83 protein-coding genes, 3 tRNA genes and 2 pseudogenes are annotated in these 81,328 nt (G+C 46.5%); 40 read left to right on the top strand and 48 right to left on the bottom strand.

The window, feature by feature from the left end; translation table 11 throughout:
- On the top strand, positions 1-822 hold an 822-nt coding region (locus PMG25_RS01670; protein ID WP_283765176.1), incomplete at its 5' end, for an RpnC/YadD family protein.
- 160 nt (positions 823-982) lie between these two features.
- Here PMG25_RS01670 and PMG25_RS01665 read toward each other — a convergent pair.
- From PMG25_RS01665 to PMG25_RS01650, 4 genes are all read right to left on the bottom strand, one after another.
- On the bottom strand, positions 983-1,357 hold the full coding sequence (locus PMG25_RS01665; protein ID WP_283765175.1) for a DUF4189 domain-containing protein: 375 nt from the start codon (positions 1,355-1,357) through the stop codon (positions 983-985).
- A gap of 42 nt (positions 1,358-1,399) precedes the next feature.
- On the bottom strand, positions 1,400-1,927 hold the full coding sequence (locus tag PMG25_RS01660) for a hypothetical protein (RefSeq protein WP_283765174.1): 528 nt from the start codon (positions 1,925-1,927) through the stop codon (positions 1,400-1,402).
- A 96-nt stretch (positions 1,928-2,023) separates the two neighbouring features.
- On the bottom strand, positions 2,024-2,197 hold the full coding sequence (locus tag PMG25_RS01655; protein ID WP_283765173.1) for a hypothetical protein: 174 nt from the start codon (positions 2,195-2,197) through the stop codon (positions 2,024-2,026).
- A 167-nt stretch (positions 2,198-2,364) separates the two neighbouring features.
- The gene (locus PMG25_RS01650) at positions 2,365-2,523 is read right to left on the bottom strand and encodes a hypothetical protein (RefSeq protein ID WP_283765172.1); all 159 of its coding nucleotides are present in this window, start codon (positions 2,521-2,523) and stop codon (positions 2,365-2,367) included.
- A gap of 356 nt (positions 2,524-2,879) precedes the next feature.
- On the opposite strand from PMG25_RS01650, the gene PMG25_RS01645 reads away from it, so the two are divergent.
- Positions 2,880-3,644 carry a DUF1822 family protein gene (locus PMG25_RS01645; RefSeq protein WP_283765171.1) on the top strand — a complete coding sequence of 255 codons (765 nt, stop codon included), beginning with the start codon at positions 2,880-2,882 and terminating at the stop codon, positions 3,642-3,644.
- Between the two features lie 666 nt (positions 3,645-4,310).
- The gene (locus PMG25_RS01640) at positions 4,311-9,140 is read left to right on the top strand and encodes an nSTAND1 domain-containing NTPase (protein WP_283765170.1); all 4,830 of its coding nucleotides are present in this window, start codon (positions 4,311-4,313) and stop codon (positions 9,138-9,140) included.
- Positions 9,141-9,152: 12 nt separating this feature from the next.
- Here the strand turns inward: PMG25_RS01640 and PMG25_RS01635 are convergent, their stop codons facing one another.
- Positions 9,153-9,599 (bottom strand): type II toxin-antitoxin system VapC family toxin, encoded by a 447-nt coding sequence (locus tag PMG25_RS01635; protein WP_283765169.1) that lies wholly within the window; start codon positions 9,597-9,599, stop codon positions 9,153-9,155.
- Positions 9,587-9,802, bottom strand: a complete 216-nt coding sequence (locus PMG25_RS01630) for a hypothetical protein (RefSeq protein ID WP_283765168.1) — start codon at positions 9,800-9,802, stop codon at positions 9,587-9,589. The genes PMG25_RS01635 and PMG25_RS01630 overlap by 13 nt, the downstream gene beginning before the upstream one ends.
- 63 nt (positions 9,803-9,865) lie before the next feature.
- Between PMG25_RS01630 and PMG25_RS01625 the strand changes: the two genes are divergently transcribed.
- Both PMG25_RS01625 and PMG25_RS01620 read left to right on the top strand, forming a co-directional pair.
- Positions 9,866-10,288, top strand: coding sequence for an element excision factor XisH family protein (locus PMG25_RS01625; protein WP_283765167.1), 423 nt, complete (start codon positions 9,866-9,868; stop codon positions 10,286-10,288).
- Positions 10,276-10,623: a XisI protein gene (locus PMG25_RS01620; RefSeq protein ID WP_283765166.1), complete on the top strand. Its 348-nt coding sequence runs from the start codon at positions 10,276-10,278 to the stop codon at positions 10,621-10,623. Before PMG25_RS01625 ends, PMG25_RS01620 begins: the two co-directional genes overlap by 13 nt.
- A gap of 158 nt (positions 10,624-10,781) precedes the next feature.
- On the opposite strand, the gene PMG25_RS01615 is transcribed toward PMG25_RS01620, so the two are convergent.
- Together PMG25_RS01615 and PMG25_RS01610 are read right to left on the bottom strand one after the other, a co-directional pair.
- Positions 10,782-11,399 carry a Uma2 family endonuclease gene (locus PMG25_RS01615; protein WP_283765165.1) on the bottom strand — a complete coding sequence of 206 codons (618 nt, stop codon included), beginning with the start codon at positions 11,397-11,399 and terminating at the stop codon, positions 10,782-10,784.
- Between the two features lie 38 nt (positions 11,400-11,437).
- Entirely contained in the window at positions 11,438-12,055 is a 618-nt protein-coding gene (locus PMG25_RS01610) for a Uma2 family endonuclease (protein WP_283765164.1), read from the bottom strand.
- An 85-nt stretch (positions 12,056-12,140) separates the two neighbouring features.
- On the opposite strand from PMG25_RS01610, the gene prfB reads away from it, so the two are divergent.
- From prfB to thrC, 4 genes are all read left to right on the top strand, one after another.
- Positions 12,141-13,257, top strand: a protein-coding gene (prfB, locus tag PMG25_RS01605; RefSeq protein WP_347178712.1) for a peptide chain release factor 2 whose coding sequence is annotated in 2 segments (ribosomal slippage) — positions 12,141-12,212 and positions 12,214-13,257 — 1,116 coding nt in all. Because the reading frame shifts where the segments join, the coding sequence is not laid out codon by codon here.
- 22 nt (positions 13,258-13,279) lie between these two features.
- Positions 13,280-14,200: an ion channel gene (locus tag PMG25_RS01600; RefSeq protein WP_283765163.1), complete on the top strand. Its 921-nt coding sequence runs from the start codon at positions 13,280-13,282 to the stop codon at positions 14,198-14,200.
- Positions 14,182-14,358, top strand: coding sequence for a hypothetical protein (locus PMG25_RS01595; protein WP_283765162.1), 177 nt, complete (start codon positions 14,182-14,184; stop codon positions 14,356-14,358). Before PMG25_RS01600 ends, PMG25_RS01595 begins: the two co-directional genes overlap by 19 nt.
- A 35-nt stretch (positions 14,359-14,393) precedes the next feature.
- Complete coding sequence (gene thrC / locus PMG25_RS01590) at positions 14,394-15,500, top strand: threonine synthase (RefSeq protein ID WP_347178714.1); 1,107 nt, start codon at positions 14,394-14,396, stop codon at positions 15,498-15,500.
- A 170-nt stretch (positions 15,501-15,670) separates the two neighbouring features.
- On the opposite strand, the gene tatC is transcribed toward thrC, so the two are convergent.
- The 3 genes from tatC to PMG25_RS01575 all read right to left on the bottom strand — a co-directional run bounded on the left by tatC (position 15,671) and on the right by PMG25_RS01575 (position 18,394).
- A complete protein-coding gene (gene tatC, locus PMG25_RS01585) occupies positions 15,671-16,432 on the bottom strand; it encodes a twin-arginine translocase subunit TatC (protein WP_283765160.1) in 762 nt (253 codons plus the stop codon).
- Positions 16,433-16,544: 112 nt separating this feature from the next.
- Complete coding sequence (locus PMG25_RS01580) at positions 16,545-17,843, bottom strand: homoserine dehydrogenase (protein ID WP_283765159.1); 1,299 nt, start codon at positions 17,841-17,843, stop codon at positions 16,545-16,547.
- A 44-nt stretch (positions 17,844-17,887) separates the two neighbouring features.
- Positions 17,888-18,394 (bottom strand): PQQ-binding-like beta-propeller repeat protein, encoded by a 507-nt coding sequence (locus PMG25_RS01575; protein WP_283765158.1) that lies wholly within the window; start codon positions 18,392-18,394, stop codon positions 17,888-17,890.
- A 314-nt stretch (positions 18,395-18,708) separates the two neighbouring features.
- On the opposite strand from PMG25_RS01575, the gene PMG25_RS01570 reads away from it, so the two are divergent.
- Positions 18,709-19,707, top strand: coding sequence for an aspartate carbamoyltransferase catalytic subunit (locus tag PMG25_RS01570; protein WP_283765157.1), 999 nt, complete (start codon positions 18,709-18,711; stop codon positions 19,705-19,707).
- Between the two features lie 108 nt (positions 19,708-19,815).
- Here the strand turns inward: PMG25_RS01570 and PMG25_RS01565 are convergent, their stop codons facing one another.
- Positions 19,816-22,674: a CHAT domain-containing protein gene (locus PMG25_RS01565; RefSeq protein ID WP_283765156.1), complete on the bottom strand. Its 2,859-nt coding sequence runs from the start codon at positions 22,672-22,674 to the stop codon at positions 19,816-19,818.
- A gap of 517 nt (positions 22,675-23,191) precedes the next feature.
- Here PMG25_RS01565 and PMG25_RS01560 point away from each other — a divergent pair.
- Both PMG25_RS01560 and PMG25_RS01555 read left to right on the top strand, forming a co-directional pair.
- On the top strand, positions 23,192-23,422 hold the full coding sequence (locus tag PMG25_RS01560) for a hypothetical protein (protein WP_283765155.1): 231 nt from the start codon (positions 23,192-23,194) through the stop codon (positions 23,420-23,422).
- Entirely contained in the window at positions 23,422-23,550 is a 129-nt protein-coding gene (locus PMG25_RS01555; RefSeq protein ID WP_283765154.1) for a PIN domain-containing protein, read from the top strand. Before PMG25_RS01560 ends, PMG25_RS01555 begins: the two co-directional genes overlap by 1 nt.
- Here the strand turns inward: PMG25_RS01555 and PMG25_RS01550 are convergent.
- On the bottom strand, positions 23,533-23,739 hold the full coding sequence (locus PMG25_RS01550; RefSeq protein ID WP_347178711.1) for a type II toxin-antitoxin system VapB family antitoxin: 207 nt from the start codon (positions 23,737-23,739) through the stop codon (positions 23,533-23,535). The genes PMG25_RS01555 and PMG25_RS01550 overlap by 18 nt on opposite strands.
- 208 nt (positions 23,740-23,947) lie before the next feature.
- Between PMG25_RS01550 and PMG25_RS01545 the strand changes: the two genes are divergently transcribed.
- From PMG25_RS01545 to PMG25_RS01535, 3 genes are read left to right on the top strand one after another with little or no spacing between them, the layout of a single operon-like run.
- Positions 23,948-24,289 (top strand): hypothetical protein, encoded by a 342-nt coding sequence (locus PMG25_RS01545; RefSeq protein WP_283765152.1) that lies wholly within the window; start codon positions 23,948-23,950, stop codon positions 24,287-24,289.
- Position 24,290: 1 nt separating this feature from the next.
- Positions 24,291-24,476 (top strand): hypothetical protein, encoded by a 186-nt coding sequence (locus PMG25_RS01540; protein ID WP_283765151.1) that lies wholly within the window; start codon positions 24,291-24,293, stop codon positions 24,474-24,476.
- Positions 24,451-24,606, top strand: a complete 156-nt coding sequence (locus PMG25_RS01535; protein ID WP_283765150.1) for a hypothetical protein — start codon at positions 24,451-24,453, stop codon at positions 24,604-24,606. Before PMG25_RS01540 ends, PMG25_RS01535 begins: the two co-directional genes overlap by 26 nt.
- A gap of 254 nt (positions 24,607-24,860) precedes the next feature.
- Here the strand turns inward: PMG25_RS01535 and PMG25_RS01530 are convergent, their stop codons facing one another.
- Positions 24,861-25,451, bottom strand: coding sequence for a hypothetical protein (locus PMG25_RS01530; RefSeq protein ID WP_283765149.1), 591 nt, complete (start codon positions 25,449-25,451; stop codon positions 24,861-24,863).
- A gap of 57 nt (positions 25,452-25,508) precedes the next feature.
- Here PMG25_RS01530 and PMG25_RS01525 point away from each other — a divergent pair, with 57 nt between their 5' ends.
- On the top strand, positions 25,509-26,393 hold the full coding sequence (locus PMG25_RS01525; RefSeq protein ID WP_283765148.1) for a hypothetical protein: 885 nt from the start codon (positions 25,509-25,511) through the stop codon (positions 26,391-26,393).
- Between the two features lie 20 nt (positions 26,394-26,413).
- Here PMG25_RS01525 and PMG25_RS01520 read toward each other — a convergent pair whose 3' ends face one another.
- From PMG25_RS01520 to PMG25_RS01505, 4 genes are all read right to left on the bottom strand, one after another.
- The gene (locus PMG25_RS01520) at positions 26,414-27,295 is read right to left on the bottom strand and encodes a phytanoyl-CoA dioxygenase family protein (protein ID WP_283765147.1); all 882 of its coding nucleotides are present in this window, start codon (positions 27,293-27,295) and stop codon (positions 26,414-26,416) included.
- 8 nt (positions 27,296-27,303) lie between these two features.
- Entirely contained in the window at positions 27,304-27,582 is a 279-nt protein-coding gene (locus PMG25_RS01515) for a cupin domain-containing protein (RefSeq protein ID WP_283765146.1), read from the bottom strand.
- Positions 27,583-27,618: 36 nt separating this feature from the next.
- Positions 27,619-27,706 (bottom strand) — tRNA-Ser (locus PMG25_RS01510).
- Positions 27,707-27,708: 2 nt separating this feature from the next.
- The gene (locus tag PMG25_RS01505) at positions 27,709-28,647 is read right to left on the bottom strand and encodes a TIGR04168 family protein (RefSeq protein WP_283765145.1); all 939 of its coding nucleotides are present in this window, start codon (positions 28,645-28,647) and stop codon (positions 27,709-27,711) included.
- Between the two features lie 185 nt (positions 28,648-28,832).
- Between PMG25_RS01505 and nblD the strand changes: the two genes are divergently transcribed.
- Positions 28,833-29,006: an NblD family protein gene (gene nblD, locus PMG25_RS01500; protein ID WP_283765144.1), complete on the top strand. Its 174-nt coding sequence runs from the start codon at positions 28,833-28,835 to the stop codon at positions 29,004-29,006.
- A 9-nt stretch (positions 29,007-29,015) separates the two neighbouring features.
- On the opposite strand, the gene PMG25_RS01495 is transcribed toward nblD, so the two are convergent.
- Positions 29,016-30,032, bottom strand: a complete 1,017-nt coding sequence (locus PMG25_RS01495) for an XdhC family protein (protein ID WP_283765143.1) — start codon at positions 30,030-30,032, stop codon at positions 29,016-29,018.
- A gap of 93 nt (positions 30,033-30,125) precedes the next feature.
- Between PMG25_RS01495 and PMG25_RS01490 the strand changes: the two genes are divergently transcribed.
- Both PMG25_RS01490 and hpxO read left to right on the top strand, forming a co-directional pair.
- Positions 30,126-31,388, top strand: coding sequence for a Zn-dependent hydrolase (locus tag PMG25_RS01490; protein ID WP_283765142.1), 1,263 nt, complete (start codon positions 30,126-30,128; stop codon positions 31,386-31,388).
- Positions 31,389-31,903: 515 nt separating this feature from the next.
- Positions 31,904-33,067, top strand: a complete 1,164-nt coding sequence (gene hpxO / locus PMG25_RS01485) for an FAD-dependent urate hydroxylase HpxO (protein ID WP_283765141.1) — start codon at positions 31,904-31,906, stop codon at positions 33,065-33,067.
- 28 nt (positions 33,068-33,095) lie between these two features.
- Here hpxO and PMG25_RS01480 read toward each other — a convergent pair whose 3' ends face one another.
- Positions 33,096-34,349, bottom strand: a complete 1,254-nt coding sequence (locus PMG25_RS01480; protein WP_283765140.1) for a hypothetical protein — start codon at positions 34,347-34,349, stop codon at positions 33,096-33,098.
- A gap of 194 nt (positions 34,350-34,543) precedes the next feature.
- On the opposite strand from PMG25_RS01480, the gene PMG25_RS01475 reads away from it, so the two are divergent.
- The 3 genes from PMG25_RS01475 to PMG25_RS01465 all read left to right on the top strand — a co-directional run bounded on the left by PMG25_RS01475 (position 34,544) and on the right by PMG25_RS01465 (position 37,524).
- The gene (locus PMG25_RS01475; RefSeq protein ID WP_283765139.1) at positions 34,544-35,062 is read left to right on the top strand and encodes a hypothetical protein; all 519 of its coding nucleotides are present in this window, start codon (positions 34,544-34,546) and stop codon (positions 35,060-35,062) included.
- A 79-nt stretch (positions 35,063-35,141) separates the two neighbouring features.
- Positions 35,142-36,248 carry a tetratricopeptide repeat protein gene (locus PMG25_RS01470; RefSeq protein ID WP_283765138.1) on the top strand — a complete coding sequence of 369 codons (1,107 nt, stop codon included), beginning with the start codon at positions 35,142-35,144 and terminating at the stop codon, positions 36,246-36,248.
- A 16-nt stretch (positions 36,249-36,264) separates the two neighbouring features.
- Entirely contained in the window at positions 36,265-37,524 is a 1,260-nt protein-coding gene (locus PMG25_RS01465; protein ID WP_283765137.1) for a TPM domain-containing protein, read from the top strand.
- A gap of 43 nt (positions 37,525-37,567) precedes the next feature.
- Here the strand turns inward: PMG25_RS01465 and recJ are convergent, their stop codons facing one another.
- The gene (recJ, locus tag PMG25_RS01460; RefSeq protein ID WP_283765136.1) at positions 37,568-39,352 is read right to left on the bottom strand and encodes a single-stranded-DNA-specific exonuclease RecJ; all 1,785 of its coding nucleotides are present in this window, start codon (positions 39,350-39,352) and stop codon (positions 37,568-37,570) included.
- Between the two features lie 188 nt (positions 39,353-39,540).
- Positions 39,541-40,422 (bottom strand): annotated as a pseudogene (lipA, locus tag PMG25_RS01455) (lipoyl synthase); the annotation flags it as partial.
- Positions 40,423-40,520: 98 nt separating this feature from the next.
- Between lipA and PMG25_RS01450 the strand changes: the two are divergent.
- The 3 genes from PMG25_RS01450 to PMG25_RS01440 all read left to right on the top strand — a co-directional run bounded on the left by PMG25_RS01450 (position 40,521) and on the right by PMG25_RS01440 (position 42,617).
- Positions 40,521-40,594 (top strand) — tRNA-Pro (locus tag PMG25_RS01450).
- A gap of 74 nt (positions 40,595-40,668) precedes the next feature.
- Positions 40,669-41,514 (top strand): thiazole synthase, encoded by an 846-nt coding sequence (locus PMG25_RS01445; RefSeq protein ID WP_283765135.1) that lies wholly within the window; start codon positions 40,669-40,671, stop codon positions 41,512-41,514.
- 263 nt (positions 41,515-41,777) lie between these two features.
- Positions 41,778-42,617: a hypothetical protein gene (locus PMG25_RS01440; RefSeq protein WP_283765134.1), complete on the top strand. Its 840-nt coding sequence runs from the start codon at positions 41,778-41,780 to the stop codon at positions 42,615-42,617.
- Positions 42,618-42,728: 111 nt separating this feature from the next.
- Here the strand turns inward: PMG25_RS01440 and PMG25_RS01435 are convergent, their stop codons facing one another.
- The 4 genes from PMG25_RS01435 to PMG25_RS01420 form a co-directional block, all read right to left on the bottom strand.
- Entirely contained in the window at positions 42,729-43,964 is a 1,236-nt protein-coding gene (locus tag PMG25_RS01435; protein ID WP_283765133.1) for an NAD(P)/FAD-dependent oxidoreductase, read from the bottom strand.
- A 200-nt stretch (positions 43,965-44,164) separates the two neighbouring features.
- The gene (locus PMG25_RS01430) at positions 44,165-44,593 is read right to left on the bottom strand and encodes a hypothetical protein (RefSeq protein WP_283765132.1); all 429 of its coding nucleotides are present in this window, start codon (positions 44,591-44,593) and stop codon (positions 44,165-44,167) included.
- 21 nt (positions 44,594-44,614) lie between these two features.
- Complete coding sequence (gene pyrG / locus PMG25_RS01425) at positions 44,615-46,285, bottom strand: CTP synthase (RefSeq protein WP_283765131.1); 1,671 nt, start codon at positions 46,283-46,285, stop codon at positions 44,615-44,617.
- Between the two features lie 119 nt (positions 46,286-46,404).
- Positions 46,405-47,193, bottom strand: a complete 789-nt coding sequence (locus PMG25_RS01420; protein ID WP_283765130.1) for a Uma2 family endonuclease — start codon at positions 47,191-47,193, stop codon at positions 46,405-46,407.
- Between the two features lie 118 nt (positions 47,194-47,311).
- Here PMG25_RS01420 and PMG25_RS01415 point away from each other — a divergent pair, with 118 nt between their 5' ends.
- Positions 47,312-48,184, top strand: a complete 873-nt coding sequence (locus tag PMG25_RS01415; protein ID WP_283765129.1) for a 2-keto-4-pentenoate hydratase — start codon at positions 47,312-47,314, stop codon at positions 48,182-48,184.
- A gap of 201 nt (positions 48,185-48,385) precedes the next feature.
- Here the strand turns inward: PMG25_RS01415 and PMG25_RS01410 are convergent, their stop codons facing one another.
- From PMG25_RS01410 to PMG25_RS01375, 8 genes are all read right to left on the bottom strand, one after another.
- Complete coding sequence (locus PMG25_RS01410) at positions 48,386-48,760, bottom strand: DUF423 domain-containing protein (RefSeq protein ID WP_283755492.1); 375 nt, start codon at positions 48,758-48,760, stop codon at positions 48,386-48,388.
- A gap of 10 nt (positions 48,761-48,770) precedes the next feature.
- Positions 48,771-50,279, bottom strand: coding sequence for a class I SAM-dependent methyltransferase (locus PMG25_RS01405; RefSeq protein WP_283765128.1), 1,509 nt, complete (start codon positions 50,277-50,279; stop codon positions 48,771-48,773).
- A 1-nt stretch (position 50,280) separates the two neighbouring features.
- Positions 50,281-50,934, bottom strand: coding sequence for a type II restriction-modification system restriction endonuclease (locus tag PMG25_RS01400; RefSeq protein ID WP_283765127.1), 654 nt, complete (start codon positions 50,932-50,934; stop codon positions 50,281-50,283).
- Positions 50,935-51,202: 268 nt separating this feature from the next.
- A complete protein-coding gene (gene dnaK, locus PMG25_RS01395) occupies positions 51,203-53,116 on the bottom strand; it encodes a molecular chaperone DnaK (protein ID WP_283765126.1) in 1,914 nt (637 codons plus the stop codon).
- Positions 53,117-53,302: 186 nt separating this feature from the next.
- A complete protein-coding gene (locus PMG25_RS01390; RefSeq protein WP_283765125.1) occupies positions 53,303-53,728 on the bottom strand; it encodes an Hsp20/alpha crystallin family protein in 426 nt (141 codons plus the stop codon).
- 212 nt (positions 53,729-53,940) lie between these two features.
- Positions 53,941-54,014, bottom strand: a tRNA-Asp gene (locus tag PMG25_RS01385).
- A 190-nt stretch (positions 54,015-54,204) separates the two neighbouring features.
- Entirely contained in the window at positions 54,205-54,429 is a 225-nt protein-coding gene (gene sipA / locus PMG25_RS01380) for a regulatory protein SipA (protein ID WP_283765124.1), read from the bottom strand.
- Positions 54,426-55,412 carry a sirohydrochlorin chelatase gene (locus tag PMG25_RS01375; protein WP_283765123.1) on the bottom strand — a complete coding sequence of 329 codons (987 nt, stop codon included), beginning with the start codon at positions 55,410-55,412 and terminating at the stop codon, positions 54,426-54,428. Before PMG25_RS01375 ends, sipA begins: the two co-directional genes overlap by 4 nt.
- 363 nt (positions 55,413-55,775) lie before the next feature.
- On the opposite strand from PMG25_RS01375, the gene PMG25_RS01370 reads away from it, so the two are divergent.
- Together PMG25_RS01370 and PMG25_RS01365 are read left to right on the top strand one after the other, a co-directional pair.
- Positions 55,776-57,167, top strand: a complete 1,392-nt coding sequence (locus tag PMG25_RS01370; RefSeq protein ID WP_283765122.1) for a BCD family MFS transporter — start codon at positions 55,776-55,778, stop codon at positions 57,165-57,167.
- Between the two features lie 71 nt (positions 57,168-57,238).
- Positions 57,239-58,438, top strand: a complete 1,200-nt coding sequence (locus tag PMG25_RS01365) for a glutathione S-transferase family protein (protein WP_283765121.1) — start codon at positions 57,239-57,241, stop codon at positions 58,436-58,438.
- An 80-nt stretch (positions 58,439-58,518) separates the two neighbouring features.
- Here the strand turns inward: PMG25_RS01365 and PMG25_RS01360 are convergent, their stop codons facing one another.
- Positions 58,519-59,157 (bottom strand): Uma2 family endonuclease, encoded by a 639-nt coding sequence (locus PMG25_RS01360; protein ID WP_283765120.1) that lies wholly within the window; start codon positions 59,155-59,157, stop codon positions 58,519-58,521.
- A gap of 78 nt (positions 59,158-59,235) precedes the next feature.
- The gene (locus tag PMG25_RS01355) at positions 59,236-60,084 is read right to left on the bottom strand and encodes an MlaE family lipid ABC transporter permease subunit (RefSeq protein ID WP_283765119.1); all 849 of its coding nucleotides are present in this window, start codon (positions 60,082-60,084) and stop codon (positions 59,236-59,238) included.
- Positions 60,085-60,127: 43 nt separating this feature from the next.
- Here PMG25_RS01355 and PMG25_RS01350 point away from each other — a divergent pair, with 43 nt between their 5' ends.
- The 3 genes from PMG25_RS01350 (at position 60,128) to PMG25_RS01340 (ending at position 61,270) form a co-directional block, all read left to right on the top strand.
- Positions 60,128-60,409 (top strand): DUF433 domain-containing protein, encoded by a 282-nt coding sequence (locus PMG25_RS01350; protein ID WP_283765118.1) that lies wholly within the window; start codon positions 60,128-60,130, stop codon positions 60,407-60,409.
- A complete protein-coding gene (locus tag PMG25_RS01345; protein ID WP_283765117.1) occupies positions 60,406-60,753 on the top strand; it encodes a DUF5615 family PIN-like protein in 348 nt (115 codons plus the stop codon). Before PMG25_RS01350 ends, PMG25_RS01345 begins: the two co-directional genes overlap by 4 nt.
- 226 nt (positions 60,754-60,979) lie before the next feature.
- Positions 60,980-61,270 carry a DUF5132 domain-containing protein gene (locus PMG25_RS01340; RefSeq protein ID WP_283765116.1) on the top strand — a complete coding sequence of 97 codons (291 nt, stop codon included), beginning with the start codon at positions 60,980-60,982 and terminating at the stop codon, positions 61,268-61,270.
- Between the two features lie 212 nt (positions 61,271-61,482).
- Here PMG25_RS01340 and PMG25_RS01335 read toward each other — a convergent pair whose 3' ends face one another.
- The 3 genes from PMG25_RS01335 to PMG25_RS01325 all read right to left on the bottom strand — a co-directional run bounded on the left by PMG25_RS01335 (position 61,483) and on the right by PMG25_RS01325 (position 65,399).
- Entirely contained in the window at positions 61,483-61,725 is a 243-nt protein-coding gene (locus PMG25_RS01335; RefSeq protein ID WP_283765115.1) for a hypothetical protein, read from the bottom strand.
- Between the two features lie 740 nt (positions 61,726-62,465).
- Positions 62,466-64,604, bottom strand: coding sequence for a heavy metal translocating P-type ATPase (locus PMG25_RS01330; RefSeq protein WP_283765114.1), 2,139 nt, complete (start codon positions 64,602-64,604; stop codon positions 62,466-62,468).
- Between the two features lie 195 nt (positions 64,605-64,799).
- Positions 64,800-65,399, bottom strand: a complete 600-nt coding sequence (locus PMG25_RS01325; protein ID WP_283765113.1) for an HMA2 domain-containing protein — start codon at positions 65,397-65,399, stop codon at positions 64,800-64,802.
- Between the two features lie 206 nt (positions 65,400-65,605).
- Here PMG25_RS01325 and PMG25_RS01320 point away from each other — a divergent pair, with 206 nt between their 5' ends.
- The 4 genes from PMG25_RS01320 to PMG25_RS01305 all read left to right on the top strand — a co-directional run bounded on the left by PMG25_RS01320 (position 65,606) and on the right by PMG25_RS01305 (position 69,097).
- Positions 65,606-66,268, top strand: a complete 663-nt coding sequence (locus PMG25_RS01320) for a FeoA family protein (protein ID WP_283765112.1) — start codon at positions 65,606-65,608, stop codon at positions 66,266-66,268.
- Positions 66,269-66,274: 6 nt separating this feature from the next.
- Complete coding sequence (locus PMG25_RS01315) at positions 66,275-66,424, top strand: hypothetical protein (protein WP_283765111.1); 150 nt, start codon at positions 66,275-66,277, stop codon at positions 66,422-66,424.
- 3 nt (positions 66,425-66,427) lie between these two features.
- Positions 66,428-68,764 (top strand): Fe(2+) transporter permease subunit FeoB, encoded by a 2,337-nt coding sequence (gene feoB / locus PMG25_RS01310; RefSeq protein ID WP_283765110.1) that lies wholly within the window; start codon positions 66,428-66,430, stop codon positions 68,762-68,764.
- A gap of 108 nt (positions 68,765-68,872) precedes the next feature.
- Positions 68,873-69,097 carry a FeoC-like transcriptional regulator gene (locus PMG25_RS01305; protein WP_283765109.1) on the top strand — a complete coding sequence of 75 codons (225 nt, stop codon included), beginning with the start codon at positions 68,873-68,875 and terminating at the stop codon, positions 69,095-69,097.
- Here PMG25_RS01305 and PMG25_RS01300 read toward each other — a convergent pair.
- Complete coding sequence (locus PMG25_RS01300; protein ID WP_283765108.1) at positions 69,073-69,279, bottom strand: hypothetical protein; 207 nt, start codon at positions 69,277-69,279, stop codon at positions 69,073-69,075. The two genes, PMG25_RS01305 and PMG25_RS01300, sit on opposite strands and share 25 nt — an antisense overlap.
- Before the next feature lie 40 nt (positions 69,280-69,319).
- On the opposite strand from PMG25_RS01300, the gene PMG25_RS01295 reads away from it, so the two are divergent.
- The gene (locus PMG25_RS01295) at positions 69,320-70,450 is read left to right on the top strand and encodes an AI-2E family transporter (RefSeq protein WP_283765107.1); all 1,131 of its coding nucleotides are present in this window, start codon (positions 69,320-69,322) and stop codon (positions 70,448-70,450) included.
- Between the two features lie 84 nt (positions 70,451-70,534).
- Here PMG25_RS01295 and PMG25_RS01290 read toward each other — a convergent pair whose 3' ends face one another.
- Entirely contained in the window at positions 70,535-71,272 is a 738-nt protein-coding gene (locus PMG25_RS01290; protein WP_283765106.1) for a 16S rRNA (uracil(1498)-N(3))-methyltransferase, read from the bottom strand.
- Positions 71,273-71,501: 229 nt separating this feature from the next.
- On the opposite strand from PMG25_RS01290, the gene PMG25_RS01285 reads away from it, so the two are divergent.
- Complete coding sequence (locus PMG25_RS01285; RefSeq protein ID WP_283765105.1) at positions 71,502-72,836, top strand: histidine phosphatase family protein; 1,335 nt, start codon at positions 71,502-71,504, stop codon at positions 72,834-72,836.
- Between the two features lie 244 nt (positions 72,837-73,080).
- Here the strand turns inward: PMG25_RS01285 and PMG25_RS01280 are convergent, their stop codons facing one another.
- The 6 genes and pseudogenes from PMG25_RS01280 to PMG25_RS24365 form a co-directional block, all read right to left on the bottom strand.
- Positions 73,081-73,977, bottom strand: coding sequence for a DNA-methyltransferase (locus PMG25_RS01280; RefSeq protein WP_283765104.1), 897 nt, complete (start codon positions 73,975-73,977; stop codon positions 73,081-73,083).
- Positions 73,970-74,938 (bottom strand): hypothetical protein, encoded by a 969-nt coding sequence (locus PMG25_RS01275; protein WP_283765103.1) that lies wholly within the window; start codon positions 74,936-74,938, stop codon positions 73,970-73,972. The genes PMG25_RS01280 and PMG25_RS01275 overlap by 8 nt, the downstream gene beginning before the upstream one ends.
- 66 nt (positions 74,939-75,004) lie before the next feature.
- Positions 75,005-75,274, bottom strand: a complete 270-nt coding sequence (locus PMG25_RS01270) for a DUF2442 domain-containing protein (protein WP_430540944.1) — start codon at positions 75,272-75,274, stop codon at positions 75,005-75,007.
- Complete coding sequence (locus tag PMG25_RS01265; RefSeq protein WP_347178710.1) at positions 75,255-75,491, bottom strand: DUF4160 domain-containing protein; 237 nt, start codon at positions 75,489-75,491, stop codon at positions 75,255-75,257. The genes PMG25_RS01270 and PMG25_RS01265 overlap by 20 nt, the downstream gene beginning before the upstream one ends.
- Positions 75,492-75,557: 66 nt before the next feature.
- Positions 75,558-75,869 (bottom strand): helix-turn-helix domain-containing protein, encoded by a 312-nt coding sequence (locus PMG25_RS01255; protein ID WP_283765101.1) that lies wholly within the window; start codon positions 75,867-75,869, stop codon positions 75,558-75,560.
- A pseudogene (locus tag PMG25_RS24365) lies at positions 75,866-76,075 on the bottom strand (type II toxin-antitoxin system RelE/ParE family toxin); the annotation flags it as partial. The pseudogene PMG25_RS24365 and the gene PMG25_RS01255, both read right to left, overlap by 4 nt.
- A 212-nt stretch (positions 76,076-76,287) precedes the next feature.
- Here PMG25_RS24365 and PMG25_RS01250 point away from each other — a divergent pair.
- Together PMG25_RS01250 and PMG25_RS01245 are read left to right on the top strand one after the other, a co-directional pair.
- Entirely contained in the window at positions 76,288-78,294 is a 2,007-nt protein-coding gene (locus tag PMG25_RS01250; protein WP_283765100.1) for an EcsC family protein, read from the top strand.
- 443 nt (positions 78,295-78,737) lie between these two features.
- Positions 78,738-79,349 carry a 4Fe-4S single cluster domain-containing protein gene (locus PMG25_RS01245; protein WP_283765099.1) on the top strand — a complete coding sequence of 204 codons (612 nt, stop codon included), beginning with the start codon at positions 78,738-78,740 and terminating at the stop codon, positions 79,347-79,349.
- Between the two features lie 6 nt (positions 79,350-79,355).
- Here the strand turns inward: PMG25_RS01245 and PMG25_RS01240 are convergent, their stop codons facing one another.
- Complete coding sequence (locus PMG25_RS01240; protein WP_283765098.1) at positions 79,356-80,798, bottom strand: CHAT domain-containing protein; 1,443 nt, start codon at positions 80,796-80,798, stop codon at positions 79,356-79,358.
- Here PMG25_RS01240 and PMG25_RS01235 point away from each other — a divergent pair.
- The coding region (locus PMG25_RS01235) for a hypothetical protein (protein ID WP_283765097.1) at positions 80,755-81,328 on the top strand (574 nt) is incomplete at its 3' end. The two genes, PMG25_RS01240 and PMG25_RS01235, sit on opposite strands and share 44 nt — an antisense overlap.

The following is an 81,328-nucleotide window of genomic DNA, read 5'->3' as shown; positions in this document are numbered from 1 at the left end:
GAGCCATCCCCTAAACCGCCAAACAACCCTCCAGCCTTGGGTTTACTCTCTCAACTGGCTTCTACTCCTTGTTTACTAGAACCCTATCGCAATTGTCCGAGTAACCCAGAAATTCGCAACTGTATTCTCAAGCTGTTCCATGTCCATGCAGAACTGCAACGTCAAGCCAAACGGGAACAGCGAACCCTGGAGGAAGAGCAATTGCCTCGATTATGGATTTTAACGCCAACTGTTTCTGAGAAAGTATTAGAAGGATTAGGCGCTCGTCCTGACTTAAAACAATGGTGTACAGGGGTGCATCTTTTAGCAAAAACACTCAAAGCGGGGATTATTGCCATCAACAAGCTCCCAGAAATCCCAGAAACCTTATGGTTAAGGATGTTGGGGAAAGGAGGAACACAAAAAAGAGCCATTGAACAAGTGCTGGAACTACCCAGAGAAGATCCTCAACGGCAAAATATTTTAGAGTTAGTGGGGATATGGCGGATTAATGTAGCCAGTAAAATAGAACTCGAACCAGAAGAGAGGGAGTTGATTATGGAGTTATCACCAGCGTATCTAAAATGGCGAGAAGATACCTTGCAAGAAGGGATTGAACAAGGGATTGAACGGGGGATTGAACGGGGGATTGAACGGGGGATTGAACGGGGACAGCGCTTGATGATTGAAGCCTTATTACGAACTCGGTTTGGTGAGTTAGATGAGGCGCTTTTGGGCATCATTGACGCTTTGTTGCTCTTGTCTCCGGATGAGTTTATGCCTTTGTGTTTGCAGTTATCCCGTGAGGAGTTGCTGGAGCGATTTGGCGATCGCCAATCTTAAACATATCATTTCTAAATAAATTCCCTTCCTGTCGGCCACAGCCGAAACATTTACCCTCATCCCCCAACCCCTTCTCCTGTGCGAGAAGGGGAGGAAAAGTTTCTTCCGTGGGAGAGGGCAAAATATCGAATCACATGATTAATATCATCGATTGATGGAGCTAGTTGTCTGAGTTGCTACACACAGTTGTGACTAACTGACAGTCGCTTCCGCAGGCTTGCAGAGCGCGGTTTCCGGCTTGATCGCGGCGATCGCTGAATCCAGTGGCAACAACTTGAGTATTATTGCGTTTGCGAGCTAGAGCGCCACAGGTGTTTTCGATTAGAGCTTCAACTACACAATCTCGGCGATCGCAGTATCGTACGGCTGTGTCTCTAGCTAAACTACTGTAGAGCTGTTGCCAGGAGGCTCCCCAGCGGCCAGTATTTCGGGAATAGGCGATCGCTCCGTAGTCCGCTAGGGCAATGTTCGGCATGAGACCTTGAACGGCGATGGCACTGGCGATCGCGATCGTAAATTTGACAGGATTATTCATGATTGTTCTCCTTAAAATGGACTGAGTGAATGATTGAATCAACTATCGGTATTCATTAAAGAAAGCCTGAATACGCTGGATCTGGTCTTGAAATTTCTTTTGTTGTTCCAAAACCTCGTCTTGGTATTGGTTAGAACATCCTATTTGCTCAGAAGAAGAAGAGAGACAATTCAACAAACTAACTTTTGCAAACTTGACCCCTCTATTGAACTGGCTTTTCTCATATAGGCTCCAAGCTTTTCCCAAGGGCTGGGCTAAAGTTTTTTTGGCATTGGGACAGTAAGGACTGGCAAAAACCATTTGAGCCTCTTGAATCGTTTGCGAGATGGTCACCCCTTCACCGATTGAGGGATGATGGACTTCCTCTAACCTTGAGATATGCCCCTCCAATTGAGCCGCTAAAAAGATGACACTATGGGGACATTCTGGTTCTGGGAGTTGCGCTACAGTTGAAGATGAGCTATCATAAAAATCAGAAGTTTTTGACTCATCAATCGCTTGAGAATTAGCACTACAACTGCTGCTTAAAGCAACTAACATCACCGCCCCAAGTTGTAGATATTTTTTCATGGTTCAATTTGTCTTTGGTGGATAAAAGGGCGGGCTTACAGAATTTTTAGCCGCAAAACTGGGTTTAACCCGCCCTATTCAGAAAATCTCCGTGAATTAACCGCCGAAGAAGAGATTAATCAAAAGCTCGGCTAAACCATTACCATCACTATCATCTCCACCCAAAGGGTTATTCGACGACTGTTGCATGGATTGAGCAAGTTCATGGCGTACTCCACGTTTGGCTCGAAGCAGATAAGGATCTTCTTCATACCACTCACGCTGGCGCATAGTTTTCCTCCTAGGAAAATTGGTTTACATTGTTAGGCTAACAAGCCTATAGGTTAGATTTCGAGGGCAGATGATGCAGTATTTAAGAATGTTCTGCACCATCTGCACTTAAAGGTAAAACGCTGATGTTTTAGGCGATAGAATTGATAAGATATCAATCATTCGCTTTACATGAACCAGGACAAAACACCTTCAAAGAGATCTTGAAGCCAGCTATCATCATCGCCACCACCGTTAAAGTTATGGTCGAAGGTGTGCGGGGGATGGTAGTGCGGTTGATGGATCTCAGGATGAAATTCTTTGCCGGTATATTCGTGAGGAAGCATAATTATTGGCTCCTGAATATGAACTGTACATTTCTATCAAACCACAACTGATTACTATTTTTTGCGTGTTTAGGGCATTAATAATGCTCGAATTTGCACTATCTGCACCAAAAAAAGCAATGAATTGTGATAATATCATTGATTGATAAGTATTCAGCCCTAGGATATGGAGATAAAAAATGAGGTCAAGCTCTAGAACTATTGCCGTTACAACTCTGGGATGGGAAAAGCTTGTAAAAGCTAGATCTGACAAAGAAAACGAGAGTTATAAAAAAATAACGGATGCCTATATAGCCCGCAAAATAGGAACCCTAGATCGATCAACTGTTTCGCGCTTTTTTGAAAGGCGGAAGGTTTTGATTGAGAATGCTGAATCAATTGCTCAGTTTTTTGGATTAGAGTTAAGCAATATTGTTGATGTAGAACAACTATACGGTTTAGACAGAAAAGAAATGGTGATTACTCTAGAAGGTTCGATTGATGAGTTAAAGCCTAAAGTGGATCGATGGCTACAGATACTCAGAGAAGCATCCAAGGATGAAACTATTCAAATTAAAATTATGAAACCGGGTAGTGTGGTTGTCGTGATCGAGGGTTCGCCGGAAGGACTCAGGCGCATTGAGGAGTTGTTTAATGCGGGTGAATTGACTGAAATTGCTGGGTTTCAGGTGTTGGATGTTTACCCAGAATGGGAGGAAGAACCGACGCGGTTAAGGGATTGGTTTCAGGGTATATTTACTGAAGGTTGGCAACAGGCTGAGGAGTTGTTGACACCGGAACAGTTGCGTCCGGTGATGGTGTGGAGCGATCGCACCAAGCGAGCGAAGTTCTACGATTTGAGTGTAGATTTGCTTCAGTGTCAGGTGGTGTTGCTGATTAATCTGATACAGGAAGAAGAAGAGAGGGCGATCGCCAACTTAAAAGTCTATCCCAGGGATGCCGAGTTTTTGCCCGTTAACCTGAAAATGACTATCCTCTCGGAAGGAGAGGTATTTAAGGAAGTGACAGCTAGAGCTGCGGATGTGTGGATTCAATGTGAGTTTGATGCTAACTTTGGTGAAGAATTTACCGTCTGTTTGGGCATCGATGATACAATTGTCAGCGAACGATTTGTGGTGTAATGATGATGCCCTCTCCCTATATCCCTCTCCCACGGGAGAGGGACTTTACTCCCCTTCTCCCGTGGGAGAAGGGGCTGGGGGATGAGGGCAACACCCGTAAATCCACAAGATTGTGCCCTCTCCCTAAATCCCTCTCCCCAGGGAGAGGGACTTCTCCCCTTCTCCCGTGGGAGAAGGGGCTGGGGGATGAGGGCAACACACCCAAATTCAAGGGGGGTAAAAATGTCTCAACAAATTAAACTTACTCTCAACAACTTACCAGACGGTTTTATTGCCCTGATAGAAGTCAAGGTGCAAGACAAAACCATCGCTTCCGCAGAAGGAGAGTTGCCCAGGTTAATGCACTATAAGGAGTTAGAGGAAAGCTATGTACAGTGGCAGAGAGCTTATTGGAACTTAGAATATTTTTATCCTATATTTTTAGGCGATCGCAACGTTGTTACAAATGCCTCAAAACAAAAAGATGCCTTTGCCGCTTGTTGGAAATACGCGCAAGTTTTAGAAGAGCAACTCAATCGCTGGTTGAGCTATGAAGGATTTAACCCCGTTATTGAACGCATTAACGAGGAAATTGCAGAAGATAAATTAAATCCCCATCAACCCTTAGAATTTGTCTTACAAACCCAGAATATTTTATTGCGCCGACTGCCTTGGGAGCGGTGGCAGGTGCTACAGCAGTTTGCTGGCGTGGGTATGGTATTGGCTTCTCCTAATTTCAAGCAAGTTAATCAAGTAGTATTGAATGGGGCGAAAAAAGCCGTTCGCATTTTAGCCATTTTTGGCGATGGCAGGTTAACGGATACCATTCAAGCGGAAATTAAAGCCATTGAAGCCCGGACAAATGCCGAAATCACGTTTCTGGTAGAGCCAAAAGAAGCCGAAATTTTGACTCTCTTAAAAGAAAAATCCTGGGATATTTTAATTTTTGCCGGTCATGGAAAAACCAGCCAACGGAAGGGAGCAATCAAGATTAATCAAAAGAATTGGATTGGGATTGACAAACTCCGGGATGGGTTGAAAAGCGCCATTGATAAAGGTTTGCAGTTGGCGGTGATAAGTGCCTGTGATGGGTTGGGAGTTGCCAATCAATTGGGTGAGGGTGAGCAGTTATATCTGCCTCAAAGTGTGGTGATGCGGGAAGTTTTACCCGTGGCAGTTGCGCCGCGTTTTTTGCAAGCCTTTTTAGACAAGTATACGGCTGGGTTTTCTCTCGATACTGCGGTGAGGGAAGGCAGAACTATATTGAGTTCTGAGAAATTTAAAGATTCTTTTCCCTGTGCTGATTGGTTGCCAGTGGTGATGAAAAATCCGGCTCAGGATACCCTGCGCTGGGTGGAGTTGGGGGGTGTGTCTACAATTCCTCCCTATAAGGGTTTATTGAGTTTTCAGGAAGAAGACCAAGATTTATTTTTTGGCAGAGATAAGGTGATTAGTGAATGGGTAAAGTTTCTGAATAAAGAGCATTTACTTTTGGTCACTGGAGCATCGGGAAGTGGTAAATCTTCGGTGGTGTTAGCGGGGTTAGTTCCTCAGTATCGGGGAACATGCAGCATTATCAAGATGCGTCCGTTATATCCTGCGTCGAATCCCTTTGAAAATTTTGCGGCTGAGTTATTGCGTCTGGGAAAAAATGAGGCTGATTTAGAGCAGGTTGAACCTCTGGAACATCAGATGATTCTTGAGCGGGAATTGGCGAATCAATTACAAGTCAATCCTCAGCAGGCAATTGCTCAGTTGCAGGATGTGATTCAGCAACAGCAGCGTCCAATCTTATGGGTGATTGACCAATTGGAAGAGGTGTACAGTCCCCGGTGTGATGGCTATCGTCAGGCATTTTTAGACATGATTCTGGCAGTCATAGACCAGAAAAATCCCCAGGTCAAGATTGCCCTGACATTGCAAAGTTTGTTTTTAGAACAGGTGGATACCCCGTTAGGTAAACGGATAACCCCTTGCGAAAAGCGGCTTTTTGCTTTGGGAAATGATGCAGAAGACTGCCAGAATTTGCAGGAGATGATGATTCGTCCGGCTCGTGCGTTTGAGGTGGAGTTTGCTGAGGGGTTAGTGGATACCATTATTGAGGATTTACAAGCGGTTGCCAATAATTTGCCCATGTTGGAATTTGCCTTAACGGAACTTTGGCAACGGCAACGGGGTGGGAGAATTGATTATCAGGCTTATGAGGGAATTGGCAATGTCGCTCAAGCGTTGACGGATAAAGCGAATGCGGTATTTGAGCAGTTAGACGAGCCGCAAAAACAACAGGCGCGACGGATTTTTGTGCAGTTGATTCAACCGATAGAAAAGCAAGGGAATAAGGTAGCGATTCGTAAGATTGCCACAAATCAAGAGTTACAGGAAGAAGATTGGGAATTGCTGACAGTTTTTGCCCAAGCGCGGTTAGTGATTACGGATAAGGAGGGTGAGGAAAAACGGGCGCAGTTGAGCCATGAGGTGTTAATTGAACAGTGGGAAACCCTGAAAGAGTGGATTAAGGACAATTGGGAATTTCGCCGTTGGCAAGAATGGTTGCGAGAGCAGATGAAGCGCCCAGATAGTAAGCTGTTGCAGGGTGCAGCCTTGGATGATGGGTTGTATTGGTTGCGGAAATATGGCGAGGGAATTTTGTTAGCGGAGAGGGAATTTGTTGAGAAGAGTGAAAAGCAACGGAAGCGACAACGACGACAAACCATTGCAGGGTTAGTAACGGCTTTAGTTATTGTGACGGTATCGGGTATTGTTGCGGTTTGGCAATGGCAACGAGCGGAATGGCAGCGCGACATTGCGGAAACGGAGAATTTAGCCAATGCAGCTTTAGATCAATTTGAGTCTGGTGAAAGTCAGTTAGATGCGTTGATGACAGCAATTGAATCAGGGGAGAGGTTGAAGGAGTTGGTTAAACATACTTCCGATTTAGCGAGTTATCCGACTACACTGCCATTTTTAGCATTGCAGAAAATTACTTCTGAGATAAGAAATAAGAATAAGTTTGTCAGGAATGATGTTTTTGACACTGACTATACATTTTTTACTCCAGATAGTCAACATATTATTTCAGCCAGTCATGTGTATGGAAAAGTAACGATCTGGAACGAAGCGGGACAGATTATTGCAGAATGGGAAGATCCGCAAAACAAGAAAATCAATTATGTTTCTATTAGCCCCAATGGGAAGTATATTGCTACAGTCAATGCAGGACACTCAGTTCACATTTATGATTTAAATGGAGACCTTGTTTCTAGTGAGAAGCTTGCTGACTATTTTTGGCAAGGAGATTTCTTCTCAAAGCAGGAACGTATAGATCCACGTATAGCTGAATTTAGTGTCAAAAGTGATTATCTTGCCATAGGTGGTGCTTACTCATCCAAAGTACAATTTACTGATTTTTCAGGTAAACTTATCAAAGAAATTGAAAGCAATGCAGGAGGCACAATACATAGTATTAAGTTTCACCCCAATGGCAAAGAAGTAATGATTGGTAATGCTGTGGGTGTTTTAGAAGTATATAACCTAGAAACGCTAAAGAAAATAAAGACTATCAAAGCACATGATTCTAGAATTACAAAAATCGAAATTAGTGCTGACGGGAATCATATCGCTACGTTAGGTATTGATCAAGAAGCTTCTGGCAAACCTGAATATGTATCTAAACTTTGGAATATATCTGGAGAAAAAATATCAAACCTGAGTTCTTTTGAGTTACTTAATTGGAATGCCAATCTTGGCGATATTGATTTCAGTCCCGATGGCCAACAAATCTCCACGGTACACCCAGGACTTGGATTACTCAATACTTATAATTCTCATTCCGGGAAATTAATTAGACAGACTACAATACATAGATTATCTGGGTTTGGTTTAAGTTATAGTCCTGATGGTAGTGTCATTGGCATTGCTGGAGAGCCTGAAATTCAATTTATCAGCGCATCCGATAATATATTTCACGAACTACCAATGAATTATGAAGTTATACTCCCAGGAGATTATAAGCAAAGTAGTTTAGTCAATCTTCAATATACTGACGATAGTAAATATTTATTTGCTACAGATGCTCGTAATGGTGTTTTAGATATTTGGAATTTAGAACAGGTTGACCCTCAAAGAATTAATCTATCTAAGTCACGATGGCTAACTCTTTCCAACAATGGAAAGAACATACTTAGATTTGACAATGGTAATGTTGATTTTTTTTCAAAAGAAGGTGAGTTAATTTCGACCTTAAAAGCTACAGATCAAACTATAAATATTGATACAGGAACTTATGAGGTTTTCACTATATTTAGCAATATTATTGGTAACGGATATGTTTTCCCTGATTACTATAGCTCCAGTCATAATGGCCAAAAAATTGTCACTATGGGAAGGGGTTGGAATACTGTGCCAATTGGAACCAGACCAATCTATTTATGGGATTTGACACAAGAAAGTTTTAAGGAATTACAAGACAATTCAATAACTCAATCAGCAGAACGAGTTGTGATTAGTCCAGACGGAAATTACATTGTTGCTCTTGATAATACAGGAACTGGTTTTATGGGATACCTGTTGGATGGATCTGGGAACTTAATTTATGATCTGGATGTTAATGACATTCAAGAAACTGGAGAAGAGGAAGATGATTTATTTTCAGGAATAGGGATTTTGTTATCTCATGAATTTTCAGAAACTCGTCATTTTGATGAAAATCTCTCTTATGAAAATATTAAAGTGATTCCTATTATGCAAGTTTGGAAGAATTCGACGGCAATTAAAGCAGGTTTGCAACCGGGAGATCTTCTTTTAGAAGTGGATGGTCAATCTGTATCTGAATTTGAAAATTCTCTAGACACCTATCAGATCTTGCATGGAGAACTAGGAACCATTGCTAAACTAAAGATTAAAAGAGGTATTGAAATACAAGAATTTAGTGTTGAACGTGAAAAATTACAACATCCAACTTCTAATCAATTCATTATAGGCGATCATGGTAAATTTAGCCCTAATAGTAAATATTTATTGACATGGATGAGAGGGGATGAATTATTATTTTTGCGAGATTTAGAATCGGAAGAAAAAGTTACATGGAATCATCCAGCAACGATTCTGAACGTCTACCCTAGTCCTGACAATAAACTGATTGCAATCACTGGTACGGACTATACCATCACCCTATTAGATTATTCCGGCAACCTGATTCGTTCTATTAAAGTCCAACAATCTCCCAATGATTTAGCCTTCAGTCCTGATGGCCAGAGAATCGCTTTTTTAGGACATCCTAATGAACTGAGTATCTGGAATTTAGCTGGAAAGATGTTGGCTAAATATACCATTCCTGAAGAAGGTTCAGGATTAGTTCGATTTGCTCCAGATGGGAAATCGATCGCCGTCGGAGGAAGACGAGTCAGAATTTATCCCAACCAAACCCTAGACGAACTCATCGCAACCGGCTGCGAGTGGTTAGAGGACTACTTTACCACTTATCCCGAAGAAAAGGAAAAACTACCTGCATGTCAGTAACTTGACTCAGGTTCAATTCCTCTCAAGGGTGTCCAAAACCAAAACGTCTAACCCTGGAACCCTTGCTAAACGTGCATCATTGGTGAAGAAAAAAGTCGCATTTCTGTGCAGAGCAGATGCAATTTGGATCGCATCTGGAGTTCGTAAGTTTTGTGTGGCTCTTAATTGGGCAGCTAATTCAGCAATTTCAGGTGAAACCGGCACGGGTGTTAGATGCTCTTGATTCATAATAATATCACGATAATGTTGAGCCAGTTCCACATTACCTAGCCGTAGTGGATGAACCAAAACTTCTGTCAAGGTTAATGTAGACGTGACGACTTGAAACTCACCTTGACTCATGGCATGAAAAAACGCACGAACCAACTCCAAATAAGTTTCATTTTGTTCAATAAAATAAATCAGTGGTGCTGTATCTAAGCCAACAACTTGACCTTGTAGTTGTCTCAGCCATTCCATGAATCCCGTTCCTGATTAACATACTCTTGAGCATCAAGTCCATGCCAAATGTCTTTCCCCAATCCTTCTAAGTCCATAATGTTACGCTTAGGTTGGATAAGCATACGCTGACGTACCATTCCAGCTAACTCTTCTAACAAGCGAAGTTGCTCATCTGGAGTCAGAGTCTGGACTTGGCGGCAAATCTCTTGATAGGTAGCCATCTTCTTTCTGGAAAAATTCGGGTCTTTTATATTATCATAGAGTTCAGCGAGAATAACTTCACTATGCCTGCCAAAGATCTTGATCACGACAACTGCAAACAAGCATTGGTTAAAGATGGCTGGAAAATCACCCATGATCCTTATCCTATGCGCTGGGGAAAAAAAGACTTATTTGTTGATTTAGGAGCCGAGAAATTTCTCGGAGCAGAAAAAGGCGATCGCCGCATCGCCATTGAAGTCAAAAGCTTTGTGGGATTATCCGATATTCAAGATCTGAAAAATGCTCTAGGTCAATTTATCCTTTACCAGGATTTACTGGTTAAAATTGAACCAGAACGAGAACTTTTCTTAGCGATCCGAGATGTTGTGTTTAGCGATCTCTTTGAAGATTCGATGTCGATTGGTAAAGTTCTCCTAGAAAATCGTCGGTTTAAGCTACTTGTTTTTAACTCAGAGCAGGAGGTGATTGTGTCATGGATGAGCTAGAGCAATATCGGACGGTCATCAAAACACTGTTGTCGGAATTTACCACTCGTCAATATGCTAATCCTGATATCTTAGAACTTCAAAATAAAACCGTATTTGACACCACTCAAGACCATTATGTTGTCATGTCCGATGGCTGGAACAAGAATGGTTCTCGTATCCATGGCTGTTTGATGGATATTCAGATTATCAATGGTAAAATTTGGATTCAACTCGATGGTACAGAATACGGTATTGCCCTCGATTTAATGGAGGCGGGAATTCCCCAAGATAAAATTGTCTTGGGATACAAAGAACCCTCGATTCGTCCCTATACTGGATTTGCGATAGCTTAACAATGAGTCAAGATCGAGTCCAGTTATCGATGGGGTAGGGGCGGGTTTTGAAAATCGATCGTTTGTCTCCTAAAGATTGGTGAACCCGCCCCTATAATAGACCAATCATGATTGTATCAATCTTAATTAAATCAACAACCCAGACCCATTTTTTATTTTTAACTGTTCTCCCCCCAAACTCGACGCAAATTCAACACAAAATCGGGCAAAACATTCTCACCGGATACCTCCGTGGGATCAGACAAAACTTCGACTTCTAAACCCACTCGATAAACTTCCACTGTTCGATTTTTAGGATCGATTAACCAACCCAACTTGGCTCCATTCTCCATATACTCCTGCATTTTTTCTTGCAGGGACTTCAGAGTATCGGAAACAGAGCGCAATTCCACTACAAAATCCGGGCAAATGTTGGCAAATGTTCCCTTTTGTTCCTCTGTGAGAGCATCCCAACGCTCTTGACTTATCCAAGAGGCATCGGGGGCGCGATTTGCACCGTTGGGTAAAATGAAAGCCGTGGAAGAATCAAAAGCTTGCCCCAAGTTTTCATTGTCTTCGTCCCAGCGATCCAATTGTCCAGTGATCCGGCTATTTCGTTTGCCACTTTCCCAACCTGTCGGTGGATTCACGATTAACTCTCCTTTTGCGGTTCTTTCTAGTGGTAAATCTCGATTGCTGGCAGCGAGAGCTTCAAACTGTTCTTGGGTGACATGGAGCTTTAGGGTTCTGGGTAACTCCAGTAACAGGGTTTCGGGTTTAGTCGGAGTTTGTACCATGTTGACCTCTGGGATTGTAGAGATTGGCTAGTTATAGTTTAACTGTTCTCCCCCCAAACTCGACGCAAATTCAAGACAAAACCGGGTAAAACTTCCTCACCCGATAACTCTGTGGGATCAGACAAAACTTCGACTTCTAAACCCACCCGATAAACTTCCACCGTTCGATTTTTAGGATCGATTAACCAACCCAACTTAGCGCCATTGTCCATATACTCCTGCATCTTCTCTTGCAGGGACTTCAGAGTATCGGAAACAGAGCGCAATTCCACTACAAAATCCGGGCAAATGTTGGCAAATGTTCCCTTTTGTTCCTCTGTGAGAGCATCCCAACGCTCTTGACTTATCCAAGAGGCATCGGGGGCGCGATTTGCACCGTTGGGTAAAATGAAAGCCGTGGAAGAATCAAAAGCTTGCCCCAAGTTTTCATTGTCTTCGTCCCAGCGATCCAATTGTCCAGTGATCCGGCTATTTCGTTTGCCACTTTCCCAACCTGTCGGTGGATTCACGATTAACTCTCCTTTTGCGGTTCTTTCTAGTGGTAAATCTCGATTGCTGGCAGCGAGAGCTTCAAACTGTTCTTGGGTGACATGGAGCTTTAGGGTTCTGGGTAACTCCAGTAACAGGGTTTCGGGTTGGGGGGAAGTTTGTACCATGACCTCTCCTATTCTAGAGATGGGCTAGTTACAGTTTATGATATATAAATAAACGCGCAAAGAATTTAGACTGAATCAAAACCTTATGGATACGCTAACGCTCAAACGTGAAGTAGACTTGTTGTGCGATCGCCTGGGTAAAACTCAGGACTATCTTTGAGCTACCCATCCTCAACGCCAAAATCCAAGACCTGGAACAAGTCGCCTCTCAGCCGGAATTCTGGGATGATCAAGCCCAAGCCGGGCAAACCTTGCAAGAGCTAAACGACCTCAAATCCTCTCTGCAACAGTTTCAGGACTGGCAAGGCACATTAGAAGAGGCGAGGGCCATCTTGGAGTTGTTAGAGTTAGAAGCCGATGAATCACTCCTCCAAGAGGCCCAATCTCATGTTTCCCATTTAAGTCACGATCTCGATCAATGGGAACTGCAACAACTGTTATCGGGAACCTACGATAAAAGTGGAGCGGTGCTAACCATCAATGCGGGAGCAGGGGGAACCGACGCTCAAGACTGGGCAGACATGCTGCTACGGATGTATGAGCGCTGGGGAAAGGCCCAAGGGTATAAAGTGCATCTGACTGAGATTTCAGAAGGGGATGAAGCGGGGATTAAATCCGCTACCCTAGAAATTGATGGGCGCTACGCCTACGGGTATCTGAAAGCAGAAAAAGGAACCCATCGGTTAGTGAGAATTTCGCCGTTTAATGCCAATGGGAAACGGCAAACCAGTTTTGCTGGGGTGGAAGTGATGCCGATTTTGAATGAAGAGGTACAACTGGATATCCCGGACAAAGACCTGGAAATTACCACCTCTCGCTCTGGGGGAAAAGGCGGTCAAAATGTGAACAAGGTGGAAACAGCCGTTCGGATCGCTCACTTACCCACCGGTTTAGCGGTACGCTGTACTCAAGAGCGATCGCAACTTCAAAACAAAGAAAAAGCCCTAGCTCTGCTCAAAGCCAAATTACTGGTGATTGCCCAAGAACAACGGGCCCAGGAAATTGCCGACATTCGCGGCGATATGGTCGAAGCCGCTTGGGGAAATCAAATCCGCAACTACGTTTTCCATCCCTATCAAATGGTCAAAGATCTGCGTACCAACGTAGAAACCACTGCCATTACTGATGTGATGAATGGTGATCTGATGGAGTTTATCGAAGCCTATTTGCGCCAGGAAAACCAACTGATTGAAGCCACCTAAAGCGCTACCCCTACTCAAACCCATGATCGATAAACCCCAGAAAAAACGCATTTTAAAGCAATTGCGAAAAAAAACAGGCAAAGTTAACTTTGTTCAACTCATAGAACGTTCTCCCCGTTGGAGTGATTTATATCATGGGTTACTCTCCATGGAGTGGTGGAAATTTTTTGGGTTGATTTTTGTTTTCTATTTAATGACCAATGTATTCTTTGCTTTGGCCTATTTAGTCGGAGGAAATGGTATGGCGAATGCCCAACCCGGTTCTTTTGCTGATGCCTTTTTCTTTAGTGTACAAACTCTGACCACTATTGGTTATGGTGCGTTCTATCCGACTACCCTATATACTCATATCATTGTTACGTTTGAGAGTCTATTTGGCTTATTGGGGTTTGCGGTAGCTACGGGATTATTGTTTGCTCGGTTTTCTAAACCAACGGCACGGGTTGTGTTTAGTGAAGTTGCAGCGATCGCCCCTTATAATGGGGTTCCGACTTTAATGTTTCGGATGGCGAATCAACGGAACCATTGGATTGTGGAAGCACAGGTTCGCGTGAGTGTGGTATTGCCCAATGAAATTACACCAGAAGGTCATAGTTTGCGGCCGATTGTAGATCTTAATTTGGTGCGATCGCACAATTCGTTCTTGGTTCTGAGTTGGATGATTATGCATCCCATTGATGAACAGAGTCCATTTTACCATTATGGCTTTAGTCCAGAGCAGATTCAGCAGTGGCAACCCGAAGTGATTGTTTCCCTCACAGGATTAGATGAAACGGTCTCCCAAACCATCCATTCTCGTTATTGGTATCATCCAGAAGATATCCGATGTAATGTGGCGTTTGTGAATGTGGTGTCCACGAATAAGAAGGGTACACGCTGTATTGATTATACCCATTTTCATGATGTAGAACCGTTGCAGGGAGAATGGGCAAATGGGAAATAGGGGAACGCCGGGATATAGCGCTTTGTGCTGTATTTGAATGGGGATTGATGGTCATGGGTTACGATCGCCTCTCCATGTTACCTCATCTCCTGTCCGCGATCGCCAATGGTTTTCCTAAACGGAACCAATGGATTAAACTAGAGAGAGATATCTCTTAACCTTCATTTGGATTAACCAAGCGAACGTGACTGCCATTTTATCAACCCAGATCGGCCAAACCCATCCAAACTCGTCCGCACGCAGTATTTGGAAAGGGTTAATTGAAACCTACCGTGCCTACCTTCCCGTAACAGAAAACACTCCTGTGGTCACCCTTTTAGAAGGTAACACGCCCCTGATTCCTGTACCGGCGATCGCCGCTCAGATTGGGAAACAGGTTCAGGTCTGGGTTAAATATGATGGCTTAAACCCCACAGGAAGCTTCAAAGACCGGGGAATGACGATGGCAGTCTCGAAAGCCAAAGAAGAAGGCTCGAAGGCGGTAATTTGTGCCAGTACCGGCAACACCTCAGCAGCCGCCGCAGCCTATGCGAAACGGGCAGGCTTAAAGGCATTTGTTATTATTCCCGATGGGTATGTGGCTCTCGGTAAACTGGCTCAAGCCCTGCTTTATGGCGCAGAAGTGCTGGCAATTAAGGGTAACTTTGACCAAGCCTTGGCAATTGTTCGCCAAGCTTCCGAACAGTATCCGGTGACGTTAGTCAACTCGGTCAACCCCTATCGCCTCCAAGGACAAAAAACCGCAGCCTTTGAAGTGGTGGATGCATTAGGGGATGCCCCCGACTGGCTCTGTATTCCTGTGGGTAATGCGGGTAATATTACTGCCTATTGGATGGGGTTTTGTGAATATCATCAAGAAAAAAAATGTAGCCAACTGCCGAAAATGATGGGCTTCCAAGCGGCTGGAGCAGCACCCATTCTTGCCGGCCATCCCATTGAACACCCGGAAACCCTCGCCACGGCTATCCGTATTGGTAACCCCGCTAGTTGGAAACAAGCCCTCGCAGCCCAAGAAGCTAGTGGTGGGCAATTCCAAGCGGTTACCGATGAAGAAATTCTCGATGCCTATCGCCTCTTGGCTGCTGAAGAGGGGATTTTCTGTGAACCGGCTTCTGCATCGTCGGTGGCTGGGTTATTGAAAGTGAAAGACCAAGTACCCGAAGGCGCTAAAATCGTTTGTGTCCTCACGGGTAATGGTTTGAAAGACCCCGATACGGCGATTAATCACAGCAAAAATCCCTGTCATCAAGGCATCGAGGCCGATCTGAAATCAGTGGCTGCTGCCATGGGATTGAGTTAAATAATAGGGAATGGGGAATGGGGAATAGGGAATGGGGAATGGGGAATGGGGAATGGGGAATGGGGAATGGGGAATAGGGAATGGGGAATGGGGAATGGGGAATAGGCCATCTTTTCTATCTTCCCCTGAGATCATTTAGATTAGCTATATTCAACAGGCTTGTTTTTGCTCTACCGACCGATCGCCTTAACTAACCCAACACCCCCAAAATACAGACCTAAAACGGCTCCTGCGAGTAAACTTTGGGTCACTGGATCGGTGGAGGGGGTGAGGATAGCGCCCAGCAGTACAGCTCCCATGACGATATAGCGCCATCCAGCCAGCATTTGTTGGGAAGAAACCAATCCTAAGACGCTCAACAGCACTTGAATGACGGGGACTTGAAAGGCTAAACCGGTACTAAACATTAGCAGCAGCACAAACTCGAAATAGCGATCGATTGACCAAGCTTGTTCTACCACTTCTGCGCCATAGGTGATAAAAAAGTTCAGGGCTGCGGGAATTAACACGGTTTGGGCAAACAACAAACCGGTGAGAAATAAGACACTCGATCCCACCACCACGGGAAGCACTAAGCGCCGTTCTTTGCGTGTCAGTCCGGGGAGAACAAATTGGATGATTTGATAGAGAATCGCGGGAGTGGCAAGAATGATACCGCTATAACCGGCTACTTTCAGAGAAACAAAAAAGTATTCTCCCGGAGCCAGTTGTAAAAACTTCACATCTCCGGCGGGGATTTCCAGGAATTGCACAATGGGTTTGACCAGTAGAAAACAGCCGACAACGGCGATCGCCACCGCAATCAAGGCATAGAAAAACCGTTGCCGCAGCTCTTCCAAATGGTCAAACAACGACATTTCTACATCATCGGGCAATTCATCCAGAGGGTCTACAGTCGGATCTTTGGTTGGCGTTTGGCTCTCTACAGTCATTTCACTTATTCGTCACCAGGTCTATGAAAATTGTATCGAGGATTGACAGAATTTACGACCGAGTGGACGGTTTCAATTACATTAACCGGACTTGATCCGATCAATGATCAATTCATAGCACCCGAATGACACTCGGTACAGAGTCGATCGCCTCTAAGTCCTTGATTTGTGCTAACGCTTGTCTGAAATTTCCCTCACGGGTTTCATGGGTAACAATGACAATCTCTGCTAACTCTCCCCTGAATCCAATTTGCACCACAGACTCTACACTCACCCCATGATCGCCGAAAATCATCCCCAGATGACCAATGACTTTGGGACGATCTTGGGCAATGAGGCGAATATAAAACCGGCTGTTGAGTTCCTCTAGGGGGGTGAGGGTGCAATAGTCTTGATGGGTGCAACTGAGGAGAGGATGGGGGATGGGTTCAGTTTCGGTTTTGAGGATGGCGGCAATATTGATGATATCGGAGGTGACGGCGCTGGCAGTTGGCCCTGCTCCTGCTCCTTGGCCGTAGAACATCACCGGGCCGATGGGGTCACCTTCGACTAAGATGGCGTTGAATACACCGTTAATGCTGGCGAGGGGATGGGTGTGGGGAACCAGGGTGGGATGGACGCGAATTTGCAGAGGTTGGGTTGCGTCGCTGGAGGCTTCCCGATGGGCGATCGCCAACAGTTTAATCCGAAATCCCAGTTTTTCCGCATAGCTAATATCGGCTGCACTGATGGAACGAATACCCTCACAATACACTTCTTCCCGTTTCACTCGACCGCCAAAGGCGAGAGCGGCTAAAATGGCAATCTTATCGGCTGCATCTAAGCCATCTACATCTGCGGTAGGATCGGCTTCTGCATAGCCTAAACTCTGGGCATCGGCGAGAACGTCCCCAAAGTCCGAGCCTTCCTGCTGCATCCGGGACAAAATATAGTTAGTCGTGCCGTTAATGATACCAATAACCGACTGAATCCGGTTCACCCCCAAAGCTTGTTTGAGGGGATTAATCACCGGAATCCCGCCCCCTACTGCCGCTTCTACCATCACGTAAACGCCCGCAGCATTTGCGGCATCATAAATTTCATCGCCATACCGAGAAATCACGGCTTTATTGGCAGTCACCACATGCTTGCCATGGGCGATCGCCTGAAGAATGAGCGATCGCGCCGGTTCTAAGCCGCCGATTAATTCGACGACAATATCCACCGCTTCATCCGTGACAATGGCTTGCAGATCGGTGGTGAGCAAGTCTTCGGGCACTTTCACTGCTCTGGGTTTATTCAGATCCCGCACACCAACCCGATAGAGATTTAGGTCACCTAAGAGGGGATGCCGCCCTTCCGGGTTCAGTAAAATATCAACCGTTCCTGCTCCTACGGTTCCTAAGCCTAGCAAGCCAATGTTATATGCCACAGTACCAATCTTGAAAACAATGGATTATTCTTAAAAGTTTATCATTAAAACCCAATGGGTTGACCGCGATCGGTAAATTTGACCTCCTGGATATTCCACAGAGAAGATTGGGTTAAGGTTTGCTGTAGGCTACCCATGAGAGCCATGCGTTCACAAGTGGAGAGGGAGACAAACTGACGTGGAGATTCGGGAGAGAGACGAAAATCAATGGTGAGGCTATTGTTGGCTGGGTTGGGTTGCACGCGATAACCGGCGATCGCAAAATCGGTGCTGGTTCCCTCTGCGATCAGCTTATGAATTGTTGCTTGTAGGGGATTGGGCCGAGGCACTTGCAGGGGTTTCTGCACAAACGTTTCACAGAAAGAATCGAGATGATAGGCGGTTACCTCGATCGTCTCTACCGGAGGCGGATCAAGGGTTTGGGCAAGTTTGGGTAAGGGTGCAGGAGTGGGTGTAGGTTCCGTGGAATGACTTGCATTCAGAGTGCATCCGCTCAGACTCACCAGGCAAACGGCAAGAGGCAAAAGGCAAAAGTTGGGTTGTAAGATCATGGGGTAATGAGTAATGAGTTACTCTTCACACCCTTCATCGAAGCCTAGATTTGATCCGCCTAATTTCCCCAATGGCTGCGATCGCACCTAATACAGCGCTTTACACTGTAACGGAGTACAGTATCATTGAGACAAGTCATTGCGAGTGGAGCGGAGCGGAACGAAGCAATCTCGATCATCTCGGTAGTTGCTGCGATTGCTAGAGTGCCTATTGCCTAGCGCGAAGCGCGATATGCCCTGCATCTCGATCCTCCCAACCCCCCTAGAAAAGCCCTAATTGTTAATTATTAATTGTTAATTATTAATTCAACCCCATGTCCTTTACTCACCCTCATATCCTATCTCTGGCCGACTTCACCCCAGAGGATTACAATACGGTTTTACAGACGGCTGCTAGTTTTTCCGATGTGCTGTCGCGACCAACGAAAAAAGCGAAGAAACTGCCGACACTTCAGGGACGAGTGGTGACGAATCTCTTCTTTGAACCCTCAACACGCACCCGCAGCAGTTTCGAGTTAGCGGCCAAACGGTTATCGGCTGATACCCTTAATTTTGCCCCTGGTTCCTCTTCTCTCTCCAAAGGAGAAACAATCTTAGATACGGCCAAAACCTATTTAGCCATGGGAACTGATATTATGGTGATTCGCCATAAGGAGTCTGGAGTTCCCCAGGCGATCGCCGCAGAACTCGATCGCCTGAATGCCAATGTTGGGGTTCTCAACGCTGGGGATGGTCAACACGAACACCCCTCCCAAGCCTTACTCGATCTGTTTACGCTCTGCTTTCTTCTCGATCCCCAATCTCCCCGGTTAGAGTTACTTGCAGGTAAAAAAATTGCCATTGTCGGGGATATTGTCCACTCTAGGGTGGCTCGTTCTAATCTTTGGAGTTTAACGGCGACTCAATGCGAAGTTCACTTAGCCGCTCCTCCCACCTTATTACCCCAATATTTTGCCCAATATGTTTCTACTGAGTCTCAAGAAAGACCGGGGAAACTCTTTGTCCATTGGTCAGCAGAACCGGCCCTGCAAGATGCAGATTTTGTCATGACCTTGCGTCTGCAAAAAGAGCGCATGGCCCAACATTTACTCCCCAGTGCCAGGGAATACCATCATCGGTTTGGCATTACCCGCGATCGCCTCAAACTCTGCAAACCGGGTGTTAAAGTTCTCCATCCCGGCCCCGTGAACCGAGGGGTGGAAATTAGCTCCGATCTGATGGACGATCCCGAATTTAGCCTCATTTCCCAACAGGTCAGCAGTGGAGTAGCCGTGAGAATGGCCCTACTGTATTTAATGGGAGGGGGTAAGTAGCGGCGATCGGTGTCCCCGCGTTTGAAGCACTTTTTTTAGAAAGTGACAGAAGAGGGGTAATTGTTAATTGTTAATTGTTAATTGTTAATTGTTAATTGTTCATTGAACTTACCGAGGATCGCCAATCAGAATAAATGCTGACCAATAGAACGGATGATCCTCATCACCAGTATTAATTTGTGCCAACTTCGCCTCCCGCAGGGCTTCCCCTTGGCTCATGCCTGCCGCCACATGCTGATAAAAATTGCTCATCAGCGTCTGCGTATGTTTATCGCTCACTGACCAGAGCGTAGCCATCACTGCTTGCGCTCCTGCCCGTTCAAACAGGTACGCCACTCCGGAAATCGATTTTCCCTCGGTGTCGGCTTCGCGGGCGGTTTGACAGGCGCTCAGGGCAATCAGTCGGGTGTGGTCTAACCCTAGTAAGGCGGCATCGGTGATGGGCCACTGGGTATTGTTGGCAAACAGAATCGTGTTGGCTGCCATATCGTATTTTTCACAACCATTGGGTTGAAAGCAGCCGTGAGTCGCCAGATGTAAAAAACCAAACCTAGGAGCTTGTTGCTTAAACTGGTCGAGGGTGGCTTGGTCGTGGAGATAGGCTTGACTGTTGGGGAACAGTTGGGTAATCGTTTTAACTTCTTCTTCTGCTCCCGGTAAGTTGTGCGGGTTGTGGGGAACCGGGTTACCCATGGCGAGAATAGCGTTGGTTTTGGCGCTCGGTTCGCGGTTGGGGGGCGTTTTCGAGAGGCGCGTCAGGTAGTTGATGGGATATTTTTCAATCAGAAACTGTTCATTGGCTTTGTCGTAGAGGCTTTCAAAGGGAATGTAGCGCAGTTTGCCAGTGGCGATGATGCTCAGGTTTTCGGGGTTGTAGGCGCTGATTTGTTTTTCGATGGGACGGATGAGGATATCGTAAAGCTTGCTACTGGTTTTTTTGTAAAAGGGACTCAGTTCTTCCAGTTGTTCGGGGTATTGGTCAAGGAGTTGGTTAAATTCCTCCACATCCAGGGAGGTTTGCACCACCTCGAAACTATCGCGGGTGAGCAGAAACAGAGCCAGGGTATTGGGAGTGTTGGTAACATTGGCGAGGGGAACCGGTTGCAGGACAAGGGTTCCTTCGGGGATGGTGGCTTGGAGTTGCTCGATGTCGGTGGGAGTGGTTTCAAAAATATCGGCAACTTCCGGGAACTGTTGGGCAATGCGTTCTCCGAGTTCAATATTTTCTGTCTCTAGGGTACTGATGCGGCGGGAAAGTTCATCGGAGGGGTCGCGTTGCAGTTGTCGTCTCAGGTTTTCGAGTTGTTGCCAGCGCTGGTTATATTGGTCGATGAGGGCTTGAGCTTCGGGGTTTTGGACTTTGGCTCCGAGGAGGCGAGTATAGTCGGCCAGTTCGTAGGTACTGACGCGGTTTATCCAGGTAAAGGCTTCTTTGGCTCGGTTTTGTTGGATGAGCAGGGAGGTGAGGGCGATCGCAGAACCCTGATGAATATTGATGAAAGTTTTCCGATATTCTTGTTTGTCTTGTTTGAGGTTACTGCGAAGGCGGAGGATTATTTCTAGGGATTGCTCATAATATTTAATAGCCTTTTCAGGTTGATTAATTTTTTTGTAAACTGTGGCTGTATTGCTGAAATTAGCAGCTTTCCCGATTTCATCTCCTACTGCGTGCATAATAGGCAATGCTAGGCTAAAATTGTAGAGTGCTTGTTGGAAATTCCCAATTTTAAGGTATACTACTCCAAAACTATGTAGAGTCCTTGCTTCTCCCCTCCTATTGTGCGTCTGTCTATCTATGCGCAGAGCTTGCTCATGATATTCTATTGACTTTCCCTCTTCACCTAAATCAATATATACCGACCCCAAGTTTTGAAAAGTAACAGATTGCCCCCACATATTATCTATTCGTTGGAAAATATTTAAAGCTTTCTTGTGATAATCTACTGACTGTTCTAGGTCACCAAGACCACTGTACACCTCACCCAAGTTATTAAGGGTGACTGCTTCACCGTTCGGGCTGTCTATATCACGAAAAATTTGCAATGCTTGCTGATATTTATCTATGGCATCTTCTGTTTGACCAATTCTATTATAGACTGTACCCAAATTATTCAGAGTACGAGCTTCCAGGTTTTGATCGTGAACTTGTTGAAAAAACTGTAAAGCTTCATTAAAATGATCGATAGAGTGTTGCCAATAACCCAAATCAGCCAAAATCACAGCTAAGGTGCTGACAACATTTGCTCGCAATTTTTTCTCTCCAATTTCTCTGACAATTGGGAACATCTGTTGATAAAATTCTAATGCTAGTTGCAGTTGACCGGTACTGTAGTAGATGGTGGCCAAGTTATGCAAGGTAAAAGCTTCTCCTCTTTTATCTTTGATCTCCCGACGAATAGTTAAAGACTGTTGTAAGTAATCTATCGCTTGTGCATAATCGTTTATGCTATTGTAGGTTGTTCCCAAGCTATTGAGAGCCATTGCTTCCCGACTTCGATCCTCTAAATTTTGGGAGATAAGTATAGCCTGGTGGAAATGATTAATTGCCTTTTGATGTTGGCTAATATTATGGTAGACTTTTCCTATGCTAAGGAGAGTTGTAACTTGCATTTCTAGGTCATTAGTTTCTTCAAAAATGGGTAATGCCTGTTGATAAGCTTCTAATGCAGCTATATACTCTCCTATATCGCCAAAGTGCTGACCGATGCCTAGAAAAGCTAATGCTTCTAATTCCCTGAGCTTGAATTGTTGGGTAATAGCTAGAACTTCCTGCCATATTGCTGTAGATTCTTGAATTTTTCCTTGTTGTCGCAGTTTGACTGCTTCGAGCATGAGCTGTGGGACTTCTGATTCAACTTCTTCTCTAGAACGTTGCTGACTTTGCGCCCAACTGGGTTGCTCTCCCACCGTCACCATTACCGGAGTCATCCACACTCCCAGCGCTACCAGAGTTCCGACGATTCTCATATCAATTAAAAATTAAAAATTAAAAATTAAAAATGATGGACGCTTTCTATTGTATCGGAAATTTCTCTGGCGGGGATGTTGTTGGTCATGGCGAGGGGAACGGAGTGTCGCGAAGCCCTCTCATACAGCGCTTTGCGCTGTTATGGTGTACAGCTTTAAAGGCTCAAAGCCATGTACCACAACCCTATTCCCTATTCCCTAGCGCGAAGCGCTGTATTACCGCAGGGGGCTGAGATTGCTTCATTCCGCTTCGCTTCATTCGCAATGACTTGATCTGTCATTGCGAGCGGAACGGAGTGTAGCGAAGCAATCTCGATAAGTCTCCAAGAGTATGAGATGGCTTCGCTTCATTCGCCATGACATTGGGGAACGCAGGGTGCGAGAAGGGCAAAGAAACCGGGTTTCTCGCTCCTCTTCATCGCAGGTTGCATCTGTGGGAAGAAACCCGGTTTCTAACGGCCGCAAGAAGCCAATCATAAGTTACAATCCTTAATCATCTCTCCCATCTCTGACTCCGATGACCTTAGAACAAGTCCTCAACTTAGCCAAACAACTTTCTCCGATCGACAAAATACGCTTAATTGAAAAGATCGCGCCTGAAATTGAGCGCGAAGTCACTCAAACTACCGTAACTCCCCGGCGCTCTTTATGGGGGATCTGTAGCCATTTAGGAACAGCACCTTCAGCCGAAGAGATTGATAACGCTCGTCTAGAAGCCTGGAGTAGCTTTCCCAGGGAGGATATTTAATGCTTCAGGCAATTGTTGATACCCATGCCATTATTTGGTATGTTTTTTCCGATTCTCGTCTGTCTAACATCGCTCGCATGACCATAGAACAAGCTGCGACTGATGGGCGATCAAAAATTTCGGCTTGACCGTAACTCCTTATAATCGTAGTTATCTGAAAATTGAATTTGTCCACTCAAATCCAGCAGATTCCGCTTTTTGCGGATGCGAATCAACTCTTCTAGAGCTAAATTAATCAATTCTTGCTCAGTTTGACAATCCGTTAAACTGAAAGCCTCTTCAACTAATTGTTTATTAAGTTCAATGGGCATTTTCATCATTAACAACTCATACAATTATGTAATTCATTGTACCAGATCTACACAGCCTTGCCTTGACTAGCGCGAGAAGTGCAAAGAAACCGGGTTTCTCGCTCCTCTCCATCCCAGGGTGCATCTATGGGAAGAAACCCGGTTTCTAACCGCCGCAAGAAGCACGGAGAAACCGATCTACGTTAAACTGACGATATCAACCCAGTTAACAGTAATGACCATCCCATCAGAACTGAATGTTCTCATCAATCGGTTAAATGCGGAACTTGATGTTATCGAAGCTCAAGGAATGGAGGGACTCAGGTTACTCAGACCGATTATGTCTAGCTTTCCCGATAATACCATCCTGATTCAGCACTTTGCTTACCTGAACACCATCTTATTCTTTGTGCAATCATCCAGAACGCAAATTAGTGATAGTCTGGAGCTTATTACCGATGCTACCGTATCCGAAGAGAGGATTCAAGAGTGTGGAGAAATGCTCAGTAATCTCTTGGGTAAAGTCATAGAAGTTAAACTAAAAGTTGAGACTCTTGTCAATCGTTGGAGACGCTAAAATGAAATCTGTGATTAATGAAGCACAAATGCTGGAAGATCTGGAACTTTTGCAAGAATGCGAACAATCAGCCAGAGAGTTATATGAACTTTCCATAGCCTTCGCCAACCAATGCCAAGAGATAGTTAAAGAAGCCTCCACTGTTGATCTAAGCCTTACCCATGATGACTCGAACCCAATGGCTTAATGCCCTATTAAACTTCAACCAAACCCTCGGTGAAATTGTGCCCCATCTTCGTGATTTTGGATGGGATAGTGACACCCCTCTTGTTGTCCTCAACCGTCAACATTTATGCTCCATTTTGCAACGTTGTTAGCAACTGCCCTCACTCAGTAATCTCTTGGGTAAAGTCATAGAAGTTAAACTAAAAGTTGAGACTCTTGTCAATCGTTGGAGACGCTAAAATGAAATCTGTGATTAATGAAGCACAAATGCTCGAAGATAAGGCTCAAAGCCATGTACCACAACCCTATTCCCTATTCCCTATTCCCTAGCGCGTTCATGTCCGCGAAGCGGAAAGCGCTATAGCGCTCGTCTAGAAGCCTGGAGTAGCTTTCCCAGGGAGGATATTTAAGGCTTCAGGCTTTCCTCTTCAGGCTTCTCATACCCCGTCAACTCCACCACCATCCGATTCTGATTCAAATCATATTTAATCATATCCACAACATACTGAAATTGATTCATTAACTTCTGAAATTCAACAATTTCGTCTTCTGCAATACCCGGAATTGCTCTTAAATCAACCACTAAATTCCCTTCTGGAGAATCCCCCAAGGCTTGTAGAGGAACATTCCATAATCTAATCCTTGGGCCACCTTCTCCGCGAATCTTAAATTCACCCACTGGATAAACCATAATTCCATCTCCTTCAAACTCCACTGAAGCCACTTGACTCCAGGGAATTTCTTCCCGGCGATTCCCCCATCCCAGAAAGAAAGTTTGCTGATTCATTTCCACAATTCTACCGGATTTCTGACTGCCATTAACTAGGACAACTTTTGCCTGTTCCCGTAAGGCAATTTCCATTAGGTTGGCGCTCGGCTGCACTTGCGCCAGCACCGGCAAATCCCCTATCCTCAGATTCGAGACCAAGAGAGGAAAACTACCGACGCTTACCAGCACTAATCCGAGTATTGCCGCTACTCCAATTCCTCTTTTCATGAGCCTACAGCTTGGAATTTTAGTTATAATTATCAGTATACCTCATCTAACTTAAAAATGGTGGTTTCTCCTGACCCTCAACAGCCCCATCCCCCACCCAATTCTGAACCGACAATTTTACGCCGGTTTGCGAGTTTAATTGGCTTACTCGGAGCCTCCCTATTTTTCACCGGTTGGATTTATCGCTCGGTCTATTTCTTTCACTTTAATATCGAAGTAACGACCCTCGACTTACCGGTACAATCCTTTTTTATTGTCCCGATTCAGGTCTTATTCGGGGAAGGTCAGGCGATCGCCAGAACCCTACTCGCTCTGATCATTATGATACCCGCTCTGTACCTTAGTCTTTTGGGGATTCGGGTTGTCGCTGATGGGTTCGCCTCTCGGTATTCCTCCTTCCAAAATTGGGTCAAACAGAGCCATTCCCAAAGTTTTTGGATGCGCGGATACCAAATTCTCATAGCGTTCGATCCCCTCAATTTCGACTCGATTAAATTTCTCAGTTCCCTAGTTGATGAAAGTGTGATTGTAGCTTGGGTACTGTTCATTTTATTTCATTTAGCCCAGAGCCAAGCAATTGCCGATGCTCAACGGGATATCGGCCCGAATTCTACATTACCCGTAGTCACCTTCATCACTCCAGAGAGTCGCATTCCCCTGGGAAGATTTTTAGACAAACCCTTTGATGATCCCTCGATCGCCGGATTTCGCGTATTTGGCACTCTCAAGCCTTTCGACTCTCTTCTGGGTTCAGAAATTACGGATGGGACTGATACCCAAGAACCGACGAGAGTCTGGCGCTTATTGCTAGAGCGAGATGGCTGGATTTATTTAATCCCAACCTATCCGACTGTGGAAAATCAGAGTGAATTTCCCCCCGTGGTAGTGGTGCAAAAAAGCCTGTATGGAGACCAAATGATGATTCTTGCACCAACATTTTAAACAGGGGAAAACCAACAAGTTTACCCATTGGTGCTGATTTGCCTTGCTACTTCTACTAGCTCCAGAGGTAAATCATACATATGTTCATAACGCATAATTTGTTTGCCAATGAGAGCTAAACGCTGGTGAAAACTGGGTAAACAGTGAGGATCGAGTAAGGGGGGATCGTAGGGTTCTACATCGCCTCGCTGAAATTCGCACGACAGGCTGATGCGGGGATGGGGGGCAATGGCGCTACTACGTCCTCCCCAATGCATTATTCGATGATTCCAGCCTAAAATCGAACCTGCCGCAGCCGGGAGAGCGCGGATATCTTGAGGGTTGATGAAGGGATCTTCAGGACGATTATCGTAAATGGAGTAATAGGGATCGCGATCGGGGGGTAAGACATACATACAGCCATTGAGGGGTATGGCATCGGTGAAGGGAATCCAAATGGTGATAACATTGGGCAGGCGATCGGGTCTGAGGGTATTTCCGCCGCGATCGCGATGAGGACTCCATCCCGATTGATCGTTATCTGTGCCGACATACCACGCCCAAAATGCAGGCAGTTGCCGATAATTCTCGCCTAATATGGCTGCAATCAGGTTAGAGATTCGGTGCAAGATGAGCCAAAATTCATCATAGACAAAGGCAAAAACAGCCGGCCATCCTTCTAGAGCTAACAATTCAATCCCGGCGGCCATGCGAAAAACTTCGATTTCTGGTAGAACGGGATCGAGCTGAAAATAGCCTTCTTGTTGCAGATAAAGAAGTTGCTCTTCTAATGCTTCTGGGTCAAAGGCGATCGCCTTTATGGGTGGGGTAGAGGTATGCTCTTCGACGGATAAACCTGGATTAAGCTGCTTCCAGAAATCCACACTATGGACTTGAGCGTAAAGATTGGAGTCCTCTACCATGGGCCAGTTTATTCCATAAAATAATGTTTGCGAACCGGTTTGAGGATTTTCCAGGTACAGGAGAGTCCAGCAGGAAATGTGACTAAATCTCCTTGGGCAAATTGTACCGGTTCCCCATCATCAGGTGTAACAATCACTTCTCCGGTGAGTAAGTAACAGGTTTCCGAGCAGTCATACGTCCAGGGAAACTCAGAAACCTCTTTCTCCCAGATGGGACAATCCCAGATGCCGAGTTGATCGAGCTGTTCGCGGCTGGGTTGATGCTCAATTTGTATAGTCGAGGCCATAATCTGTAAATCTGATGTATTCACCCAAACAGGGAACGGAGAGAGTGGGATTTGAACCCACGGGACGCTGTTAACGCCCACTCGATTTCAAGTCGAGCGCATTCGACCACTCTGCCATCTCTCCAGTCACAGTTGATTAGTATAGCCTATTTTGACCACAGATGGGCCGCATGAATAGAGGATCTCTTCGCTCTCTATTTTGAACTGCTCATTGACCCAAACTAAGCTGGCTTGGGTAACGGTGTGATTTTCTAGGGTAACGAGGGAGAAGTTGCGAGATTTTCCGGTGTCAGTGGTGATGATTCGGGGGACTCTGGCGGCGTTTAGATAGAGTGTACCTTGATTATCCTGGGCGATCGCCTCTCTCAATTGGGCCTGAGTGTGCCGCAGACGGTGATGCATATGGCCGAAGGTGACCAAAGGAATGTGTTTTCCCTGCTGTCGAGTCGCCGAGATCGCCGCCCGAAAATCGGGTTCCCCAAAGTCTCCCCCCAAAGGATTCCAATCTTTGCCACAAATGTCTTCTGGTTGATTTCCCAGACCTTGGGGGCCACAATGGCCGATAAATAACACTGTCTCATAGGCTGTATTCTGGGCAGCAGAAATAATTTTATCCGCAGATTCCGTAAAACTATTCACGCCATAACGCTCTTGATAAAAGCCCCCATTTTGCCAGATGGGGCCTCCCCAACTAAAGGGACGAGCGCCGACGACACTGAGCTGAAATTGGGGAAAATCCAAAGCATTAAAGCCCACATGGGTCTCTCCGAGGAGCTGAAGTTGGTTGCTCACTCGGTCTTCTAATTGGCGATCGTAGGGGCATTTTTTGCGACCCCAAGGTGATGCGGTATACCAACAGTCATGATTTCCTAAAACGATCGCCTTCGGTAAGTCTAACGCGGCGATCGCCTCAACCACAGGAATTGACTCATTACCAAAATCACCCACAAATAAAACTAAATCCACTCCCAAAGCATGTAGGGCTTGTGCATCGGCATTTTCCCATTGATCGTGTACATCTCCTACCACGGCGATCTTCAGGGAAGGTTGCTTGGCCTCATTCATGGGATTCTCTCAACGGTTCAGTTCAATATACTATTGAGTATTCTAGAAGAGTGTCAATAGATAGGTCTGGCTTTCTATGAATCACCTCTATTCTATTTGCGGATTAGCGGTGTTTGACACCCTAGCATTTTGGCAAAGATGCGCTATACTGTGCCAGACGGTTGACCAATAGTCAAATCAAGCTGATGTTAGAACAAAGCTGCCCCGTTTGTGGGGTCAAGATTCAAAAGATGGTGGGTCAGGATCGGGTTTTGTTTTCTTATGGGCCACCAGCCACTCGCGAACAATTATGGCAGAAGATTTGCCAGCATGTGCAAAAACCGAATTGTATTAACCAAGACCAGGGGAAGAATAATTAAAAATTAACCCTAGATAACCCTAGATAAGGGTACACCGGTTCCGCCTCGTTGGACTAGGACTAATTCGGCGGCAATGCTAAGGGCAATTTCTGCCGGGGTTAAGGCTCCGATATCGAGGCCGATGGGTGCATGGATGGTGTTGAGTTTTTCTAGGGGAAAGGGACGATCTGCGAGAGTTTTGCGGACTTTATGAACCCGTTTTGCCGAGCCAATCATGCCGATATAGCGATGGGGAATTGGGTGTTCTAGGAGACTCGTTAGAGCTTGGAGATCGTAATCATATCCACGGGTGACCATGGCGATATAAAGGGGATGATGATAGGGCCATTGCTCTAAAACGGTAGAGAGGGGAGCGGTGAAAATAGCTAATGCAGAAGGAAAACGATCGCGATTTGCCCATTGGGGGCGATCGTCTTGAATAATCACTTGAAAGTCTAATAATGTGGCGACTTGAGCGAGTTTTTCTCCGACATGACCTGCACCGATAATGAGGAGCATAGGCGAGGGTTCAATGAAATCGATAAATCCTTGGTCTTGGGAAGGTTGGGGAGTATTTTCAGTGAGAATATGGGGGGATAAACGGGGAGAAAAGGGGATAAAGAGACGCACAGAATAACCCTGGTTCAGATGGTCTAGGATAGCTTGAGTTAAGGCGATCGCCCCTTCACCTGACCATTTTGCCACCCAGACCTGCATTTGACCCCCACAAACCCCCTCAGTGACGCGCTGAACTGCACCAGAAAGGTCGATCGCCACTTTCTGCGGATCTCCCGATGCTAGAACCTGCTCCATGGTGCTTAAAACCTTGGCTTCTCCCGCTCCACCGCCAACCGTATCTAACCGCGTGCCATCCGCACAGAGCGCCATTTTCGCCCCCACTTCCCTGGGAACTGATCCAATAGTAGCGATGACAGTGGCGATCGCCACATCTCCCCTTGGCAAAGATTTGAGTAACTGTTGATAAAATTGCAGTGACATCCCTTTTGATGATGACCAGTATTTATGGACAGTGGTAGAAAAAGGCATAACCGGGTTTTCCCTATTCCCTATTCCCTATTCCCTATTCCCTCCCCCTTGACAACTAGCTTACAACCTTAACTTGTTACCCATTCCCATCACATGATTGAAGCTCTGCAAATTAACGCTCAACGGCTCCAAGATAGCTTAGAAGAACTGGCGCAAATTGGTCAAAAAGGCGATCGTAGTATTTGCCGCCTCGCCTTTTCCGACCAAGATCTCCAAGCTCGTGCCCTAGTCCGTCAGTGGATGGAAGAAGCCGGAATGACCGTCCGAGTCGATAGCGCCGGAAACCTGCGCGGAACCTACCCCGGAAAACAGCCCCATCTTCCCACCTTAGCCACCGGTTCCCACCTCGATACCGTCCCCTCTGGCGGGAAATTTGACGGAGCCTTGGGAGTCCTTGCCGGAATTGAAATCATTCGCGTTTTAAACGACCATCAACACCACCTCAATCATCCCCTAGAAGTCATCGTCTTCACCGATGAAGAAAGCACCATGATCGGCTGTAAAGCCATTTCAGGAACCGCATCCCTTAACCCAGACAATTATCAAACTAAAGTCAATCTTTCCATCATTGAAGCCTTAGCTAAAATCGGCGGCAACTGGCCCACCTTAACCCAAGCCCAACAAACCCGCCAAAACATCGCCGCCTTTCTAGAATTGCATGTCGAACAAGGAGCCGTCCTAGAAACATTAGACAAACAAATCGGCATTGTTCAAGGCATTGTCGGACAACAACGCTATACCCTCACCGTCAAAGGTCAGGAAAACCATGCCGGAACCACCCCCATGGGAATGCGCCAAGATGCCCTCACTGCCGCCGCTCGCATTGTCCTAGCCGTTGAACACTTAGCCCAATCTGCTCCCGGCGATCCCGTTGCCACCGTGGGCGCACTGCAAGTCTTTCCCAATGCTCCTAATATTATCCCCGGCTTAGTAACCATGACCGTCGATATTCGAGATTTACATCAGCAAACCATTGATCATTTAGTCACTGACTTAAAAACTCAATTAGAGCAGATTTCTAGGGCGACCCAAACTCAAATTACAATCGAACCTCTGTTAAACGTTCAACCCACCCTAGCCTCACCAAACATTCAACAGCACATCACCACCGTTTGCCAAGAATTAGGATTAACCCATCTTTCTTTACCCAGTCGTGCCAGTCATGATGCCCAAGAATTAGGACGCTGTACCGACATGGGGATGATTTTTGTCCCTTCTCAAGGAGGAATTAGTCATTCCGGAGAGGAGTATACCCCAGCTCAAGATTGTGTACAAGGGGCGATGGTTTTATTGCATACGTTGCTAAAATTGGATCGAGAGTATACAGCGCTTTGCGCGGTAATGGGTAATGGGTAATGGGTAATGGGTAATGGGGGAACCAAGCGAGTAGTGGATTGTTTCAGCTAAAATAGGGCAATAGGGTAGGGTGGGTTAGGCGGCTAAAACCTAGACTCTGACAGCAATCTATCAATCCGCCGTAACCCACCATTTTAGGGTTGTCACGGCTCTTCGTGCTTACTACAAACAAAGCCCTATTTTAGTCGAAACAGTCCAGTAGGGTGGGCAGGAGCATAACCAAAATGATTCAAATTTTACCAGCATACCCTGCCCACCTTACCGCTATCTTTTGGTTGATTACCAGGATTTGATATTATATGATATTTGGTGAATCAGGTGTCATTGCGACCGCAGGGAAGCAATCGCCAAATCTCCCGATATTGCTGAGATTGCTTCGTTCCGCTCCGCTCCATTCGCGCTTCGCGCAAGCTTCGCTAACGCAATGACATACTATAACTGATCCAACGGACTTGATATAACTGATCTAACAGACGTGATATTACCTCTGAAACAAAAATACTATACTAAACATTATGTATCAGCTCAAAGCAATTATTATTGGCGCTGGCATTGGTGGATTAACTGCCGGAATTGCCCTTAAACAAGCCGGATACGACATTGAAATTTATGATAAGGTGGGGGAATTTCGCCCAGCCGGTGCAGGAATTTCTTTATGGTCAAATGGGATTAAGGTTCTGAATTGGTTAGGGTTGGGGGAAGAGATTGCTAAAATTGGTGGAACAATGAATCGGATGGAGTATCGCACCCATCAAGATAATTTGTTAAATTCGATTGATTTACATCCCTTAATTGCCCAAGTTGGACAGCGCCCTTACCCGGTTTCCCGGACAGAGTTACAAGCTTTATTATTACGAACTATTGGCGAAGAAAAGGTTACCCTCAATTGTAAATGTGTCAGTGTTTCTGAAGATGAAGATGGGGTAACTGTCTATTTTGAAGATGGCAGGACTACCCATGGAGATGTGTTAATTGCTGCTGATGGCATTCACTCGATTATTCGTCCAATGGTGACGGGAGAGAGCAGTGAGCCTCGATATGCGGGATATGTGAATTGGAATGGGTTGGTAGATGCCAAGATGCAGGAGGTTGATCGAGAGTGTTGGGTGATTTATGTGGGAGAGGGAAAACGAGCTTCCCTGATGCCCATAGGGGGCGATCGCTTTTATTTTTTCTTCGGCTGTCCCCTGGAAAAAGGCACAACCGTTGCCCCAGAACATCGCCAACAGGAATTAGGGCAAATTTTCCAGGGATGGGCAAGTCCCGTACAAACCTTAATTCAAACCCTCAATCCCTTAAAAACCAATCGCTTAGAAATTCATGATTTAAATCCCCTCAACACTTTAGTGAAAGGACGGATCGCCCTACTCGGAGACGCAGGTCACGCAACTACTCCCACGTTAGGCCAAGGAGGTTGTCAAGCCATGGAAGATGCGGTGGTTTTATGTCGCTATTTAGTCACAACAAATGTGAGTGTGGAAGATGCTCTAAAACGCTATGAACTCGATCGCAAAACCCGAACTTCTGAATTAGTGTTAAAGGCCAGAAAGCGCACCGACACCATTTACGGAAAGGATAGGGCAGTCACTCAAGCCTGGTATGATTCCTTGAGCCAAGAATCGGAACATGATGTGATTGATGCCTTGGCTAAAGTCATTTTAGGAGGAGTTTTTAATTGATTTTGAAAGGCACTTAAAGATAACTGCTTTATTCTTTAGATTTCGGCTTCTGGTGAGGAGCAAAAGGATTCACCACCTGTAAAAAATCTTTTGGAGGGCCAAGAACAGGTTTGGCAGAGGGTGCGGGTTGGGTAGGACGCGCTTCACCCATACCTAAATTACCTTTTTCTAAAGTTCCCACAACTAAAGACCCCACATACTCGGCGCTGGTATAGGCTTTTTCAATACAGTTATGGATATTGACTAAATCTTCGTCATCAATTATGCCATTGCTGGTGGCTTTATAGAATTGGACGGTGATCCGGATGGGATAGTCGGGATCTCGTTCGAGTTTATGATTTCCAAGTTCTAAATGTTCCCCTTCATCTTCCCCATGGCCAATGACGGCATCTTCCATATCGCTGGATCTCGATCTCAAGGTTATCCCCCGCTCCTTCTCGTCTACCATAAAATCACAGCCGCCAGCATAGGCAAGATCTTGTTTTTGCTTCAAGGGAACTTGCACAATCATGACCCTGTTTACATCTTCGGCAACGGTGACTTGGTTGCGAGCTTCTTCTAGGGAAATGCCTTGACGATTGGCGAGTTCTTGAGCTTGGTTGTCTTTGTAGTCGCTGAGACGCTCTCCGGTGAGGCAAGTTTTTTGACCGTTGTTGTTGAAGTAGACATTTTGTCCCCATTGGGCGCGATCGCTGCTATTATCCAGTACAGTCGCACTACTTCCTTCTGTGGTGATGAGAATCGCGAGAACGGCGGGACTATCTTGGCGAGACTGATAATTAAACAGAACCGGGTTAAACTCGCATTTCCCTTGTTGAGGAATGGGCAGAAAGCAAGCTTGAGCGCTGACTAAAACATGGGTATCCTGATCTGTGATGAGGGGTTGATTTTCGGAATTATATTTCTCTGGATAACTAATATATTGAGAAAGATGATTCAGGTAGAGTTTAAGCGGAATTGCCTCTAAGGGTTGTCCTTGTTCGTTGCCAATTTTCAGGTGGACATACTCTAAAGGCACATCGCCGGTTTTATCGGTAAAATTGGGATAGCGAATGACGGGTAAGAGTTCTCTCTTTTGGGAGTTCTGGCCATGGCGCACTTGTAGGGTCATATCGGTAATGTTGGGCCCCCAGACTGAACCGGCAGTCCGCGCCGTATCTTCCCACATGACGTTAACGACATTGAGTCCGAGGATACGGACGCGATCGCACAGTTGACCATCTTGGGTCATCCGGACGACTTTGTTAATCGTCGTTTCAAAATCCTGATTGCTATTGGTCATGGATCGTTAACCCGAATAAATGTTAATTGCCCCTCATCCCCCAGCCCCCTTCGGCTACGCTCAGGGCAAGCCTTCTCCCGCAGGCGCTGTCCTGAGCGAAGTCGAAGGGAGAAGGGGAGCAGAAGTCCCTCTCGGAGTGGGAGAGGGCATTTCCAGTTGCACAACTCATTGAGACTAGCTCTATTATAAGATCGATGATTTCTAGAACTGCTTTAGGACTAACCTTAGTTGGCTCTCTGTTCCTTTTCGGATGCGAAGAACCTGCTGATCCGGAGATTCAACAAGCTTCATCAGCGATGGCTCAGATGGCAACACCTAGAATGCTCTCGCGTTCCTGTTTTTATCTAGTTTATCCCAATGGTAAGCCGTCAGAGTTTGTCAGTTATTTGTTTTCTAGCTTAGGTACAGCAGAATGGCCGATCGCTTTTGATGAAATGGAAGAGGAGCAGATGAAATCGGTTCGCATGACTCCTTTACCCAGAACGGTGAGAGTTTCGGCGCTGAAACGAGAACACCCCCAGGAGAAAGAGTTAGTGTTAATTCCCGATGATGAGAATAATCAGATTATCGCTCAGGGATATTTAGCGGATGAAACCGATCCTACCTTGGAAACGGAGTGGAATTTGGCGATCGCCACGCCGGATGAGGCAACCCAACAATTGTGTCGCTCCAATATTGAGTTAGGCATTGATGGGGGAATGCAGACGGAGTAAATTGAATCATCAATTAACTTTTGAAAAGAGGATTTTTAGAGTACCATAGGTAACAAAGCTATCTTCACCGAATAAAGCTATGAACGTCAAGAGAGACCTACTACTCACTCCCCTCTTGAGTGCTGGAGTATTGAGTTTTACCCCCATGGCCTTGGCTGCGAATAATGAATTGCCTAATGGTTGGATCGTGCAGGTAGAAGGGACAGGGCAACTTGAGCGCCAAGATGGACGTAGAGTTACGGCTCAATTAGGAATGCCGGTATTTGCTGGCGATCGCGTCCTAGCAACGGAGGGTTCGGTGTTGGTACAATGTTTGAATTTAGCTTGGCAGGCGATCGCCCCAGGAGAAACTCAGCCGAATACTTGCATCAGTAACAATGATACAGCTACCAACGATCCTGAATGTTCTACGGATTCCTATGGTTGCCCCCATCGAGGCGATAAAGATTTTCAACTCTATGCTGATGTGCCCTATATTATCAGTCCTCGGCGCACATATCTGATCAACCCAACGCCTCGCTTGCGTTGGCATTCAGTCCCCGATAGCGAAACGTATACCGTCATTTTGAAAGGGGATGGGGTAGAAATTTGGCGCACCACAGTAGAAGAAAATCAAGCCGTCTATGGTGGAGATCGCCCTCTGGAACCTGGAATCAGTTATACTTTACACATTGAGACCGATCGCGGCGCTTCCTCTCTCGATGCACAACCGATGGCTGGAGGCATTCATTTCCAAATTCTAGAGCCGGAAAAACAAGCTGAATTCTCCTTAAAAGAAGCCGAAATTCAGCAACAGTCCCTCGATCCGGTGTCTGAACATCTAGCTTTAGCACGGTTGTATTTGAACTTTAACCTAATGGCTGAGGCGATCGAACATTTAGAAGCAGTTGTGAGTCACGGGATCGGGGGAGCCAGCATCTACCGAGAATTAGGAGATTTATATTTATTTAATTTGGGGCTGGTTCCTCTCGCTCAAGAGTATTATCAGCAAGGGTTGAATCAGATCGCTTCAGATAATTTAGAAGATCGAGCCGAAATTTCCTATAATCTGGCACAAGTTTACCAAGCTATGGGCGATCGCCCCCAAGCCCTCCATTGGCTCACCGAAGCCCAACAGGGATATGAAATGTTAGGATATACCCAGAAACTCGAAGAGATTCGTAAAGCATTACGCCTTTTAGAATAATTCTTATTTTAATCTCATGACTTCTTGGCCTCAACGATCTCAGATCATTCATCTGTGTTGGATCGGTCTTTTGAGTCTATCGGTTTGGCTTTTTCCGGTGATGTTTTGGGGTTCCACTTTTTCCACTTTAGCCGTAACTGTGCATGAAGTGCCTAACCCCAGACAAACCCATGGCGGTTGGGTGACAGACATGGCTAATGTCATCAGCGAAAATGCTGAAAATAAACTCAATCAAATGATTACCGATTTAGAGCAGAACACTCGTGCTGAAATTGCAGTCGTTACCGTTCCCGATACTTCCCCTTCACCCACACCGAAAGCCTTTGCCACAGAGTTGTTTAATCTCTGGGGAATTGGAAAAGCTCAAAGCAATAATGGGGTTTTATTGTTAGTTGCCGTAGAAGAAAGGCGAGTAGAAATTGAAACCGGTACAGGGTTAAGCCAACGTTTACCCGATCGCCAAGTACAAGAGATTCTGAAACACAACATTGTCCCCCACTTAAAACAGAATCGTTACGATCGAGGGGTTTTAGTGGGAACCCAGGCGATCGTCAAGCATTTGCAAGGCAATCCTTTCTCTATTTCGACCTTACCTCGTCCCCTCATGATGCTATCAGCGATCGCTGGATGTACTGGGCTTATCTTTTTTGGCGTAGAGGCTAAGAGGAATCGTTATAGAATCCCTACCCATATTACCCTATCTCAATGTATTACCGTTTTTAGTCTTACCTTCATTCTCTACAGTCCTTTAATCTACGTTTCAATTATTCGATATCCCGGCTCGGTTCTACCGAGCTACCTCGGATATTTACTATTGCTCAATGCCATTTGTGGCTTGAGTTACGATTGGACAAAATCTAAACAAAAATCCGTCTGGTTAAAAGAAAAAATCATTCAGTTCATTTTGCTATTGATTGTCTGGGTGCTGCTCAATCAAGGTATAGGTCTTAAAGAACCGATCCTGACACCGGACTTGATTGCCTATTTTCGCAGGGTAACCCAGGTCTTGGTTAACTACATTGGACTGTTCAAGTTAACATTGATTATGACTACTTTTTTAGGGCTGGTGGCTGCTTTTCCTCGTCATTTACTCAAATCTTCACGTTCTCGCTCTTCATCCCATCGATCTAGAGGAAGAAACAGCTCGTCTTCTACTTCATCGAGTGCAGATTATAGCTCCCATTCAAGTAGTAGCGATCAGAGCAGCAGTGATTCAAGTAGTAGTGATTTTGGTGGGGGAAGTAGTGACGGAGGAGGGGGAGGTGCAGACTTTTAAATCGGTTGCCTCTATTGCCCAAAGCACCTGCCCAAGCCTGCTGCTAAATCCTTGCCCCCACTAACTCTAGTTCTAGGGTTGTATTTCCATTCCAAGTATTCTCGCGCAAGCTGTAGGCGATATCTAATCTCGATGGCAGGGGAAAATAGTCGTGCCAACGCCAGGCGATCGCCTTTAAGATTCGTTTAGATTTTTCTTCTGTTAAGGTTAGCTTAATATGGCCTTTCCCTACGATTTTTTGTTCCAAAATTCGCACATCTGGAGTCCAGAAAATGGGTAAATCATTTTCGATGCCACAGGGATGTAAGCGATCGATTTGATGATATAAATCTAGATCTAATTGGCTAAACTCGGCTAACCCATCAATGCGGACTAAGGGTTTCAACCATTGCGGTTGTAAACAGTGATGGGCAAACTCGCTCAGTTGTGCTTGAAAAAGGTCTAAGTTTTTCCGGGGTAAGGAAAAGCCTCCAGCCGCTTTATGTCCTCCATATTTGCCCAACACAGAATCACAATATTCTAAGGCTTCAAACACATGAAATTCCGGAATCCCCCGTGCTGAACCCCGGATGCAATCTTCATCTTCATGAGTGCCAATAAAGACGGGAACCCCATATCGCTCGACTAAACGGGAAGCGACAATGCCAATCACTCCATGATGCCAACCGGGTTGAACTAAGAGCAATACTCGGTCATCATAAAGAGATTTTTTTTGTGGTTCAATGATCTCAATCGCTTCCTGGGTAATCTGTTCGCAGAGTTCTTGCCGACGGCGATTAATTTGTTCGCATTTCATCGCCTGTTCTAGGGCAATTCCGGGTTCATCGGTGGTCAATAATTCGATAACAATTTGTGGATCGGATAAGCGTCCGATCGCATTAATCCTCGGCCCTAAACGAAAGCCAATATCTTCGGGTTTCAAGGTTTTCTGGCGATCGTTGACTCCAGAGACTTGAATTAAAGCTTGTATTCCGGCTAATTCGGAATGGGGTAAACGACTTAATCCCCGCTTTAACCAACGACGGTTCACCCCGGTTAAGGGTGCAAGATCGGCGATCGTACCTAATGTGAATAATTCTAAACAAAGGGGATAAATGGCTTTGGCCTGTCCTAACTCTTGGGCTAAAGTAATGGCAAGAATGTAGGCTACCCCAACTCCGGCCACTGAAGCGTAGGGAGAGGTAACTGGTAAGAGTTTAGGATTTAAAATAGCTGTTGCTGGCGGTAATTGGCTGGGTAGTTCGTGGTGATCGGTAATAATCACCGTTAAGCCTAATTCAATGGCCCGTGCAATGGGATCATAGGCCGCAATTCCATTATCTACCGTGAGAATAATCTCTATCCCGTCTTGGTGAAACTCTTCTACAATGCGGCGATTAATTCCATAGCCTTCGCTCATGCGACTGGGAATGGCATAATCGACCTGAGCGCCTAAATGCTTCAAGCTGCGTAATAAGAGGGCGGTACTGGTCATACCATCGGCATCATAATCTCCACAGATAGCAATTTTTTGTCTTTGGGCGATCGCCTCTTTCAGCAACGCCACACTTTTTTGTAAATCGGGGAATTCTGCCAAGGGATGGGGAAGTTGCAGTTGATCCGGATTAAGATATCTTTGGGCTTCCTCCAGAGTTTCAATCCCTCGATTGTGCAATACCTGGGCAATTAACGGAGATAAATTCACCTGTTGGGCAAAGTGTTCAACCTCTGGAGCAGGCTGAAAAATTTGCCATCGTTGCTGAGGCGTTCGAGCCACCGTTCCCAAACGTCGGGTTAAGGTTTTGGGGCTAGGTGTGGAGGAAGAGCGAGCAAAATTGGGACTATCCATCAAACCGTGATGCCAGATACATCTGGGTTTAGCCTATCATTCCTGGGTCTCAAACCCCGTCATTGGCCGGTAGGGTGGGCAGGAAAAGGCGGCAATATGATTCAAATTCTACAAGTCTACAAGCAGATCCTGCCCACCAAGGGTGCTGATTTACGGTTGCCTGAGAAAATCACCCAGAGATTCAGGGGTTATCTGGGTGCTTGCTTCATCAAGTCTTGGACTTGTTCAGCATGGTAGGAACTCCGAGTCAGGGGAGAAGAGACGACTTGCAGAAAGCCTAATGATTCTCCGAATACGCGCCAAGCGTCGAATTCTTCGGGAGGGACAAACCGGTTCAGGGGATAATGTTTGGGAGTCGGTTGCAGATATTGACCGATAGTGAGGATATCGCAGTCTACTTCACGTAACTCGGCCATCACTTGGCGCACCTCTTCATCGGTTTCCCCGAGTCCAACCATGATCCCTGATTTGGTGTAGATTTGGGGGGAGAGTTGTCGCGATCGCCTTAAAACCTCCAAAGAACGCTGATAATTCCCTTGGGGACGAACGCGCCGATACAGCCGAGGAACGGTTTCTGTATTATGGTTGAGAACCTCTGGACGAGCGTTCAAAATCGTCTCTAGAGCCTGCCAATTACCACAGAGATCCGGAATCAATACTTCAATCGTGGTTTGGGGCATCAAGGCGCGGACAGCCTCAATACAACGGACAAATTGACTGGCCCCCCCATCAGGTAAATCATCCCGATTAACCGCCGTAATTACCACATGCTTGAGTCCCATCCGATGTACCGCTTCCCCTAACCGTTGGGGTTCAGTGGGGTCAAGGGGTTGGGGCTTTTTCTCAAAGTCTATATCACAATAGGGACAAGCCCTTGTACAAGCGGGCCCCATAATTAGAAAGGTCGCTGTACCGGCATTGAAACATTCACCGATGTTAGGACAGGACGCTTCTTCGCAAACTGTATTGAGGCCTAAATCGCGGAGGGTCGTTTTCACGTCACCCACTCGCTGCCATTGGGGAGCTTTAACCCTGAGCCAATCTGGTTTAACCGTCACCGTACTCTTTTTCCTGTGTTGAGTTACTGACGTTTATCCTAACAAGATTGGGGAATTTTTACCTCAATGGGGCGATCGCATGTTATCATCGGATAACCTACATAGTTTACCGGGATGTAGCGCAGCTTGGTAGCGCACCTCGTTCGGGACGAGGGGGCCGCAGGTTCAAATCCTGTCATCCCGATTCAAATCCTATCCCCCCTCAATAACGGGAAAAGAACCGTTAAGCTAAACAATTGTCCAACGTTATATCCAACCATGCAAACCCTCGATCCGAGTATTTCTCAACAACAAGCTGATCCTGACATCCCAGGAGATTCCCCCTTAGAAATTGCTGGCAAAACCTTTAACTCGCGCCTAATGACTGGCACAGGTAAATATCGCTCCTTTACCGAAATGCAACAGAGCATTGTTGCCAGTGGTTGCCAAATTGTAACGGTGGCAGTGCGGCGGGTACAAACGAACGCCCCTGGCCATGAAGGATTAGCGGAAGCCATTGATTGGCAAAAGATCTGGATGTTACCCAATACTGCTGGCTGTCAAACCGCAGAAGATGCCGTGCGAGTTGCCCGACTGGGGCGCGAAATGGCCAAACTACTGGGTCAGGAAGATAATAATTTTATCAAGTTAGAAGTGATTCCCGATCCTAAATATTTGCTCCCCGATCCCATCGGGACTTTGGAAGCGGCCGAGCAACTGGTGAAAGAAGGATTCGCCGTTTTGCCCTATATTAATGCCGATCCCTTGCTGGCCAAACGTTTGCAAGAAATCGGTTGCGCTACCGTGATGCCTTTGGGGTCGCCTATTGGTTCTGGACAAGGGATTAAGAATGGGGCAAATATTGGCATTATTATCGAAAATGCGACTGTGCCGGTTGTTGTGGATGCCGGTATCGGTACGCCTTCAGAAGCAGCAACAGCGATGGAGATGGGCGCTGATGCTTTATTGATTAATACGGCGATCGCCCAATCCGAAAATCCTCCGGCTATGGCCCATGCTTTCCGGTTGGCCACAGAAGCCGGACGAGTTGCCGCAGTTGCCGGGCGAATTCCCATTAAGGCCTATGCCAGCGCCAGTTCTCCCCTAACCGGTACAATCAACTAAACCTCAATTGATTTCATGGCATTGCCTGGAACAGGACAGGGGACTAGAGGAACGGCTTAAGCGAAACGTTCCTTAACTCGACCTACCCCACGGTTTCTTCACCCCGTGGGGATAGGGAGCGAAAAAACTCCCACAGAGACTCAAACTCTGCTACCATTGACGCGAGTAGAAATGGCATGGCCAGGGAAAGACCTAACCTGAGTGGCCATTTTCTGTCTCACCCCTCCTTGTCCACATTCAACCGGTTCAGGGTAATCAGCGCCATGGCACAACCTAATCCAGCAGAGATCACCGAGGCTCTTAACAGTGTCCTACAACCCCAAGGGGTTACCGCTAAAGCACTGGTTAAAGAAGGCTGTTTACATATCCTCCTGGAAGGGGAAACGATACCCGAACAGGAAGAATATGCGGCGATCGTTCATGACGAAATCCTCAATATGGGTATTGACTCCTTCCCTACCCTACAAATTTATGGCCGCCAAATAGGAGCTAAAAAACCGAGTTGGAGTGAAACTATTGATCTCTTGCAAGGGAAGGACGATGAGGACGATTTACCGAACTTTGCCCTTGACGATCCCGATGATGATATGAATTCTTATAATGATAACGATCTTGATGGTGCAGAGCCTCTAGAGCCAGAGCCAGATGAATCTGAAGAGCCGAAAAAATCAGGGGCTAATAAGTTCTTACCTTTATTAGCTATCCCCATTATTGCTCTGATTGGTGGCGCGGTTTGGTGGTTTTTCCTGCGTCCCTCTCCAGCCCCCATCACCCCGGCAACTGCTCCAGAAACGGCTCCTGAGCAAACCACCACGGAAACGACAGAACCGGAAGCCGTCCCTGAAAGTCCTGCATCCGTTCCCCCTGCTTCTACCAACCCTTGGAGAGATGGTATTAATATCGCTACGAGCGCTGCTGAACTCGCACAAACGGCAAGCACCCGTGCTGAGTGGGAAGAAGTGGCGAGTCAATGGCAGCAAGCACGAGATCTTATGGATCAAGTGCCAGAGGATAGTGAAAACTATGGAGCGGCACAGGAGCGGGTGATTACTTACGATGAGAATGCCAATTCAGCTATGATCTGGGCCGATCGCAGTAATTAAAGAGGATAACCCCGAATGTAGGTATTTTGGGGCTGGAAAGCCCCCTCTCCCGTGGGAGAGGGGGTTGGGGGTGAGGACTATACCGCATGAGAGACAGAAGAATTATATTACCTATTTTTTCAGCAGCGATCGCTCAAAATTCTTACCCTTGAGCATCCGGTTCCAGTACAGGAACGGCAACCCATAGCGTTTCAGCAACCACATACTATAGCGTTCCTCCATCGGATCGAGAGGAAACGTCGGACTCGGATTCTTATCATAATCAAACTCAGCAAAAATCACCTTGCCATACCCCGTCACCAACGGACAACAAGCATAACCATCATACTGACTATTCAACGATTTAGACTCCATCAGAGCCAACAAATTCTTCACCACCACCGGCGCTTCTGAACGCACAGCCGCCGCCGTTTTCGACGTAGGCAAAGAAGACGCATCCCCCAAACCAAACACATTCGCATAGCGATTATGCTGGAGGGTAAACTTATCTACATCGATCCACCCTTTAGCCGCCCCTTCCGTACCCGCTAAAGGACTATTCTTAATAAAATCAGGAGCGCTCATCGGTGGACTCACATGGAGCAGATCGAAGGGAATACTTACTGACTCCACTCCCTCATCTGTCGTCACCTCAAAAATCGCCTCTTTGGGGTTAGTTTTAACCGCTTTCAGGTTATATTTAACTTTCATCTCAATATCTTTGCGGTTCACAATTTCCATCAAGGGTTTGGCATAGGCAGGAACCCCAAAAATTCCCCCTGTTGCTGTACAATACATGATCTTCGAGCGATCGCGAACCCCATTTTTCCGGAATGCTTCATCCGCTAAATACATAATCTTCTGGGGCGCACCAGGACATTTAATCGCCGTCCCTGGATAAGTAAAAATGGCTGTCCCGCCCTTAAAATTGCGAATCATCTCCCAAGTTTTCGGGGCTTGCTCAAAAGCATAATTACTACAAACCCCATTTTTACCTAACGTTTCCGGCAATCCTTCCACCCATTCCCAATGGATTTGCAGCCCCGGACAAACCACCAAATAATCATAAGAAATTATCGCTCCATCCTGGGTAATGACTTGATTTTTATCCGGTTTAAATTCCTGACAATAAGCTTTAATCCAAGTCGCTTTTTCTGGAATACATTCCTTTTCCGGTTTCTCCGTATCTTCAGCAGCATAGGCTCCTCCACCCACTAATGTCCAAGCGGGCTGATAATAATGCTTGTCTGACGGTTCAATAATCGCCACATCCAAACTAGAGTTTGCATTTAACAGTTGAGCTGCTACCGTAATTCCTGCCGAACCTCCGCCCACAATTACGATTTGATGATGGGTTGAATTTGCCATAATTTCTCGATCTATACTGAAATAGTTTTTGGGTTACCATAATAACGCAATCTTTACCCATTAAAATTTAAGAAAAGATAAAGAAACCTCTTGAATTCAATTTTAAGTATTTCCTCCTCTTGCCCATTCCCTATTCCCTATTCCCTATTCCCTATTCCCTATTCCCTATTCCCTATTCCCTATTACCCATTACCCATCCATCATTCCTCATCCAAGGAATAATGAGTTTGTTCTCGAATATACTCAATGACTTCATGATAAGCTTGCTCGTTATTTTTCGGATGTAAAACAATTTCTGTCTGACTATTGGGCAACCAAAAAGTGAGCTTTTTATTCCCTGGATGATAGGCAAATAGACTGATTTGAATCAGATTAATAAAATAATCATTGCGTTCATAGTGAAACTTGAGCCAATTCTTATCCTTACGACTATCTAAACAGTGATGAATATACTTTTGCACTTTTGAGTAACTTTCAGAGTCGCCTTGGGGAGTCAGAACAATGGGGGTATGACTGTCGGGTAACCAAAAGGAAATTTTACCATTAGTGGCACAAATAAAGGTATCAATGCGGTCTAAATCGATCACATAAATCTGACGTTCAAATGGAATTTTAGCCCAAAATGCCACCGGTTTACCTCCAGATGATGCTTACACTAAATTGGCTGGAAGTGGAGTTTCAAGAGCAGAATCTTGCTGTAGTTCTGGCGTTTCTAAAGGTTCTCCTCTATAGTTTTGGGCTGCTTGAATAAACCCTTGAAAGAGGGGATGGGGATGGCTAGGACGAGATTGAAATTCAGGATGAAATTGACAGGAAATAAAGAAGGGATGTTGAGGATATTCGACGATTTCTACTAACCGCCCATCGGGAGAAGTTCCACTAATGACATATCCGGTTTCTAACAAAAGGTTGCGATAGGCATTATTAAATTCATAGCGATGGCGATGACGTTCATAAATGACTTCTTTTTGATAGAGTTGGGCCGCTAAGGTATTGGGCAAAATGCGGCAAGGATAGAGTCCTAAACGCATGGTTCCGCCTAAGTCTACTACATCTTCTTGTTCGGGTAGTAAGTTAATGACGGGGTTGGGGGTTTTGGGTTCAAATTCGGCACTATGGGCATGGGTTAAGCTGGCTACATTTCGCGCCCATTCGATGACGCAACATTGCATTCCTAAGCATAAACCCAGAAAGGGGATTTGATGAACGCGGGCATATTCTACGGCTTGAATTTTGCCATCTACGCCGCGAATACCGAAGCCTCCAGGGACAATTAAGCCATGGATACCTTGGAGATGTTGTTCATATCCGTCTTGTTCTAAGTCTTCTGAGTTAACCCAGCGAATATTAACATGGGACTGAATGGTAATGGCGGCGTGGCGTAGGGCTTCAATGACGGAAAGGTAGGCATCGGTGAGCTGGATATATTTACCGACGATCGCCACGTCTAGGGAGCGAGTAGAATTAGAGAGACACTGGACGAGGCTTTGCCATTTCTGGAGCTGGGGAGGACGCTGTTCTAAGCGCAGTCGGTCGATGACTTGGGTGGCTAACCCTTCTTGTTCCATTCTTAAGGGGACTTCGTAGATACTGCTGACATCTTGAGCGGGGATGACGCATTCTACAGGAACATCGCAGAATTCGGAGACTTTGGATTTTAGGGAGTCGGGTAGGGGGCGATCGCAGCGACAGACTAAAATATCAGGTTGAATGCCAATCGAGCGCAATTCTTTCACGGAGTGCTGGGTGGGTTTGGTTTTCATTTCTCCAGCCGAAGGAATCCAGGGAACCAGGGTAACATGGATATAGATAACTTGATTTCGCCCTACATCTTTACGGAATTGGCGAATGGCTTCTAAGAAGGGTTGAGATTCAATATCACCAACGGTTCCGCCAATTTCGGTAATGAGTACGTCGGGGGTGGAGTTGCGAGCGACGCGGTGAATGCGTGCTTTGATTTCGTGGGTAATGTGGGGAATGACTTGTACGGTTCCCCCTTGGTAGTCTCCCCGACGCTCTTTATTAATGACAGCTTGATAGATGGAGCCTTGGGTGACACTATTGAGGCGAGACATGGAGGTGTCGGTAAAGCGCTCGTAGTGTCCCAAGTCGAGGTCAGTTTCTGCGCCATCTTCGGTGACGAAGACTTCCCCATGCTGAAAGGGACTCATCGTGCCGGGGTCTACATTAATATAGGGGTCAAGTTTGAGAATGGAGACGGAATAATCTCGTGATTTGAGCAGTCGTCCTAAACTGGCGGCAAGAATTCCTTTGCCAATACTGGAAACTACACCCCCGGTGACAAATACGAACTTGGTCATTTCCCGAACTCTACCCTACTTCTTGCGCTTCCCATTTATTGTGCCATATCGCGATCGATCATTAGACTTCTTGCAGAAGGTGAGGGAATAGGGAATAGGGATTACTCCATTATTGATCCTTAATCTGGAGGGTTGATGTCTTCTGGGTTGAGTCCTAGAGACTTGATATAGGCTGCAAGTTGCTCGGCTTTCTGTTCAGCATCTTGAGCGCGTTGGCGTAGTTGCTCTAGCTCCTCGTCCCTTTCTTGGAGTTGCTCGCTGGGAGTGGGTATCCAGTTTCCTTGGGCATCATACCACCGGAGCCAGAGTCCTTCTCTGTAGTCATAGATGCCTTGCCATAGGCCTAAGCCTAGGTCTAACTCATTAAACCAGATGCGGCGATCGGGAAGTAGCTGTTCTTGGTAGCGTGCGCCTTGTAAGCGAAACGCTCGCAACCGGTTTTGATAGCGGTCATAAACGACATAATAGGGGATATGTAATATTTGTTCATAGACTTCCCATTTTGTGGGAGGCTTTCCACTTTTGCGCTGGGTGAGTCCTAAGTCTTCTGTTTCGGTTCCCGGAGAGAGGAGTTCGACGACGAGGTAGGGAATGACTCCTTCTTGCCAGATGACGTAACTCCAGCGTAGCGTTTCTTGGTCGGTGGAGGGAGTATTATCGAGGACTAAAAACCAATCTGGACGTTTGTACCACTTGGTATGGCGGGAGTCATAGTATAAGTTTAGATCGGTGGCGGTTAAGCAGCGATCGGGCCAGTGTTGGGCGGGTTTACAAGTTTGGCTGAGGAGGGCGGGTTGCAGGTCGTGGAATTCGTCGGGCAAACCGGGTTCCTCCGGGTCTTCACTGGGGAGATCGTACATGGTGGGTAAGGGTTTTTGCCAAGGGTGGCTGCGATCGCTGTAAACCATAATTCACACTTGTTGAAATTATTTCGATCATAGCCAATGGTAGAGAAAGTGGCGATCGCCCCTCTCTAGGCAAAACGTGAGATATTGAAGCTATCAGGAGAAACTGGAGAAGATTATTATGGTGTGGCGATTAGGAAAACCGCTACTGGTAGGATTTTCTGGGGGCATACTCTTCACCGGCAGTGTCTGGGCTGAGGTGCGTTCGATGCCGAGTGCTGTGGAGCGTTTGGTGACGAATTATCTTAATCGTACTCCGGTTTCGGCGATCGCCCCCCATTGGACTTTAGAACAAGCTGCCCAATTTCAGCAACAATTGGTACAAGCCCTAATTCCCCAACTTGGCCCCATTGTCGGCTATAAAGCTGCTTTAACGAGTCCTGTGGCTCAGGAGCGCTTTGGGGTTTCCCATCCGGTGCGGGGAACGTTATTACAACAAATGTTACTCTCTACTGGGGCAACGGTTCCAGTTAACTTTGGCGCTCGTGGGGTATTTGAAGCTGATTTAATGGTGCGTGTAGCAGATGAAAAGATTAATCAAGCGACAACTCACCGAGAGGTATTAGAAAGTTTAGATGCGGTGATTCCGTTTATTGAGCTGGCGGATTTGATGTACGATCGCACTGTACCCTTAAATGGCCCCGCCTTAGTCGCCATCAATGCTGGAGCGAGGTTAGGAGTTTTGGGGGAACCGGTGGCACTCGCAGCGACTCCCGCATGGGAAAAGCGCTTAGGCGAAATTGCGGTAGTGATGGAAGATGGTGCAGGAGAGAAGTTATCGGAAGGCAGCAGTGCGGCACTGTTAGGGCATCCCTTGCAAGCGGTATTATGGCTGAAAGAGGATTTGAATGCTGCGGGAATTCAGCTCAAACCGGGAGATTTGTTATCGCTGGGAACGATTACCCCCCTAACTCCGGTGAAGGAGCCGATGATGATTCGAGCGCGATATGAGGGTTTGGGGGAAGTTTCGGTAAGGTTTGAGAATGAGTTATGAGTTATGAGTTATGAGCTATGAGTTATGAGTTATTGGTTATTGGTTATGAAGCGGGCAAGATGCCCGCACTCCTGTTTTGGAGTGGGAGCGTCTCGCTCCCTAACGCCTAAATTAAGCTCGCTCCCTAACGCCTAAATTAAGCTCTCTCCCTAACGCCTAAATTAAGCTCTCTCCCTAACGCCTAAATTAGGGCTGTATTACTTATTTCATCCACGCAGAAACGGCTAAACATCCCCAACCGATTAAAAAGGCGACTCCTCCCAAGGGGGTAATGGCTCCGAGGATTTTAATTCCGGTGACGCTGAGGGCATATAAGCTACCGGAAAAGAGGAGAATTCCGGCAAAAAATGCCCATCCTGCGGTTACCATCCAGGGATTAGCAGTAGGCAGGGAAGAGAGCCAGAGGGCAACGAGGATGATGCCGAGGGCGTGATACATTTGGTACTTGGTGGCGGTTTCAAAGATTTCCAGGGAGCGATCGCTCAGTTGTCCTTTGAGCGCATGGGAGGCAAAAGCGCCCCCGGCAACGGCGATCGCCGCTAAACTCGATCCTAGCGTCAGAAAAACTTGACTCATTCCCACTTTCCTATCTCTGCATCATTCCCTTAATTATAGGTGAACCATCACAGAAGTCATGATACTCTCTTAATTCCTCACCTTTACCTAATTCATCTGCCAGTTTAAACAAATCCAGACGATTAAGCAGCGAGGCAGTAATCGGACGTTTGGCATCCCAGAAAATAAAAGCGCTCAAGAATTCTTGGGCAACTTTTGAATTTAATAAATGTTCCAGCAAAATAGCCTCGGATTGCGACTGACAAGCAAGAAAATAGCAAGTATCATCCAGCATAACTGGTTTTCCTTCATGAGGTGATATTAGACAAAAAGCCAGTTTTTTATACAGTCCTGAAATAGCCACTTTCCAAGGAGCAAAGGAATAATCTCCAACGCCAAAAATAGAAAAAGGGGGTTTACCTTTATAAATTGAGCTTTTACGCCGATCAAAAAACGCTTGATGTTGACTTAAATACAGCCAAGTCAACGGGGCATGAATAGCAATAGATTTCGTCTCTGCTCCCACTTTACTTTGAGTCACTAAGAGATAACGCGAACTGCTTTTCTGATGAGCAATATCCGAGCTTTTCAACAGAGGATATAAATAATTATTTTCCAGACTAACTGGTTCTCCAAATCCATTTTTAAGATCTGCAAAATTCCCCGTCATTTCCATGATTTTAGCACAGTCATGTTTAATCCCCGATCGCCATTGATAAACCGTCCTTCCTTGAAGATGCTGCCATTGATTGAAATTCGCTAAATCTGCAATTAAGTGTCCTTCATGGATACCAAAAGTTGACTGCTTCACTGGATTTTCAATGTTTTCATAAACCGAACAACTATAATTAGATTTTTCCTGACCTAAATGACACACAAGTAGACCTGCACTTACCGCAGCATGAAAATATTTTTTCGCGTCAACTATATAGAGGCTAGATTGCATAATTGGCAACTGATGTTTATAACTATATTGGATAATTTTACGAGCAACAACTGTTTTAGTCAGCAGGGCAACCCAACCTAACTTTTTCCCTAGAGAGTCTAGAAGATAGCGCCACATCCATTCCGAAATATCAAAATTGCTTTTACCCGTAAGTGCATCTAATCCACAATATTGATCGCTGTTCTTTTTTGCTGGTAAATTGCCACTCTCTAAACCTCCCAAAAAAGAATTTGTTGCCCAAGGAGGATTGCCAATAAATAATATCGGTTCTGGCAATTGAGCGGTGATACTTTTCCAGTCAAGAGCAAAAAAATTAGCGTTAACAACTTTGATTTTACCCGCATAAGGCTGATCGCAGAGTTTAGTTTTGACTTGCTGGATATACCGATCGTTGATATCATATCCTAGACCAACTTCTACAGAATCAAACCATTCCATAGCAGCCATTAATAAATTGCCTTGACCACAAGTTGGCTCAATAATTGATCGAGGTTTAATGCCTTTATTATACAACAGTTTACAGATTTTATGACTGAGTTCCCAGGGAGTTTGAAAATCACCATATTCTTTTTTTGTCTGTTGACTGATAGTCATATTATAAAACTCGAATAATTCCCGGTATATTACCTGCTTCGGCAATAACACGGCGATACTGAAGCCTCCATTGTAAGGCATTGGAAATGGTTAAATAGCCTAAGTCAGGAGGATGATGCATGATTTCTTCCGCTAGTTGTTGAGCTTGAATATCATCCAGAGGAAGCATCCGCTCGGCAAAGAAAGCGAGTAAGTCATCTAGGTTAGCATCATTGTCTAAGAGTTGCTGGATTCCCCGCGTTGTTTGGTAGTCTGCTGTCCTTTCTCCAGTCACTAAAACTGAGTTTAGTATTTTCAGTTGACCGGTTTTAGTATTGGAGTTATCGGTCTTATCATAGACAAAAATGAGTAAGTTATATCCTAACCCATAGATTTTCTGACGTGCAGATTGGAAAGGACAAGAGGATTGGGGTTGCCGATAACTGGTTACTTTCATATCTACATTTAATCCCGGAAAATCCATACCTTTGGCTGAACTTCCTCGCTCAAAAGTGTAGCAGGTTTCTAGATAAGTTTGAAACTTATGCTCGAAGTAAGTTCCGAGAGCTTTACCATCGGTAACACCATAGAGGGAAGATTCATGATGATTAGACTCAAGTTGAGCAAACTTTTTTGCTTCTTGACATAATAGATCAAGAGTTAAGATGGGTTGCATAACGACTCTATCAATATTTGGTAAATTATCTTAAGCTTAGGGGAAAAAGGCACAACTTAGGTTAATGTAGGAATTAGCTTTACCTATGCTGACTCGCTATGATTAACGATATCAGATGAAGGCTATGATGGAGGCGATCGCCGCCTCGATCGCGTCAGGGATGGATCGGCTAAAAGCACTAACCAGAAACCCCTCCTAGGTATGACGATCTAGGAGGGGTTATTTCAGGTTACTCTTGTGTCTAGAGTAACTTAATTCATGATTTCAGTTACTTGGTTTCCGAGAATTCCGCATCAATCACATCATCGTCGGGGCCACCAGAACCGGCATCACCTCCAGGAGGGGGAGCATCTGCACCGGGTGCGCCTGCTTCATCACCGCCTGCCTGTTGATACACACTGCTACCAATGCTATAGAGGGTTTGTTGCAGTTCAGTGGTCAGAGTTTGGATGCTCTCATCATCTTCCTTGCCGACGGCCTCGCGCAAGTCCTTAACCAGTCCTTCAACCTTGGTTTTATCATCGGCAGGAACTTTGTCACCGAGTTCTTCCATTTGTTTCTCGGCTTGATAACAGAGTTGGTCGGCTTGGTTCTTGCGATCGATTTTTTCGCGCCGTTCCTTATCCGCTTCTGCATTGGCTTCGGCTTCTTTCACCATGCGGTCAACTTCCCGGTCATCCAGGGTAGAAGCACCGGTGATACTAATGGACTGAGCCTTACCGGTTCCCTTATCCTTAGCGGTGACATTCAAGATACCATTGGCATCAATATCAAAGGTCACCTCAATTTGGGGAACACCACGGGGAGCAGCCGGAATACCATCTAAGCGGAAGGTTCCTAAGCTCTTGTTGTCGGTGGACATTTCCCGTTCCCCTTGCAGCACATGGATTTCTACATTGGTTTGACCATCGACTGCGGTAGAGAAGGTTTCGGACTTCTTGGTGGGGATGGTGGTGTTGCGGGGAATAATTTTGGTCATGACACCACCGAGGGTTTCAACCCCAAGGGAGAGAGGGGTTACATCTAACAGGAGAATGTCTTTCACTTCTCCAGCGAGTACCCCACCTTGAATAGCAGCACCCACGGCAACGACTTCATCGGGGTTTACGGTTTGGTTGGGTTCTTTACCCAGGGTTTTCTTGACCACTTCTTTAACCGCAGGCATCCGAGTGGAACCCCCAACTAGGACGACTTCATCAATGGCTGCTTTATCGAGTTTGGCATCTTTGAGAGCGGTTTCGACAGGGATGGCACAGCGTTTAATCAGGTCGCTACAGAGGTCTTCAAATTTACCCCGTGTTAGGGTCAAGTCGAGATGTTTGGGGCCTTCTTGGGTAGCGGTAATAAAGGGCAGGTTGATTTCTGCTTGGGTGACGCTGGAGAGTTCAATTTTGGCTTTTTCGGCTGCTTCGGTTAACCGTTGCAGGGCTTGTTTGTCTTTGCGGAGGTCAATGCCTTCCGTTTTCTGGAATTCTGCGGCTAGATAATCGACGATTTTTTTATCGAAGTCATCTCCACCGAGGTGAGTGTCTCCAGAGGTGGATAGGACTTCAAATACACCGTCGCCTACTTCGAGGATGGATACGTCGAAGGTTCCGCCCCCTAGGTCAAAGACGAGGATGGTTTCGTTGCTTTTTTTGTCGAGTCCGTAAGCGAGGGATGCGGCGGTGGGTTCGTTGATGATCCGCAGCACTTCAACCCCTGCAATTTTACCTGCGTCTTTGGTGGCTTGCCGTTGGGAGTCGTTAAAATAAGCTGGAACCGTGATTACTGCTTGGGTAACGGTTTCGCCCAGGTATGTACTGGCATCGTCAACCAGTTTCCGCAGGACTTGGGCGGAGATTTCTTCAGGAGCGAATTTTTTGTCAGCAGCCGGACAGTTGAGTTTAACGCTGTTGCCTTCTTTGAGGACTTCGTAGGATACTTCTGTCGATTCGGTTCCGACTTCGTCGTAGCGCCGTCCGATGAATCGTTTAACGGAATAGAAGGTGTTTTGGGCGTTCATGACGGCTTGGCGTTTGGCGATTTGTCCGACGAGGCGATCGCCATTTTTTGCATAAGCAACGACGGAGGGGGTGGTGCGTCCACCTTCTGCGTTGGCGATAACGGTGGGTTTGCCCCCTTCCATTACTGCTACACAAGAGTTTGTGGTTCCTAAGTCAATTCCAACTACTTTAGCCATAAGAGTTTTTGCGTTCCAACTTTACTAACTACTAGGGGTTCCGGCCTGGGCCTGAGAGCGATCTATAAATGTTTTGCTTGTTAGGTGGGCCGTTCTCAGTATAAAGACCTCTTAACCTATCCTGATGGGGGTTTGCCCTGGCAATGAAGGGCGGTTTACCGAACTTGGGGAGCTTCCCAGTTGGGTTTAAGCTGCCCAAGGGTCTTCTTCTAGACTCACGGGAGTTTCTAAGGGGGTGGGTTCGGGTTGGGAGGGGGTGGATGTACCCAAGGTGATTTTCACGGGTTGGGGTTTTTGCTTTTTGGGTAGATTCAGGGTTAAGATGCCTTGGTTTAATTGGCTCTCAATGCGATCGCACTCAATTTCAAAGGGTAAGGCGACAGAGCGCCGAAATTGCCCATACTTCACTTCGGAATAGAGGGCAACCGAGTCAGGATGAGGACGGCGAGTCCATTGGATGGTTAGGGTTTTTTCTGTGGCTTCAATATCGAGATCTTCGGCTTGAATTCCCGGTACTTCCACTTGCAGCATCAGACCTTCTGATGTGATTTTCCAGGCGATCGCTGGTTGATAGATTGGGTTTTTTTCTATCGGGTGGACGCGCATCATCATGGTTGCCCTCCTGTTAACCTTGGGTTCAGTGATTTCTACTGTTCTCATCCTAAAGGCTGGAACTCTTTCAGGCAGGAGGGCAAACCGTATCAGGGTTGGCGCATTTTCCGCCAAGTAGGGGGAATGGGGGGATAGACTCAAACAAAAACGCCCTAAGCGATTCTGCGTTTGCAGAATCTTCGGGTAAGCATTTTGTTATTTGGAGTATTGTACGGGACTGACGGGGCTCGAACCCGCAACTTCCGCCGTGACAGGGCGGTGCTCTAACCAATTGAACTACAGTCCCTTGTGTAAGCCAATATCCATAGTTACATGATTTTTGGGGTTTGTCAAGGGGATGGGAAAATTTTTTCTGGGAATGCCCTTCGACTTCGCTCAGGGCGAGGGGAATGGGGAATGGGCAAAAGGCAAAAGGCAATAGGCAAAAGGCAAAAGGCAATAGTTTGTCTCCCCATCTTCCCCATCCCCCCTCTTCGTCAGGTGACGACTTCGATGTATTGGCTATCCATTAAAAATGCGCCTCCGGTAAAGCGAACGCCCCAATATCCTCCAGGACGACAGTCAAGAATTGTGCCTTCTTCGCCCAGTTGAATGACATCGGGAGGGCGAAGCATGGGCATGGGTTCGGCGGTTTTGACGTAGGGAGGGAGGGCAATGACGCGCACCCGATCGCCCACTTGAAAGGTTTTGTTTTCACTCATGGCACTTGCCAAATCCGTTGATGGTAGGCTTGGGGATCAGCATAGGGATCGATTGGGGGATGATCGTGATCGTGATCGTGATGATGATCGTGGTGGTGATGATGTCCATGATCGTGGGAATGGGAATGATCGCCATCACCGAGGGCAGCTAACCGGAATTTGCATAACTCACAGTTCATCTGTACTTGTCCCAACTGGGTTTCAATTTCGCGATCGCGCACCAACTGCATCAGATGAGGATCGATACCCATCTCAGATAAGCACACATGGTTAATCTCTGGAAACTGTTCCTGTTGTTGGGCGGTGATGTCGGCAATTTTCTTCACCAATACCCCAGTGAATAGGAAATAGGGTAACACGATAATCCGCTTGGGCTGATAGAGCCGGGCGCGGCGAAATCCTTCTTCTAAACGGGGATGGGTAATACCAATGAAACAGGTTTCGACGGTTTGATAACCACTGCCTTCCCACACCATGCGAGCTAACTTGTAAACATCCCCATTGGCATCAGGATCGCTCGATCCGCGTCCGACAAACAGGAGTACGGTATCAGCGCGGGGATAGTCTGGGGTATCGAGGGCGGAAAGGCGATCGCTCCATAACTCTAAAATACTGGGCGTGATGCCAAAGTGTCGACCATAGTGAAATTTGACTTGTGGATATTCTAAGCGAGCCGCATCTAGGGCATTAGTGACATCAAATTTATTATGGCGGGCAGCGAATAACAAAATCGGCAGAGCGGAAAGGTCGGTATAGCCTTGCTCTACGCAGCGTTTAACCCCCTCTAAAATGGTGGGTTCTGTTAACTCCAAAAAACAAGGAATCACGGGCCGAGAGGGGTCTAGGGCTTCGTAAGCGGCCGCAAAATCGATAAATGCATCTCTCCCTTCGCGATCGCGGCTCCCATGGCCAATCATCAACAACGGGCGGTTGATGGGCAAGGGAGAGAGTTGAATTGAAGACGGTCTAGATTGAAGTTGCATGATGGCTAGTAAGATACGATAACCCTATGGCATAGTACGTTAAGGCTATGGCATAGGGCTATGCAGGGGTGGGGGATTGTCAAATCTGCGGGGATGTATGAGACAGGTTCACCAACAGTTCGCTTGGACGAGCCACAATTGGGTTAACCTGCCCCGACATCAACCAACCCAGTCAATGACTCATCATAGAGGATGGTTTGTGAAACTCAAGGCAGCAATTCGTCCCCCAATTCGGTATTCTAGGCATAGAAGACTAGGCCAAACGGTTGCATAACCGCTGAGGTTAGCTGTTCTAGGTTCTTTGTGCCCCATGCAAAGATTTAAGGTTTACTTAAGGTTAAAAGATCAACCAGGATGATGAAAATGGGTGAGTCTAAATCCCAAATTAATCTATTGACAATGTTCCGCTTGGGACTCTTTCAAATGGGTTTAGGGATTATGTCCCTGCTAACCTTGGGGGTGATTAATCGGGTGATGATTGATGAGCTGAAAGTCCCGGCTTTGATTGCGTCTGGGGCGATCGCCGCCCATCAGTTTGTCTCGCCAGCACGGATCTGGTTTGGTCAACTCTCGGACGCAAAACCGATCGCCGGTTACCATCGCACGGGCTATGTTTGGATGGGGACTCTGCTGTTTACCACCACTTCATTTCTCGCCTTGCAAGTGGTTTGGCAATTGGGCAATAGTGCGGCTACTCTAGGCTGGACTACCCCCACCTATGGCTGGGCAGGTTTATTGGCGATCGTTTTTGTATTCTATGGATTGGCTTTAAGTGCCAGTTCTACCCCCTTTGCTGCCCTCTTATTTGATGTCTCTGATGACCGTAATCGCTCTAAATTGGTGAGTATTGTCTGGTCTATGTTAATGGTGGGGATTGTGGTTGGGGCGATTATTAGTAGCAGTTTATTGAAACAGTTGGGCTTAGATTCTCCCCCGGAAGACCTGCAAGCGTCGATTAATCGGCTGTTTATCATTGTGCCCACATTGGTTTGTTTCCTCGCAGTGATGGGAACGTTAGGAATTGAGAAAAAATATTCGTTGTATGGCGATCGCACCACCGCCGCCAACCGCGAAGATCAAATTACCCTGGGTAATGCCCTAAAAATTCTCACCGCCAGTCGCCAAACCGGGATCTTTTTCACCTTCCTTCTGTTTATGAGCATCAGCTTGTTTATGCAAGATCCGGTGTTGGAACCCTACGGAGGCGAAGTCTTCCAGATGCAGATTTCAGAAACCGCTCAACTGAATGCCTTTTTTGGTATGGGAACCCTGATCGGTATTGGTTCCACCGGCTTTTTGATTACCCCTCACTTAGGCAAACAACGCACCTGTTTTAGTGGCTGTGTAGGGACGGCATTTTGCTCAGGATTTCTCTTGTTTTCTGGGTTTACGGGTAATCCTAAAGCCCTGATGTTGAGCCTCTTTCTATTTGGCTTAACCTCTGGAGTCTTGACGGCTGGAGCGATCGGATTAATGCTCGATTTAACGGCTGCGGAAACTGCCGGAACCTTTATCGGTGCTTGGGGGTTAGCCCAGGCAATGGCCAGAGGAGGGGCAACGGTGTTAGGAGGAGCGGTTTTAGATGTAGGAAAAGCCCTGTTTTCTGAGCCAGTATTCTCCTATGGTTTGGTGTTTGTGGTGCAAGCGGGGGGCTTAATTGCGGCGACCTGGCTCTTGGGTCGGGTGAATATCCGCGAGTTCCAGGAAAACACGAAACAGGCGATCGCCCTAGTCATGGAAGGAGATTTAGAATAAGCTATTTATTTCAGAAATATTAAAGTATCAACTGAGTTACTATTGCTTTTATTGTTATCCTCTGCCTACCTATGAGTATTCTAAGCTGGACAGAACTGGAAACCCTAACTGATTTTACGATCGATCGGGTGAATGGCCCCACCAATGCCCAATCGAATTTACGCCTCTTTGGTCATTCGGAAGCGGATGTGCGGGTGACGCTTTATCGGGATCATCATGCTTGGTGTCCCTACTGCCAAAAGGTGTGGTTATGGTTGGAGGAAAAGCAAATTCCTTACCGTATCCGCAAGGTAACGATGTTCTGTTACGGGACGAAGGAACAATGGTATAAAAATATTGTTAGATCCGGGATGCTACCGGCGATCGAGTTGGATGGGCGACTGATTACGGAAAGTGATGATATTTTAATTGCCCTAGAAAAAGAGTTTGGCCCCCTGAACAGTGCAGGGATGAAGGATGCTGAGGTGATTCCCCTACGGAGATTAGAGCGCTTGCTGTTTCGAGCTTGGTGTAGTTGGCTATGCTATCCGATGCGATCGCCCCGTGACGATGAACGACAAAAAGAACGGTTTACCGCAGTCGTTGCTGAAGTTGAAAAAGCTCTGAGCAATACCCCTGGGGCCTATTTCCTAGAGAATTTTGGCACAGTAGATATCATTTTCACGCCCTATGTTGAGCGCATGAATGCTAGTTTATACTACTACAAAGGGTATAGCTTGCGAACGGAAAATCCCCATTTTTCTGATTGGTTTGATGCCATGGAAACCCGGCCCACATACCGAGGAACCCAAAGCGATTTTCATACCCATGCCCATGATTTACCTCCGCAAATGGGCGGATGTCACTCGAATAAGCAACCGGAAGCACAGGAGAATCAGAAACGGGTGGATCGCGGGCCTTGGTTCGGTCTGCCGGATGTGACCTATCCGGAACCGGAAACGTCTCGTAAAGAAGCTCTGCATCGGGTTCTGAAGCATCGTGACTCGATTATTAGAGTCAATCCAGGGGACGATCGCCAGTTTGATGAAGCCTTGCGCTGTGCTTTAACTCACTTGATGACCGGGGAAGAGTGCAAGCCTCCCTCTGGTTCAGATACTGCGTTACGCTATTTACGCGATCGCATTAGTGTGCCTAGGGATATGTCCATTTATGCGGCTAAACGGTTACGGGAAGCCCTGGAAAGCACGGCCGCGTTAGTGGGCGATCGCCAAGGGCCACCTATTTCGGTTCGCGATCGCCGCGACCAAGACCCCGCCAATTTTCAGTCCTAAACTTTAGATCGGACAAGCGTAAGCCATTTTTTTTAATCGGCTTTAGTATAATCCGATCGCTATCTATTGCACAACCTCCTCTAAATTTGCTCCCTCACCCAAGCCCGAAATGCTTTCATAGTTTTATTCCTACCTTCCACTTTGCTCCGTTCCAGATATTCAGGAATAATTTTCGTTAAAGAAAGTCCAGGAAAATGAGGACTTTCATCAGATTGAATATAAACACCATCTTGTAGCACATTAATCTCTAAAGTTGTACCGTTAAAGCGCCAAAGTTCTCCGACTCCCAAGGCTTCATAATTGTTAAACCGAGTCCGAGATGTAATATCAATTTCAAGGGCAAAATCTGGGGGCGGATCTATACTTAAATCAATTCGTTTTTGACCGCGAACTACTGCTTCATTTTCGATATAGAAACAATCATCAGCTTCAAGTCCCTGATTCATTCGTTGACTTTTAAACGTCGTGGAACCCAGACTCCGAAATTCAATATCCCATTCTTCCAAAATTGCTTTTACAAAGTCAGAAATCATCACTTTATCGTCTTCGTGTTCCGGTAATGGTGTCATGATTTCTAATATTCCTTGACTATAATGAATCCGAGACCCGCGTTTTTCTCCCAACTCCTCTAGCAAGTCTTCGTACATCTGCCAACTAATATCTTTCATTAAAAGTTGCCGACCGGGAGGAATGACTAATTGTTCAAGAGTTACTTGCATATTATTAGCCTTTGTATGGGTTGATTATCGGAAAAGGATTACTCATGACTCATGACTCATTACCAGTGCGCTGTATCTCTACATCCCTTGAATTGACGATGTACCCATACCTTGAAACATGATCCAAGAAAGAACAAAATCACTCATAAAGATCGAGAGCAGGGAAACCACTACAGCAGTGGTAGTCGATTTACCGACACCTTTTGCGCCTCCGGTGGTAGTGAGTCCCCAACTACAGCCGATTACAGAAATTAAGGCTCCAAAAATAAAGGCTTTAATCACAGAGCTACAGACATCCCAGGGAGTCATGAAGCTTTGCACGGAGGAGAGGAAGACGGAGTAGGGAATTTGGTACTGAGCTTCGGCAATGAATAAGCCGGAGCCAATACCCGCGACTAGGGAAATGAGGCTCAGAAGGGGAACCATCAAGCAGCAGGCGACTAATCGGGGTATCACAAGGTAATCGATAGGGTCGGTTTTGAGCATGTAGAGGGCATCGATTTGTTCGGTCACCTGCATGGTTCCGATTTCGGCAGCAAAGGCGGAACTGACTCGCCCAGCGACCACAACGGACGTGAGAACGGGGGAGAGTTCCCTAGCTAGGGCGATCGCCAAAACTCCCCCAACAGCAGTGGTGGCTCCAAAGTTAATAAATTCACGGGCAACTTGAATGGTGAACACGAAACCGACGCTAATGGCGGTCATGACGGCGATCGTCAGGGAAGCCGGGCCGACGTTAATCATCTGCTCCAGGGTGTTTCGGCGATGAATGTTTCCAGCCAGGATATGGGCGATCGCCTGTCCCCCTAAGAGGATAGCGGCTAGGGGGCGATAGAAGGGGTTGCCGCTCTGCAAGAGTTTGGGTTGACTCAAGGCTACTGCTGCTACAGGACTACAATTATAAGGGATATCCCGGATTATCGGCATATCCCTTATAATTGTAGGCTGAAAAGATAATTCAGAACTAGCTATGGTTCAAGTCACGGAGCATCTTTACATTGTTAGAGATGAACAGATTTTAAGGGGTGAACCCATCATTAAAGGAACGCGCACACCGGTTAGGGCGATCGTTGAGACTTGGCGCATGGGCATTGCTCCTGAAGAGATTCCCAAAGGATTGCCCCATCTTACGCTGGCGCAGATATTCGATGCCTTGAGTTATTACAGCGATCATCAGGATGAGATCAACACCTACATTGAGCGCAATCGAATTCCTGATGACTTGATTGACCCGTTAGTGTGCGATCTATGAGCAGTGTATTCATCCGTCTATATTTAGACGAGGATGTTAATATACTGGTCTCAGACTTGCTGAAAGCGAGAGGGTTTGATGCTTTAACGGTAAGAGATGCGGGACAACTTCAAGCAAGCGACAAAGAGCAACTTGCCTACGCAGTCAGCCAGAAAAGAGCCTTAGTCACACATAACCGTGGGGATTTTGAAGAGCTTATTCAGATGTATTTTGATACAGAACAAAGACACTGTGGTGTGATATTAGCTGTCCGTCGTCCCCCTCAAGAAATTGCACAACGATTGCTGGCAATTTTGAATCACGTTACAGCAGATGAAATGGAAAATCAGGTTCGATATATTTGATTGCTTAGTTAGAAAACATTTGTGATATGATTTCCATCTCCGTGCCCCCGTATCCTGGTGTCTCCGTTTCCCCATCCTCTGAGACATGAGTAATTAGGATTAACTCTCACTTAATCATTTAATAATCTGTTCATCATTAATGTCTGGCTTTTCTTTCTCAATTAGCCTATAATAGATGAGAATACCAGCTACATTTTGTTTCAACTTAGCAAGCAGGATCTCAATCATGGTAATGATGCATCACGAAGGCATTGGATTAAGAGCGCGAGTTGCCGAACTCAGCCGTCATCCAAATACTACGGCGATCGCCGTCGGAGTCGCTACAGTGGCCCTCACCCCTATCATTTTGCCGTTGGTCAAACCCGTTTTGAAAACCTCTATTAAAACCGGAGTGACTTGGTATGAAAAAACCAAATCTGCCCTTGCAGAAACGGCTGAAAGCATAGCGGATATTGCGGCTGAAGCTAAAGCAGAGGTTCAAGCCGAAACTCCCCAAAAATCCCTCCCCAATTCCTAATTCAGCCTTGAGATTTATAGCGCTTTCCCTATGAACATGCACGCTAACAAGGGGCTGGGAGCAACTTGTTGAATACGATCGCTGGGGAACAGCCCATTATCGTAGTAGGGTGGGCAGGAGAATAGGATAAGCAAAATTTTTCAAATTCTACAAGCCTACTCTGCCCACCGTAGCGCGATATTTTAATCAATTAACTGGACTTGAGAAAAGAGTCAGCTCTCAACTCCCTTTTTTTGTGCCTGAGCTACCCACTCAGATAAAGAAATTTCTGTTTTTCCCGTTTTTCCCTGTTGAGTCAACCGTTGATTCACCGGTTGAGGATCGGGCAACAGGGTAGGGGCTAAAACTAAAACGCCTAATCCAACCCAGAATAGGGGATGGTTACCGTTTCCGTCTTCGAGAATTTCCTTGAGATGAAAGGTCACGACGGACTTGTCCAGATGAATCAGAGACATAGGGGTTTAGAAGACTATGTAGAAAGGTTGATTTCTGGTCATAGCCTAGCAGAATTTGTGCCATTAATGAGAAGAATTGTTAGCAATCTTAAAAGTAGGCTAGGGGGAGGCAAAAGGGTAGGCTAGGGGGAGGCAAAAGGCAAAAGGCAAGAGGGAACAACCAGCAAATCATCGTAGTGGCTTGGCAAGCTTAAAACTGTAGGTTGGGTTGAACGAAGTGAAACCCAACTTTCGTCAGACGGGTGTTGGGTTTCGTTCCTCAACCCAACCTACACTCTTACCCCCAATTTTAAGCTTGCCGGTCCAGTAGTGGCTTGGCAAGCTTAAAACTGTAGGTTGGGTTGAACGAAGTGAAACCCAACTTTCGTCAGACGGGTGTTGGGTTTCGTTCCTCAACCCAACCTACACTCTTACTCACAATTTTAAGCTTGCCGGTCCAGTAGGGTGGGCAGGAGGAGTCCGCGACATGATTCAACTTCTACAAGCTTACCCTGCCCACCTGACCTATCAGTATGTCATGGCATTTCGGCTGTCGCCGACATGAATACGAAGTATGCGCGTTTGGGCTTCGCGGACATGAAAGCGAAGCTTGCGTGAAACGTAAAGCGCGAGTGGAACGCAGTGGAATGAAGCAATCTCGATCATCTCCCAATCTTGGCGATTGCTTCCCTTCGATCGCAATGACAACTGTTTAATCGGACTTGATATGACAATTCTTTAAGCGGATTTGATACAGCAGTTCAACCCTCCAGGGTCATCTGATGCTCGACTAGGGGACGCAGACTATTGACTCCGGCAGCGATCGCCGATCCATTATGAATAGCCGTTGCCACCAGAGGATTCAACCCTACCGTTGAGGCTAACCCCAACGCCGCTAAATTGGGCGCAACCACCAAGGCGATATTCTGATCGATCAGATTGCGGGTTTGGCGAGCAATGGAAATGGCTTCGAGTAAATCGAGTAAATTATTATTCATCAAAACCACATCCGCCGTTTCCCTGGCAATCTCTGACCCTTGTTCAAAGGAGACCGCCACATCCGCATAGGCCAGGGCAACGGAATCATTTAAGCCATCGCCCACAAAGGCGACTGTCCGCCCCGAACGGTGTAAATCTCGCAAGATCCGAGCTTTATCATCGGGGAAAGCTTCCGCATACACTTGGGAGGTGGGAATACGGAGTTCTTGGGCAACTTGGGCGGCTCGTTGGGGGCGATCGCCCGTTAACAAATGAATATCGATACCATAATGGTGCTGTAGAGTCTGAATCAGGCGATCGCTCTCTGGACGCAAGGGATCGCGATAGCCGATCGCCCCTTGAAACTCCTGGTTACAAGCCACATAAATCTGAGAGGGAGCATCCTCTTCGATCTGCCACTCTTCTGAACTTTCCCACTCAACTCCTGCTTGGTGTAAAAAGCGCTGACTACCCACCAACACTTCCTGACCTTCAATCTGAGCGCGAACCCCTAACCCCAGTTCATAGAACCATTCGCCCCTGGCAGGAATCGTTACCCCCCTCTGATGAGCATAGTCAACAATGGCTTCAGCCACGGGATGATTCAACCGTTGTTCGGCCGCAGCAGCTAGTTGTAGCACTCGGTCTTCAGATGAGCCATTAAACGGGGTAATGCTGGCTACCGTGACAATTCCTTGGGTCAGCGTTCCCGTTTTATCAAATACAACGGTATCAACTTCCGCCAATTGTTCTAAAGTGCGACCGCTACGAACCAGAATGCCATGGCGAGTGGTATGATTTAAGGCTCCTAAAAAGGCGGTGGGAATGGAGACGCGAATGCCGGTTACAAAGTCTAGGGTTAAGATAGCGGCGGCCCTAGAGGGATCGCCTGTGGTCAGCCAGATGAGGGAGGCGAGAAAGAGGGAGGGTAAAATCAGGCGATCGGCAATTTTTTCGGCATAGTTGGCCATGCGGGTGTCATGGACAGGAGCCTTTTGTAGTAAGGCCAGACTCAGAGCGGCGCGGGTTTGGTTGCCCACGCGATCGGCCCGCAGATACAATTGACCCGATCGCAGCAAAGTAGACGCTAAGACCGATCCTCCTTCCTGTCTAACCACCGGTAGCGCTTCCCCGGTGAGCTGCTGTTGGTCGATGACTCCTTCTCCGCGCAATACCGTACCATCCACGGGAATTTGTTCCCCAGGATAAACAATAACCGTTTGCCCCACTTCCACGCGATCGCTCGGAATTTGCTCTGGGGGTTGATCGTCTCCCACTTTCACCCAAGCAAACCGCCCGATCGCCTCTTGTAAGTCAGCCGTCCGCACTTCCGTTGCTCTAGCCGTTTGTTCGCGGATGATATCCCCCAACTCATGGAGCAAGATCACCATCACCGGAGTCACCTGTTTTCCTTGTAACCCATTTAAGGTGAGGGCGAGAAAATCCAGACAGTCAATATTTAAGCGCTGCTCCTCTACCACACTATGCCAGGCCCGTTTTGCGACCGGGAAAGCAGCGAGGAGAAAGGCGATCTTCGCCACCGGACGCAAGCCAACCCATCGGGGAAGGCTACGACTAAGCAGAGCGAGAATAGCCGCCACCAGGGGAAGGCGCAAGCTTGACCACCCTTCTGAATGCTTTTCACTAGCCAGAGCAGCAGGCGGTTCTGGGGCAATAGTCTGAGTAATTTTGTCGATCTGATCCTCGACCATTTGTGCGATTCGCTCCGCCGCCCCTTCTCCGACCACTTCCGGAGCATAACCCACCACCACCGAGGCGGATAATTGATTAATCCGAACATGCCTCACCCCTGGCCAAGTCACCAGGGTTGCTTCGAGTTGAGTCCCATAAGCAGCATTGTCTTTCAGTTGCGGAACTCGCAAGCGAATTCTTCCAGGAATAGAATGAACGATCTTTAACATGGGGGAGTGGGGGGTGGGGAGATTGGGGGATTGGGGAGTCGGGAGTCGGGAGATGGGGAGGATGGGGGAGATGGGGAGGATGGGGGAGATGGGGAGATGGGGAGGATGGGAAAATGGCCTCTTACCTATTCCCTATTCCCTATTCCCTATTCCCCATTCCCTATTCCCCATTCCCCATTCCCCATTCCCCATTCCCTAATTTTCCTCGCTGGGATTTTCAACTGGTGCAGAGTTGGCTTGATCGAGAATGTTGAGTAAATACATGCCTAATTCAAGTTCTGACATGCCGTCTCCATCGTATTGAATAATCAGGGACGCGGCAGCTCGGTTAATCCGCACATGCTTGACTTTGGACTCGGCAGACAGGAGTTTTTCCAGGCGTTTGCCATAGAGCGAGTCGTTCATTAAACGAGGGATGCGTAACCGAATGCGCCCAGGGACAGAATGGACAATTTTATAGTCTTCTTCCTCGTTATTGGCTTGTTCTTCGCTGGCACTTGAGGCTTGTTGCTCGCTTCCTGAAGTCGGTTGGGCCTGTTTCTTCACTTGTTGGAGGGCTTGACGCACGAGGGCGGCGATCGTCAGATTAACGACTAGGGCTTGCGCTCCTCGTAATTGCAAGCGACTGGTCACTAATAATCCAGCGACTACGGGTAAAATGGTCGCAATTTCACTGCTATTTTCCAGCCATTGTCCTAATTGAGAAGTTAAGTCAGAAGAGCTTGCGTTGCTCTGGGTCAAGGTTGAGCTTGAAGTTGAACTGGAAACTTCTGGAGGGGATGCAGCATCGGTCATGGTCTCTTAGCCGTTTCTTGAGTAGGTTTTCGTAGGGTTCTGAATGAGCCAACCCTAGTTTACTACGGGAGAGAAGAATAATAACTCTTCTCAAGGAAATGTTTATTTTCTTCATACTCTTGTCAATTAACTTAATCTTCTTGCTAATTAATAGATATAAGAGTAAACTAATAATGCAAAATAAATGAGAATAATTAGCAACTCTAATGAATCAGAGTCAAGTTATGAGTTGGATGAAGCGATGGGGTAGGAATGAGCGCCCCGATCGCCCCCCAGGGCGAGGACAACACCACGGCGGTCACTTTGATTATCTCGGAGTCAGTTCGAGCCAAGACGAACCAGCCGCATCTGAAATGACGGAAGAGAGCGGGTTCCTGCTCAGTGAAGGACGACCAGGCCAACAATTATGGGTGAGGGAGTTTCGGGGAAAAGGGGGGATCTCTCGCCTGTTAGCCATGGGAATTACCCCAGGGTCTCAGGTGCAAATTCTCAGTTGTCAAGGTAGTGGCTCGGTGGTAGTGGCGATCGCCGATAACCGCTTAGGCTTAGGCGCAGGTCTCGCCTCACGAGTCGTCGTCACCGAAACCAATCTATCCTCACATCCGAACTCAGATATGGAAAACTCGACCTCCACACTCCATCTAGGAGACCTGACGGTAGGCACAAAAGGGCGCATTATCGGTTACGAACCAACCCATCGTGCCTACAAAAGTAAGCTTCTTGCTATGGGACTCACCCCAAAAACAGAATTTACCGTCATTCGCGTCGCGCCCCTCGGCGATCCTGTGGAAATCGAAGTGCGGAATTTTCACTTAACTGTACGCAAAGACGAAGCCCAAGCTTTACAAGTGGTAATGAGTAATGAGTAATGAGTAATGAGTAATGGGCGATCCCCTATCTCCCTATTCCCCATTCCCCATTCCCCATTCCCCATTCCCCATTCCCTATTCCCTATTCCCTATTCCCTATTCCCTATTCCCTATTCCCTATTCCCCATTCCCCATTCCCTATTCCCTATTCCCTAAGCCATGCTCAAACCCATTGTTGCCTTAATTGGCAATCCCAACTGCGGGAAAACCACCCTCTTTAATGCCCTAACTGGCGCGAACCAACGGACAGGAAACTGGCCGGGGGTTACGGTCGATCGCAAAGAAGGGCAGTTTAGAATTAATCAATCGACCATTACCCTGGTCGATTTACCGGGGGTGTATTCCCTAGATGCCGAAGAAAGTGCTACCGGGATGGATGAGTTAGTGGCGCGAGATTATCTCCTCTCTGGAGAAGCGCAACTGGTGATTAATATCATTGATGCTTCTAATCTAGAGCGTAATCTTTATCTAACGACCCAGTTAATGGAAATGCGCCTACCGATGGTCGTGGCTCTGAATATGATGGACATTGCGGACAAGCGGGGCATAGAAATTAACGCAGATCAGTTAGCCGATCGCTTAGGGGTTCCTGTAATTCCGATTGTGGCCAGCGATCGCCAAGGAATCCAGCCTTTAGTTCATTTAGTCGGTCAAATTCTCGAAAACTTAACCCATTCTCCCAGTTATGTGGGTTATCCAGCCGTCATCGAAGATGCCTTAGCGGAAATCGTCCCCTATCTCACTGAAGTAACCACCAACCGTATTGTCGAACCGCGCTGGACTGCTCTAAACTTGCTGCAATACGATCAACGAGGAGCGGGCGAAATTGTGACTCCAGAACTCACGGAGATGATCGCCAAACATCGGCGTACCATTCACCAAGTTTTAGGAGAAGATCTCGATATTCTGATTGCTGATAGTCGCTACGGCTTTATTCAAAATGTGGCCCAAGAAGCCAGTCAGCGCACCGGAGAAGTGAGTCAGTCCATGAGCGATAAGCTCGATGCTATTGTCCTTAACCGTTGGCTAGGTATTCCCATTTTCCTAGCCGTTATGTATCTGATGTTCCTATTTACGATTAACGTGGGCAGTGCATTTATTGACTTCTTTGATATTGCTGCCGGGACAATCTTTGTCGATGGCTTTGGGCAAGTTCTGGAGAGCCTCAACTTCCCCGGATGGGCGATCGCCCTGTTAGCTGACGGCGCAGGGGGTGGGATACAAACCGTCGCCACCTTTATCCCCGTGATTGGCTTCATGTTCCTGTTCTTATCCATACTCGAAGATTCGGGTTACATGGCACGGGCTGCCTTTGTCATGGATCGGATGATGCGGTTTGTGGGCTTACCCGGAAAATCCTTTGTGCCCATGTTAGTGGGCTTTGGCTGTAATGTCCCGGCAATCATGGCCGCTCGGACATTGGAGAATTCCCGCGATCGCCTGATGACCATCCTCATGAACCCCTTCATGTCCTGTGGGGCAAGGCTTCCCGTTTACGCCCTCTTTGCCGCCGCCTTCTTCCCCGTCGGCGGACAAAACATCGTCTTTAGCCTCTATCTACTCGGCATCGCCTTTGCCATCCTCACCGGGCTAGTGATGAAAAACACCATCCTTAAAGGCGAGATTTCTCCCTTTGTCATGGAGCTGCCTCCCTACCACATCCCCCGCTTCAAAGGCGTAATGATTCGCACCTGGGATCGGCTGCGGGCGTTTCTCTTAAAAGCCGGAAAAGTAATTGTAATCATGGTGACGATTCTGGGATTACTGAACTCTTTAGGCACTGATGGTTCATTTGGCAACCAAGATAGCGATCGCTCTGTTCTCAGTGCCACCAGTCAAGCCGTTACCCCCATGTTTGCTCCCATGGGCGTTACCCAGGACAATTGGCCCGCTACCGTGGGTCTCTTTACCGGTGTATTTGCTAAAGAAGCCATGGTAGGCACACTTGATTCTATTTACGGACAACTGGCGATCGCCGATAATCCCGAATTAGCCGAAGCAGAAGGCGGCTTTGAGTTCTGGGGAGGCATCCAAGAAGCCTTTGCTACCATTCCCGCCAACCTAGCCGAACTCCCCGGTACATTACTCGATCCCCTAGGATTGAACATTGGCGACACCACAGACCTAGAAACCGCCTCATCAGAACAAGAAGTCACTGTAGGCACATTTGGAGCCATGGTAACCCGGTTTGATGGCAAAGCTGGAGCCTATGCTTACCTGTTGTTTGTCTTGCTGTATTTCCCCTGTGTCTCTGCCACCGCAGCCGTTTACCGGGAAACCAACACCCAATGGACAATTTTTGTCGCCGCATGGACAACCGGTTTAGCCTACATCGTCGCCACCAGTTTCTATCAAATCACCCAACTCACTACCCAGCCTGTCTTTGCCAGTATATGGCTACTGAGCATGGCAGCCATCAGTGTCGGTATCTTCTTCGCTTTGAAAATAGTCACGCCCCAGTTCAAAGCCCAGCGCCAGTCGGAAAACCCCATTTAGAGATGGAAGAGGTGGGCGCTCCCTTCGACTCCTCTCAGGGAGCGTGAACGCGAAGATTCCCCTGTTCCCCAAATGTTAATTGTTAATTGTTCATTATTCATTGACATCATGATTTTAGAACTCCAAACCTATCTCGCCCAAAAACAGAAAGTCTCCCTAGCGGAACTCGAAACCCACTTTCGCAGCCATCCGGACGCTCTGCGAGGGATGCTTAACAAATTAGTCCATAAAGGTAGAGTCAAACCCTTAGCTTCAGAAGGAAAAAAATGTGGCGGTTGCACCCACTGCGATGCAGAAGCTTTTGAGTTTTATGAATGGATGGGGAAGAAATAGAGAATAGGGAATGGGGAATAGGGAATGGGGAATAGGGAATAGGGAATAGGGAATAGGGAATAGGGAATAGGGAATAGGGAATGGGGAATAGGGAATAGGGAATAGGGAATAGGGAGAGGGCATTTCCAGTTACACAACTCATTTAGACTAGCTATAGTGCCTGCGAGCCAAAGTGATAACATAGCTTTACTTTGAGGTCTAGCTGAACTTATCCACCCCTATATGTTAGAATTTTGGCAAGGTATACCGAGGACTGTCCGGTTAGGTCTATTATTTCCCCTGGGATTTCTGAATGCTTGGTTGCTCTCCCATGTCATTAATAATCTTCAACCCTTAGTCAGCCTGTTTATTACCGCGACTCTGTTCTCATTTCTACTGAATTTTCCCATTCAATTTTTACATCGTCGAGGACTGAAACGATCTTGGGCAATTGCTGTCGTTTTTCTGGTTGCGGTCTTATTTGTCCTGTTTTTAGCTGGGTTACTGATCCCGCAAATTCTGAGGCAATTGGCTCAACTGCTCAGGAGCTTACCAGACATCATCGAATCGGGCGATCGCCAAATCGAAGCGCTAGAGCAATGGGCGATCGCCCAAAATCTCCCCTTTGACTTAAGTGATATCACTCTACATCTGGCTCGAAATTTATCCACCCAACTGCAATCCATTGGTTCCCAAGCGTTAGATTTGCTCGTAGGAACCATTAACAATATTCTCAATGGCACGATTATTCTCGTCTTTACCCTCTTTCTCGTCTTTGGTGGAGAATCCTTTTGGCAGGGGATTTTTAGTTGGATACCCGATCCTTGGGGAACCAAATTACAAGACACTTCACAGCAAGTTTTTGCCAACTACTTTGTCAGTCAAACCATTTTAGCCGGAATTCTCAGCGTTGCTCAAACGATCGTTTTTGTGCTTTTACAAGTTCCCTATGGTCTTTTATTTGGCGTAGCCATTGGTATGACTACCTTAGTTCCTTATGCCAGTGCCCTGACCGTCATTTTAGCGAGCCTCATTGTTGGATTACAAGATTTTGGATTAGGCCTTCAGGTGTTAGCTGCGGCTTTGATTGTTGGGCAAATTAATGACAACATTGTTGCCCCCCGTCTTTTAGGAGATATGATCGGACTCAATCCCCTCTGGTTAATGATCTCCCTGATTATTGGCGGAAAATTCGCTGGACTTCTCGGTTTATTACTGGCTGTTCCTGTCGCCAGTGTAATCAAAACCATGGTAGACTTTGCCCGCTATCCTGAACAGACGGCCCAGGAAAGTTTAGAAGAGAACCCCAATACTGACCCTGAGTTAACCCCCTCAGAGGAGGAAGAACAAGCTGAAGATTTAATGGATCAATAGGTTGTCTTTCTCAAATTTTATAACTCTTTGTGATTGCATCCCTCCGCAAAAACGGTTTACCTATTACCTATTACCTATTACCTATTACCCATTACCACGCGCAGCGCTATATTCTTGAACTTCATAGTGTCCGCTCAATAAGGATAGGGCGACAATGGGAGCGGTTACGGCTCTGAGGATGCGTTGACCGAGGGAAATGGGTTGAAACCCTGCTTTTAGGGCCTGTTCGACTTCGTGGGGAGTCCAGCCCCCTTCTGGCCCCGTGGCGATCGCCATCGGTTGGGTCGGTGGGGGTAGAGGTAGAGTCAGCAGATGGGGGGCACTGGTGCGGGTAACCGCTAAATAGCGATCGCCCCTATCGCATGTTTGTATCAGTTCAGAAAACGAGAGAGGATCGGCGATCGCCGGAATATGTTGCCGTTCACATTGTTCAGCCGCTTCTGTGGCAATGCGTCGCCACCGTTGTAATTTTTGGCCACTAGGTTTAAGCAGGGTGCGATCGCTGATTACAGGGATAATCGAGCTTACGCCCAATTCAGTACAACAACGGATACTCTCTTCAAAGCCATTTTTAGGTAAGGCAACCATCAAGGTAATGGCGATCGCCAATTCCGTTTGTATTGCCATTTTTTCTAAGCGCTGCGCTGTTTCGAGATCCCGCAGTTCACTTAACCACCAGTCCGGTTGCATCAAGGCAATAAAGCGATCGCCCGGTTGCAGTCGCAGCACTCGATAGAGATAATGCTGTTGCTCGGCAGTCAACCGGATTATATCCTCATGCAGTTGATTTGGGGCGATCGCCACCCGTTGCCATTGACTCACAATAATTTCTTGGGTAATCGGTTCCTATTCATTCCCAAAAATCATAACCCGATTATCAGTAATGAGTAATGAGTAATGAGTAATGAGTAATGGGTAATGAGTAATGAGTAATAATGAGTTAACAAGCGAGCAAGATGCTCGCACTCCCCCCATCTCCCCATCTCCCCATCCCCCCATTCCCCCAAATTATGGGGTAAAATGCAGACCGCAACAGATCGAGTAAAACCTCATGACTACCCGTGTTATCCTCGTCCGCCACGGTCAAAGCAGCTATAATGCCCAGCAACGCATTCAAGGCCGTCTTGATGACTCCGTACTCACGGAACAAGGCAAAGCCGATGCTAAGTTGGTTGCTGCTGCGCTCCAAGACATACCCCTAGATGCCATATATTCGAGTCCTTTGCAACGCGCTCGACAAACGGCGGAAGAAATTGTGGCTCATCTTGGCTCTTCTCTCAGCATCCAAAGTCCAGAAACCTTATTAGAAGTCGATCTTCCCCTATGGCAAGGGATGCATAAAAAAGACGTACAAACCCAATTTGCTTCAGACTATGAGGTTTGGAAGCGTCAACCAGAAGCCTTCAAAATGGTGATTTCTACCCCAGAAGGCTCCAAAGAGCATTATCCAGTTTTGGCAATGCATGAACAAGCCAAAGAGTTTTGGCAAGATCTTTTAGCCAAGCATCAGGGACAAACCGTGGTTGTCGTGGCCCATAATGGAATTAATCGCTGTTTGTTGAGTACGGCGCTGAATATTTCCCCAGCTTATTATCAGTCCATCTTGCAATCGAATTGTGGTATTAGTGTCCTCAATTTTTCTGGTGGTTGGGGCGACGGAGTGCAATTAGAATCGATGAATCTGACCAGCCATTTAGGGGTTTCGTTACCAAAATTTAATCAACCGGAAGGGATTCGCCTGTTGTTGGTACGTCATGGGGAAACCCAATGGAACCGGGATAAGCGCTTTCAAGGAATTAAGGATATTCCCTTAAATGAAACGGGGAAAGAACAGGGACGCAAAGCGGCGGAGTTTTTGAAAGATGTGCATTTAGATTTTGCTGTCAGTAGTCCGTTATTGCGCCCGAAAGAAACAGCAGAATTGATTTTAGAGAATCATCCTGGAGTTGAGTTACAGCTTAATCCCCTCTTAGCAGAAATTAGCCATGGGTTGTGGGAAGGGATGTTAGAGAACGAGATTGAAGCGGCTTATCCGGGGATGTTAGCACAATGGCAAAAGTCGCCGGAAACGGTGCAAATGCCAGAAGGAGAGAATTTACAGCAGGTTTGGGAGCGGGCGATCGCCGCTTGGAAGAGTATTCTCGAATTCGCTCAACCAGGAACCACAGGGATGGTGACGGCTCACGATGCCATCAATAAGGCGATCGTGTGTCATTTGTTTAATTTAGATCCCCAATATTTCTGGAATTTCAAACAAGGCAATGGAGCAATTACCGTGATTGATTATCCCTATGGCGCACAGGGTAAACCGATGCTCAAATGCCATAATATTACCTCTCATCTCAATGCAGGTATTTTTGACCGCACAGCAGCCGGAGCGTTATAGCGCTTCGCGCAGTAATCGGTAATAGTAATTTATCGTAGTGCCTTGACACAGCTAAAAATGTGCATTAGCGTAGGGTGGGTTAGGCGGCTAAAACCTAGACTCTGACAGCAATCTATCAATCCGCCGTAACCCACCATTTTAGGGTTGTCACGGCAGTAGGGTGGGCAGGAGAAGGCAGAAAAATGATTTAAAACCTGCCAGCATACCCTGCCCACCTTAATCATATAAAAGGATCAATCATTTATTATTCAAAGAGACTCGGCTGAACCACCAGTTCATCAATCCTCTTTTGTGCCATTTCTTGATATTCCTTCACCAGTTCACAGCCGATAAACTTCCTCTGGTGCTTGAGTGCTACTACACCTGTTGTTCCTGAACCCGCAAACGGATCAAAAACAATATCACCTTTCCGACTTGCAGCCAAGAGGCAGGTTTCAACCAACGCTTCAGGATAGACCGCAAAATGGGCATCCCTAAATTTTCCTAACGGAATTTCCCAAACCGTTCTTTTATTTCTCCCTTTAGGATGAAACGCCTGATCCCACCTTCCTGTGTGTAGGTTAGAGTTTCCTGAGTTTTTACCCTTTTCGGGTGTACCATTCCGTTTTCCTAAATGATTTCTGCCCCCCTTCATTTTAGAGTTTTCGGTAAAAGTAATGTGCGGTTCTCGGATCGCATCTGCATCATAATAATAATCACTTGATTTGGCAAATAAAAAAATATATTCATGATCTGTAGTGGGTCGATTTTTCACTGAAGAAGGCATCGCATTGGGCTTTTTCCAGATAATGTCACTTCTGAGAATCCAACCCGTATCTTTTAGAGCAAATGCTATCCGCCAAGGAACCCCTTGAAGTTCTTTATTGATATAGGTATCTCCTAGGTTTAACCATAATAGTCCATCGTCACGGAGTTTAGATTTAATGGCACTAAAACAGGAAGTAAGATTTTCAATATAGACATCTAGGCTATTTTCTCTACCAATTTCATATTCACTTTCTGGTTCTGTACCATAATTTCTGTGACCAAAATAAGGTGGGCTGGTGATAATAGTTTGCACAACGTTATCGGGTATCTGGTCAGCGACAGAACGAATGTCTCCCCATAGAACTTTGTCGATTATTTTATCCAGATCAGCCATGATCTAAAATCCCTTGAATATACTTATTTAATGAGATCTGAGAGGGATCATCAAATCCCAGAAACTGATTAGGATTCATATTAAAGTAGAATAGCTTATCAATCTTGTTTTCCATATTCCCCAGTTCAGAGATCGACCAATTGAGAGCAACAATAACTACAATTATGTGATATATCTGTGGATCATCCTTCAGTTCTCCAATCGCAGCTATGATATCCCTAGTAAATAGATGGGAATGGCCTCCACCCTCCGTTTCTCTTGTTTTAATTGGCATTAAGAGTGTTTGTTTAGGACGACCATCTGAAGGAATCAGTTTTACAGAAACATCAATGGTATGGTTGCCTATTTTAATTTGCTTATCAGCAATGATAATTTTCTTGTATTTTCCATAATTGCCATAAATAGCATAATAATTTTGAAATGCTGTAATGATAGCGGTTCGCGCACTAGCTTCAAGGTGATGTCCTTTAATACTCCGCCGAGAACCTTCTAGGCGATCGATTATGACCTCTCGTACAGTTAACCAGCTAAAACTCTGAACATATGATCTATATTCAAGAATTAATTCAGCTAAAGTGTCAGTCTCTGCCACTATCTTATCAATTTTCTTTATTTTCCTCATGCGGGCGATCAGAGGAGCTAACCGTTGTTGGGGAGCATCTCGAATGATCCAGGCAAAGAAATAAAAACAAGCTTTTTTATGGGGATAAACTCTGCCAATACCATCAAAGAGTAAGGGACGCTTTTCTTCTACTTCATGATAGCAGGCATCAATGATGGAAATAAGCTCAATTTTAGTGACAGACATGAGTATTTCATTTAAGTTTTTATGCGATCCTGTTAATCTTTTGGCTGTTTTTTCTACCCAGTCATAAAAGGGTTTGGCTTGATCGGCGAGTTTTGAAAGTTCGACTAAACGATAGTGGGTGATGTTGACTTCGTGAACAATTAGTTCGTTCATTACGCATCTTGATAGAAGCTAGTTACTTAAAGAGAAAGGGCATCAGTCATAACTGTTTTTGTTGCTTCAAGCAGGAAAAGAACGACGAGGAGCAGCAGCACCGCGTAACAATCCTTCCGTACTGATATCTTCATCGATATCGTCCCAGTGAATACCATATCCACCTCCACAAATTTCCCAGTTTTGTAACTGCTCAGAAGTGGCGCTTAAAAGACGGGGGAACCAAGCTAAGGGAACAGTAATCGTTCGCCCATCTATCAATTCGACACTAAAGGAATCATCATGAATGATGACTTGATGAACACGAATATCAGTTTCAACCATCAAAGTATTCATACCATGCCTCTAAAAATTGTTCTTGATGAGATTCTACAATAGATTGAATTTTTCTTAGTTCTTTGGCACTAAAGCCAATATTTTTGGCCAATGATACACTAGATAACCAGAATTTAGATGATTGATTATCTCGATCAACGTGAATATGGGGTGGTTCATTCGGCTCATGGCTATAAAAGTAAAAGCGATAAGCTTCAAATCTTAAAACAGTTGGCACTCAAGCAAGACTCTAGCTTTAATATTGACTAGGATAATTTTATCATAATTGGGTCATAGTGGGATATTATTCATCGATCGCAACAAGAGGCTCTTTCTGGGGAATGTTTATCGTAATTTCCAGTGTTCCTCCTAATGCACTGACCACTTTCTGAAGTGTATTTAAATCCAGACCTTCTCGACTTTCCGGTTTGGCTTTTCCGAGATTCGATGCAGTAAAATATTGCTCCAACTCGTCTTCCGACAATCCTAACTTCTCTTGCAGATACTTCAAAGTCAATTCTTCAAGATGAATTTTATCTGCTCTAGCTTTAATCCGTTCCTGTCGTTCTGGAGAAAGTTTGGCTAACTCTGACGATAATGTTGTATAGTCTTTCATGGTTCTTCTTCCTTCAGTTGTTCAAGATAGTTTTCATAACGTCGTTCTGCTATAGCAATATTTTCCTTGTACCATCGCTTGTTACCCGTTTTGTTGCCACCAACGAGTAAAATAGCTTGTCGTTCCGGGTCGAACGCAAATAAAATCTGCCAAGGGTCTCCTTTATATTGAATGCGAAGCTCTTTCAGATTCTTAATTGAAGAGCCTTAACAATATATCTACCTCTACCCAACCCGTTGATTTGCGAGGTTGCCCACATTATACCAATTGAGGTCATGGATAATTTCAGGGAGATGCGGAGACGATCGCAGGATTCGGGTATAATCTTTAGGGTGATCATCCAGATCAATCGATTAAACTCTACGTTCTAAGATCGTTGGGTTTAATACGCTCCACGTTAATAAGGAAGGCCTGCCCTATGAGTAGCTCTGTGCAAACCAGTGTGCTTGAACTTGCCAAACAAGGTAACCCGGATGCGATCGCCCTGATCCTCAATCGGCAATTGCAACCTAAAGGAATTAATACCAAGGTGACCTGTAAGGGTGAGACGTTAAATTTAGTGCTAGAAGGCGCTCAAGTTCCCACCGAAGCGGTTTTTGTTAAGGTTTTGACCAATTTTTTCAAAAAACTGGCGATCGCCTCGGTAAGCCAAATCAAGGTCTATGGCAAGGAAGCGGAGGAAGAGCTTCCGGAATGGCAACAGGTGCTAAAGCTGCCCACAGAGGAAGAAACGGGGACATTAGAAGCAGCGAAACAGGGGAAAGTAGGGGCGATCGCCGAAATCCTCAACCGTAACCTTAACCCCAAAGGCTTGACAGCCCTGGTGATGGCTCAATCCCAAGGATTATGGATCAGCGTAGAATCCTTGAAGGGGCCGCCGCAAGCTAAATTAATGGAGATTTTAGAGAAATTTTTTATTCAACTGGGGGTTAACTCCATTCAAACCGTCACCGTAGTGGGTAAAAAAACCGGTGAAGCTGTGCCAATCTGGGAGCAAACCCTTCAGCTTATGCCAGAAACCGGCATTATTCCTGCACCTGAAACGGCGATCGCCCCCATTCCAGAACCCCAGAAAAAATCCGGTTGGGGTTCCCTCTTTGGAAAAGTCGCCGATGCAGCCACAGGTGCAACCGAAGCCATGGGAAAAGCTACGCAAACCGTTGCTATCCTAGCCGGAAATGCGAGCGATACCGTAATTGCAGGAGTGGGGGGTGCAGCCACAGGTGCAACCGAAACCATGGGAAAAGCCACGCAAACCCTTGCTATCCTAGCCGGAAACGCAAGCGATACCGTAATTGCAGGAGTGGGGGGTGCAGCCACAGGTGCAACCGAAACCATGGGAAAAGCCACGCAAACCCTTGCTATCCTAGCCGGAAACGCAAGCGATACCGTAATTGCAGGAGTCGGTAAAGCTGGGGAGAGTGCGAGTAGCGCAATTATCCAAGCTCCCGATCGCCTGAACACCCTCCTCAAATGCCTTGAAGAAAATCCCTGGATGGAACCCCTCACCAAAGTCCTGAAAACCGATTGGATGTTACAGGCGATCGACACTGTTGATGTTGTTAAAACCAAAGAATCCATTCTCCAACTTCAGCAACAATTTCCAGATTACACTCCCGATCAAATCAGTCATAAAGTCATGATTGACAAAGCCCTATTAGTAGGAGCAACCGGAGTCGCCACCAGTATTCCTGGTCTCAGTTTAGCCCTATTAGCCGTTGATTTAGCCGCCACCACCGCCCTACAAGCCGAAATGGTTTATCAAATCGCCTACGCCTACGGTTTTGAACCCGAAGCACCAGAGCGTAAAGGAGAAGTTTTAGCCGTTTTTGGATTAGCATTAGGGGGCGCTCAAGCCATTAAATTTGGCGGACAATATGCCGTCAAAGCAGGATTAGGAGTCTTCAAATCTGTACCCATAGCCGGTGCAGTGATCAGCGCCAGCGCCAACGCCGCTCTCCTCTATGCTTTAGGCTATGCCGCTTGTCGGTTTTACGAAGCCAAATGCAGCCCCATCGTCATGGAAGCCACCCTAGAAACCCTACAAGAAGAAAGCCAGCACTATCTCGAAGCCGCCATTACCCAAGAAACGATTATGGATCAGATTTTAGTCCATATGATTTTAGCTGGAAATCCCGACAAAACCTGGGAAGATTTGCTTCCAGAATTAGAACCAATGAATCTTTCTCCAGCCTCCTTAGAAGCGATTAGTCAAAATATTCATAATCCCACCCCTCTAGAAGAATTACTTCCCCAAATTAACCCAGATTTTGCCCTGCCCTTAATGATGCAATGTCAAAAAATGGCCGAACTCGATGGCATTGTCACCCCAGAAGAAGCCCAAGTTCTGGAATTACTTAGCCAACAGTTTGCCGTAGAAGGGGAAGCCCAGCAAGGGTTACTTGAAGATTTAGAGGCTCTATAGCAAACCTAAATGAGTTGTGTAATGGCTTCCCCTCATCCCCCTACCCCCTTCTCCCGCGGGAGAAGGGGGAAAAAGTCTCTCTTGGAGTGGGAGAGGGATATTCCGCAAGCGGACATGATATCAAGTTCGCTTATTCATGTCCGCGAAGCGGAAATACCCTAATTAAAAATCCAGGGAGCAAGATGCTCCCACTCCAGTCATATCAAAGAATTTGAGGAGTGCGGGCATCTTGCCCGCTTCTTAACCAATTTTCATGTCCGCTTGCGGAAACCGGACTTGATATGAAAGGGAGAGGGCATTTCCCGTTGCACAACTCATTTAGACTAGCTCTATAGCACCACGCCCCGATCGTGGGCAATTAGCTTAAAACTTTAGATTCACTTTATAACTATATAGGTGTCTTGCGTCTAGAATAGGAAGCAACTTTTATCTCTCTAGCCATCATGAATCACCCCAACGCCCCAACCCTCCCTCCCAACCATCTCAATATCATGGGATATGTAGACGAGTCGGAAGTCAACGGCCCAGGATGTCGCGCTGTGGTCTGGGTTCAAGGTTGTACTCGCGCTTGTTCTGGTTGTTTTAATCCCGCGTCTTGGTCGTTTGAGATTAATCAATTGATTGCGATTGATACTCTAGCCGAAAAAATTGCTAGTAATCCCCGCAATCAAGGGGTGACTTTTTCGGGAGGGGAACCGTTTTGGCAGGCTCCAGGGTTGGCGAAGTTGGCTCGTCAGCTTAAAGCTAAGGGATTGAGTGTGATGTCGTTTACGGGTTTTACTTTGGAGCAGTTAAGGGCAAAAGGTGCGCCGGAAGGGGCACAGGAGTTGCTCGATGAGCTGGATATTTTGATTGATGGCCCCTATATTGAATCTTTAGCCATTCATGCTCCTACCTCTCCGGTTTCTTCCAGTAATCAGCGCGTCCATATCCTGAACCCAGAGTTTGAAAATGCGATTAGTTGGGCCAGCGATCAAATGGAGATCCATATTCTCAAAGATGGAACGCGGTTAATCACCGGTTATCGCGGCCAAATGGCCTTGACTGAATTGTAGGAGGTATTAGGGATTGCCAATCAGGGTAAATCCTGACCAATAATAGGGATGAATGAGATTAGGTTGAATGCCGGTATTGAGTTCGGGGGGGAGGTCAATTTCGCCAAAATTGCCGATGAGTTTACCGTCTTTAATCTGAACTTCTTGCCGCAATACGGCTATCTGCGCTCTACGCAAAGCGCCAGATTTTGTATCTTCGGTTTGTAGGTGATGGTAAAATTCGGCCATTAAGCCTAATGCGCCTAAATCGCTGGCATACCATAAACTGGCTAAGGCGGATTGTGCCCCAGATTGAACGGCTAAACCAGCAAAACCAAATTCCGCTTGGCGATCGCCTAATGCGGTGCGACAGGCGCTTAACACCAGTAATTGTATGGGAGGATCGGTTAAGTTTAAATTCGTGATTTGATCGAGTCCAATTTTACGATCCCAAAATTGAATATAAGACTCTTCAATTCTACCGGGTTTGAATTGACCATGGGTGGCTAAATGAATAATACCATAGTCCGATTGGGCCCGTTGTTGATTAAAGTTTTCGACGGTTAACTCTTGATTGAGAAAGGCTTGTCCTTGCCACAGTTGCTCAGAGATGGTACTCAGTTCAACTGGGACAGCAGGTAAGGGAGTTTGATCGCTAAATTCAGAGGCTCCCATAGCTAAAACGGGAGTCTTTTGCAGGTTTTGATAGCGAGTATCGGTTAAGCTCAAACTGGGAACTAAACTAAATTGATATTTTTCGACTAAAAATTGTTCGCCATCATGCAAGGCGGCTATGGGAAGGCTACGAAGTCCACTATCTAAACTGAATAATAAGGTGGTAATCCCTTGGGCTTCTAATTCAGCTTCGATGGGTGCAATTAACCATTGATAAAGCTGTTGAGAAGCATCTAAATAACTGGTGCTGCGGCGGCGAATGGGATTGGCAATTTCGGCTTGAAATGCTTTGATTTTGGCAATTAATGCCGCATTTGAGGCTTCAGGAATGGAGTGATAAATGGGTTCTCCTGTGGGGGGCACTAAGACTAAATCTAGTTGCTCCGAACGAGAAATCATATAGAGTAAGGCTGAAGAATTGCCCATTTGGGCGCTCATTTTTTCCAGTTGATTCTGGAGTTGAGCAAAGGAGAGTTGTTGTTGGGGTAAGGGTTTATTGAGATAATCGGCAAATTCTTCGCTCAAGAGGCGATCGCCCACTTCAACGGCTTGCTGTAATTGTCCTTCATCGAGTAACCGTTGTACACTACCACGACTAATCAGGGCAGTTGCAGCTTGCTGAGAATCAATCGGTACTGAAGCACTGGACGAATTATCCGAGGTTTCACGGGGTGTAGAGGCGATCGCCCGATTAATCCCATTAATCGTATCACTCTGATTCTGGAGAATATTAATCTCACTATTGCCACGATTGACTATTTCCCTATTCCCTGAGACTAAGTTAGAAGTTGGCACTGGCGCTGGTGCAGGAGTTGGCACAGGAGTCGGTGCTGGTGTCGGTGCAGGAGTCGGTGCAGGAGTCGGTGCTGGTGTCGGTGCTGGTGTCGGTGCTGGTGTCGGTGCAGGAGTCGGTGCAGGAGTCGGTGCTGGTGTCGGTGCAGGAGTTGGTGCAGGAGTCGGTGCTGGTGTCGGTGCTGGTGTTGGTGCAGGAGTTGGCGCTGGTGTCGGTGCTGGTGCAGGCGCAGGTGATGGCGCTGGTGTCGGTGCAGGAGTTGGCGCAGGAGTTGGCGCTGGTGATGGTGCAGGAGTCGGTGCTGGTGTCGGTGCTGGTATTGGTGCAGGAGTTGGCGCAGGAGTTGGCGTTGGTGTCGGTGCAGGAGTTGGCGCAGGAGTTGGCGTTGGTGTCGGTGCAGGAGTTGGCGCTGGTGTCGGTGCTGGTGTCGGTGCAGGAGTCGGTGCTGGTGTCGGTGCAGGAGTTGGTGCAGGAGTCGGTGCAGGAGTCGGTGCAGGAGTCGGTGCTGGTGATGGCGCTGGTGTCGGTGCAG

Source organism: Roseofilum capinflatum BLCC-M114 (genome assembly GCF_030068505.1).
GTDB classification, from domain to species: Bacteria; Cyanobacteriota; Cyanobacteriia; order Cyanobacteriales; family Desertifilaceae; genus Roseofilum; species Roseofilum capinflatum.
Note: the sequence above shows the minus strand (reverse complement) of the source record. Positions and strands in the feature narration are given on the sequence as shown.

Excerpts from the sequence above, each read along its gene's own strand:
- PMG25_RS01410 (WP_283755492.1), bottom strand. The coding sequence starts at position 48,760 with ATGAGTCAAGTTTTTCTGACGCTAGGATCGAGTTTAGCGGCGATCGCC.
- PMG25_RS01530 (WP_283765149.1), bottom strand. The coding sequence starts at position 25,451 with ATGAAAAGAGGAATTGGAGTAGCGGCAATACTCGGATTAGTGCTGGTA.
- PMG25_RS01315 (WP_283765111.1), top strand. The coding sequence starts at position 66,275 with ATGAGTAATGGGCGATCCCCTATCTCCCTATTCCCCATTCCCCATTCC.
- PMG25_RS01355 (WP_283765119.1), bottom strand. The coding sequence starts at position 60,084 with ATGCCGATAATCCGGGATATCCCTTATAATTGTAGTCCTGTAGCAGCA.
- PMG25_RS01635 (WP_283765169.1), bottom strand. The coding sequence starts at position 9,599 with ATGGAATGGCTGAGACAACTACAAGGTCAAGTTGTTGGCTTAGATACA.
- PMG25_RS01535 (WP_283765150.1), top strand. The coding sequence starts at position 24,451 with ATGATGACTCGAACCCAATGGCTTAATGCCCTATTAAACTTCAACCAA.
- feoB (WP_283765110.1), top strand. The coding sequence starts at position 66,428 with ATGCTCAAACCCATTGTTGCCTTAATTGGCAATCCCAACTGCGGGAAA.
- PMG25_RS01650 (WP_283765172.1), bottom strand. The coding sequence starts at position 2,523 with ATGCTTCCTCACGAATATACCGGCAAAGAATTTCATCCTGAGATCCAT.
- PMG25_RS01270 (WP_430540944.1), bottom strand. The coding sequence starts at position 75,274 with ATGAATACTTTGATGGTTGAAACTGATATTCGTGTTCATCAAGTCATC.
- PMG25_RS01285 (WP_283765105.1), top strand. The coding sequence starts at position 71,502 with ATGACTACCCGTGTTATCCTCGTCCGCCACGGTCAAAGCAGCTATAAT.
- PMG25_RS01350 (WP_283765118.1), top strand. The coding sequence starts at position 60,128 with ATGGTTCAAGTCACGGAGCATCTTTACATTGTTAGAGATGAACAGATT.
- PMG25_RS01620 (WP_283765166.1), top strand. The coding sequence starts at position 10,276 with ATGGATGAGCTAGAGCAATATCGGACGGTCATCAAAACACTGTTGTCG.
- PMG25_RS01655 (WP_283765173.1), bottom strand. The coding sequence starts at position 2,197 with ATGCGCCAGCGTGAGTGGTATGAAGAAGATCCTTATCTGCTTCGAGCC.
- PMG25_RS01570 (WP_283765157.1), top strand. The coding sequence starts at position 18,709 with ATGTCCTTTACTCACCCTCATATCCTATCTCTGGCCGACTTCACCCCA.
- PMG25_RS01440 (WP_283765134.1), top strand. The coding sequence starts at position 41,778 with ATGGCACAACCTAATCCAGCAGAGATCACCGAGGCTCTTAACAGTGTC.
- PMG25_RS01540 (WP_283765151.1), top strand. The coding sequence starts at position 24,291 with ATGAAATCTGTGATTAATGAAGCACAAATGCTGGAAGATCTGGAACTT.
- PMG25_RS01255 (WP_283765101.1), bottom strand. The coding sequence starts at position 75,869 with ATGAAAGACTATACAACATTATCGTCAGAGTTAGCCAAACTTTCTCCA.
- PMG25_RS01245 (WP_283765099.1), top strand. The coding sequence starts at position 78,738 with ATGAATCACCCCAACGCCCCAACCCTCCCTCCCAACCATCTCAATATC.
- PMG25_RS01335 (WP_283765115.1), bottom strand. The coding sequence starts at position 61,725 with ATGTCTCTGATTCATCTGGACAAGTCCGTCGTGACCTTTCATCTCAAG.
- PMG25_RS01405 (WP_283765128.1), bottom strand. The coding sequence starts at position 50,279 with ATGACTATCAGTCAACAGACAAAAAAAGAATATGGTGATTTTCAAACT.
- tatC (WP_283765160.1), bottom strand. The coding sequence starts at position 16,432 with ATGACTGTAGAGAGCCAAACGCCAACCAAAGATCCGACTGTAGACCCT.
- PMG25_RS01445 (WP_283765135.1), top strand. The coding sequence starts at position 40,669 with ATGCAAACCCTCGATCCGAGTATTTCTCAACAACAAGCTGATCCTGAC.
- dnaK (WP_283765126.1), bottom strand. The coding sequence starts at position 53,116 with ATGGCTAAAGTAGTTGGAATTGACTTAGGAACCACAAACTCTTGTGTA.
- PMG25_RS01295 (WP_283765107.1), top strand. The coding sequence starts at position 69,320 with ATGTTAGAATTTTGGCAAGGTATACCGAGGACTGTCCGGTTAGGTCTA.
- PMG25_RS01625 (WP_283765167.1), top strand. The coding sequence starts at position 9,866 with ATGCCTGCCAAAGATCTTGATCACGACAACTGCAAACAAGCATTGGTT.
- PMG25_RS01490 (WP_283765142.1), top strand. The coding sequence starts at position 30,126 with ATGATTGAAGCTCTGCAAATTAACGCTCAACGGCTCCAAGATAGCTTA.
- PMG25_RS01400 (WP_283765127.1), bottom strand. The coding sequence starts at position 50,934 with ATGCAACCCATCTTAACTCTTGATCTATTATGTCAAGAAGCAAAAAAG.
- PMG25_RS01665 (WP_283765175.1), bottom strand. The coding sequence starts at position 1,357 with ATGAATAATCCTGTCAAATTTACGATCGCGATCGCCAGTGCCATCGCC.
- PMG25_RS01275 (WP_283765103.1), bottom strand. The coding sequence starts at position 74,938 with ATGAACGAACTAATTGTTCACGAAGTCAACATCACCCACTATCGTTTA.
- PMG25_RS01375 (WP_283765123.1), bottom strand. The coding sequence starts at position 55,412 with ATGCAACTTCAATCTAGACCGTCTTCAATTCAACTCTCTCCCTTGCCC.
- PMG25_RS01615 (WP_283765165.1), bottom strand. The coding sequence starts at position 11,399 with ATGGTACAAACTCCGACTAAACCCGAAACCCTGTTACTGGAGTTACCC.
- PMG25_RS01470 (WP_283765138.1), top strand. The coding sequence starts at position 35,142 with ATGAACGTCAAGAGAGACCTACTACTCACTCCCCTCTTGAGTGCTGGA.
- PMG25_RS01420 (WP_283765130.1), bottom strand. The coding sequence starts at position 47,193 with ATGGTTTACAGCGATCGCAGCCACCCTTGGCAAAAACCCTTACCCACC.
- PMG25_RS01525 (WP_283765148.1), top strand. The coding sequence starts at position 25,509 with ATGGTGGTTTCTCCTGACCCTCAACAGCCCCATCCCCCACCCAATTCT.
- PMG25_RS01300 (WP_283765108.1), bottom strand. The coding sequence starts at position 69,279 with ATGTTATCACTTTGGCTCGCAGGCACTATAGCTAGTCTAAATGAGTTG.
- PMG25_RS01560 (WP_283765155.1), top strand. The coding sequence starts at position 23,192 with ATGACCTTAGAACAAGTCCTCAACTTAGCCAAACAACTTTCTCCGATC.
- PMG25_RS01250 (WP_283765100.1), top strand. The coding sequence starts at position 76,288 with ATGAGTAGCTCTGTGCAAACCAGTGTGCTTGAACTTGCCAAACAAGGT.
- PMG25_RS01415 (WP_283765129.1), top strand. The coding sequence starts at position 47,312 with ATGGTGTGGCGATTAGGAAAACCGCTACTGGTAGGATTTTCTGGGGGC.
- PMG25_RS01610 (WP_283765164.1), bottom strand. The coding sequence starts at position 12,055 with ATGGTACAAACTTCCCCCCAACCCGAAACCCTGTTACTGGAGTTACCC.
- PMG25_RS01475 (WP_283765139.1), top strand. The coding sequence starts at position 34,544 with ATGATTTCTAGAACTGCTTTAGGACTAACCTTAGTTGGCTCTCTGTTC.
- nblD (WP_283765144.1), top strand. The coding sequence starts at position 28,833 with ATGTTAGAACAAAGCTGCCCCGTTTGTGGGGTCAAGATTCAAAAGATG.
- PMG25_RS01565 (WP_283765156.1), bottom strand. The coding sequence starts at position 22,674 with ATGAGAATCGTCGGAACTCTGGTAGCGCTGGGAGTGTGGATGACTCCG.
- PMG25_RS01595 (WP_283765162.1), top strand. The coding sequence starts at position 14,182 with ATGGGCAAATGGGAAATAGGGGAACGCCGGGATATAGCGCTTTGTGCT.
- PMG25_RS01505 (WP_283765145.1), bottom strand. The coding sequence starts at position 28,647 with ATGAATGAGGCCAAGCAACCTTCCCTGAAGATCGCCGTGGTAGGAGAT.
- PMG25_RS01345 (WP_283765117.1), top strand. The coding sequence starts at position 60,406 with ATGAGCAGTGTATTCATCCGTCTATATTTAGACGAGGATGTTAATATA.
- PMG25_RS01340 (WP_283765116.1), top strand. The coding sequence starts at position 60,980 with ATGGTAATGATGCATCACGAAGGCATTGGATTAAGAGCGCGAGTTGCC.
- PMG25_RS01550 (WP_347178711.1), bottom strand. The coding sequence starts at position 23,739 with ATGAAAATGCCCATTGAACTTAATAAACAATTAGTTGAAGAGGCTTTC.
- PMG25_RS01545 (WP_283765152.1), top strand. The coding sequence starts at position 23,948 with ATGACCATCCCATCAGAACTGAATGTTCTCATCAATCGGTTAAATGCG.
- PMG25_RS01495 (WP_283765143.1), bottom strand. The coding sequence starts at position 30,032 with ATGCCTTTTTCTACCACTGTCCATAAATACTGGTCATCATCAAAAGGG.
- PMG25_RS01660 (WP_283765174.1), bottom strand. The coding sequence starts at position 1,927 with ATGAAAAAATATCTACAACTTGGGGCGGTGATGTTAGTTGCTTTAAGC.
- recJ (WP_283765136.1), bottom strand. The coding sequence starts at position 39,352 with ATGGATAGTCCCAATTTTGCTCGCTCTTCCTCCACACCTAGCCCCAAA.
- PMG25_RS01465 (WP_283765137.1), top strand. The coding sequence starts at position 36,265 with ATGACTTCTTGGCCTCAACGATCTCAGATCATTCATCTGTGTTGGATC.
- PMG25_RS01280 (WP_283765104.1), bottom strand. The coding sequence starts at position 73,977 with ATGGCTGATCTGGATAAAATAATCGACAAAGTTCTATGGGGAGACATT.
- PMG25_RS01325 (WP_283765113.1), bottom strand. The coding sequence starts at position 65,399 with ATGACCGATGCTGCATCCCCTCCAGAAGTTTCCAGTTCAACTTCAAGC.
- sipA (WP_283765124.1), bottom strand. The coding sequence starts at position 54,429 with ATGAGTGAAAACAAAACCTTTCAAGTGGGCGATCGGGTGCGCGTCATT.
- PMG25_RS01435 (WP_283765133.1), bottom strand. The coding sequence starts at position 43,964 with ATGGCAAATTCAACCCATCATCAAATCGTAATTGTGGGCGGAGGTTCG.
- PMG25_RS01575 (WP_283765158.1), bottom strand. The coding sequence starts at position 18,394 with ATGATCTTACAACCCAACTTTTGCCTTTTGCCTCTTGCCGTTTGCCTG.
- PMG25_RS01390 (WP_283765125.1), bottom strand. The coding sequence starts at position 53,728 with ATGATGATGCGCGTCCACCCGATAGAAAAAAACCCAATCTATCAACCA.
- PMG25_RS01330 (WP_283765114.1), bottom strand. The coding sequence starts at position 64,604 with ATGTTAAAGATCGTTCATTCTATTCCTGGAAGAATTCGCTTGCGAGTT.
- PMG25_RS01320 (WP_283765112.1), top strand. The coding sequence starts at position 65,606 with ATGAATCAGAGTCAAGTTATGAGTTGGATGAAGCGATGGGGTAGGAAT.
- PMG25_RS01520 (WP_283765147.1), bottom strand. The coding sequence starts at position 27,295 with ATGGTAGAGGACTCCAATCTTTACGCTCAAGTCCATAGTGTGGATTTC.
- PMG25_RS01370 (WP_283765122.1), top strand. The coding sequence starts at position 55,776 with ATGGGTGAGTCTAAATCCCAAATTAATCTATTGACAATGTTCCGCTTG.
- PMG25_RS01630 (WP_283765168.1), bottom strand. The coding sequence starts at position 9,802 with ATGGCTACCTATCAAGAGATTTGCCGCCAAGTCCAGACTCTGACTCCA.
- PMG25_RS01305 (WP_283765109.1), top strand. The coding sequence starts at position 68,873 with ATGATTTTAGAACTCCAAACCTATCTCGCCCAAAAACAGAAAGTCTCC.
- hpxO (WP_283765141.1), top strand. The coding sequence starts at position 31,904 with ATGTATCAGCTCAAAGCAATTATTATTGGCGCTGGCATTGGTGGATTA.
- PMG25_RS01365 (WP_283765121.1), top strand. The coding sequence starts at position 57,239 with ATGAGTATTCTAAGCTGGACAGAACTGGAAACCCTAACTGATTTTACG.
- PMG25_RS01515 (WP_283765146.1), bottom strand. The coding sequence starts at position 27,582 with ATGGCCTCGACTATACAAATTGAGCATCAACCCAGCCGCGAACAGCTC.
- PMG25_RS01480 (WP_283765140.1), bottom strand. The coding sequence starts at position 34,349 with ATGACCAATAGCAATCAGGATTTTGAAACGACGATTAACAAAGTCGTC.
- PMG25_RS01360 (WP_283765120.1), bottom strand. The coding sequence starts at position 59,157 with ATGCAAGTAACTCTTGAACAATTAGTCATTCCTCCCGGTCGGCAACTT.
- PMG25_RS01600 (WP_283765163.1), top strand. The coding sequence starts at position 13,280 with ATGATCGATAAACCCCAGAAAAAACGCATTTTAAAGCAATTGCGAAAA.
- PMG25_RS01555 (WP_283765154.1), top strand. The coding sequence starts at position 23,422 with ATGCTTCAGGCAATTGTTGATACCCATGCCATTATTTGGTATGTTTTT.
- pyrG (WP_283765131.1), bottom strand. The coding sequence starts at position 46,285 with ATGACCAAGTTCGTATTTGTCACCGGGGGTGTAGTTTCCAGTATTGGC.